Origin of the sequence: Streptomyces sp. NPDC006368, from assembly GCF_040612535.1 — a bacterium.
Taxonomy (GTDB): Bacteria; Actinomycetota; Actinomycetes; order Streptomycetales; family Streptomycetaceae; genus Streptomyces.
Genome location: NZ_JBEXQK010000002.1, coordinates 113189 through 225539 on the forward strand (window position 1 = coordinate 113189; position 112351 = coordinate 225539).

The window sequence follows — 112351 nt, forward strand, 5'->3', positions numbered from 1 at the left end:
CCTGCACGTCCGTCCGGACCGTGACCCGCACCCCATCGCCGTACACCGCCCGCCGGGCCACCCGCTCGAAGTCGTCGACCAGCACGGCCGTGGCCGCCAGCACCCCGAGGACCAGCACATTGGCGACGATCAGCGTCCACCGCTCACGGGCCGTCAGGTCCCCGCCGAACAGGCCCAGCACCAGGACCGCGCCCGCGACCACGTTGACCGCGCCGGTGAGCATCGCGCTTGTCAGCTGCCCCAGCCACGGCAGCAGCAGGAACGGAAACGCCAGCCCGCCGACGAGCGCGCCCACGTAGTCGGCGGCGAACAGGTCCGCGACCGTGCCGCCGGCGTCCTGCTCGGTGTCGCGTCGCGAGACGCGCTGGATCAGCGTCATCAGCAGCGGTATCTCGGAGCCGATGAGGACACCGATGGCGAGCGAGAACACCACCAGCGCCGGCCGCGACTCGCCCGCCCAGGCGAACGCGGCGTACAGCACGAGGGCCGAGCAGCCGCCGATCAGCGCCAGTGCGGCCTCCACCAGCCCGAAGCCGACGGCCGCCCGGCACCGCAGCCGCTTGGCGAGCAGCGACCCCATGCCCATCGCGAAGACCATCACGGACAGGACGATCGACGCCTGGGTGACCGAGTCCCCGATCAGATACGAGGCCAGCGCGACGAGTTGCAGCTCGTAGACCAGACCGCACGCGGCGCACACGAACACCGCGACCAGCACCAGGAACCGCCCGGCGCGCTGCCGCACCGGCAGCGGTGCCGCGGCCCCGGCGGGCGGCTGCGCGACGCGAGAGGCGGACGGGGCTTCAATCACGCAAGAACGTTACGTCACGCCCCGACAGCGCACGGTCACCCACACAGGTGTAACTAGGCGGCGGTGGACAGAGGGACGCTCACGCTGGTCCGGGTCACCACGAGCTGCCCTTCCTGCGGGTACGCGTGCCAGGTGCGCCACCGCACCTGCCCCTCGTGGCGCTGCGCCAGCATCGCGGTGAAGGCGTGCGGCGAGCCGGGGAAGGTACCGGCGAGACCGTTCGGGTGGTCGGCGACGAGCGCCAGCAACTCCTGGGCACGCCCGGCGAACGACCCTTCCGAGTAGGTCTCGACGCGGGCGGCGAACTCGTACTCCCACGCCCCGATCCGCTTGGCCACACCGAGCGGCAGCGGCGTGCTGCTGCCCGGCATGCAGGCGACGGTCTCCGAGCATCTGCCTCGCTCCTCCTCGAGCAGCACCTGGTGGGAGGCGCCGAGGAGTCTCAGCTGGAGCGTGGCTCCGGACAGTTCGAGGTCGAGCACGGCGAGCGCGGGCAACGCCTCCCGCCCCAGCGCCCAGGCCAGGTCGGCGGCGCGCGTGTCGGTGTAGGAAGTCTTGAGGGTCGTGAGCATGGGTCGGCTCCGCAAACACGGTTTGACGGGTGGACCGGGAGTGTCCCGGAAGGCGTGGGGGGACGGGGACCTCCGGCTCGGGGCCGTACGCGAGGCCCCGAGGACTGGATGGTTTCGACAGCGAGAGAACCATGAACGGCGGTTAACTCTCAGCGCTTTTACCCAAGTTGACGTGGTTTCCATCCCCTCGGGTGCCTGACGGTTCAACTGTTCAACAGAAATGGACCTGAGAGACCCCACAAAACCCAAGACGAGAGTGCCCGGCGGGAGTTCACCCCGCACCGGGCACCCTCAGTGGTCGCGGACCAGCTGCCCCGTGTCAGCTGCCTCCGCCACCGCATCCACCCCCGCCGCCGCACGAGGAAGACCCGCCGCCGCACGAGGACCCGCCGCCACAGGAGGAATCACCTCCGCCGCCGGCCCACCAGCCGCCGCCACCCGAGCGCCGCCTGCGGCGGCTGCGTCCGCCGCTGACCGCGGACAGCATCGCCGCGAGCACCACCACCGCACCGAAGATCAGTCCGATCTCCATGATGTTCACCATCCCCCGTTGTCGTACCCATCGAATGGAAGGCCCGTCGGTCTCCGCCGGGCTCAGCTGCGGGAGGACCCGCCTGCGCAGGACGAACACGCGGAGCTCGCACACGGCGACGGGCCGGAGCGGGACGCCGAGGACTCCGGCGCGCACGCGCCGTCGCCCGGCCACCGGCCGCCCGGTGTCGCGGTCCGCGGGCCCGGCCCCCTCACCGCACGGCCGACGGGCCCCACCACGTTCCCGCTGACCAGCGGGAACACCATGGTCTCCATGCTCCTCCCCCTCCCTTCGCCGCTCGGTCCGACGTGTGTGGCAGGGAGATACCCACGGCCGCTCCCCGCTCAAAGCAGACTTGAGGAACTCCAGAGGTTCGACCCAGGATGGCCGCCATGACACGACCGCCGCTCAACCGCCGCCTCGCCGCGTTCGGCACGACGATCTTCGCGGAGATGTCCGCGCTGGCCGTCCGGACGGGCTCCATCAACCTGGGCCAGGGCTTCCCCGACACCGACGGTCCGGAGGAGATCCGGGAGGCGGCGGTGCGCGCCCTGCGCGACGGCCGCGGCAACCAGTACCCGCCCGGCCCCGGCGTGCCCGAGCTGCGCACCGCCGTCACCGAGCACCAGCGGCGGTACTACGGCCTCGCGTACGACCCCGACACCGAGGTCCTGGTGACGGCCGGCGCCACGGAGGGCATCGCGGCGGCCCTGCTGGCGCTGGTCGAGCCGGGCGACGAGGTGATCGCGCTGGAGCCGTACTACGACTCGTACGCCGCCTCCATCGCGATGGCGGGCGGCACCCGTGTCCCGGTCACCCTGCGACCGCGCGACCGCAGGTTCACGCTCGACCTGGACGAGTTGCGCGACGCCGTCACCGACCGCACACGCCTCATCCTCCTCAACACCCCCCACAACCCGACCGGCACGGTCCTCACACGCGAGGAACTCACCGCCATCGCCGCCCTCGCCGTCGAGCGGGACCTCCTCGTCGTCACCGACGAGGTGTACGAGCACCTCGTCTTCGACGACGCCGAACACATCCCCCTCGCCACGCTCCCCGGCATGCGCGAGCGGACGGTCACCATCGGCTCGGCCGGCAAGACGTTCTCGTACACCGGCTGGAAGGTCGGCTGGGTCACCGCCACGCCCGAACTGGTCACCGCGGTGCGGTCGGCGAAGCAGTACCTGACGTATGTGAGCGCCGGGCCCTTCCAGTACGCCATCGCCGAGGCCCTGCGGCTGCCGGACGCGTTCTTCGACGGCCTGCGGGCCGATCTGCGCGCCAAGCGGGAGGTGCTGAGCCGGGGGCTCACACAGGCCGGGTTCGAGGTGTACGCGCCGGCCGGGACGTACTTCATCACCACCGACATCCGCCCGCTGGGCGAGTCGGACGGGGTCGCCTTCTGCCGCGCCCTGCCCGAGCGGTGCGGCGTGGTCGCCATCCCCAACGCGGTCTTCTACGACCACCGCGAGCAGGGGGCGCCGTTCGTGCGGTTCGCGTTCTGCAAGCGCGTGGAGGTCCTGGAGGAGGCCGCCGCCCGGCTGAAGGGGCCGGCCACCGGTGGCTGAGGCGTGCCGGAGCCGCGCCGTGCGACGGGTCGGCGGCCGATCAGCGGATGCGTGACCGGGCCGGCTGGACGAGCCTGGACGCGGCGGCGCACCACGCGTCGCCGACCTCCTGGAGGAGCACGTCATGCCGGAGAAGGACGACCTGGACAAGGGCGACGAGGTCACGTGGAAGAGCCACGGGCAGAAGGTGACCGGAAAGGTGAAGAAGAAGATCACCAGCCGGACCGAGGCAGCCGGCCGGACGGTGGACGCCTCGAAGGAACAGCCGCAGTACGAGGTGGAGAGCGACACATCGGGCCGCTCCGCCGTGCACAAGCCCGGCGCCCTCCGCAAGAAGGGCAAGCGCTCGCGATGACCCGGGCGGGACGGGGTGAGGACGACCGCGACGCGACGGTGCGCGCGTTCCACGATGCGGTCAACATGACGGCGAGCCGGCTGGAGAAGTGGCTGGCGACCGAGGAGTCCAGAAGCGCCGGACAGAGCTCCGGCGGCGAGAGCGTCGGGCACGCCTCCGGCCGGCGCATCGTCGAGCTCCTGCACACGGGCAAGGCGGATCTCGGCGACGACGACCTCGCGCACATGCGCAAGGTCGTGGGGTACGTCCACCGCCACCTGGCGCAGCGCCCCGCCGGGGACGTCACCGACACGCGGTGGCGCCACTCCCTCATGAACTGGGGACACGACCCGCTGGAGTGAGGGGTTCCGCTCAGGGCCCCGCCCGGTTGGCCCAGGGCCTGTCTTCCGGATCGGGCCGGATCAGGGAGCGGGGCGCGGTGCCGTGGATCGCGAGGCGGAGGAGGGAGTCACCGCGGTGGGGGCACCCTCGTGCCCGAAGGGCCACGGGGGACATCGGCGGCGACAACGCCGCGAGGCGCGGTGCCGGGGCACGCCAGCCCGGCAGTATCCGAAAGACACGACCTAGCAGCCGTGGGACGCGCTGTCACGGTGACACGCGCGCGGCGGGCCCGGCCGGGAAGCGACCACCCGGGCGGGCCCTCTGCGCTCGCGCGGGTTCCGTGCGCGCCCGAGGGTCGGGGTGAGCGATCCCGCGCGCACGGAGGTGCACCCTGTCCGCCGAGACGTCCGCCGATACCTTCCGCCCCGGATCCGTGGGGGTGGCACACCGGCCGCTCGCCGCGCTGCACCGCGCCGCGCCCGCGCTGGGGATGTTCGCCGCCGCCCGGCTGACCGGGATGCTGGTGATGGCGCTGTGGGCCTGGCACACCGGCCGCTCGCCGCGCGCGCTGCTGGCCATGTCGTGGGACTCCGACTGGTACCTGCGGATCGCCGCGCACGGTTACGGCCGGACGCTGCACTGGCCGGACGGCGCGGTCCAGTCCGACCTCGCGTTCTTCCCGCTCTATCCGGGGCTCGTGCGGGCGGTGACGACCGTCCTGCCCGTGACGGGCGGCACCGCGGGACTGCTGATCTCCTGGACGGCGGCGGGGGCCGCCGCCTGGGGCGTCTTCCTGCTCGGCGAGCGGCTCCACGGGCGGGGCGTGGCCACGGCGCTGGTGGCGCTGTGGGGGCTGCTGCCGCACTCGATCGTGCTGTCCATGGCGTACACGGAGCCGGTCCTGACGGCCTTCGCGGCCTGGTCGCTGTACGCGGTGCTGACCGGGCGCTGGCTGTGGGCGGGCACGCTGGCGGCACTCGCCGGGGCGTCGCGGCCCAACGGGGTCGCGGTGGCGGCCGCGGTGGTCGTGACGGCCGCGTACGAGCTCCTCAGGCGCGGGCGCGGAGCCCGCGGCGACCGGCGGCTGTGGGCGGGCGCGGCGGTGGCGCCGGCCGGGTGGGTGGGCTATCTGCTGTGGGTGGGGGCGCGCAGGGGTGACCTGCTGGGCGGGTACTTCGCGGTGCAGGCCGGGTGGACGTCCCGGTTCGACTTCGGGGCGGGCACCGTCCGCTTCGTGCGCACCGTCGTCACGCGCCCCATGGACCTCGGCTTCACCATGTCGCTGGCGCTGACGGCGGTGGGGGTGGTGCTGTTCGCGCTGTTCCTGCTGGACCGGCCGCCGCTGGCGCTGGTCGTCTACACCGCGGTGCTGGTGGTGATCGCCGTGGGCGGGTCGGGGTTCTTCGAGTCGAAGCCGCGCTTCCTGCTCCCGGCGTTCCCGCTGCTGCTGCCGGTGGCGTGCGCGCTGCGCAGAGCCCGGCCCGGGGCGGCCATCGTGGTGATCGCCGCCCTGGCCGGGCTCTCCTTCGCCTATGGGACGTACGTGCTGACGCTCGCCACCATGGCCCTGTGACTCAGGCGGACGCCTCGCCGTCCCCGGGCTCCAGGCCGAACTGCTCCACGAGCCACTTGTCGAACTCGATGGACGCCCGCACCCAGCTGACCGTCGACTGCACGAAGTGCTCCAGCGCCACGCCGGTGCCGATCAGCATCTGCGCCTCGCCGATGAGCCGGACGGTGGCGCCGCCCTGCTCGTCCTCGTGGAGGTGCGTGTAGATCTTGGGCCACAGGGTGCGGCGGTTCCAGTCGTCGATCGTCTCGAGGATCTTCTCCTTGTTCTCGACCGGGTGGGGCCGGTCGTAGAAGGTCCGCACCGAGAAGACCTGCTGGTCCTCCTCGCCGCGGAACATGAAGTACGTGCGGAACTCCTCCCACGGCGCCGCGAGGTCACCCTCGTCGTCCACGACGTACTTCAGCTCCATCTGTTCGAGGAGCTGCTTGACGAGGTCCTGGTTCGGGACGACGGGGCCCGCCGGTCCTGCGGCCTGCTGAGGCTGGGGCTGGCCCCCGAAATTCGGAATCGAGGACGGGTCGATGGTCACCGTGAATTTCCCTTCGTACGATTGCGGCCATCCTCTCCCATCCCGGGCGGGGCGTGGCAAGCCCGGACGGCGGCGATCCGCCGCGGGCCGGAACGATCCTCCTCGTGGGGGACCTCAGCCCGCGGCGTGACCTGCCGTCGGCCTACTGGGCCGCGCCCACGATCAGGCCGTCGTCGACACGGTCCACGCGGACCGTGTCGCCGTCCTTGACCTCGCCCGCGAGGATCTCCTTGGCGAGCCGGTCGCCGATCGCCGTCTGGATCAGGCGGCGCAGCGGCCGGGCGCCGTAGGCGGGGTCGTTGCCCTTGTCGGCGAGCCATTCCAGGGCCGCCGGGGTGACGTCCAGGGTCAGGCGGCGCTCGGCGAGGCGCTTGGCCAGGCGGCCGATCTGGAGCCGCGCGATGTGGGCGAGCTCCTCGCGGGTGAGGGCCGAGAAGACGACGAGGTCGTCGAGGCGGTTGAGGAACTCCGGCTTGAAGGAGGCCCGGACCACCTCCAGGACCTGTTCCCGCTTCTGCTCCTCGGTCGTGAGCGGGTCCATCAGGAAGTGGCTGCCCAGGTTCGAGGTGAGGATGAGGATGGTGTTGCGGAAGTCGACCGTGCGTCCCTGTCCGTCGGTCAGGCGCCCGTCGTCCAGCACCTGGAGGAGGATGTCGAAGACCTCCGGATGGGCCTTCTCCACCTCGTCCAGCAGCACCACGCTGTACGGGCGGCGGCGCACCGCCTCCGTGAGCTGGCCGCCCTCCTCGTACCCGACGTACCCCGGAGGGGCGCCGACGAGCCGGGCCACGCTGTGCTTCTCGCCGTACTCGCTCATGTCGACGCGGACCATCGCCCGCTCGTCGTCGAAGAGGAAGTCGGCGAGCGCCTTGGCCAGTTCCGTCTTGCCGACGCCGGTCGGGCCGAGGAAGAGGAACGAGCCGGTGGGCCGGTCGGGGTCGGAGATCCCCGCCCGCGTGCGCCGGACCGCGTCCGACACCGCCCGTACGGCTTCGGACTGGCCGATCAGGCGCCGGCCGATCCCGTCCTCCATCCGCAGCAGCTTCTGCGTCTCCCCTTCGAGGAGGCGTCCGGCCGGGATGCCGGTCCAGGAGCCGACGACGTCGGCGATGTCGTCGGGGCCGACCTCCTCCTTGACCATCGTGTCCTTGGTGTCCCTGGCGGCCTCCTGCTCGGCCTGGCTGGCGGCCTCCAGCTCTCGCTCCACGGCCGGGATCTCGCCGTACAGCAGCTTGGAGGCGGTGTCGAAGTCGCCGTCGCGCTGGGCGCGCTCGGCCTGGCCGCGCAGGTCGTCCAGCTTCTCCTTCAGCTCACCGACGCGGTTGAGGCCCTGCTTCTCCTTCTCCCAGCGGGCGGTGAGGCCGCGCAGCTCCTCCTCCCGGTCGGCGAGGTCGCGGCGCAGCTTCTCCAGGCGCTGCACGGAGGCGGGGTCGCTCTCGTTCTTGAGCGCGAGCTCCTCCATGCGCAGGCGGTCCACGGCGCGCTGGAGCTCGTCGATCTCGACGGGTGAGGAGTCGATCTCCATGCGCAGGCGGGACGCGGCCTCGTCGACGAGGTCGATGGCCTTGTCGGGCAGGAAGCGGGAGGTGATGTACCGGTCCGAGAGGGTGGCGGCGGCCACCAGCGCGGAGTCGGCGATCTGGACCTTGTGGTGGGCCTCGTACCGGCCCTTGAGGCCGCGCAGGATGGCGATGGTGTCCTCGACGGACGGCTCGGCGACCAGGACCTGCTGGAAGCGGCGCTCCAGCGCGGGGTCCTTCTCGATGCGCTCGCGGTACTCGTCGAGGGTCGTGGCGCCGACCATCCGCAGCTCCCCGCGGGCCAGCATGGGCTTGAGCATGTTGCCCGCGTCCATGGCGGAGTCGCCGCCGGCGCCCGCGCCGACGACCGTGTGCAGCTCGTCGATGAACGTGATGATCTGGCCGTCGCTGGCCTTGATCTCGGACAGGACGGTCTTCAGCCGCTCCTCGAACTCGCCGCGGTACTTCGCGCCCGCGACCATCGCGCCGAGGTCGAGCGCGACCAGCCGCTTGTTCTTCAGGCTCTCCGGCACGTCGCCCTTGACGATGCGCTGGGCGAGCCCCTCGACGACGGCCGTCTTGCCGACACCGGGCTCGCCGATGAGCACCGGGTTGTTCTTGGTGCGCCGGGAAAGCACCTGCACGACGCGGCGGATCTCCTGGTCCCGGCCGATGACCGGGTCCAGCTTGCCCTCGCGGGCGGCGGCGGTGAGGTCCGTACCGAACTTCTCCAGGGCCTTGTACTGGCCCTCCGGGTCGGGTGTGGTCACGCGGCGCCCTCCCCTGGCCTGCTCGAACGCGTCCAGCAGCTTCCTGGCGCCCGCCCCCTGCCGGTCCAGCACCTCGCCGGTCCGGCCGCCCTTGGCGGCGACACCGATGAGCAGGTGCTCGGTCGAGACGTAGTCGTCGCCGAGCTCCTTGGCGCGCTGCGCGGCGTCGGCGATCACGGCGAGCAGCTCACGGTTGGGCTGCGGCGGGGCGACGGTGGAGCCGGCGACGCTGGGCAGGCCGGCGAGCAGCCGCTCGACCGCGGAGCGCACGGCGGCCTGGTCGGCGTCCACGGCGGCGAGCAGATCGATGATGTTCTCGTTGTCCTGGCCCTCGAGCAGCGCGAGCAGCAGATGCGCGGGGGTCAGGTCCGGGTGCCCCTCGGACACCGCACGGCTGGTCGCGGCGTTCAGCGCGTCCCGGCTCTTGTTGGTCAGCTCGGCGTCCACGTACGAACCTCTCCTCCTCTACGTCCTGTCCCTTTGACTCATCCAACGTACACAAAGTTGAGTCTATTCCACTCAAGGTGGTGGGGGCCAGCGCCCCCAGGTAGGTTCCGGCCCATGGCCATAGACCCGCGGAACCCCGGCGACTCGTACCTCGGCTTCTGGCGCGAGTACCACATGTGCACCCTGACGACGCCTCGCCCCGACGGCACTCCGCATGTCGTCGCGGTGGGCGTGACGTACGACCCCGGGGGCGGCGAGAAGGGCATCGCCCGGGTGATCACCAACAAGCACAGCCGCAAGGTGGCCAACGTCCTGGCGGCGGGCGCGGACGGCGCGCGGGTCGCGGTCTGCCAGGTGGACAAGGGGCGCTGGGCGACGCTGGAGGGCGTCGCGCGCATCCGCACGGAGCCGGAGACCGTGGCGGACGCGGTCGCCCGGTACGCGGAGCGCTACGGCCGTACGCCGGCGCCGAACCCGGACCGGGTCGTCATCGAGATCGCGCTGACGCGGGCGATGGGGCGCGCCTGAGCCACCTCGGGGCCCGTACGCGGACAGCACAGCGGCGCCATCGTGTTTCAGGTCCACGATGGCGCCGCTGTGTGGGGGAAGCACCCGAGCGATCTACAACGACGGGGGAACCGCTCAGGCGCTGCGGGGGGTGGCGGTGGTGGTCTCCGGCTCGACGAGCTGGTGGTCACGCTGGTCGAGGTTGACGAAAATCATGCCGTAGCGAATGGCACACCGTACGGGCTGCGGGGCTCCGCGGGGCCGGCGCAGACAGCGGTAGGCGCGGATGTCCTCGTCGTCCCCCCGCGTGATGACGATCGGCTCCCCGAAGAGGGTGACCATCAACGAATCGCCACTGTGCGGCACGGCCGTGACGAGGTCGATGAAGTGCCACCCGGACCGGTAGGCGGACGCCATCTCGCGCCGGAAACGCGAGTCGTCGGGAACGTTCATGCCGCCGCGACCACCGGGGCGATCTCCCACGTGGGCTCACGCGGTACCTGGGGCGCCAGCTCCCACGTCGGTTCCCCCGCGACGGCGCCCCCCGCCGGCACGCTCTCCCACGTCGGCTCGCCGTTGGCGGCGACAGCGCCGAGAGCGGCCACAGCGAGAGCTATGGCGCTGACTGCACGAACCATCCTGGTCATGGCCGATCTCCACCTCTTTTTGTCCTTACCTCCTCCCCCGCGAGTAAGACGATGGCTCACTCCGAACGCTTCCACCAGCAAGTGCAGGCATCATGTTCCTGTAATTCAAGACCCTGAGGGGGGTGCAAATGCAGGTGAAGCGGGGGGATTCGGGCGAAGGGCACACTCACGACGAGGAAGACGGTGAGCTGTGCGACGCCGGAAAGCGTTTGTACGCGACCGCCCTGCGGGCCGGCCGGATCGCCCGGACGGAGGTGGACGTGGCGCCCTGCGTCGTCGACCTCGGCCTGGTGCACCCCGATCCCGACGACCACCAGTGGCTGCGGCCCATCCCGCCGTCGATCGCGCTCAATCAGCTGATACACCCGATAGAGCGGGAGATCCAGGAGCGGCGGCAGCTCACGATCTCGCTGGCCGATACCTTCGAGCCATTCATGACCCTGACCGCGCAGGGCGCGTCGCCCACCCCGGCGATCAACGTCCTGGAGGGCCTGGCGCTGATCAACGCCTCCCTGGACCGGGTGATGGACGAGTGCACGACGGAGCTGCTCACCGTCCAGCCCGGCAGCGGACGCAGGCCGGAGACCGTGAAGGCGGGCCTGCGGCGCGTGGAACCGCTGCTCGACCGGGGCATCCGGATGCGGACGCTGTACCAGCACACGGCGCGCCACCACTCCGCCACCATGGGGTACGTGGAGCGCATCGCGCCGTACGGGCTGGAAGTGCGCACCCTGGAGGAGATCATCGACCGGCTGATCATCGTCGACCGGAAAGTGGCCTTCATACCGGCGCGCCGGGACCGGCAGGTCGCCCTGGAGCTGCGGCACGAGGGGCTCGTGCAGTACCTGGTCGGCGTCTTCGACCAGTTCTGGCTCCACGGCGTCCCCTGGGACGACGAGGTCTCCTACGCGCCCGCGCTCGACGGCATCAGCGGTGTCCAGCGCTCCATCGCCAAACTGCTGGTCGAGGGCCATGTGGACGAGGCCATCGCGCGCCGGCTCGGCATGAACGTACGCACGTGCCGCGCCCACATCGCCAAGCTGGCGTCGGCGCTCGGCAGCGGCAGCCGCGCCCAGCTCGGCTACCTCATCGCGCAGTCGGGGATCCTGGAGCGGGACCACTGACCGCCGGCCCGGCCGTCCGGGCCACCCCGGCCACCGGGATCGCGCGGGGCCGCGGAAGAGGCCGGCCGGTCACCGGTCCTGACGGTCCGACGGCTTCCAGGGGGTGACCTCGATCGCGTTCGTGGTGCCGAGGTCGAGCGGGCCGTCCTCGGGCGTGATCGTCTGCGGTACCACGCCCGGCGCCGGGGTCACCCGCACATGGACGCCGCTCGTCGCCACGACGTCGGAACGGGTCACCGTGTTGCGCCAGATGACGGACGCGTGGGCCTGCCCGCCCGGCTGGAGGACGAAGGTCGAGCGCTGCGCGGTGCTGTCGGCGTTCGAGCCGAGCCGGACGGTGACGTCGAGCTTCTCGCGCTCCGCGTCGAGGACGTCGATCGCGGGGTAACCGCTCACCTCGAACGGCTTCGTGCCGCAGTTGAGCACGGTCACCCCCATCGCCCGCAGCCCCATCGCCGCGTCCACGGGCCCCGTGGAGACCCGTACGCCGGAGGCCGGGCACGCCGCCCGCCCGGATCCGGTGCCCGCCCCCGCGCCCGCCGTGGCGTCGTCCGGGCCGGTCCGCACGGGCGGCAGCGGGCTCGGCGGCGAGAGGGTCGGGGAGGCGGTCACCCGCCGCGGCAGGGGTGCGGCGCCCGTCTCGTCGTCGCACGCCACCGCGAGGAACGCCAAGGGCGCGAGGGCCGCGACCGCCGCCAGTCGTCTCGTACACACGTGTGGATCATCGCACGCGGCCCACGGGAAAGGGCCCCCTCCGCCGAAGCGGAAGGAGCCCCGTCGGTGCCCCATCGTGCCGGCCCCGCGCACACGGGGCCGGCGGTCACTCGCCGCGCTTGGCCGCCGGACGCCACACCACCAGCGCGCTCGCCTGCTGCACGTCCTGGTACGGCACCAGGTCGCGCCGGTACGAGGCGTGCACCTGGGCCTCGCGCTGGCGCATCGCCACCGCCGCGCCCTCGACCGCCGCGCCCAGCTCCGCGACCCGGGCCTGGAGAGCGGCGACCTGGTTCTCCAGCTCGATGATCCGCTTGATACCGGCCAGGTTGATGCCCTCGTCCTGCGACAACTGCTGCACCTGCCGCAGCAGTTCGATGTCACGGGCCGAGTAACGCCGACCGCGCCCCGCCGTACGGTCCGGCGAGACGAGGCCCAGCCGGTCGTACTGCCGCAGCGTCTGCGGGTGCAGCCCGCTCAGCTGGGCCGCCACCGAGATCACGTACACCGGCGTGTCATCGGTCAGCTCATACGGATTGCGTCGACGTCCGTCCATCTCAAGCCCCCTTCGCGGCCTGGAACAGCTCAGCTCGCGGATCCTCGTCCGCCGTCGCCTGACGGTACGTCTCCAGGGCCTCGCGCGCCTTGACGTTGAGGTCCTTGGGCACCGCCACCTCGACGGTGACGAGCAGGTCCCCGCGCGTACCGTCCTTGCGCACCGCGCCCTTGCCCCGGGCGCGCATCGTACGGCCGTTGGGCGTGCCGGCCGGGATCTTCAGCGTCACCGGCGGTCCGCCCAGGGTCGGCACCCTGATCTCGCCGCCGAGCGCCGCCTCGTCGAACGAGACGGGCACCGTGACGGTGAGGTTGTCGCCCTTGCGGCCGAAGACCGGGTGGGTGTCGACGTGCACCACCACGTACAGGTCACCGGCCGGGCCGCCGCGCTCGCCGGGCGCGCCCTTGCCGCGCAGCCGGATCCGCTGCCCGTCGGAGACGCCCGCCGGGATGCGGACCTGCATGGTGCGCGACGACTTGGCGCGTCCGCTGCCGTGGCAGATCTCGCAGGGGTTCTCGGCGATGAGGCCGCGGCCCTTGCAGTCCACGCACGGGTCGGTGAGCGAGAAGCCGCCGCCCGTGCCGCGCGACACCTGACCGGTGCCGACGCAGGTCGGGCAGACGCGCGGGGTGCCGTTCTTGTCGCCCGTGCCCGAACAGGCCTTGCACGGCTGCTGACTGGACATCCGCAGCGGGACCGTGGCCCCGTCCACCGCCTCGGTGAAGCTCAGCGTCACCTCGGACTCGACGTCCTGGCCGCGGCGCGGCTGCGTACGCGCCCCCGGGCCGCCCCGGGCACCGCCGAACAGCCCGCCGAACACGTCCCCGAGCCCGCCGCCGAAGCCACCGGCACCGCCTCCGCCCTGGGCGCCGCCGAAGAGGTCGCCCAGGTCGAAGTTGAAGGTGCCGCCGGCCCCGCCGGGACCGGGCCGGAAGCCGCCGTTGCCGAAGAGGGCGCGCGCGTCGTCGTACTCCTTGCGCTTCTTCGGGTCACCGAGGATGTCGTTCGCCTCGGAGATCTCCTTGAAGCGCGCCTCCGCGCTCGCGTCACCCTTGTTGGCGTCCGGATGGAACTCGCGGGCGAGCTTCCGGTACGCCTTCTTGATCTCCGCCTCGGTGGCGTCCTTGGGGACGCCGAGAACCTTGTAGTAGTCCTTCTCCACGAAGTCCTTCGTGCTCATCGACGTCCCTCCTTCCGGTTACCGGTCAATGCGTCAGCCCTCCTCGGGGCCACCGCTCTCCTCGCCTGCCGTCTTCTGCTCATCCGCCGCACCGGAACCGCCCGCGTCCTGCGCGGCGTTGCCGGACTCCTTGGGCGCCGCCCCCGGCTGGGGTTCGGCGACCGCGACGCGCGCGGGCCTGATGGTCCGCTCGCCGATCCGGTACCCCGGCTGCAGAATCGCGACGCAGGTCGTCTCGGTGACGTCCGGCGCGTACGAGTGCATGAGCGCCTCGTGGATCGTCGGGTCGAAGGGCTCGCCCTCCTTGCCGAACTGCTGCAGGCCCATCTTCGCGGCGACCGTCTCCAGCGATTCGGCCACCGACTTGAAGCCGCCCACCAGCTCGCCGTGTTCACGGGCGCGGCCGATGTCGTCGAGCACCGGCAGGAGCTCGGTCAGGAGGTTCGCGACGGCGATCTCCTTGACGGTGACCCGGTCGCGCTCGACCCGGCGGCGGTAGTTCTGGTACTCGGCCTGGAGCCGCTGGAGGTCCGCGGTGCGCTCGCCGAGCGCGCTGCGGGCCTGGTCCAGCTGGGCCGTCAGGCCGGCCACCTGTGCGCTTGCGTCCCCGGCCGGGGCCGCCGGGACCTCCTCCGCCGGGGCGGAGGGAGTGGTCTCGGCGGCTTCGGCGGCGTCGTCAGGAGCGGCGCCGGAGGGGACGTCGGGCTTGTCCTCGAAGCCCGGGGTCTCCTCCGTCATGCGGCGCCGCCCTTCGGCTTCTCGTCGTCGACGATCTCCGCGTCGACCACGTCGTCGTCGGCGTGGGCACCCGTGGCACCCGCGTCACCGGCGCCGCCGCCGGCGGCCTGGGCACCCTGGGCGTCGGCGTACATGGCCTGGCCCAGCTTCTGGGAGACGGCCGCGACCTTCTCGGTGGCGGTGCGGATCTCCGCGGTGTCCTCGCCCTTCAGCTTCTCCTTGAGCTCGTTCACCGCCGACTCGACCTCGGTCTTGATCTCGCCGGGGACCTTGTCCTCGTTGTCCTTGAGGAACTTCTCGGTCTGGTACACGAGCTGCTCGGCCTGGTTGCGGGTCTCGGCGTTCTCGCGGCGCTTGTGGTCCTCCTCCGCGTACTGCTCGGCCTCGCGCATCATGCGGTCGATGTCGTCCTTCGGCAGCGCGGAGCCACCGGTGACGGTCATCTTCTGCTCCTTGCCCGTGCCCAGGTCCTTCGCGGTCACGTGCATGATGCCGTTGGCGTCGATGTCGAAGGCGACCTCGATCTGCGGGACGCCGCGCGGGGCCGGCGGGAGGCCGGTCAGCTCGAACATGCCGAGCTTCTTGTTGTACGCCGCGATCTCGCGCTCACCCTGGTAGACCTGGATCTGCACCGACGGCTGGTTGTCCTCGGCCGTCGTGAAGATCTCGGACCGCTTGGTCGGGATCGTGGTGTTGCGCTCGATGAGCTTGGTCATGATGCCGCCCTTGGTCTCGATACCGAGGGACAGCGGGGTCACGTCGAGGAGCAGGACGTCCTTGACCTCACCCTTGAGCACACCGGCCTGCAGGACGGCGCCGATGGCGACGACCTCGTCCGGGTTGACGCCCTTGTTGGCCTCGCGGCCACCGGTCAGCTCCTTGACGAGCTCGGCGACGGCCGGCATACGGGTCGAGCCACCGACGAGAACGACGTGGTCGATCTCGGAGAGCTGGATGCCCGCGTCCTTGATGACGTTGTGGAACGGCGTCTTGCAGCGCTCCAGCAGATCCGCGGTCAGCTGCTGGAACTGGGCCCGGGTGAGCTTCTCGTCCAGGTGCAGCGGGCCCTCGGCGGACGCCGTGATGTAGGGCAGGTTGATCGAGGTCTCGGTGGACGAGGACAGCTCGATCTTGGCCTTCTCGGCGGCCTCGCGGAGGCGCTGGAGGGCCATCTTGTCCTTGGACAGGTCCACGCCGTGCCCGGACTGGAACTGCTTGACCAGGTACTCGACGACGCGCTGGTCCCAGTCGTCACCACCGAGGTGGTTGTCACCGTTGGTGGCCTTCACCTCGACGACGCCGTCACCGATCTCCAGCAGCGAGACGTCGAAGGTGCCGCCACCGAGGTCGAAGACGAGGATCGTCTGGTCGTCCTTGTCGAGGCCGTACGCGAGCGCGGCGGCCGTCGGCTCGTTGACGATGCGCAGGACGTTGAGGCCCGCGATCTCACCGGCCTCCTTGGTGGCCTGACGCTCGGAGTCGTTGAAGTACGCCGGGACGGTGATGACCGCGTCGGTCACCTTCTCGCCCAGGTACGCCTCGGCGTCGCGCTTCAGCTTCTGCAGGATGAACGCCGAGATCTGCTGCGGGTTGAAGTTCTTCCCGTCGAGTTCGATCTTCCAGTCGGTGCCCATGTGCCGCTTGACGGACCGGATGGTCCTGTCGACGTTGGTGACGGCCTGACGCTTGGCCACCTCGCCGACGAGCACCTCGCCGTTCTTCGCGAAGGCGACGACGGACGGCGTGGTCCTGGCGCCCTCGGCGTTGGTGATGACGGTGGGCTCGCCGCCTTCCAGAACGCTGACGACGGAGTTAGTCGTGCCCAGGTCGATGCCGACCGCACGTGCCATTTCGATTCCTCCAACTGACTTGAGTGGAACAGGCTCAAGGATGCATGACCGGCGCACGTGAGTCAACAGACCTGAGTCGAGTGGGCTCAAGTTTTATCCGAGCCTTATGCGCAAGCAAGCGCTGCCGCCGTCGCGCGACCCGCCGCATACCCGGACGCTCTACCCAGGGTGCACCTCCCCATGCCATCGTTCAGGAAGACGACAAAAGCCGCTTTTTGCCGTCGCGACGCTCACGGAACAGCTCGTACGAACGGTCGGGTGCCCTCCCATGCGACGACGACCCGCTCAGCGACCCCGGCGACCCCGGCGACCGCAGCGATCCCCGCTCTTCCCGCGACTCCCGGGCTTCCCCCGGCTCCTGCGACTCGTGCGGCTCCGGCGATCCCCGCTCTTCCCGCCGCTCCCGCAGCCGCCGCGCCCGCCCGACCCCGCCGGACGCCGGCGGTCCGCTCCCCCCTGGCGTACCGCGCGCCCCGCCCGCACCGCGCGCCCCCCAAGAGCGGCGGCGGCCTCTCACCCCCTGCGCTCCCTGGCGTCCTTGCTCCCCCACCCCCACCGCCTCCCCCTCAAGCGACTCCTCGACGTGACCCTCGGCTCGGTCCTGCTGGCCCTGGCCGCCCCGCTCCTGGCCCTCGCCCTCGCCGTGGTCGCGCTGCGCAGACCCGCCGGTGGCGTCCTCGTGCGCGAGACGAGAACCGGGCTCGACGGCCGGCCGTTCACCCTGCGGTCCCTGCCCACGCGCGGCCCCCGGCTCCGGCTGCTGTCCCGGCTGCCCCACGTCGTACGGGGAGAGATGTCACTCGTCGGCCCGGCGCCGCTGCCGCCCGGCGACCCGGCCGCCCTGGCCCCCTGGCGGCTCAGCGTGCGGCCCGGCCTGACCGGCCTCGCGCAGTCGCGGCACCACTCGGGCCTGCCGTGGGACGAGCCGCTGCTGCTCGACCAGCACTACGTCGAGCAGCACTGGCTGGGGCTCGACCTGGCGCTGCTGCTGCGCGCCCTCCTGCCCGAGGCACGGGCGAGCGACGCAGATCACCGCCTGCGCGGCTACAGTGCGGCGGAATAAGTGGGTACGCTCAGGTGAGCTGAATAAGTTACCGCTTAGTAATGCCTAAGTTCCCACCCTCGCAGGCCCGAGGAGCCCCGAAATGCAACTCGCCGCGATCATCGTGTCGCTGGTTCTGACCGTGGTCGGCGTGGCGCTGCTCGCACGCGCCATCGGCCAGTTCGTCCGGTACTTCAAACTCGGCCAGCCGGTCCCGGCCGGCACCCGGACCGACAACCCCTACCAGCGCAGCGTGACCCTGGTGCGGGAGTTCCTCGGTCACACGCGCATGAACCGGTGGGGCATCGTGGGCGTCGCCCACTGGTTCGTCGCCATCGGCTTCCTGACGCTGCCGCCGACGATCATCACCGCGTACGGCCAGCTCTTCCAGGCCGACTGGACGCTGCCGGTGCTCGGCGGCTTCCTGCCGTACGAGCTGTACATCGAGTTCATCGCCGCGATGACGACCCTCGGCATCGTCACGCTGATGGTCATCCGTCTGCTGAACCTGCCCTCGCGGCCCGGCCGCAAGTCTCGGTTCGCGGGCTCGAAGATGGGTCAGGCGTACTTCGTCGAGTACGTCATCCTCACCATCGGCCTGGCCATCTACGTCCTGCGCGGCCTGGAGGGTGCCCTGCACCACGTGGACCACTACGAGGCCGCGTACTTCGCCTCGTACCCGCTGGTCCTGGCCTTCAAGGGCCTGAGCATCGCCACGCTGCAGAACCTGGTCTACCTCTTCGCCATGATCAAGCTGGGCACCACCATGATCTGGATGATCACGGTGAGCCTCAACACCAACATGGGTGTGGCCTGGCACCGCTTCCTGGCGTTCCCGAACATCTGGTTCAAGCGGAACGCGGCCGGCTCCACCGCCCTGGGCGCGCTGCCGCCCATGACGTCCGGCGGCAAGCCGATCGACTTCGAGGACCCGGGCGAGGACGACGTCTACGGCGTCTCCCAGGTCGAGCAGTTCTCCTGGAAGGGTCTGCTCGACTTCTCCACCTGCACCGAGTGCGGTCGCTGCCAGTCGCAGTGCCCCGCCTGGAACACCGGCAAGCCCCTCTCCCCCAAGCTCCTGATCATGTCGCTGCGCGACCACGCGCACGCCAAGGCGCCGTACCTGCTGGCCGGCGGCGGCAAGACGATGGAGGGCGAGGAGAAGGCCTCCGAGGAGCAGCTCGCCGGTGTCCCGGCGCCGGCCCTCGCCGAGGCCGAGCGCCCGCTGATCGGCACCCTGGAGGAGAACGGCGTCATCGACCCGGACGTGCTGTGGTCCTGCACCACCTGCGGCGCGTGCGTGGAGCAGTGCCCGGTCGACATCGAGCACGTCGACCACATCGTCGACATGCGCCGCTACCAGGTGATGATCGAGTCCGCGTTCCCGTCCGAGGCGGGCACGATGCTCAAGAACCTGGAGAAGAAGGGCAACCCCTGGGGCCTGGCCAAGAAGCAGCGCGTGGAGTGGACCAAGGAGGTCGACTTCGAGGTCCCGATCGTGGGCAAGGACATCGAGGACCTGTCCGAGGTCGACTACCTGTACTGGGTCGGCTGCGCGGGCGCCCTGGAGGACCGGGCCAAGAAGACCACCAAGGCCTTCGCGGAGCTGCTGCACATGGCGGGCGTCTCGTTCGCGATCATGGGTGGCGACGAGAAGTGCACCGGTGACTCCGCCCGCCGCCTGGGCAACGAGCCGCTGTTCCAGCAGCTGGGCCAGGAGAACGTCGCGATGCTGAACATGGCGTTCGGCGAGGACGAGGACGAGCCTTCCACCAGGAAGCCCAAGTCCGCGAAGAAGATCGTCGCGACCTGCCCGCACTGCTTCAACACGATCGCGAACGAATACCCCCAGCTGGGCGGCGAGTTCGAGGTCATCCACCACACGCAGCTGCTCCAGCACCTCATCGACGAGGGCAAGCTGGTCCCGGTGACACCGGTCGACGGCCTGATCACGTACCACGACCCGTGCTACCTGGGCCGCCACAACAAGGTCTACACGCCGCCGCGCGAGATCATGTCGGCCGTCCCGGGCCTGCGCCAGCAGGAGATGCACCGCCACAAGGAGCGCGGCTTCTGCTGCGGCGCCGGTGGTGCGCGCATGTGGATGGAGGAGCGGATCGGCAAGCGCATCAACACCGAGCGCGTCGACGAGGCGCTGTCCCTCAACCCGGACATCGTCTCCACCGCCTGCCCCTTCTGCCTCGTGATGCTCACGGACTCCGTGAACGGCAAGAAGAACGACGGCAAGGCGAAGGAGTCGCTCCAGGTCGTCGACGTGGCCCAGCTGCTGCTGGACTCCGTGAAGACCCCGGCGGACGACACCCCGTCGGAGGAGTCGGCGACGGAGCCGGAGCCGGTGAAGTAGCCCGTACGGCCGTGTGGGCGGCCGGACCTGCCTCGGGGCGGGTCCGGCCGCCTTCGTCGTGGGGCTCTTCGGGGAGCGCCCTTGGGGGAACGCCCCTTGGGGGAGCGCCCTTGGGGGATGTCACAGGTCGGCAGCAAAGACCCTCTCCCACCCCACCCCGGGCGCCGGGCACAGCGGGACCGGGTACGTTCGTTGACGTGGCTGGATTCAGGATCGGACGCGGCCGGGACAACCGCACACGGCAACAACAACCGCAGCAGGCGCCTCAGCGGGCTCCGTACGGCAGCGCGGCGCCGCCGCCGTACGCGGCCCCACCGCGGCATCAGCAGCAGTGGTCTCAGGCGCAGGCGCAGCAGCGGTACGGCGAGCCGGAGTACTTCGGCGACCCCTACGCGCAGCAGCCGCACGCCCCGCAGGGCCACCCGGCCGCCCCGCACGACCCGTACGCGGCGAACAACCCGGGTCACACACGGGCCTTCAGCATCCACGACGACGCGTACGGCCAGGCCCCGGGCGGGTACGGCGACGGCGGGTACGGCCCGGAGACGTACGGCGAGGGCGCGATGTACCGGGCGGGCGCGGCGCCCGCCCCCACCGGCCCGCGTCTGCCCTGGAAGCAGCTGATCAGCGGCATCGTGCTGCGCCCTGGCCCGACCTTCTGGCAGATGCGCGACCACGCCGTGTGGGCGCCGGCGCTGATCATCACCTTCCTCTACGGCCTGCTCGCGCTCTTCGGCTTCGACACGGCCCGCGACGAGGCGATCAACGCGACGATCTCCACGGCCATCCCGTACGTCCTGCTCACCGGCGCGATGTTCGTCGTCGGTGGCCTGATCATGGGCGCGGTGACGCACACGCTGGCGCGCCAGCTGGGCGGCAACGGCGCCTGGCAGCCCACGATCGGCCTCTCCATGCTGATCATGTCGATGACGGACGCTCCGCGGCTGCTCTTCGCGCTCTTCCTGGGCGGCGAGAACAGCTTCGTACAGATCATCGGCTGGGCGTCCTGGCTGGCGGCGGGAGCCCTCTTCACCTCGATGGTCAGCAAGTCGCACGACCTGCCGTGGCCGAAGGCGCTGGGCGCGTCGGCGATCCAGCTGGCCGCGCTGCTGTCGCTGATCAAGCTGGGCACGATCTGACCCCGCGTACGCACGCGAAAGGGCCCCCGAGGGGGCCCTTTTCCCATGCGTACCGGCTCAGGCGTCGAGGACCTGCCCGCTCCTCCTGACGACCGGCTTCTCCACGCTCCACGGGAAGTTGATCCAGTCGTCCGTCCGCTTCCAGACGTACTCGCACTTCACGAGGGAGTGGGACTTCTCGTAGATCACGGCGCTGCGCACCTCGGCGACCGTGCCGAGGCAGAAGTCGTGCACCAGCTTCAGCGTCTTGCCGGTGTCGGCGACGTCGTCGGCGATCAGCACCTTCTTGTCGCTGAAGTCGATGGCGTTCGGCACCGGGGCGAGCATCACCGGCATCTCCAGGGTGGTGCCCACCCCGGTGTAGAACTCCACGTTGACGAGGTGGATGTTCTTGCAGTCCAGCGCGTACGCCAGACCACCCGCCACGAACACCCCGCCACGGGCGATCGAGAGCACGATGTCGGGCTCGTAGCCGTCGTCGGCGATGGTCTGCGCGAGCTCGCGCACGGCGCGACCGAAGCCCTCGTAGGTCAGGTTCTCCCGTACGTCACTCATGGTCACACCTGCGTCCGGTGGAAGTTCTGGAAGGACCGCGAGGCCGTCGGCCCACGCTGCCCCTGGTAGCGGGACCCGTACCGCTCACTGCCGTAGGGGTACTCCGCCGGCGAGCTGAGCCGGAACATGCACAGCTGCCCGATCTTCATGCCCGGCCAGAGCTTGATCGGCAGCGTGGCCAGGTTCGACAGTTCGAGGGTCACATGCCCGGAGAACCCGGGGTCGATGAACCCGGCGGTCGAATGCGTCACCAGCCCGAGCCGCCCGAGGGAGCTCTTCCCCTCCAGCCGCGAGGCGAGGTCGTCGGGGAGCGAGATGACCTCGTACGTCGACGCGAGCACGAACTCGCCGGGGTGCAGGATGAACGCCTCGTCGCCCTCCGGCTCGACCAGCCGCGTCAGATCGCTCTGCTCGACGGCGGGATCGATGTGCGGATAACGGTGATTCTCGAACACCCGGAAGTAGCGGTCGAGCCGCACGTCGATGCTCGAGGGCTGCACCATGGAGTCGTCGAACGGGTCGATGCGGACCCGCCCGGCGTCGATCTCGGCCCGGATGTCCTTGTCTGAGAGAAGCACTCCCCGAGGATACGCAGAGCGCGCGGGCCCGCCCCAATCGGACGGACTCCGCGCGCCTCCCACGGCCGTACTACCGCCGCTCGAGCATCACCGGCACGGCATGCCGCAGCCGCGCACAACGCGGACACCGCAACAGCCGCCCGGGCCCGATCCGGCCGGCCCCGAGCTGCTGCATCGGGAACGAAGCGGTACTGAACACGTGCCCTTCGGCACAGCGGACGACGGTGCGCTCCATGGAGTCCATCAAGTCCCTTCCCCAACCGAGCGTGGACGAGATGGCCACATTAGGGGATCAACAAGACACCACTCCAGGCGGCACTCCGGCCCCCCACGCCACGCCTCAACTCACCCGCGCCGCCCGCGGATCCACCTCCGCACGACATGCGGCCCCCACGACGCGATACACGGGGTGCCTGCGATGGGGTACAGTGAGCGACGGTACGGGACCGGCGCTCCGGTCCGTATGACGCGGGTGTAGTTTAATGGTAGAACATGAGCTTCCCAAGCTCAGAGCGCGGGTTCGATTCCCGTCACCCGCTCCACGTGAAAGCCCCAGGTCGATGACCCGGGGCTTCTTGGTTGTCGGGGCGCTCCTGTTCAGGCCGAAGCCTCGGGGGTCGCTGAGGAGGCCGGGGACCATCGAGGTCGGGCGCGCGCCGTCGTCAACGGGACTGCGCCAACACCACCAGCAGCCCCACTACAGCCGTACCCGCCCCGTAGCACGCACCCCGAAGGAACTGGTCGGCCGCGATTCGCCGGCGCCGTGAGATCCACCGCGCGTAACCACGCGCCGTCCGGCCGCAGCGCCCCCCGGCGGCGGACAGCCGTCGTCCGATGGCCCCCCATCGGCCCGGGGATGTCGTTTTCTCCATGGGGCACCCTGTCTGGGCGCGCCGTACTTTCATGGCGGTTGCACCTGCCTTCCTTCGCGTTGTGGTTCTCTCCGGGCAGCCAGGCTCGCTCGCTCGGGCCGCCCTAACCCAATTGACTGTGGTCGGCGTTCCGGTGGGGTCACGCCGGGGTTTGGATGGACCGGGAGAGCGAGGGTCGCGTCCCGGCAAGGGCCGAGGCCGGGTGCACAGCCTGCTCGGGGCGGAGCAGCTGGAAGGTGACCCGGCCGCCGGCGTCGACGCGGGCGCCGTGAACGGCGGGTTCGGGCAGGCTGTTGTAGTGGAAGGGGGTGGAGAAGTAGTAGGCACCGGTGTCCGGGACGACGACGATGTCACCCGCGTCGAGAAGGGGCAGCGTACGGTTGCGTGCCAGCAGGTCACCGGCGAAGCAGCACGGGCCCGCGATGTCCTGCGGCACGGGCCGGCTCTGCTTGGCTCGGCCGCGGGGGTCGTGAGCTTCGATCCGCAGCGGCCATGTGTCGGGAGCGAACACGGTCCGCGTGGCGACCTGTGCGCCGGCGTGGGTTATCGCGATGGGACGGCCGCCGACGGTCTTGGTGTACTCGACGTACGCGGCGGTGAATCCGTTCTTGGCCAGGACGGAACGCCCGAACTCCGTGATGATCTCGTACGCGCCGGAGAACAGGACCGGCGTCTGCTCGCGCAGACGGTCCACGTAGGTGCCGAAGTCGGGGGTCGTCTCGTCGCTGTCGAAATTGACCGGCAGCCCTCCCCCGATGTCGATGCCGGTCACCTGTCGACGGCCAAGGCGGTCGTTGACCTCCTCCGCGAACTCCACGGCCTTCGCGATGCCCCGGGCGATCAGGTCCAGGGGACAGCCCTGCGAGCCGACGTGCGTGTGAACCCAGGTGAGCCAGGGACGGTCCCGGTACGCCTGGAGCAGCCGCTGCCGGTTTCCTTCGTCCTCCAGGGGAATGCCGAACTTGGACGTCGAGGTGGCCGTGCTCATCGCGGTGATCGAGCCGGCTCCCACTTGCGGGTTGATGCGTACGCCGATCCGCGAGTCGGAGCGGTGGGTCGCCAGTATCTCGTCCAGCCTCGAAAGCTCCTGGAAGCTGTCCGCGTTCACCGCGATCCCAAGGGTCAGTGCCTGGACCAGTTCCGCCCGGGTCTTGGCCGGGGAGTCGAACACGATCTGTGCGGGCTCGAAGCCCGCGTCCAGCGCCTGGGCGAGCTCGCCGGCACTGGCGACCTCGCAGCCCATGCCGCTCACACGCAGTGCTTCGAGTACGGGAACCAGACAGTTCGCCTTGGCCGCGAACGCGTGCAGGACACGGAGCGAGTCGGGAAACGCGTTCCGCAGGGACGTGACGGTCTCGTTGACGCCGTCGAGGTCGATGAACCCCGCCAGCACGGCCGCCTCGGGGTCCAGGAGTCCTTGCTGTACGGCTGCCCGCAGAATCCACTCACGCCGGTCGGCCTTGCCGGAACCACTCATCGTGCACCTTCCCTGAGCCGAGGGTCTCTACCCGCCCACGGATACTGCCGGGCGGACCACCAGACTCCCGTCGGAACAGTGCGGGCGTCTTCGTCGAGAGTCCCGGTATTCCACTGCGCGGCTCTCACCGGCGAGCGAACCCGCGGGCGTCACACCGCCACCGTTGTGCCCGGGCACGAAGACGCCGCCCTCTCTTCGTAGCGGCGCCCGAGTGCTCACGCCTCCCGGCCGCCGCGGTCGAGCAGGCGCAGTTGCAGTTGGGCCAGCAGCCGGGCATCTGGACTGCGCAGGTCGAGCCCGGACACCTCGGTGAGTCGGCTGATCCGGTGCCGCAAGCTGTTCGGGTGCACACCCAGCGCCCGGGCGGTGGCCGGCACGTGACCGAAGTGGTCGAGGTAGGCCCGGAGGGTCTGGACCATGGTGCCCCCGCCGGGCCCGGCATCGAACGCCACCAGGCGTGCCACCGGAGTCTCCGGTGCCAGGGCCAGCCCTGTCAGCGCGTCCATGATCTGGTTCAGGGCCACCGTCTCGGCGACCTCACTCGCAAACGCGACGACGCGGTCCTGTCCCCTCGTCAGCAGAGCTCTCAGCGCCAGATCGGCCGACCGGCGGGACTCGGGCAGATCCGCCAAACCCTCGACCACCATGCCCAAGCCGATTTTCGCTCCCGGCCCGAACGCGCCGGTCACCTGAAGGACCAGTGACTTCCCCAGACGTGCGACTTGCTCGACGGCCCGCTGCCTGTCCTGGTGCAGTGCGCCCAGCAGTACCAAGGCCCCCTGGTCAACCGGCAGCACCACCGACTTGTGGTCGTACGCGCCGCAATGCACCGCCAGGAGGCCGCGCAGCTGTCCGGTTCCGTCACCATCCCGGGAGGCTCCAGGTCGTACCGCCAGAACCGCGCAGTGTCCATGCACCGGGAGCCCAGCGCGTTCCGCCAGCATGTCGGCGGAACCCCGCCCGTCGAGCAGCGCACGCGCCGCGTCGTCGACGAGCCGGGCGTGCGAGCGGTACGACCGGTGGTGCACCAGATGGGCAGCTGCCACCCGCGCCGCCGACCGCAGCGCGTCGGGCGCGTGCGGCGCGAGGGGCGTGCCCGCGGCCGCCACCCAGATTGACCCCAGGACCTCCCCGCCTGCCCGGACGGCCACCACCAGGCGTTCGGGGTTATCTCCGTGTGCCGGCCGGTGGATGACGTCGCCCGTACCCCACAAGGCCCGGAAGAATCCCGCCTCCTGCATCGCGGAGACTCGCCACTCCGGTACCCGACGGCCAAGAATGGTCAGCCGGCGCAACTCGTCGACGTCCTCCTTCGTGGACGAGTACGCCAGGACCCGGGACTCCACGTCCTCAATCGTCACCGCGCCACCGACCAGCACCGACACCGCGTCAGCCAGCCCGTTCAGGTCGCCCAACGTCACGGCCGCCACAGCTGGATCGGCAGCGACTCCGGACAGGACCAGTCCCGCCCGCAGCGCTCCGACCAACGCCGTCCAGCCGAACCATGCCGTCCGGAAGAGCAGCGCGGTACCGGCGTCCTCCGCAGCCGCCCGCAACGCGTCAGGAGACCGACCCGACCTGCCCTGCCCGAAGACCACCGCGACCGTTCCCGATGCGGCGGCATCGCGTACGACGTCGACGGCGGCGGCCGACTGCGGGTCGACACCCACCGCCAGCAACACGTGGCCCGGCGACAGCCCTGGCTCCAGCGAGTCCAGCACCGTCACTCCCTCAACCACGACTCCCTGGCCACGTGGAGCCACGCATAGCTCCAGTGCACCGGCCCCCATGACCGACAGCAGTTTCTCCAGCGTCGGCCCCGATGCGGCGGCGTCCCCCTGCTCGGGTAATCCGTTCAGCGCCATCCGGTCCCCCCTCACGTCAGCGCGTCATGTGACGGTGAGTGTAGGAGCTGTCACGAGAACGGCGCGAGACGCGTGACACGGGGGCTCGACCAGCCACCCCTCCGCCGAGGCCATCGGCCAGGTGGAGCGATGGGCGGTTCCTCCAACTCGCTTCACACTGCATGCGGTCGGAGGTAAGTGCGTATGGGCCCGCTGAGGTGCCCCCATGCCAGGAAATGACGCCGGCAAGGACAGGATTGGGCAAGGATCTGGGCGTCACTCGAAAGGCGCCCCCTCTGCACCCCGCACGCTTGCACCCGTAACAGCCCTTTGAGCCCTCTCCATCCGGCGAGGCATTCTGGCCGCTATTGGCGTCAGGGGGGACGCACTGACACCACTTCGCCGTCGCCGTGCCCCATCCGTGCCCTTCAGCGCGGTAAACACCAGTCAAGAGGAGTAAACGGAGGCGTCTACGGCGCGACGATCACACTGACGTCTGCGCGGGTCAGAGTGCGTTCAGGCGCCGCAGGCGTCGTTGATTCCCAAGCTCAGAGCGCGGGTTCGATTCCCGTCACCCGCTCCATGGCTAAGGCCCTGCGAAAGCCAGGGCCTTTCGCTTGCCCACCAGGACACCGCTGCCGGTCCCGCCACGCTGCGAACAGCCGAAGTGCCGCGAGCCGCGCCCCTTCGATCATGCGACCCTGACTGACAAGGCCAGGAGCACAAGCCCGAGCCTCCTTCTGCATACTCCAGTATGCTTGCTACATGTCCTCAACGACTCGCATCACCGTCACGCTGCCCAGCGATCAGGTGGCGGAGCTCCGCAAGCTCACGGACAACGTCTCCGGCTACGTGGCGGAAGCCGTGGCCCGCCAGATCCGGCACCAGCTTCTGGGCGACGACCTTCGCCGACACGAGGAAGAGCACGGAGGCTTCAGCGACGAGGAGCTCGCCGAGGCCCACGCGAAGATCCTTGGCGCCGCCGGCTCCTCCAAAGGGACCGACGCCGCGTGAGCGAGCGTATCGAAACCGTCGTTCTCGACTCGGAGGGGCTCTCCGCCTGGATCGCGCAGGACCGCAAGCTCCTCGCGATGTTGCGGGTCTTCCACGACATGGGAGCCGACCTGGCGATCGGGGCGAACACCATCGTGGAAGTCAGCCACTCCCGCACCAATATGCCTCGCCTGAATTGGGCCCTGTCCCGTCTCAAGGTGGAGCCGGTCACCGAACACGCAGCCAAAGCGGCAGCGGAGCTCCTCAAAGGCGCGGGGCTGCACGGGCACAAATACGCCATCGACGCCACGGTGGCCGAGGTCGCGCTGCGCCAGCCGAAACCGGTCGCCCTGCTGACGTCCGACAGCGACGACATGACCAAGCTCTGCGGCAACCAGGTCCGGATCATTCCTCTCTGACGCACCAGGCCGCCCGGAGCATGCACCCCGGCACGTTCCGTTCCGCTGCCAACCCACGTGCCCCATTCGTGCCCAGCGGAGCGGACAACAGCGGTCATGTACGGATCCCAGAGGCCACAGCCAATCAGCCCACCCCAAGGGAAAGCGCAGGTCATAGCCACTTCGGCCTGTTATGAACCGCTGATTTCCAAGCTCGGAGCGCGGGTTCGATTCCCGTCACCCGCTCCACGCGGAAGCCCCAGGCCGAAGGCCCGGGGCTTCGTCGTTACCTGGGCCAGCCATGGGTCGCGTGCCGCTCGCGCGCCATAAGAGGCCCCTCACCGCGACCAGTTGGGCCGAGACAGGCCCGCCGACCGCCACACCCGGGCCTCGCGCCTCACAGTGCGAGACCGACTTTCTGTGACCCGCGCCGTCAATCGGCTCCCTGGGTGCGGTATGCGTGAGCAAAGCGGACCTGTCCGGCAAGGCGTCGGCGATCGTCGTCGCAGCAGCCGTTTCGCCATCGCCAAGGCTGAGGTGCTCACCGCGACAAGGGAAGGTGCCGGATTACGATGCGGGTATGAGTCGGCAGGGATGGCAGGCGGTCCGGCCCCATGGGGCGCGGGCATACGTGCTGCTTGCGCTGGCCGTGCTGGTTGGAGTCCTGGCCATGCACGGCTTGGGCCCTGCCCTCGCGTCCCCTGTTCCGGTGGCGTCGGCCCATTCACACCACGGCACCGCGATCTCGGCCGCGTCCCACACCGCCGTGGCCTGCGAGGACTGCGTCCACGTCGACCACAGTGACACGGGCACGGGCGGGCATGCCGAGCACGCCGACGCCACCTGCGCGGCAGGCGGGACCAGTACGGCGCCCGCGCTTCCCGCCCTGGCCCTGACTGGGATGGTCACGTGCTCGGACGCGGACACGGCCTCCCTCGTCCCCGCCGCGATGGCGACCGGACGTGCTCCGCCCTCGTTGAGCGAACTGCAACTCCTGCGCATATAGGCGTGCCCCGGCGGCCCCGTACCCCTTGATCCGGGGCGCCGTTGAGAGCCATGCCTGCTTCAGCACACGTACAGGAGTCGCACCCACCATGACCGCACACCGTTCCCCGATCCGCCGTGCCGCCGCTGTCGCGGCCGCGGCCACCGCCTCTGTCGTGCTCGCCGCCTGCGGTGGCGGCGAGGACAGCAGTCCGTCCGGCCACGACGGCCACAGCAAGAGCGCCTCGCCCAGCGCGTCCGCCCTCGCCCAGCAGGGCGAGCACAACACCGCCGACGTCTCCTTCGCGAAGGGAATGATCCCCCACCACAGGCAGGCTGTGGAGATGGCTGAGCTGGCCGAGACCAGGGCGGCGTCCGCCGAGGTCAAGACGCTGGCCGCAGAGATCAAGAAGGCACAGGACCCGGAGATCAGGACCCTGTCCGGGTGGCTCACCTCCTGGGGCGAGGAAGTCCCCAAGGAAGGGGAGAGCGCAGAGCACGGCGGCCACGCCATGTCGGGGATGATGACGCCCGAGGAGATGGACAAGCTGGAGAAGTCCTCCGGCAAAGTGTTCGACACGGCCTTCATGGAGCTGATGATCAAGCACCACGAGGGCGCGATCGAGATGGCGAAGACCGAACAGTCCAACGGCGCCTACAAGCCGGCCAAGGACATGGCGGGCACCATCATCACGTCGCAGAGCGCCGAGATCGAGCGCATGAACAAGCTGCTCGGCAAGAGCTGACCGTAGAAGCCGCGCGGCGGGGGCGGCTACCGCCGCCCCCGCCACGTCCTCCTCCACGCGGTGCCGGACCGTCGGGCCCGACCCACACTGGAAGGGTGGGAGGGAGGACGTCATGGACCACATGGATCACACCGCTCATCAGGCCGGCGCCTCCGGCGCTCGGGAGCAGGAGCATGGTGCGCATGATCACGCGCACCATGATCACGCCGGCCGGGCCTCCTGGGGCACCGCGGCGAAGGCGACGGCACACTGCCTGACCGGCTGCGCGATCGGCGAGATCCTCGGCATGGTGATCGGCACCGCCCTGGTGTGGAGCAATGTCCCCACCATGGTCCTGGCCATCGCCCTGGCCTTCCTCTTCGGTTACTCGTTCACCCTGTACGCCGTGCGCAGGGCGGGCCTGAGCCTGAAGGCCGCGATCCGCGTCGCCCTCGCCGCCGACACCGTATCCATCGCCATCATGGAACTGGTGGACAACCTCATCATCGCGCTGACCCCCGGCGCCCTGGACGCCCACCTCTCGGACGGGTTGTTCTGGTCGGCGCTGCTGGGCGGCTTCGCCGTCGCCTTCCTCATCACCACCCCGGTGAACAAGTGGATGATCGGCCGCGGCAAGGGCCACGCGGTCGCCCACGCCTATCACTGACACACGGACGGGGCCACCCGACTCCGTTCGAAGTCGGGTGGCCCTCGGGCTGTTCCCGCTTGCGGCCGGACAGCGGTCCACCGGTCAGGAGCCCACCCGCCCGCCCGACTCGGCCGTCGGCTCCTCGGCGGGAGCCGCTGCCTCCGGCTCACCGCCGCGCATCAGCAGTGCGGTGAGTACGCCACCGGCCGCGGCGACCGCCGCGGCGCCCAGGAAGGCGGAGCTGAAGCCGTCCGTCAGCGCGGGCAGATCACCCAGCTTGCCCGCACCCTGGGACGTGGCGAGTGCGGTGAGCGCGGCCAGGCCCAGGGCGGAGCCCACCTGGTACGTGGTGTTGACGATGCCCGAGGCCAGACCGGCCTGCTCCTGCGGTACGCCGGAGATCGCCGACATCATCGCCGGGATGTAGGCCAGTGACATGCCCGTCGCCGCGGTGAGGGAGGCGGGCAGTACATCGATGAGGAAGGTGCCGGTCGGCTCGACGGCCGACAGCCACACCAGACCCACGGAAAGGACCAGCAGCCCGCCCGCGATGAGCGGCTTGGCCCCGAAGCGGCCCAGCAGCCGGGCAGTGATGAGCGTCATGAAGACCATCAGGAGCCCGGTCATGGGCAGCAGTGCGGCGCCGCTGGCGAACGCCCCGTATCCCAGGACCTGCTGGAGGTAGAGGTTGAGGAAGTACCACATGGGGATCCACGCGGCCCCCAGCAGCGTCATCGCCAGGTTCGACACGCCCAGACCCGGGGTGCGCCACACACCCAGCGGCATGAGCGGGGCCCTGACCGACTTCTGCACCAGGAGGAACACGATCAGCAGGGCCGCCCCACCGATGAGTTCGACCACGGTCTCGCTCGCGCCCCACCCGACCTCGGGCGCGCGGACGACGGCGAAGACGGTGAGCGCCAGGCCGGCGGTCACGGACACCGCGCCGAGGATGTCCACAGAGCCGCGCCGTCCGGCGACCGCGGGGAGCAGGCCAGTGGCCAGGAGCGTGGCGATGCCGATCGGGATGTAGATGATGAAGACCCAGGGCCAGCTCATCCACTCGGTGAAGACGCCGCCCAGGAACACGCCGGCCGTGCCGCCGGCGGGAGCCGCCGCTCCGTAGAGCGCGAGGGCCTTGCCGAGTTCCTTCGGGTCGTGGCCGAAGAGCATCATCAGCAAGGTCATCGACGCCGGTGCGATCAAGGCGCCACCGGCGCCCTGTACGGCGCGGCCCATGACCTCTACCCAGGCAGTGCTCGCAGCCGCCGCGACGACAGAGCCCGCGATCATGGTGACCCAGCCGGCGACGAACACCTTGCGAGCCCCGATCAGGTCGGACAGCCGACCGCCGAGCAGCAGCAGACCGCCGAAGGCGATGACGTAGGCGTTGAACACCCACTGCAGATCACCGGGGGAGAAGCCCAGGTCACGCTGCATTTCGAGAAGCGCCACGCCAATGATGGACGTATCCATGATCACCATGAACTGGGCGGCGGCCAGCACGAGGAGCGCCCACCAACGCCGTGGATTGACGGTTGACATTGCCTTGCCCTTCGCCCAATTTATACCCCCGGGGGGTATCTCTGACGGCTGAGACGATATACCACCCGGGGGTATGTCGGAAGGGGAGAGGAATCTTGTCCACAGACGGTGACGGCGTACGGGGGTCTCCCCGCGGCCGGGCAGCACCAGGTCCGCACCCCCGGTGCCGCCCAGCGGCGGGTCACATCCCCGGAGAGCCAGCTCGTCAGCGCCGCGCGAACGCGGGATCAGGGGGTGGACAGTCGCTCCTGCTCCACCGCCACCCGCGGCGCGGCCTGCTGGCGGCGTACGTCGGTGCCCTTCGCGTGCTCCAGGGCATGGAAGTCGGCCTCACCCTTGAGCGACGTGGTCTGCCAGGACTTCCCGGCATCGGTGCTCTTGATCAGTCCAAGGTTCATGGGCCGGTCGCTGCCGCGGTTCATGGGTGGCCGCGTAGAGCCGACCGTCGGCCGGGTCGACGCCCACCCCGTGGATGTGGCTGCGTATGGCGGGGGCGTCCTTGTGGTCGTCGCCTCCCGTGGCGGTGTCACCGGTGGAACCTGCGCCGCAGGCAGCGAGGAGCAGGGCTCCCGCGGCGAAGGCGCCCATGGCGGCGAACGCGTGGCGACGTGGTCGACGGAACGGATTGGTGAAGGCGGTCATGGTCGTCACACCTCGTGTTATCGGTCGTGGTGGTCTGCTGGGCATGGGTGCGCGGAGCGCGGGCGGGCAGCGCTCGGCGGGCTGTACCCGCAGGACCGACAACATGGTGGGATCGGGTTCACTCGGCGCTGGGTCGGGCCGAGGAACTGAGGGAACGGGTCAAGGCGCTACTGCCAACGGCGAATACCAACCCAGCTCGGGAGCCCGGTCCAACCTTCATGGCGACCCCAGCGAGGCGAACGTAATCAATTGCTGTAGCGCCCAAGTCATCGCTGCCCGCCGTCACCAAACGGTACGGGGAGGATTTCGAGCATCCCCATCGCACGGCGCCGGTGGATCAGTGCAACAGCACACACTGCCACCGCCCCGATGGCCGGCCCCACGGACCCGCGCCCGCCACGGTCAGCCCCGCGACGGCCACCAGCCGCAGAGCCTCCCGGTCACGGGTTGGTGTGACGTCGGCCGGCCCGGTCTCGTCGCGCGGGGCGCCCACCCGCCCCTCGGTGTAGCGCTCTTGCGGCACCGCGAGCAATAACCGCTTCCGCAGCAACGACGGTGACGTCAGCGTTCGGCGGCCCCGGTTCGCTGGTAGATGTCGGGGATGCCGTCGTGGTCGTCGTCGCGGGTCTCCTCCTCGTACAAGCGGCGGTAGACGCCGTTGCGCCGCTTGATCAGAAGGGCGGCCAGGGCGGCGGCGATGAGCGAGCCGATCAGCACCGCGGCTTTGACGTGCTCGGCCGCGGCCGGGTCGGGGAAGGCGAGTTCGCCGATGAGCAGGGCGACGGTGAAGCCGATGCCGGCGAGGACCGCGAGCGCGAAGACGTCCGCCCAGGCCAGGTCCGGGTTGAGCCGGGCGCGGGTGAAGCGGGCGGCCAGGTAGGTACCGGCGAAGATGCCCAGCGTCTTGCCCACGACCAGACCGAGGACCACGCCGAGCGGCTCGGGCTGGGTGAAGACCTCGCCCAGAGACGCGACCGAGACGCCGACTCCGGCGGCGAAGAGGGCGAACAGGGGCACCACCACTCCCGCGGAGAACGGGTGGAGCAGGTGGGACGTGCGTTCGGCGGGGGAGGCGGTCTCGCCCTTGTCGCGGGTGGTGCGCAGGATCAGGCCCATGGCGACGCCGGCGACGGTGGCGTGGACGCCGCTGTTGTACATCAGCGCCCAGGTGACGACGCCGAGGGGGACGTACCACCACCAGCCGCGCACGCGGAACCGCTGGAGGAGGTAGAAGACCGCGAGGCAGGCGAAAGCGCCGCCGAGCGCGGCGAAGTTCAGGTCGCTGGTGAAGAAGATCGCGATGATGAGGATCGCGCCGAGGTCGTCGACGACGGCGAGGGTGAGCAGGAAGGCGCGGAGCGCGGCGGGCAGGTGGGTGCTGAGGACCGCGAGGACGGCGAGTGCGAAGGCGATGTCGGTGGCCATCGGTACGGCCCAGCCGTCCAGGCTGCCTCCGCCGGCCGTGACCGTGGCGGCGTACAGGGCTGCGGGCACGACCATGCCGCACAGGGCCGCGATGACCGGCAGGGCCGCGGTCGCGGGGGTGCGCAGCTCGCCGACGACCAGCTCGCGTTTCAGCTCGATGCCCGCGACCAGGAAGAAGATGCCGAGCAGTCCGTCGGCGGTCCAGTGCTCCACCGAGAGGTCCAGGCCCAGCGCCGGTATGCCGAAGTGGAAGTCGCGTATCTGCTCGTAGGCCCCGCTCCACGGGGTGTTGGCCCACACCAGGGCCACGACGGCGGCTGCGAGGAGCACCAGTCCGCCGACCGTCTCCGTCCTCAGGGCCTGGGCCACCGCGTTGCGCTCGGGCAGTGGCAGAAGGCCGAGGAAGGGGGAACGCTCGCGTGGGGTGGCGGCCATCAGGGGAACCTCCGGGGCATCGACATGAGGGCATACGGCCTCTGGGACGCCGACCAGACTTCCCGGCACACCGCGCGTCCGATGCAGCCACCTCAGGCGGGGTCATTGACGCGTTGCCTGCACCCTAACCGCCTGTCCACGATGCCGCCATACCCCTTTTCACCTGCTGAAACGGGGATCCGGGGGCATGGGGACGGGCCCGTCCACACCAAGGCGCGAGGTGTGTACGGGCCCCTCCCCCACCTTCGGCGGGGGGTCCCCGGGAGCCGGGCCGCGGGGGCGGTCAGACGGTGGTCTTCACCGGCTCCTGGTCTTCGTCGGACTCGTCCGACTCGTCGTTCTCGGTGATCTCACCGGCGTTGCGGGCACGGACGAACTCCAGGAAGGAGTTCAGTTCGCGCTTGACGACCGGGGCCAGGAGGTAGAGGCCGATGATGTTGATGACGGCGAGCATGAACAGCACGGCGTCGGCCATGTCGATCAGGGTCTGCAGCGTCAGCAGCGAGCCGGCGATCGCGAAGAGCGTGTAGACGACCTTGTACGTCAGCTCGCTGGCCCTGCTGCGGCCGAAGAGGTGCGTCCACGCCTTCAGGCCGTAGTAGCCCCAGGTCAGCACGGTGGAGATGGCGAACAGCAGCACCGCGACGGTGAGGATGTACGGGAACCAGGGCAGCACCGTCGCGAAGGCGTCGGAGGTGATCGTGACGCCGCCGATCGACTCGCCCTTGCGGGCCTCGGCCCAGCTGGCGGGGTTGGCGATGACGATGGTCAGCGCGGTCATCGTGCAGATGACGACGGTGTCGATGAACGGCTCCAGCAGGGCGACCAGACCCTCGCTGGCGGGGTGCTTGGTCTTGACCGCCGAGTGGGCGATCGGTGCCGAGCCGAGACCGGCCTCGTTGGAGAACGCGGCCCGCTTGAAACCGATGATCAGCGCGCCGAGCACACCACCGGCGACACCCTGCGGGTTGAAGGCGCCCTCGATGATGGTGACGATCGCGGCCGGGACGGCGGAGACGTGGACCAGGATGACGACCAGGCAGGCCGCGATGTAGATGCCGGCCATGGCGGGGACAAGCCTGCTGGTCACGTTGGCGATGGAGCGGATACCGCCCAGCAGCACGATGCCAACGAGCGCGGCGATGAGGATGCCGAAGAACAGGGCGCCCGCGGAGGAGCCCATCAGGCCGTCCTCGCCGCCGGTGACGGAGACCAGCTGCGCGTAGGACTGGTTGACCTGGAAGAGGTTGCCGCCGAAGAGGCCGAAGAACAGGACGAAGAAGGAGGCGAGGACCGCGAGGACCTTGCCGAGGGTCTTGCCGTTCTTGCCGAAGCGGTCGGCGAGGCCCTTGGGCAGGTAGTGCATCGGGCCGCCGGAGACGGTGCCGTCGGCGTGCACCTCGCGGTACTTCACACCGAGGGTGACCTCGACGAACTTGGTGGCCATGCCGAGCAGGCCGCACAGGATCATCCAGAAGGTGGCGCCGGGGCCGCCGATGGAGACGGCGACGGCCACACCGGCGATGTTGCCGAGGCCGACCGTGCCGGACACGGCGGCGGTCAGGGCCTGGAAGTGGTTGACCTCGCCGGCCGACCCCTTCTCGTCGTACTTCCCACGCACCACATCGAGGGCCAGTTTGAATTTGCGGACCTGGACGAACCCGAACCAGCCGGTGAAGACCAGACCGGCGACGACGAGCCAGGCGACGATGAGGGGCAGGTCCGTACCGCCGACGGGCACGGAGTAGAAGACGACTTCTCCGAGCCAGGTGGCTATGGGTTCGAAGAATCCGCTGACGGCTTCGTCGACGGACTGGGTGATGGAGTCGAGTGACACTGTGGCTACCTCGATGGCGCAGGACCGGGCACGGGAGGAGTGCTGCCGGTTGATGTGCGGTCTTTGAGCGAACGCCGTTGTCCGATCGGCGACCCTGGGTACCGGTCCGTGGACTTCGGAACGTGATCACCCTGGTCGTGCAGCCGACGCATGTGCCGGCGCTCCACATGGCGGCGGGGGGTGGTGCCACCTGCGGAGTTGCGTAGTTCTACCACGTTCTTTACGGGATCTTTAGTGATCCAAATCACATAACCATGAGTAATATTCGAAAGTGCCAGCGAACGAAACCAGACCGTTATTAGTGAGCCAAGATCCGTTCATCGGACACCCATGTCCGCATGCCGGCCACAGCCGCGGTGATTTCCGTGCGGTCGGAGGGTGGGGCGAGGCACGCTACGCGGGTGCCTCCACTTCCTGATCAGCGCTTCTCCGACGGATCCGCCGGACACATGATCGTCTGCGGCGACGACGCACTGGCCCACCGGCTGGCGGCGGAGCTTCGCGACGTCTACCGCGAACGCGTCACGCTCGTGCGCCCCGGCAGCGGACCGGCCGTCGGGCCGCGCCTCTCCGTGCCGGGGCAAGGCCGGGCCTCCACGCTGCTGGGGCGGGTGTCAGCGGCCATGACCGGTGCGCCGCCCGCGCCCGCGGCGGATCCGTCCGTGGTGGAGGCCGACGAGCCCACAGAAGCGCTGCTGGAGTCGGCGGGCGTGGCACGGGCAGCCGCTCTGGCTCTCGTCTACGACGACGACGAGAGGAACATCCGCGCCGCGCTCGCGGCACGCCGCCTCAACCCGGGACTGCGGTTGGTGATCCGGCTCTACAACCGCAAGCTCGGACAGCACCTGGAGCAGCTCCTCGATCAGGCCGCTCTCGTGGCCCTGCCGGATCTGGACCCAGCCGCTGTCGACGCGTCCACGACCGTGCTCTCCGACGCCGACACGGCGGCGCCGGCCCTGGCCGCCACCGCGGTCGCGGGCACGAGCAAGGTCGTCCACGCCGACGGGCTGCTGCTGCGCGCCGTGGAGCGTACGCCGCCCGGGCGCGGGGAGGTCGCCGACCCCGGGCTGTGCACCCTCGCTCTGCTCTCCGCGACCGTCAGCGACCCGGCCGGTGAGGAGGGCTCGGACAGCAGCGGAACGGCCGGCCCACGGCTGCTTCCCGATCCGCGCACGGTGACCGCCGCCACCGGCCGGGGCACGATCGTCCTCGAAGCCGTGACCCACACCGGCCCGGCGCTGCCGCCCGGACGCCTGGCCGGCCGGGGCCTGCCCCTCTCCGAGATCTTCTCCCGCCGCCTGCGCTGGGCCGTCGCCGTCACCGCCCTGGCCGTGTTCGCCCTGGCCGTGGCCTCCTGGTTGATCACGGGTGATCATCCGCTCCACGCCGCCTACGTCACGCTGCTCGACCTGTTCTCCATCAACGACCCCGCCGTCGGGGAGAGCACGGCACGCCAAGTACTCCAACTGCTGTCCGGGCTGGTGGGCCTCGCGCTGCTGCCCCTCCTGGTGGCGGGCGCGCTCGAGGCGCTGGGCGCGTTCCGCAGCGCGTCCGCCCTGCGCCGCCCCCCGCGCGGGCTGTCCGGTCACGTCGTCCTGCTCGGACTCGGCAAGATCGGCACCCGCGTCCTGGCGCAGTTGCGCGGCCTCGACATCCCCGTCGTGTGCGTGGAGGAGGACCCCGAGGCCCGCGGTGTGGCCCTGGCCCGGCGCCTGCGTGTGCCGACCGTGATCGGTGACGTCACCCAGGAGGGCGTCCTGGAGGCGGCCAAGATCCACCGGGCGCATGCTCTGCTCGCCCTCACCAGCTCCGACACCACCAACCTGGAGGCCGCCCTCTACGCCCGTACGGTCAAGGCGGACCTGCGCGTGGCGCTACGGCTGTACGACGACGACTTCGCCACCGCCGTCTACCGGACCTTGCGCGCCGCCCACCCCGACGCGCTCACCCGCAGCCGCAGCGTCTCCCATCTGGCCGCTCCGGCCTTCGCCGGAGCGATGATGGGCCGCCAGATCCTCGGCGCCATACCGGTCGAGCGCAAGGTGCTGGTCTTCGCCGCCCTCGTGGTCGCCGGCCACCCGCAACTGGAGGGCCGCACCATCGAGGAGACCTTCCGGCCCGGCGCCTGGCGCGTCCTCGCCCTCGACACCGCCGCCCCCGCCGACCGGCGCCGCGACCTCGCGACGCCGCGTTCCGCCGACGGCGAGCAGCACCCCACCGGCCTGGTCTGGGACCTCCACCCGGGCTACGTCCTCAAGCCCGACGACCGCGTCGTGCTGGCGGCGACCCGCCGGGGCCTGGCCGAGCTCCTCGGCCGGCACCCGCAACCACGCACGACCGAGCGCTGAGCCTCGGTACGACCCGGGACGACCACGTCCCGGGGCGGCACCCGCATTGTCTTCGACCGGATCCTCGCGGTACCGCGCCACCTGCTCAACGCCCGCGAGACGGTCCTCGCCGTCAACGAGGCGTACATCGCCTCCGCCGCCCGGACCGACGCCACCCGTACCGAGCCGCCCTTCCAGCCCCCGGGGTCCTACCGCAACGTGAACAAGACCGCCGCCCGCGTCTCCTCGGTCATGACGGACCACGAGCTCGCCGCCGTGATCGACGACCACTACACGGGCGAGGCCCGGACCCCCACCACAGGCGCCGGGACCAACCTGCTCAAGCGGGCCGCGTTGCGCGGCACGCTCACCCCGGCACAGGCAGCGCGCTGGGCGGAGATCACCGCCGCGTACGTCCGCACCCGGCCGCTCGGCGGCTCCGGGGACGACGCCCTCGGCCGCGCCACGGACCCCCGCCACCCGCACCCGCTGAGCCACCCGCCCGGCCAAACGCCGCAGCCCGCCCGGAGGACGGGCAGGACCGGTGAGAAGGCGTCACCCGCGGCGCTGCCCGGCTCTCGATCAGCCGCCTCTCCGCTCCACCGGTGCGGGGCGCGCTGCGTCTGCGCGGTCCGCCATGTGCGGGGCGGCCCGTGGGCCGTGCTGCTGCCGCCACAGGGTGGAACCAGCGGGCCGGGCCGGTCAGGCCGTGGCGAGGGAAATCTCGGTCGACTTGATGAGAGCGACGACGGAGTCGCCGGTGCTCAGGCCCAGATCATCGACGGCTTCCCTGGTGATCGCCGCGGTCAGCTCGGCGCCCTGCATGTCGACCTTGATGCCCGCCATGGCGCCGCCTGTGACGATGTCCGTGACGGTGCCGGGGAGCTGGTTGCGGATGCTCAGGCCCTGCACCGGGCCGGTGGCCAGGGACACCTCCGTGGACTTGACGAGGACGCGTACGACCGAACCCTCGCCGAGGCCCAGGTCCCCGACCGCGTCCACGGTGATGGCGGCGGTGACTTCCTGGCCACCGTCGAGCCGCACCTTGACGGTGGCCATGACCTCCCCCGGCGTGACGGACACGACGGTGCCGGGAATCCGGTTCCGAATGCTCATGCTCATGACGAACGCTCCACGAGAGGCGAATTGCGAGGGTTTGTCTGTCGCGCCGTGATCACTGTACCGAGACTCCCGAAAGCCGGCGGAAGCCGCCTCGCAACCACCAGGAGGCCCCGGCGCTCGACATGGCGAAGGGCAGGAGGCGCCATCCGGCTCCCCGGTTCTCATTCGCACGCGCCACCCTTGGCGCTTCATCCGAAGCACCTCTCATCTGCCATGGAGAAAGCCTCAAAGAATTGCAGATGTAAGGAGAACAGCCCTAGCGTGACGCACATGCAGTCCTACACAATTGGCCAGGCCGCGCGGTTGCTGGGCGTCAGCCCCGACACCGCGCGCCGCTGGGCGGACGCCGGCCGGGTCGCGACCCACCGCGACGAAGCAGGCCGCCGCCTCATCGACGGCCGGGACCTGGCCGCGTTCTCCATCGAGGTCGCCCAGGTCGCCCAGGGCGGCCAGGGAGACGACGACAGCTCCTACACCACGGCCCGTAACGCCTTCCCGGGCATCGTCACCGCGGTCAAGCTCGGCGATGTTGCGGCCCAGGTCGAGATCCAGGCCGGGCCGCACCGACTCGTCTCCCTGCTCACCCGCGAGGCCGTCGAGGAACTGGGGCTGGAGGTCGGCATGCAGGCCACCGCCCGCGTGAAGTCCACCAGCGTGCACATCGACCGCATCTGATCGCCCGGAAGTTCTCGGTCAGCGGCGTCGCCGTCCCGGCGCGGCTCGTCCACCCACCGCCCGGGGCGGCGCAGCCCGCCCGCGCGCACGTCACACCAGGAGTCGACCCTCATGGCCCAGCCCCTTGCCCGACGCCGTGCCGCTGCCGCGCTCCTCATCACCGCGCTCCTCGTACCGCTCGCCGCCTGCGGCGACAGCGACGGTGAGAAGGACGCCGGCGCCTCTCCCCAAGGCGGCGCCGACTCCGCGCCCGGGGCGGAGCTGACCGTGCTGGCCGCCGCTTCCCTGACCAACGTCTTCAGGACCGCGGGCGCCGCGTACGAGAAGTCCCACCCCGGCACGAAGATCACCTTCTCCTTCGCCGGCTCCCAGGAACTCGTCGCGCAGGTCAAGCAGGGCGCTCCCGCCGACGCGCTGGTCACCGCCGACACCAAGAGCATGGACGGCGTGAAGGGCGAGACCGGCACCCCGACCGTCATCGCGAAGAACCGCCTGGTCATCGCCACCGTCGAGGGCAACCCCAAGAAGATCGATGAGCTGAAGGACCTCGGCGACCCGAGGCTGAAGGTCGTCCTGGCCGCGCCCGAGGTGCCGGCCGGCAAGTACAGCGAGAAGATCCTGGACGCGCAGCAGATCACCGTGAAGCCGGTCTCCCAGGAGCCGAACGTCCGCGCCGTCCTCAGCAAGGTCGAGCTCGGCGAGGCCGACGCCGGCCTCGTTTACAAGACGGATGCTCGTAGCGCGCCGGACAAGGTCGACGCGGTCGCCATCCCGGACGCGCAGAACGCCATCGCCGAGTACCCGGCCGCCGCGCTGAAGGACTCCAGGAACGCGGAGGCCGCGACGGCGTTCGTCGCCTGGCTGGCCGGCCCCGAGGGACAGAAGATCCTCCAGGACGCGGGCTTCCAGAAGCCATGACACCTCCCCATGCCGCACAGGGGCCGTCCGCTCGGGGGACCGGACAGCCCTCGCGCCCGAACCCGCAGGACTCACCATGAGACGCCTGGGCCCGCGCCGCCGCGGCATGCCCGTCGCCCTGGCGCTGCCCGGGCTGCTGGCGGTCGCGTTTCTGCTGCTGCCGCTGATCGGGATCCTCGGCCGTACGTCGTGGGGTGAACTGGGCGCGCATCTGAGCAGCGAGCAGTCCGTCGAAGCCCTCCGGCTTTCCCTCGTCGTGTCCTTCTGGTCGCTGGGCCTGTCCGTGCTGCTCGGCATCCCGCTGGCCTGGCTGCTCGCCCGGGTTTCCTTCCCCGGCAAGACACTTGTCCGGTCACTGGTGCTGCTGCCGATGGTGCTGCCGCCGACCGTGGGCGGGGTGGCGCTGCTGCTCGCGTTCGGGCGCCGCGGGGTGCTCGGACCGTGGCTGGAGGACTGGTTCGGCGTCACCCTGCCGTTCCACACGTCCGGCGCGGTCGTCGCGGCCACCTTCGTCGCCATGCCCTTCCTCGTCATCAGCCTGGAGGGCGCGCTCGCCGGCCTGAACAAGCGGTACGAGGAGACCGCGGCCTCCCTCGGCGCCTCGCCGTTCCGGGTGTTCCGCACGGTCACCCTTCCGATGGTCGCCCCCGGGCTCGCGGCAGGTGCCGCGCTGACCTGGGCGCGGGCGCTCGGCGAGTTCGGCGCCACCATCACCTTCGCGGGCAACCTGCCCGGCAGCACACAGACGCTCCCCCTTCAGGTCTACCTGCTCCTCCAGGACCGGCCGGAGGCCGCGACCTCCGTCTCCCTGCTGCTGCTCGTCATCGCCATGGCCGTGCTCATCACGCTGCGCGGCCGCTGGACCGCGACGCCCGGCAGCGGCGTGCGGACCGTGGAACCGCTCCCGGACCGCGACGACACCACGCCCGCCCCACCCGCACCCGCACCCGCACCCGCACCCGCACCCGCACCCGCGGATGTCCACCGCTGGGCCCTGCACGCCGAGGTCACCGGCTTCAACGACCTCGTCCTCGACGCGGACCCGGGCGCCACCATCGCCGTCGTCGGCCCCAACGGCGCCGGCAAGACCACCCTCCTGCGCGCCCTGCTCGCCCTCACCGACCGCGCCCACGCCCACCTCCGGCTCGGCGGCACCGACGTCACCGGCCTCCCTCCCCACCGGCGCGGTGTCGCCTGGGTCCCGCAGGACGGCGCCCTCTTCCCGCACCTGAACGCCCTCGCCAACACCGCGTACGGGCTGCGCACCCACGGCGTGCCCCGCGCCGAGGCCCGGGCGGCCGCCCAGCAGTGGCTCGACCGCCTCGGCGTCGGCCACCTCGCCCACCGCCGCCCCGCCCAACTCTCCGGTGGCCAGGCCCAGCGCGTCGCCCTCGCCCGCGCGCTCGCCGCCCGCCCCCGCCTGCTGCTCCTCGACGAACCGCTCGCCGCCCTCGACCAGACCACCCGCGCCCACGTCCGCCACACCCTGCGCCGCCACCTCGACGGATTCGGAGGCGTCTGCCTGATCGTCACCCATGACCCGGTCGAAGCCGTCTCGCTCGCCGACCGCGTCCTCGTCCTCGAAGACGGCCGCGCACTCCAGGACGCCACCCCCGCCGAGGTCACCCGCCACCCCCGCTCCCCGTGGGTCGCCCGCATGCTCGGCCGCAACGCCTGGCCCGGCACCGCCACCGCCGACGGGCTCGCCCTCGCCGACGGCACCACCGTCATCGCCGCCGAACCCCTCCCCGCCGACACCGACGCCCTCGCGATCATCGCCCCCGAGGCCGTCTCCCTCCACCGCGACAAGCCCACCGGCAGCCCCCGCAACACCTGGCCGGGCACCGTGCGGGAGATCACGGCCGTCGGCAGCCGGATGCGGGTCCTGGTCACCTCCGACGAGGCCCCGGACCTCGTCGCCGAGATCACCCCGGCAGCCGCGGCAGACCTGGACCTCACCGACGGCACACCCATCTTCACCAGCGTCAAGGCCACGGAAGTCACCCTCGTGACCTGCTAGCGCCCTTCGCCTGCGCGCCGCTGCCCCTGTGGGGTCCGCGGTTGGGCGCGGTCACGGTCCACCACCACCGGCGCCGGACGGCCACCTCGCCCGTAGCAGGGCGAGCGCCCGACGCCTCGGCGGCACCGGCTTCGCCGGAAAAGCTCCCCGGCCCGGCCGGTGATCAACCGGCCGGGCCGGGCTGGGCCGGGACCAGCCCGGCTTCCGGGCGGGGCGGTGCTCCCCCTTCACCGGTGCCGGTGCCGTGGACCGCGCGTTGCCACAGCCGTCCCAAAGACCGGTAGAAGCGGTCCGGCAGGAAGACCGCGTCCGCGACGATCATCGCGGCGGAGAACAGCGGCAGGCCCATCAGTACCGCGATACCCACGTGCATCCCCAACATCATGCACAGGACGGGGTACTTGAGCCGGCCGAACAGGACGAACGGGAAGGCGACCTGCAACAGCACCGTCAGGTAGCAGGCGACGGCGATGAGGACATCGTGGTCGTCGACCATGTGCGACAGGGCGGGCCAGGGCTGGAACAGGTGGAGGTTCAGGACGTAGTGGAGGGCCGTCCCGTTGCCCCAGGTGTCGCCCTGCACCTTGTACAGGCCCGCGGATCCGTAGAGGAAGCAGACCTGCGCGGCGATGACGAACATCCCGCAGTTGTGCAGGACGGTGACCACGGTCAGGCGGGCGTCGCGCAGATGGCGCCGGAGTTCGCCCCCGGCGCCCGGGGAAAGGCGTACCTGCCGTCCCGCGGCTTTGTGGAGCCTGGTCCTGCGCGCGTCGAGGGACCAGCGCCGGCCGCATGCGGTGAAGACGAGGTAGACGGCCATGAGGAGCATGAGGTTGTCCCCGCCGTCCGTCATGAGGATGGCCCTGGCGTGGAACGACGCCACCACGACGGCGAACAGGACGGACACGGCCCGGGTGCGCCAGCCCAGCATGAACAGCGCGCACGTGACGACGCCCAGCGCGTAGCAGACCTCGAAGTACGCGCGGCTGTCGGACAGGGTCAGGATGCTGCCCCATCCCGTCTGTTCGAACAGCTGCCTCGCCAGCGTGGGTGTCCACGGTGAGCCGGGCCCCCAGATCTCGTCACGGTGCGGGAATTCCCGTACCAGGAAGGCGAGGTAGAGCAGGCCGTACCCGATGCGCAGTACCGCCGCCGCGTACAGGGAGATGGGCCGCTCGGTCAGGAGGGTGAAGAACGCGGCGATACCGTCCAGTGCTCGCTGTGCCGCGGTGCGCGCGCCCGCACGCTCGGTGTCGCACGCGGACGGCGCGGGCGTCGTGGTCGGGGTCTGCTCAGTCGGTGCCATGCGGGGCCACCTTCCACCAGGGCAGGTAACGGGTGTTCACGGACGCGGACGGGGCTGTGGCCGGGCGGTTGCTCCCCGGCGGGCCGGGCGCGGCGGCGGGCACGGTGATGACGCGCAGTTGGATGGAGTCGAATACGCCACCACGGTGATCCGCGACGCGATCCACCGCGATGTTGCGGAGGTACTGCTGGATCAGCACGGCCCGCTCCGAGCGCGGCCGGTCGTCGCCGCCGAGCGTTTCCAGGTAGGAGGTCCAGGCCCGGCGCAGCATGTTCTGTGTCGTATGGCTCGGGAAGGGGTTGTGCTCGGTCGCGGAGCGGTCCACGCCGCTCAGGTCGAACCAGCCGCTCACCTGCGCGGTGCCGTCCGGGGCGGTCCGCATGGTCCTCGCCGAGATGTGCCGGTTGGTCGACTCCGGGTCCGGAGCGAAGAGCCGCCAATTCTGCTCGAACAGCGGAAACACCCATGCGTCGATCTGCCGGCCGTACCGCTGCGAGAGGGGATTCGCCGGCGCCACGTGCAGGAAGACCAGCGCCGCGTGAATGAGCGTGACTGCCAGGCAGAGGACCACGACCGCCGCTGTGGCCGCCTTCAGTGAGCGGTGGGGTTGTCCCGTGCCGCTGTGGGAGGCAGGGGAATCACCACCGTGGCCACTCTCGGCCGTACCGGCGTCGGAGTGTTCCGTTTTCCTGGATTCCGCCTGTCCGACACCGCCGACCACGAACCCACCCGGCCTTCCGTCCCAACTGTTCATTTCGCTTCTTCCGGTCCGCGCGTGGCGCGCGCTGGAATGGATGACGATCCGTCGCGCGCCACGCGTCTCACTCGTACGTGCGCCTGCGTGAGCGGGCTTACGTCGTGGTCGTGGCCGGCTTACCGGGCTTGTCGTGATCGGCCTCGCCGGGCTTGCCCGGCTTACCGGGCTTCTCGGGCTTCTCGGGCTTGCCCGGCTTGCCCGGCTTACCCGGCTTACCCGGGGGCTTCTGGCCGCCTCCGCCCGTCGCGCCACCGTGGACGCCACCGATCGTCGCGCCCGTGGTGCCACCCGTCGTCCCGCCGAGAACGCCTCCCGGAGTACCGCCGGTCGCGGTACCCCCGTTCGTCCCGCCCGTGATGCCGGCGATCACGCCGCCCGTGGTCCCGTTCGTCCCACCCGTGGTGCCGGCGATCACGCTGCCCGTGGTCCCGTTCGTCCCACCCGTGGTGCCGGCGATCACGCTGCCCGTGGTTCCGTTCGTCCCACCCGTGGTGCCGTTCGTTCCGGCCGTGGTGCCGTTCGTTCCGGCCGTGGTGCCGTTGGTCCCGGCCGTGGTGCCGTTGGTCCCGCCCGTGGTGGCGCCGGCGCACTCGGGCCGTGTGATCGTGTTGGTGTCCAGCGTCACGGATCCGTTACGGGCCAGTGCCCGGCCGACGATGTCCGCCCCCGTCGTGGCGGTGATCGACGTCATGGCCATGATCGTGCCCACGAAGTCGGAGTCGGTGCCCAGGGTGGCCGAGCTGCCGACCTGCCAGAACACATTGCACGGCGAGGCGCCGTTGATGAGGCTCACATTGCTGGCGGAAGCAGTCGTCAGGCCCGAACCGACCTGGAACACCCAGACGGAGTCCGGGTTGTTCTCGGCGTTCAGGGTGAGCGTGCCCGTGATGCCGAGGGTGGTCGGCGCCGTGTAGACACCCGGGGTCAGCGTCAGACCGCCGGCGTCCGGGGGAAGCGTGGCGTCCGAGGGCTGTCCGGCCGCGTTGTTGTACGCCGCGACCAAGTCGCTCTTGGCCTGAGCGGCCAGGGCGTCCGCGACATGGATGGTTCCGTTCACCTGTCCGGGCGGGAATCCGGTGATGGACGTCCCCGGGTGCACCCCGACATCGCCGTTGATGACCGTGGGTCCGGTGTTGGTGACCGACTCACCGGCCAGAACCGCGAAACTCTCGGCAGTGCCCAGAGGTACGGGCTGGGCGATCGCGTTCGCCCGTGTCGGCGTCACCGCCACAACGGCGGCGGCGATCAGAATGGCAAGTGCCGCCGCCATCCAGGCCGACGTTCTGCGCCATTGGAGCGTGTCATGGATATTCAGCGTCATCGAGAAGCCAACTCCTGGGGGGCTGGTGGCGGGTTGGGGGAATTCCGGACGTCCGGAATTCACCATTCCTGTCGGCGGCATATTACGTAGACACCTGCGTCAAGCCAGGATCCCTCAGGGTGTTTTCAACAAACCCACCATATGCATCATTGAAAATATGAAAATACTTCAATATGACACCGACGATCCTCCGGCGACCGGGCGGCGCCGAGGGGCCCGTGCCGTGTCGGGCGCCTCTCGTGCGGACCGTGGACAGAGGAGCCCGGACACCACGCCGGCATCCGGCTCACGATGCGGCGCTTCGGGGACGAACCCTCCCGCGCGCCGACCGGATGTCGGCGGCCCTCCCGAACCGGTCCCTTCACGACCGCGACCGTCGGCCCGCCGCACCCAAGCCCCCCTTGCTCTGTGGGGCCACGTGGCCCGCCGGACATCCGGGACCGTTCGTGGAACGTCCACTCCGGGCGAACCAATATCTGTGGCCGTGAAGTAAGAAATGGGCGCAACGCGCGATGAGTATTTCTGGCACAACAAGCGGAGCGCAATCATTGGCTGTGCAGAGCGGATCTCGCCGTGCTACTGTCTATCTCAGTTGCAGTTGTGGTTCCCAAAACTTACAAGTGCCCCCACCGGCCTCGCGCCGATGGGAGTTCTTTCGTATTTCCGGTCATTTCCGGATGGGGCGATCATCGCGGCGACGCGGAGTCCGCACAGTGCGGGCTCCGGGCACTGCCCCGAAGGAGATTTGACATGACTACTGGCACCGTGAAGTGGTTCAACGCGGAAAAGGGCTTCGGCTTCATCGAGCAGGACGGTGGCGGCGCCGATGTGTTCGCCCACTACTCGAACATTGCCGCCCAGGGCTTCCGCGAGCTGCAGGAAGGCCAGAAGGTGAGCTTTGACATCGCGCAGGGCCAGAAGGGCCCGACGGCCGAGAACATCGTTCCCGCCTGACGCTGACGCACGCAGTTTCGCAGCTGGGGCCCGCACCTTGGGGTGCGGGCCCCGGCTCGTTGCATTTCAGGACGCAGCCACTCGTCCGCCGTGGTGATCCGACCGCCGGAATGATTCCGGGGGCCCCGCGATCCCACCGCACGGCGGATCGCCGGCCTCAGGCTCCGGACGCGGACCCGTCAGGGCTTCCCCTGCTCGACGACCCGGCCGCTCCGCCCCGGATCACGCCACCCCTTTCAGCGCATCGCCCCGCGGAGAATTATCCGCCGGCCGTATCCGCTTTCGCATTTTTTCTGGCTCGTTCTCGCGATTCTCTGTGCGGCTCATCGCTGCGGGAATTCCTTGATACGTGCCGCTTCGAGGAAGGTTCCGCATGAACCGCACACGTTCGAACGACAGCTACTCCCGTACCCGCACCGGCTCTTCCGGCTCCGGTTACGGTTCCGGTTCGGGTTCCGGTTACGGAAAGAGCGGCAGCCGCTCGGGGGCCCCGGCCTCCGGCCGCTCCCGCGCTCCCGGCCGTTCGGGTGGTTACACCCGCCGCCCCGCCGCACTCCAGGGCGAGTTCGCCCTGCCGGTGACGGTCACCCCGGCGCTCCCCGCCGTCGAGGCGTTCGCCGATCTCGACATGCCCGGCCAGTTGCTGGCCGCGCTCGTCGCCGAGGGCGTGACCGTACCGTTCCCGATCCAGGCCGCGACCCTGCCGAACTCCCTCGCGGGTCGTGACGTACTCGGCCGCGGGCGCACCGGGTCCGGCAAGACCCTCGCCTTCGGCCTCGCGCTGCTGGCCCGTACCGCCGGCCGGCGCGCCGAGCCCCGTCAGCCGCTGGCCCTGGTGCTGGTACCCACCCGGGAGCTCGCGCAGCAGGTCACCGACGCGCTCACCCCGTACGCCCGCTCCGTGAAGCTGCGGCTGGCCACGGTGGTCGGCGGGATGTCGATCGGCAAGCAGGCCGGCGCGCTGCGGGCCGGCGCGGAGGTCGTCGTCGCGACGCCGGGCAGGCTGAAGGACCTCATCGAGCGGGGCGACTGCCGCCTGGACCAGGTGGACATCACCGTCCTGGACGAGGCCGACCAGATGGCCGACATGGGCTTCATGCCGCAGGTCACCGCACTGCTCGACCAGGTGCGTCCGGGTGGGCAGCGGATGCTGTTCTCGGCCACCCTGGACCGCAACGTCGACCTCCTGGTCCGCCGTTACCTGTCCGACGCCGTCGTCCACTCCGTCGACCCGTCCGCGGGCGCGGTCACCACGATGGAACACCACGTGCTCCACGTGCACAGCGCGGACAAGCACCAGGCGACGACCGAGATCGCGGCGCGGGAGGGCCGGGTGATCATGTTCCTGGACACCAAGCACTCCGTGGACAGGCTCACCACCCACCTGCTGAACAGCGGTGTACGGGCCGCCGCGCTGCACGGCGGAAAGTCGCAGCCGCAGCGCACCCGGACCCTGGCCCAGTTCAAGACGGGGCATGTGACGGTGCTGGTGGCGACCAACGTCGCGGCACGCGGCATCCACGTCGACGACCTCGGCCTGGTGGTCAACGTGGACCCGCCCAGCGATCACAAGGACTACCTCCACCGGGGCGGTCGCACAGCCCGCGCCGGCGAGTCCGGTCTCGTCGTCACGCTGGTCACGCCCGGTCAGCGCCGCGACATGGTCCGGCTCATGTCGGACGCCGGAATCCGCCCGCAGACCACCCAGGTCCACTCGGGCGAGGCCGAACTGAGCCGCATCACCGGCGCGCAGGCCCCGTCCGGCATCCCGGTCGTCATCACGGCACCGGTGGCCGAGCGCCCCAAGCGCAGCGCCTCCTCCTCCCGCGGCCGGCGCAGCCGTACCGCCAGGGACCGCCGCACCGGTCAGGCGGCGCACCGTCCGACTCAGCGACAGTCCGTCTTCGACGCGGCTGCCTAGACCCACCCGGAACTCCGGGCAGGACGCTGACCCACTCCCACAGGAGACACCTTTGACACTGGTCCGGACGCAGCCGTGCCCGATGGATTCCACCACCGGCACGAGGGGCGGCGACGCCGTGGACGCGCCCGCACCGCAGGTCTGGGACGCCATGACCGTGGAGGTGGCGCTGTCCGTCATGGCCAGTGCCCGCTCCGGTCACCTGCTTGTCTGTGACGAGGACGGCCAGTGCACGCGCCTGATCACTCAGGCCCAGCTCATCGATGTCCGCTCCAGCTCCGCTTACACGGACCGGGTCCGCCTGCGGGACATCGTCGGCGACAGCGGACCGTTCACCTCGCCCCGCACTCTCGCACTGATCCCCCCGGTTGGACCTCTCTCCCTCTCCCTGTGAGGCACCATGCGCTGCATCATCGCCCGTTTCCCGTTCGACCTGACCCGGAGCGGGGTGCTGGAGTCCATGAAGGGCGTCAAGCCCGAACCGGTCACGGGTGAGTCCGTGATCGTCGGCCGCCGCCACTACCCCGTCAAGCAGGTGGGCGCGATCATCACCCGGCAGGACCGCCGCGACTTCACCGCCGCTGAGGTCACCAGGGCCATGGCCAGTCTCGGGTTCACGGTCCGCGCCGTCCCCGAGGCCGCGCCCGTGGGCGTCGTCACTCCGCTCGAGAAGGCGTCGGCGCTGCTCGGCGCACACGCGCCCGTGTAACCACGGGACGGGCGAAAGCCGAGATCAGAACATCCATGAGGGCCCGACCGGCACACGCCGGTCGGGCCCTCATCGCGTGTGCGGGCATCGGACCACCTCCGCCGACCGGGGAAATCTATGCTGGCGGGAGTAGACATTGCGTGGTCACGTGGTTAAGGTTTCTGTCGTAGACGAGGTCAACGAGGCCCACCAGAGACGAACTGGTGGGTAGCAGTACATGAAGTCGCAGGTCGGTGCGGTTGTGGAGTTCCGGAGCCGGGTTTTCGCAGGATGGCGACGGGACTGACAACCGCACCGGGCGGCCCGTGGATCGAGGGGCCGCCGACAGCAACACCAGTAGTTCGCAGCACCGGTCCGTACCGCCCGCGGCCATGAGCAGTACGTGCAGTACGAGCAGCAGCGGTACGGGACCGAAAAGTGGTTGGTCCAGCGGAAGAACGGGAGGAAGCAGACGCCATCAGGATCGCCCGGGCAGAAGGACTCGGCCCGGGTACCGCAAGACCCCGGAATGGAAGGTGGTCCCCGGTCACGCAGCCGCGATCCCCGCACTTCCGCCCTCTCCCGGGCGGTAGCGGAAACAGAAGGTCGGCACCGCAGTAGGGCCGACAGATGGTGTTGAATTTCCTTCGGGGCCCTGGTGCCGTACGGCATCAGGGCCCCTCGACGCGTGCACAACGAGGTGAGGATGACGGCGGAAACACCGCTCAGCGGGCGTCTGGACGACGACGACTACCCCGCGTACACCATGGGACGGGCGGCCGAGATGCTCGGCACCACCCCCGGCTTTCTCCGCGCCATCGGTGAGGCGCGCCTCATCACCCCGCTCCGCTCGCCGGGCGGGCACCGCCGGTACTCCCGCTACCAACTGCGCGTCGCCGCCCGCGCCCGCGAACTGGTCGATCAGGGCATGCCGGTCGAGGCCGCCTGCCGCATCGTCATCCTCGAGGACCAGCTCGAGGAGGCCCAGCGCATCAACGCGGAGATCCACCGCGCCGCCGCAGCAGCCATCCCGTCAGCAGCCCATGCCCCGGCCCCGGCCCCCGCCCCGGCCGGAAAGCAGGACGACGCCCGCTGAGCGCGGCGCTTCCGGTCACCGGAAACCCGCCGCCTCGGGCGGGCAGGCGGGCAAGCGGGGAACCCCTCGGCTCGCTGCGGCCGGCTCCCCCGGGCGCCGTACGCCGTCGGGCGCAGCGCGCACTGCGCCGGACCGGCTCCGCGCGGACGAGGGCCGCGCGCACCGAAGGTGCCACACTGGAAGAGCCGCCCTCGTCGCCTCTCCTCCCGGGGGCCGGGCGGGTATGAACCGCTGGAGCTGTTCCCTCGGGTCGCCGATCGCGGACCCGGTGGTCCGGAAGTGGAACGACCATGGATGACGGGCCCACCACAGACGTCGGTGATCTGACGTCGCTGCTGTTGGAAGCCGATGGCGTCGATGAGTTCCTGCACGCCCTCGTCGACCGTGCCCTGCGACGCAGCCCGGCGGCCGACGGGTGCGGCATCACGCTGCAGCGTCAAGGCCGGCCCCTTACGGTGGCCGGCGCCGGCGCGACCGCCAAGAAGTTGGATGAGAAACAGTACGGCCAGGATGACGGCCCGTGCCTCCGGTCCCTGCGCTCCGGTGAAGAAGTGATCGTCGCCGACATGGCGGACGAGCGGTCGTGGGGCGACTATCCGGCCTACGCCGTGGCGTGCGGCACCCGCTCCTCCGTCTCACTGCCGATCGCCGCCCACACGCACACGGCCGGCGCCCTGAACCTGTACTTCGCCCGGCCGCACGGCCACACGCATGTCGATATGCCCTACCTGCGAGGGCTGGCAGCCCAGGCCACCGGTGCGATCGCGCTGGCGCAACGGATCGGCGACGCCCAGGAGTTCGCCGACGACCTGCATACCGCGCTCACGTCCCGCACCGTCATCGACCAGGCGATCGGCGTCATCATGGGACAGCAGCGGTGCACCGCCGAACAGGCCTTCGCCATCCTGCGCGGCGCCTCCCAGCACCGCAACATCAAACTGCGCGACCTGTGCGCCGAGCTCCTGGCGGGCATCTCCGGTCAGCCGCCGTCCGAGCGCCCTCTGCGCCCCCGGCCCTGACCCGCGCCGGGGTGGCGGTCACGCTCACCGTAAGGCGCCGTCGCCCCGCCGCGCGGCCGGTTCCGAGGGGGGACGGCAGCCGCGCGCGACGGCCAGGGCGCCGGACAGCGTGGCGGTCACCAGGAGCGTCCGGTGGACGCCGGCGATGCGGAAGACCTTCCGGGCCAGTGGTTGACGTGCCAGCACGCACAGTGCGACTCCCCGGCTGTGGGCGACCCGGCGGACCCGCAGCAGCACATTGACCATGGCGGCGGTGACCAGTGACGTACGCACATCGATGACGACCGTACGCGCCCCGGAACGTGACACCACCGCGCACAGGGAGCGCTCAGCGAGGTCTTCCCCGTCGACATCGATCACGTCGTCGATCTCGATCAGGACTTGGTCGGCGCTGAGACGGTGGCACGGAAACAGCAACGCGGGCTCCTCGAAGGCATGCCTGTGGGAGGGGCCGCTTCCTGACCACCGTCGACCCCCGTACCCCTCCTTCCGAGGATCATGCGGCGGAGCGGCAAGGCGTCCCCCGGACCCCACCTCCGGCCCGTGCCGCGGAACGCACCGCGAGCGAGTGCCGGGCCGTAGGCTGAGGAGACAGCCGTTCCGGGCTTCTCGTTTTCGTCCGCCGTGCAGCAGGACCTCGGCCCCCTCCGCGTTGAGGCCGACGGGCGGACACGGGCCGTCCCCTATCCGATGGGTCGTGCCGTGGCGACGCTTCATGATTCCGCCCTCATGCTCAGGGGGCTTCTACGGGCCAGCCACCTGGCCACCTTCGAGCAGTTGCCGTCGCTCATGGCGCGGCACGCCGCCGGCGCGGGCCTGGACCGGGCGCGGTTCTACGTGGCGGACCTGCGCGAAGAGGTACTGCGGGAAGCCACCGGTGAGGGGATCGACGCGGGCGCGGGTGGCCAGGAGCTGCGTATCGACGCCACCCTGGCCGGCCGGGTCTTCCAGAGCATGCGGGCCCTGTCCGCCACGGTCGACGGCCGTCGGCAGCACTGGCTGCCGATCCTCGACGGCGCCGAACGCCTGGGCGTACTCCTCGTCGAAACCGGCGCCGGTCCCGAAGCCGGTACCCACGCCGGTGCGAGCGCCGACGCGCACGCGGATGAGGCGGGCGATGAGGCGGGCGACGACGCGGGTGATGAGGCGATGCGGGACCTGGCGTCGCTGATGGGCATGCTGCTGGTCTCCAAGCGCACCCACAGCGACTCCTACGCGCGCCTCACCCGGCTCTGTCCCATGTCGGTCTCCGCCGAGATGCAGTGGACCCTGATGCCGCCGCGGACCTTCGCCAACCACCGTGTGACCATCGCCGCCGCCATGGAACCCGCCTACGCCACCGCGGGTGACGCCTTCGACTACGCCATCGCCGGTGACACCGCCCACCTGGCGATCTTCGACGCCATGGGCCACGACACCGCCGCCGGACTGACCGCCAACCTCGCCCTGGCCACCTGCCGCAACCAGCGACGCGAGGGTGCCGACCCGACCGAAGCCGCCCGGGCCATCGAGACCATGCTGATCGAGGAGTTCGCCCGGGACCGCTACACCACCGGGATCCTGGCCGACCTCGACCTCGCCACCGGCCTGCTGACGTGGCTCAACTGCGGCCACCACCCGCCCGTCCTCATCCGCGGCGGACGCTGGACCACCACGCTGACCTGTGCGCCGACCCACCCCCTCGGCACCGGCCTCGGGCTCCCCGCCACCTTGTGCCGTGAACAGCTCGAACCGGGTGACCGGCTGCTGCTGTACACCGACGGCATCACCGAAGCGCGTGACGCCGACGGACACGAGTTCGGGCGCGACCGGTTCGTCGACTTCATCATTCGCCACCAGGCCGACGAGTTGCCCGTGCCCGAAACCCTGCGCCGGCTCGTACGAGCGGTGCTCGAACACCACGACGGCAAGCTGAACGACGACGCCAGCGTGCTGCTGTGCGAATGGCACGGGCCCGAGCGGAGTACGGACGTGGCGGACGCCATGGATATGGACTGACCAGCCGAAGGGAGCGCGGCGCCAGGCGCGATTGCGCCCCCTAGTGCGCCGTCTGCGCAGGTCAACGACCACTGCGCGCCCCCGCCGGCCGAGCGCTTCTCGATGCGCAGGTCAAAACGTTTCTCCGACTCCGCAAACCGATAAGCACCTGATGTGCCGGTGGCGAAAAACCGCTCGGCAACACCACAGCCAGCCGGTCATTTTTCCTACTCCTTCGCACTTCTCATACCATCCAATTTCCTTCGGCGGCCTTGTCATGGCACCCACTCGTGCAGCTAGCTGTTGCCTGCGTCCGCTTCTTCGGCCCGGGTTCCCGATGGGCTCGGGCAGGACGGCCGGGACCGGTATCCGGATCCCGCCGAACAGGGAGGCGGCGTGACACCCCGCACTGAGGAGTGGTCATGAAGAAGGCATACGAGGCGCCGACGCTCGTCCGGCTCGGGACGTTCCGGAAGAAGACGGGGCTTCTGCAGTTCCGCGGAAACGACCGGCTCATCCTGAGCAAGAACTGACCGACGGCTCTTGACCCGAGTCATGACTGAACTGCACGAGAGTGCGGGGACGGGCCCCGGCGACGCGCACTTCACGGTCTTCACCGACCGGGAGGGCGCGGCCGCCGTGGCCCGCTCCTTCGCCCGCGGCGGGACACGCGTCCTGAACCACCCCTCGGGCCGGCCCTGGCTGGTGGGGCGGTGGCACGACGGGGACATCGTCACGGCGCGCGCCGGCCGCGCGGCCCTCGCCGTCATCGGCTGCTGCCCGATCGACGCGGCGGAACTGGAGCGCCACGCCGGGCGGCTGCGCGACCTCGCCGAACTCGACGCACTGGCCCGCTCCCTTCCCGGCAGTTTCCATCTCGTGGCCGCTCTCGACGGGCGGCTCCGCGTGCAGGGCACCGCGTCCGGGCTCCGGCTGGTCTTCCACGCGGAGATCGAGGGCGTGACGGTCGCCGCCACCCGCGCCGACGTACTCGCCGCCGCGCTCCGCGCCGACCCGGACGAGGAGCAGCTCGCCGTCCGGCTTCTGTGGCCGGTCCCCCATCCGCTCGCCGAGGCGCCGATGTGGCGTGGGGTCACCGCCGTACCCCCGCAGGACGCGCTGATCGTCGCACCGGACGGACGGGCCGCACGCCACTCGCGCTGGTGGACGCCGCCCGAGCCGGTACGCCCGCTCGCCGACTCCGCGCCGCTCGTCCGCGAAGCCCTGGCCGCGGCGGTCGACGCCCGTACCCACCAGGGGGGTGTGGTCAGCTGCGACCTGTCCGGCGGCCTGGACTCCACGTCCATCTGCTTCCTGGCCGCGCGCTCCCCGGCCCGGGTGGTGGCCAGTACCTGGCCGGGCCGTGACCCGGCGGACACCGATCTGCAGTGGGCCGAGCAGGCGGCCAAAGCCCTGCCGGAGATCGAGCACGTCGTCTGGGACGCCGCCGCGTCCCCGCTCGTCTACACCGATCTGCTCTCCATCGACGACCTGCTGGACGAGCCGACCATCGGCGTCATGGACCGTTCACGGGTCCTGCACCACCTGCCCGGCATGGCCGAGCGCGGCAGCCGGCTGCATCTGACGGGCATCGGCGGCGATCACGTGGCCTGGTGCTCCGAGGCGTACTACCACCGGCTGCTGCGTACCCGGCCGCTGTTCGCCCTGCGGCAGCTGCGCGGCTTCCGGGCCCTGTGGCAATGGCCGCTGGGCGGTACGGTCCGCGCGCTGGCCGACTCCCGGCCGTACGGGACGTGGCTGGCCGACTCCAGCGACCGGCTGCGCGACCCACTGCCCGCCACCGTCGGCACGAGCCTCGGCTGGGGCATGCCCCCCCGGCTCTTCGACTGGGTCACCCCCGACGCCGAGCGGGCGGCGCGGCGGGCGCTGCGCGAGGCCGCCGCGAGCGCCGTCCCGCACCACCCCGACCGCGGTCTGCACGCCGACCTGGAGCAGATCCGCGCCTGTACGCGCATCATCCGCCAGTGGGACCGGATGGCGGCGAAGGCCGGTGTGCCGATGGCCTCGCCGTTCCTCGACGACCGTGTCATCGAGGCGTGCCTGGCGGTCCGCCCGAGCGAGCGCGTCACACCCTGGCGGTACAAGCCCGTCCTGACCGCCGCCATGAGCGGCGTCGTGCCCGACGCGTGCCTGCGGCGCACCAACAAGGCCGCGGCCTCCATGGACGCCGCCGACGGGCTGCGCGAACACCGCGCCGACCTGCTGGCGCTGTGGGACGACTCCCGGCTGGAACGGCTCGGCCTGGTCGACGGCGCCGCCCTGCGCCGGCTCGCCGAGCGGCCGGCCACACCCGAACTGCGGGACGCGGTCCTCTACTCGACCATCGCCGCCGAGGTCTGGCTGCGCGGTCTCGACCGGAGCACCGAGCCCCGGACGCCCGCCCCCTCCTGACGTCAGCCCAGCAGAAAGGTCACAGGCATGGCATTGAAGTTCGGCGCCGATGTCTCCACCGCCGAGACCGACTACGGCACGGTCCTCCTGGACGAACGCGCCGGGGCGTACTGGGAGCTCAATCCCACCGGCACCCTGGTGGTCAGGACGCTGATGGCGGGCGGCGACGAAGCGGACGCGGTCGCCGCGCTCGCCGCGGAGTTCGCCATCGACCCCGACCGGGCGAAGCGGGACGTCGACGCCCTCGTACAGGAGCTGCGCGCGTCGGGGCTGGCCGAATGACCACACCCAGCGCCCTGGAGCGGCCCGCCGGAGTGCCCCTCGGGCGGCGGCTGGCCGCCCGCCTCGTCCTGCTCCCCGCGCTCGTGCTCTGTCTCCTGCCGCCCCGCCGGCTCCGCGCCGTGCTCGGGCTGGTCCGCCGCGGAGCCGCGCCGGCCACCGCCGCGCAGGCCGAGGACGCGCGGGACGCCATCTGCGCGGTGAGCCTGCGGTGCGCGGGACCGCAGGGCTGTCTGCCGCGTTCCCTGGGGGCGGCGCTGCTGTGCCGTCTCTCGGGGACCTGGCCGACCTGGTGCACCGGGGTACGTGTGGTGCCGCCGTTCACCGCGCACGCCTGGATCGAGGCGGGCGGCCGTCCCGTGGGCGAGGGGGTGCCCGACGACTACTTCACCCGGCTGATGACGGTCGCCCCCGTGAGCCGACCGGCCCGATGACCGGCCCCGGCGCGGACGAGGCACCGCCGGGCGGCGACGGCGACCTGAAGCGGCCGGGCGGCGACGGTGATCGTTCCACCCGTGCCGCGGTCGCCACCATGTACCGGTTGACCAGCGGCCACCGGGCCTCCGTCGTCGTCGCCACCGTCCTCACGCTGGCCGGCTCCGCGCTCGGCCTGGCACAACCGCTCGTCGCCAAGCACGTCGTGGACGCGAGCGGGCACGGACGGATGGCGGGGCCCCTGCTGCTGCTCCTGGCCGTCCTGTTCGTCGCCGAAGCGGTGACGGGCGCGGTGGGCCGGTTCGTTCTGGAGCGCATGGGCGAGGGGATCGTACGCGGGCTGCGCCACAGCCTGGTGGCGCGGCTGCTCCGGCTGGAGATGCGGGAGTACGACCGGCACCGCGGCGGTGACCTGATCTCCCGGGTCACGGCTGACACCACCCTGTTGAGGGAGGTCGCCTCCCAGGCGCTGGTCGACCTCGTGACCGGCTCGCTCGTCGCCGCCGGCGCGATCGTCCTCATGGTGTGGATCGACCCCCTGCTGCTGCTCCTGGTCGCCCTGACCGTCGCCGGCGCCGCCGTCATCGTCGCCTCCCTGCTCAAGGGCATCCGGGCCGCCTCCGAACGCATGCAGACCTCCGTCGGCGCGATCGCCGCCGACCTGGAACGCGCACTCGGCGCCCTGCCGATGGTCCGCGTGCACCGCGCGGAGGAACGCGAAGCGGCACGGATCGGCGAACGCGTCGAAGCGGCGTACGGCGCGGGCGTACGGACCGCGAAACTCGCGTCCCTGATGAGCCCGGCCGTCGAACTCGCCGTCCAGGGCTCCTTCCTGATCGTCCTCGTCATCGGCGGCCTGCGGGTGAACGGGCAGGCCAACACACTCGGCGACCTGGTCGCCTTCCTGCTGTACGCCTCCTACCTGGTCCTGCCCCTGTCCTCGGTGTTCCGCGCTGTCGGCCTCATCCAGCGCGGCATGGGTGCCTACCAGCGCGTCGACCAGGCGCTCCGCCTGCCCGCCGAACCACCGGGCCCGCATACGCGAACGCGAACACCCGCGCCCACGCCCGCCGTCCGGGCACGTCCACGCGAACCGGCCCGGCGGACCGTCCCGTACGACGAGCCCGCGCTCGCCCTGCGCGACGTCAGCTTCGGCTACGACCCGGACCGGCCGGTGCTGCGCGGCGTCACGTTCGCCGTCCCCCGCCGCTGCCAGACGGCCCTGGTCGGCCGGTCGGGCGCCGGCAAGAGCACGGTCTTCGCCCTGATCGCCAGGTTCTACGAACCGGACTCCGGCACCCTGCTGTTCGACGGATCGCCCGCCTCCGCACTGAGCCGCGCCGCATGCCGCGAACGCATCGCCGTCGTCGACCAGAACACCCACGTCGTCCACGGCACGCTGTGGGACAACATCACCTACGCCGCCCCCGAGGCCACCGATTCCGAGGTGCGACGCGTCGTCGAGCTGGCCCAGCTGGACGGGGTCGTACGGCGACTGCCGGGTGGGCTGCGGGGGATGCTCGGCGAGCGCGGCGGCACCCTCTCGGCGGGAGAGCGCCAGCGGGTGGCCCTGGCGCGCGCCCTGCTCGCCCACCCCCGGCTCCTCCTGCTGGACGAGCCGACCTCCCACCTCGACACCATCAACGAAACCGCCCTCACGACCGTCATGAAGGACATCGCCCGGGAGTGCGCCGTGCTGGTGATCGCCCACCGGCTCTCCACCGTCCAGCACGCCGACCGGATCGTCGTACTGGACAACGGCGGCGTCGCCGCCTGCGGACGCCACGAGGAACTGCTCGCCGGCAGCCCGACCTACCGCGCACTGGCCGCCGGACAGATGCTCCGCCCGGCCACCGCGCCGCCCTTCCCCCGGTGAACCCCGGTGCCGCCCCGCGAAGGCGCTCGGCGGCCACCCATTCGCACCGGACCGCCACACGGCAGAGTGAACCCGGCCCCCGCACGTGCCCCCCGGAGCGCACGGGGCCGTTGATCACGATGTGAACACTGCGACCCCGAGCCACATACTGACCAGAATGAGCCCGCCCGGCTCCGGCGCGGATCCCGCATCCGGAGCCCTACCAGCCGTTGTCCGTTCGTGCCGGAGCCACGATGACCACACCCTGTTCATCGAAGTGCAGCACGAAGTCGACCACTACAGCGCCGGGCCCCTGCGTGTGATGCTCACCGCGGCAGCCGCCTACGGCTACCACCACATCGCCGTGGACTCCCAGCGCGTCACGTTCGCCGACTCCGCCTTCCTCAACGCGCTGGACTCCTGGCAACGCGACGGCCGGACCGTCCGGATCACCCGGCTCTCCCCAGCGGTCACCCGCCTTCTCCGGGCCACCCGCATCACCTCCCCACGGCGCGGCTGGACCACCGCGGAGGAGGCGCCGATGTAGGCCGGGCCGGGACAACCGGCCGCGCGTGACGCGTCCCGCACCCGGTCGGTCCTCGTGTGGCGTGCCGTCGGGTGGCGGGGCAGGCTGGACAGGACAGGGTGGCGCGCAGGGAGAGGACCGCATGATCCGTTCAGCCGACATCCGCGAGTGGCGCAACCATGACGTCGTCGACCTCAAGGGGCGCAAGATCGGCGGGCTGGAAGCGGTGTACGTGGACACCACCACGGACGAACCCGCCATGGCCACCGTACGGACCGGGCTGCCCACCCGTCAGCGCCTGGTGTTCGTCCCGCTCGACGAGGCGATCGTCGGGCCGGGCTACGTCAGAGTCCCGTACGACAAGGGCACGGTCCGCAAGTGCCCGTCCATCGGGACCGACGACGTGTTGGCCGCGGAGGAGGAGGAAGCGGTCTTCCACCACTACGGCATGGCCTACCAGCCCGGAGCGGGCGGCGAGCGGAAGCTGGCGCGCCGCTGACCGGCCCCTGTTCACGGAGGAGGTACCCAGAGCATGGCGATCTTCCTGTTCCTGATCCTCGTCGCCATCATTCTCGGCCTCATCGGCGTCGTGGCCGAGGGGCTGATGTTCCTGCTGGTCATCGGCATCATCGTCCTCGTGGTCGACGTGGTCTTCTACGCCGTGCGCTGGATTCGGCGGGGCCGTAGCCGCCCGCTCCGGTAACCGTGGTCACCCGGGACGCTCACCACGGGAGGAAGACGTGCACCTCTTTGCCCTGGAGGCCCGTCACGACGCTGACCTGGTCGGCGAGCGCGTTGATCAGGTGCCAGCCGACTCCGCCGGTGTTGCGCCACGGTGACCAGCGGCGCGGTGTCGGCGGGGTCGGGTTGGTGTCCCGTACGACGATGTGGACACCGTCGAACGTGCGCCGCAGCCGGAGGGTGAACGGGCCCGGCGCGTACTGCACCGCGTTGCTCGCCAGCTCCGTCACCACCAGCAGGATGTCGTCCCGCCGGTCCGGTACGCCGGGTGGTGAGGCCCGTTCGAGCGCGTCGAGATAGCCGCCCGCGGCGAGCCGCGCCGATGTGACGCTCTGCACCAGCCCGTCGAAGGACGCCACGAGGTCGTCGACGCCCCACTGGGGCGCGCCGCCGTCCGTCAGGGGCCCGGTGGGCATGCCTGCTTCCTTCCCGCTGGATTTCCGGATCGTCGCCGTTTCATAGGCGCGGGTGCCCAACGGGGCCGGGGGCATGCCCCGCCGGCCGTCCCGCCCGGCATGCGGTGCCGGTCGGGCGGCCACGCGGAGCCGCGGTCCGGGTCGCTCAGCGCCGCGGTGGCTCGGCCGGTCCCGGGGCCGCGCCGGTGTCGATGAGGATCTGCCGGGCGTCGGTCGCGTTGTCGGCGCTGACCGCGCGGGCCATCGCCGCGTGGGCGGCCTGCGGTGCCGCGTACGGCGGGATGACCAGGAGCGAGAAGTGGTCCTGGCCGCCCCGGCTGATGAGGACGGTGTCGTCCCCGACGGGGAAGGAGTCGATGTGGACGACGCGGTCGTCGACGACCAGCCGGGTCGGCAGCGCCTCCCAGGCGGCGGCGTCCAGTCCGACGCGGGTGATCGGACCCAGGTGCTCGGTCAGGGCCCTGAGGAGGGCGGGCAGTTCGGCTCCGACGTCCCGGGAACGGGGCCACCACGCTCCGTCGACCACGCCCTCACGGGACCGTGTCGTCGCCAGTCGCAGGACGGCCGCCCCCGGCCTGGCGCCCTGCGGCACCGCGTCGCCCGGCGCGTCGGGCGCGCCCCGCGTCTCCGGGGTTTCCGCCTCGTCCGGAGCTTCCGGCACATCCGCTGGTTCCGGAGCTTCCTGCGCGTCGGGAAGGAACCTCGCCCGCGCGGGGGTGTCGGGATCGGTCATGGCGTAACGCCCGTTCGCAGACACGGACAATCTGTTCCTTCACGGTACTCCGCACGGTGGCACCCCGGTTATCACCTGGCAGGGCCGCCGTGCGACGGTGCACGATATGGACATGGAGTCAGAGACGCAGATGCCCGCGCCCGGGCACGCCGAAGTACGGGTCGTCGCGGCGACACCCGAGGTGGCCCGCAGGGTGGCGGAGGTACTGCGCCGCTGCTTCGCCGCGACGGAGCAGCGCAGCTACCCCGCCGGCCAGGAAGGCGGCACGCGTCTTCACCTCACCGTGGACACCACGCAGCCGGCCGGCCCGGCGCAGTCGTGGCTGGCCACCAGCGAGTCGTCCGCCGACGAACGGGAACAGACCGACGGCCTCTGAGCCTTGGGGAGGCTCCCGCGCAGCGGTGTCCGGCTTGTAGGGTCGGGCCCATGACGAAGCCTGATGACCTGCTCGTGAACGTCGCGGCCACCGTGGAAGCCGAGCAGTCCAATCAGATGTCCCTCACCGTCGTGGTCGACGGCGCGGTCATCACCGGGCGGCTCGCCCCCGAAGCCGTATGGAGGGACCGGGTCGCCGAGGTCCTCAGGGACTCCGAGCGACTCGGTGCGTTCTCCACCGTCTTCGGGGCTCACGACGCCGGCTCACGCTCCCGTGGGGAGCCGAAGACGCCCACGCATCTGCACTTCCACGTCGCCCGGATCCTGCAGGGCACCGTGGGGATCCCCGAGACCGGTGGGATGTACCGGGTGGCCATCGAGGACGTGAGCGCGTGGACGGTGGGCGACTTCAGCTACACCGACGGCTGAGCGCCGCGGCGCTCGCGGCTCAGAGCGATTCGGTGGTGGCCGTGTGGGTGACGCAGGTGAAGCCCAGGCGCGTGAGCGCCCGGGTGACCTCGCCGGCGGTGAAGTCCCGCCGGTCCTGCTTCGTGATCACCTCGCCGACCTGCTTGACGGGATAGGTACGGCGGCCGATGACGACGCAGGGACCGATGGCCGGTTCCGGACGGATGCCGGACATCAGGTCCTGGACCTCGCTCATGACGAAGTCGAAGGGGAAGCGGGCGATGACGCAGCGCATGATGCCTCAACAGGGTCGCAGGGATCGGTAGGACGGGACGGCGGGACGCCAGGGGGACCAGAGCCGGGCGGTTCAGGCCGCGGCGCTGCCTCCGGACCGGGGGCGGCGCCGGGAGGTCGCCGGGCGCTGCGTCTGGCTCTGCGCCGTACCGCTGCCCGTACGGCCCTGGGCCGTGCCGCCGCTCGTACGGCTCTGCTTCGCACCGGTCGTGCGGCTCTGGGCCGCACCGGCCGCGCGGCCCGGGCGCCCGGCGCCACCACGCCTGCGGCGGGAGGAGGAGCCGGTGGCCCGTGCCGCCGGCTGCGGGGCCGGAGCCGTGATCGTGACCGGGACTCCGGAGGGTGTCCGGGCGCCGGTGATACGGGTCAGCTCGGCTTCGCCGGAGCGTACGGCGGTGGTCTGCGGCGTGATGCCCGCGTCCGCCATGAGCCCGTTGACGGTACGACGCTGGTGGGGCAGGACGAGGGTGACGACGCTGCCGGACTCGCCGGCCCGCGCGGTGCGCCCGCCGCGGTGCAGGTAGTCCTTGTGGTCGGTGGGCGGGTCGACGTTGACGACGAGGTCGAGGTCGTCGACGTGGATGCCGCGGGCCGCCACGTTGGTCGCGACCAGGACGTTGACGTGCCCGTCCTTGAACTGGGCGAGGGTGCGGGTGCGCTGCGGCTGGGACTTGCCGCCGTGCAGCGCCGAGGCCCGTACACCGCTCTTGAGCAGGTGCTTGGTGAGCCGGTCCACCGCGTGCTTGGTGTCCAGGAACATGATCACGCGGCCGTCGCGGGCGGCGATCTCGGTGGCCGTGGCGTTCTTGTCGGTGTCGTGGACGTGGAGCACGTGGTGTTCCATCGTGGTCACGGCTCCGGCCGACGGGTCGACGGAGTGGACGACCGGGTCGTGCAGATAGCGCCGGACGAGGGCGTCGACGTTCCGGTCGAGCGTGGCCGAGAAGAGCAACCGCTGACCGTCGGAGCGCGTCCGGTCGATCAGTCCGGTGATCTGGGGCAGGAAGCCCATGTCCGTCATCTGGTCGGCTTCGTCCAGCACGGTGATGGCGACGTCGTCCAGGCTGCAGTCGCCCCGGTCGACGAGGTCCCTGAGCCGGCCGGGGGTCGCGACGACGACCTCGGCCCCCTCGCGCAGGGCGCCGGCCTGGCGGCCGATCGACATGCCGCCGACGACGGTGGTCTGCCGCAGCTTGAGGACCCGGGCGTACGGGGTCAGGGCGTCCGTCACCTGCTGCGCGAGCTCACGGGTGGGAACCAGGACGAGCGCCAGCGGCCGTCGGGACTCGGCGCGCTGCCCGGCGAGCCGGGCGAGCATGGCGAGCCCGAAGGCGAGCGTCTTGCCGGAGCCGGTGCGACCACGGCCCAGGACGTCACGGCCCGCCAGGGAGTTCGGGAGGGTCGCCGCCTGGATGGGGAACGGGACCGTCACCCCTTCGGCGGCGAGGGCCACGAGCAGCTGCTCGGGCATGTCCAGGTCCGCGAACTCCGCGACGGCCGGCAGGGGCGGGGTGTGGGTCACCGGGACGGTGAAATCACCCTGGAGCGGGGCGGAGCCTCGACCGGGGCGCTGGGCGCGGGCCGCGCCGCTGGGCGCTTTACCGCGACGCGACGACGGCGCGTCGCTCTTGCGCGTACGGGTCTGAGCTCCCTGGAAACGGGATGCACGGGGCATGGAAAACTTCCTCAACAAACATATCGAGGAAATTTCGGCCCTCGACTTCGCCGGGCGGTACGGAAATCTGCGCGACCGGCGGAACAGGTCGGTCGTGGAACAGGGAAAGCGAAGTCCGTCGCCTCATACAGGCGGCCGTCGGCCTGGCCGAGCGGTCGCCGTTCCGACCCCGGCGCGCGCCGGGGGGTGCCGTGGAAAACACGGCGCCGGGGCCCGCACCCCACGGTGCGGGCCCCGGCCGCGTCAAGCGCTTCGCGATCAGGCGGGAACGATGTTCTCCGCCTGCGGGCCCTTCTGGCCCTGCGTCACGTCGAAGCTCACCTTCTGGCCTTCCTGAAGCTCACGGAAGCCGCTGGTGGCGATGTTCGAGTAGTGGGCGAAGACGTCGGCGCCGCCGCCGTCCTGCTGGATGAAGCCGAAGCCCTTTTCGGCGTTGAACCACTTCACGATGCCAGTAGCCATGTTTTTCTCCATTCGGGGAATTCGGGCTCACACTGCGCAAGCCCCGCATCGCGGCGATGATTGACCCGTCCGGAAAATACCGGCAACACGAAAGTGCTCAACCATCTGGCCGATGGAAGGGCACGTGAGATCTGGGAACCACAACTGCAACTGACACCGACAGTAGCACGGCACATTGGCCGACGCACGGCTTTCCTTTCCGTGATCTCGGACTCGAACTCGCGGCGATGTCGCGTGGCGGGAGAAAATCTTTCCGCCTCCCGGCCCTCTTTCTTCAGCGGCCGATTGAGATTTCTTCCGCGCGTGTTCCTCCTCCCCGGGCGGGGCGCGCGGCGCGCCACCGCCGGGGCGCCGACCCCGCGCACGGGCGGTCTCCGCGCCGGGCGCGAGGCCGGGCCCGGAACGGGGGCGAGTGAGCCGGTCGGCGCCGGTGCCGGGAATCTGCAGCGGCCGGAATAGACATTCCGCCCTCCCGGCGGATACGGTTCCGCGCGTAGCGCGAAGCCGCCCGGGAGGCGAGCACCGAGTACCGGGAGCCCTCCCAGGCCGGGTCCTGTGCACGGCACGGCATCCCGACGCCCAGGACGAAAGGTGCGCATGGCACCAGGAGCACGACACAACGCCGCCGACAACCTCGACGACGACGACTACCCCGCGTACACGATGGGTCGCGCCGCGGAGCTGATCGGCACCACGCCGGCGTTCCTGCGCGCCCTCGGGGACGCACGACTCATCACCCCGCTCCGGTCCGAAGGGGGTCACCGCCGTTACTCGCGCTACCAGCTGCGCGTCGCGGCGCGGGCCCGTGAGCTGGTCGACCAGGGCACGCCGATCGAGGCCGCGTGCCGCATCATCATCCTCGAGGACCAGCTGGAGGAGGCCCTGCGGCTCAACGACGAGCTGCGGCAACGGCGGGCGGGTGCACCGCGGCCGAGCGACACCTCCGGAGACGGGGACGGGGAGGGTGTCGGAGACGGGGACAGCACCGTGGACGGCACCGCCGGGGGCTGACGACGCCGGACCGGCGGCTCACCCCCGGAGCCGCCGGCCGACGGCAGCGGGGCGCCCGTCGGTCCGGGGCGTACCGGTGGTCAGCGGTGCGTCGGTGGGGTGAGGAGCGAGAGCAGCGCCTGCGCGGCCGGGCTCGTGGCCGTTTCCCCCGCCGAGGCCGCCGAGGAGACATAGGCGGGGCGGTGTCCGCCGGGCAGGGCGTCCAGCGGTACGGCGCGGAGCCCGGCGGCCTGCGGCTTGGCCGTGAAGTGCTGGGGGACGAGGGCGATGCCGAGCCCTTCCTGGACGAGTTCCAGGAGGCTGTGCACGTCGTTGACCTCCAGGGTCACCTGCCGCTGGACCCGGGCGGCGGCGAACGCGCGGTCGGTGATCCTGCGGGTGCCCCAGTCGGGGTGGAAGTCGACGAACGGCTCGTCCGCCAGCGCGCTCCACGCCGCACCGGCGCCGGGCGCGGTCCGGGCTCCGGTCTCGATACCGGTCCCGGTCCCGGCTTCGGCTCCGGTCCCGGCCAGCGGGTGGTCCGGGTGACAGAGCAGGGTCATGGGCTCGTCGGCCAGCGGTGACAGGCGTACACGGGGCGGTGGGTCGCCGAAGGGCAGCAGGAAGGCGACGTCGAGCCGCCCGGCGGCGACCTCGTCCATGAGCTGTACCGAGCCGGCCTGGCGCAGCCGGATCTCCACCCGCGGGTGGCGCTGCCGGAACGCGGCGAGCAGGCTCGGCACGTGGACGCCGGACACGCACTGTTCCGTCCCCACCGCGAGGGTCCCGCGCAGCAGCCCCTGGGTGGCCGCGACCGCCTCGCGGGCGGCCCGCACACTGGCCAGCGCCCGGCCGGCCTCGCCCAGGAGCGCCCGTCCCGCCTCGGTGAGCGCGACGGTGCGCGTACTGCGGACGAACAGGGGCGCCCCGAGCTCCCGCTCCAGGGCGCGGATGGCGGCCGACAGCCCCGACTGTGACACCATCAGCCGGGCGGCGGCCCGGGTGAAGTGCCGTTCCTCGGCCACGGCCACGAAGTACTCCAGGTGACGCAGTTCCACGATTGAGCAGCCTAGCCGCACAATCCCATCGCATTTTCCTGTTGGACGACATGGTGAGGGGAGGACGAGGCTGAGGGCGGAAGCCAGAAGGCACCACCACCGGAAGAGAGGCGCCGCCTTGCCCACCGCGTCCACCACGCCCCCCACGTCCCCCGTGTGCGTCCCGCACCCCGCGCGCGCCGACCGTTATGACGCCATGCCCTACCGCCGGGTCGGGCGCAGCGGTCTGCGGCTGCCCGCCCTGTCCCTGGGGCTGTGGCACAACTTCGGCACCGACCGCGACTTCGACGGGCAACGCGCCCTCGTCACCCGCGCCTTCGACCTGGGCGTGACGCACTTCGACCTGGCGAACAACTACGGGCCGCCCCCGGGCGCCGCCGAGACCACCTTCGGCCGCGTCTTCCGGGAGGCGCTGCGTCCGTACCGCGACGAGATCGTCGTGTCGACGAAGGCCGGGTACCTGATGTGGCCCGGGCCGTACGGCGAGTGGGGGTCGCGGAAGTACCTGCTGTCCTCGCTGGACCAGAGCCTGGGCCGCCTCGGCCTGGAGTACGTGGACATCTTCTACTCCCACCGCTACGACCCGGACACGCCTCTCGAAGAGACCATGGGAGCGCTGGACACCGCCGTACGCCAGGGCAAGGCGCTCTACGCCGGCATCTCCAACTACCCCGCCGAGCAGACCCGGCAGGCCGCCCGCATCCTGCGCGAGCTTGGCACTCCCCTGCTCATCCACCAGCCGCGTTACTCGATGCTCGACCGGCAGCCCGAGGAGGAGCTGCTCCCGGCGCTCGATGAGCTCGGCGCCGGTGCGATCGTCTACTCGCCGCTGGAGCAGGGCCTGCTCACCGACCGGTACCTCGACGGCGTCCCCGCCGGCTCGCGGGCCGCGGGCAGCAGCCCCTTCCTCACCCCCGACCGCCTCACCCCCGGGCTCCTGGCCCGGCTGCGGAAGCTGGACGCGCTCGCCCGGGAGCGCGGGCAGTCCCTGGCCCGGACGGCTCTCGCGTGGGTGCTGCGCGAGACGACGGTGACGTCCGCGATCATCGGCGCCAGCAGCGTCCGGCAGCTGGAGGACAACGTCGCCGCGGTCGGCGACCTCGCCTTCACCGCGGAGGAGCTCGCCCTCATCGACGCCGTGCTCGCCGGGGACGCCGCCGCCTGACGGTCGGCCCTTTCCCTCCCCCCTTCGCGCGGTTCACCCGCACGTACGCACGATCCCGGCGCGCGGGACGCCCGAAGCGGGCGCGCCGGGTAGGCGTACGGCGGGTACGCCCACCGCCGAGGGAAAGGCAGCACCGACCGATGACGACGAACGGACCCTCTCCTTCCACGCCACCCGGCGCGCGTCCGCTCGCGCGTCGGTCGCTCGCCGTCTGCGCGCTCATCGGCGCTGCCGTGATGGCGGCGGTCGACGAGATCGTCTTCCACCAGATCCTGCGCTGGCACCACTTCTACGACCGTTCCACACCGGGCATCGGCCTGCTGTCCGACGGGTTGCTGCACACCGGCGAACTGCTCGCCCTGGTCGCGGGCCTCACGCTGTACGCGGACCTGCGCCGCCGTGGTGTCTTGGCCCCGGCCCATGCCGTGGCCGGCCTCTTCCTGGGGCTGGGCGCCTTCCAGCTCTTCGACGGTGTCGTCGACCACAAGCTGCTCCGTCTCCACCAGATCCGTTACGGCGTCGACGTCACCCCGTACGACTGGGCGTGGAACATCGCGGGCGTCCTGCTGCTGCTCGCCGGTGCGGTCCTGACCGTGCGCGCCGACCGCCGCCGCACCCCGTGACCCCGGACGTGGCTCCCCTGATCGGCGTGGCCGCGTCGACGGCCGCCGCCGTCCACCTGGCGGGCTCGGCCCGGCTGCGCCGGCGCGGGGACGCCTGGCCGTGGCGCCGGGACGTCTCCTTCACCGCCGGCTGCGCCGCCCTGGCGTACGCGATGACGGCCGCGCTCCCCGGCGGACCGTTCACCGCGCACATCGTCCAGCACCTGGTCGTCGCCATGGCCGCGCCGCTGCTGCTGGTGCTCGGCCGTCCGCTCACCCTCGCCCTGCGCGCCCTGCCTCCCGGGCCCGCGCGGCGCGCCCTGGTGGCCGTGGGGCACTCCCGGCCCGCCGCCGTGCTGCTGTTCCCGCCCGTGGCCGCCCTGCTGGACATCGGCGGCCTGTGGCTGCTGCACCGCACCCCGCTGTCGGCCGCCGCCCACCACCACCCGCTGCTGGGCGCCGCCGTCCATCTCCACGTCCTGGCCGCCGGCCTGCTGTTCACCTTCGCCGTGTGCGGGCTCGACCCGCTGCGCCACCGGTGGAGCCTCGCGTGGCGCGGCGCCACCCTGCTCGCGGCCGGCACCGCGCACGCGGTCCTCGCGAAGACGCTGTACGCCGTCCCTCCGCCGGGCACCGCCCACGCGGGCGCCGATCTGCGGACGGGCGCGCGGTTGATGTACTACGGCGGGGACGCCGTGGAGTTCGCCCTCGCCGCCGTGCTCGCCGTCCAGTGGTACGCCACGGCCGCCCGGCGCCGGCCGGCCGGGCAGCTCGTACGGGGCGTACGGCTCGTGCGGTGATCTCAGCCGGGTACGCCCGGCAGGCGGCGCCAGCCGTTCCGGTCGGCCTCCGCCACCAGGTCCGGGTGCGCGCCCACGACGACCGGGTGGCCGACCAGGCGCAGCAGGTCGAGGTCCGAGGGGTGGTCGCCGTACGCGTGGCAGCGCTGGGGCGCGATGCCGTGCTCGGTCAGGAGCGCCCGCGCGGCCCGCTCCTTCGCGGCGCCGATCATCGTCTCGACCACCTCGCCGGTGTGCACCCCGTCCCGCACCTCGGGTCGGGTGCACAGCACGAGGTCCGCCCCGACGTGGGCGGCGATGGGGTCCAGGCAGGCCGGGAAGGACCCCGAGACCAGGACCGTGGCCAGCCCGGCCGCCCGGTGCGCGGCGAGCGCGTCGACGACGTCCCGGTGGAAGAATCCGCCGCGCTCCCGGTGCCGGTCGAACCAGGCCCGCCCGGCGGCCTCCACCGCCTCGGCCTTGTAGCCGGCGAGGCGCCGGTAGAAGAGGCGATTGGCCACTTCCCGGGTGATGCCGGGACGCAACAGGTCATGGGCCTCGCGCAGCAACCGGTCCCGCTCCCGCGGGCCGTGGCCGACGGCGGTGAGGAAGAAGCCGTAGAAGCCGGCCATCGTCTTGCCGGTGGTGAGTGTCTCGTCGACGTCGAAGAACGCGACGGCGGTCGCCGGCGGCGGCGGTGCCATGCCCAAGGGGGATCTCCGCAACGGGGTCGTGAACCCGGGTCATGACCGGGGTTACAGGGACGGTGTGTGTCAGTGGGCGTCCGTGCCCAGCTCCGCGAGGGCTTCCTGCACGGCGCGGTGGAAGGTCGGGTACGCGTACATCATGTGGAGCAGCCGGGTGACCGGCACTTCGGCCTGGACCGCGACCGCGAGGCCGTACAGCACCTCGCCGCCCGCCGGGCCGGCGGAGGTGGCGCCGACCAGCACGCCGCGGTCGGCGTCCGCCACGAGCTTGATCATGCCCTCGTTGCCGGCCTTGTGGATCCAGCCGCGCGTCGAGGACGGTACCTGGGCCGTGCCCGTACGCACCCTCAGGCCCCGGTCGCGGGCCGCGCGCTCGGTCAGCCCCACGGACCCGACCTCCGGGTCGGTGAACGTGACGCGGGGCAGGGCGCGGTAGTCGGCCTCCGGGCCGGGGTCGCCGCCGAGGATGTCGCGCACCGCGATCTCGGCCTGGTACATCGCGACGTGGGTGAACGCGCCGCGCCCGGTGAGGTCGCCGACGGCCCACACGCCGTCCGCCGCCCGCATCCGGCCGTCCACGTCCAGCGCCCGGGCGCCGGGGTCCAGGCCGACGGTCTCCAGGCCGAGGCCCGCGAGCGCGGGGCGCCGCCCCGTGGCGACCAGCAGGTGCGGCGCGGTCAGCTCCTCACCGCCGTCGAGCGTCAGCCGGAACGTGTCCTCGGCGTACCGCGCTCCGGTGGCGCGGGCCCCGGTGCGCACGGTGACGCCCTCCGCGCGCAGGGCGTCGGCGATGAGCGCGCCCGCCTCGGGCTCCTCCCCGGGCAGGAGCCGGTCCTGGGCCTCCACGACGGTCACCGCCGTCCCGAAGCGGGTGAACGCCTGGGCCAGTTCCAGGCCGACGGCGCCGCCGCCGAGGACCAGCAGCGCGTCGGGGGCCTCCTTGGCGGAGACCGCGTCGCGGTTCGTCCAGTACGGGGTGGCGTCCAGGCCCGGCACCGGTGGGACCTGCGGACGGCTGCCGGTCGCCAGCACCACCCCGCGACGGGCCGTGAGGGTCTCGGCACCCTGCCCGTCGACGTCGACCTCGATCCGCCCGGGCCCGGTCAGCCGGGCGCGCCCGCGCACGAAGCGCCCGCCCTTGCCGGTGAAGCGGTCCACGGCGACCCGGTCGTCCCAGTCGTCCGTCGCCTCGTCCCGGACGCGGGCGGCGACCGGGGCGAAATCGGGTGTCACCTCGGCGGTGCCGGCCATGCCGGGCACGCGCCGGGCCTCGGCGATCAGGTTCGCGGCTCGGATCATCATCTTGCTGGGGACGCACGCCCAGTACGGGCACTCCCCGCCGACCAGCTCGGCCTCCACACCGGCGACCTCCAGCCCGGCCTCGGCCAGCCGCCCGGCGACGTGCTCACCGCCCACGCCCATGCCGATCACCACGACGTCCACGTCCCGCACCATGGGTGCCCTCCTCGGTCGGCCGGTTCGCACCGGTGCCGGTGTTGCCCTTCCCCGCCGATGGTCACGCGTGCGCCGCTCCCGGGCCACCCCCGGAACCGTGTGAACCGGTGGCCGGTGGGCTGTGATCCGGGGCCATTGGTGGGCACCAGAGGACGGGGTGGGCAACGCGACGGGTGCCCGGAGCAGGCCGGCCGCCGGGCCGGGGCGTGGCGCCGGGCTTACGGTGACGGAACAGACAGGAGGCGGCGCAATGGTGAAGGTGTTGGCGCGCACGGCCAGGCGGATCAGCCGTACGTACGGGAAGGGGAACGACGACGCGCCCCCGGTGGGCGGGCACGCCGCGGCCCTGGCCGCGTTCGGGGTCTACACGGCGGCGTGGGCGGGGGCGGTCCGGGCGCGGGGGCTGCCGATGCCGGTCCGGCCCGAACCGTGGGACGTGCTGCTGACCTCGGTGGCGACGTTCCGGCTGAGCCGGCTGGTGAGCAAGTCCTCCGTCACCAACCCGCTGCGGGCGCCCTTCACCCGGTACGAGGGTCAGCAGGGCCCGGCGGAGGTGGCCGAGGAGCCGCGCGAGGGGCCCCGTCACGTGGTGGGCGAGCTGCTGACCTGCCCGTTCTGCGTGAGCGTGTGGACCGTGGCCACGCTGACCGGCGCGAGTCTGCTCTGGCCGCGCGCCACCCGTACGGTCACGGGCGCCCTGGCCGCGCTCGCCGGGTCGGACGCGCTCCAGTTCGCCTACACGGCCCTGTCGGAGAAGGTGACCGGGGACGACTGAGCGGAGCCGTCACCGGAGCCGTCGCCGGGGCGGCCCCGCGTGCGCGGCCGGATCACGAACCCGCTGCGGGGCCGGGTCGGGACGCGCCGCAGCGGGATCGTCAGATCCTGGGGCGGCACGTCGTACTCCAGTCGGGCGAGCCGTACGACCAGCGCCTCCAGCAGCGCGATGGTGATCGCCTCGCCGGGGCAGCGGTGGCCGGTGGTCGGGTCGCCGCCGCCCTGCGGGACCAGCTCGTCGCGTTCCACGGGGCGCTCCAGGAAGCGTTCGGGGCGGAAGGCGTACGGGTCGCCCCACAGCTCCTCGTCGTGGTTCTGCCCGTACAGGTCCAGCAGGACGAGCCCGCCCTCGGGGATGTGCTCGTCGCGCCAGGTGAGGTCCCCGGCGGCGCGGCCCGCGCTGAACGGCGCGAAGGGGTAGAAGCGGCGCACCTCGTGGACGAAGGCCGCCGTGTACGCCGTGTCGTCGCCGCGGAGCCGGGCGCGGTTCTCGGGCCGGCGGTGCAGGGCGTGGGCGGCGAAGGCCACGAACCACGTGACGGCGACCGTGGGCCGCAGGACGTTGAGGAGTTCGACGGCGGCCGTACGGGAATCGAGGTGCTGTCCGTCGGCCTCGCGGTGGGCGGCCACCGCGGCGAGGACCGAGGCCTCGGGCGGGGTCACCTCGCCGGCGCGCACGTCGTCGATGAGGCCCGCCAGCCACGTCTCGCACCGGTTGCGGGCGCGGCGGGCGCGCCAGTGGCGGGGGCCCGCGGTGGCGAAGCCGTCGACCATGGCCACCAGGTCGCCGGCCACCTCCTCCACCCGGGAGGCGTCCACCGGTACGCCGGCCCAGCGGCACACCCCGGCGGTGAGGACGTGGGCCACCTCGTCGAACAGCACCACGCGCGGCCGGTCGCCCCAGTCCGCGGTGGTCTCGTCCCACGCCGCCGCGACCTCCTCCACCAGGTCCGCGATGTGGGCGGGCGAGGTGAGCAGGGCCATGAACATCGCCTTGCGGGCGCGGTGCGCGTCCCCGTCGAGCGTGTGGACGGCGCCGTGACCGAAGAGGGTGCCGCGCACGGGCTCGGGTATGGCGCCCTCGCGGCGTACATGGCGTTCGTCGTAGAAGAAGCGCACGGCGTCGGGGCCGCGCAGCGCGACCGTGTGGCGCCCGAGGAGACGGGTGCGGACGACGGGGCCGACGGCCTGCCGCATGCGGTCGGGCAGCCAGGCGTACCCCTCCAGCAGGAGCGCGGCGGTACGGTCGGCGACGAGGGGTCGATACGAACACATACGCCCCAACTGCCCCACCGGTCACTGCGAAAACAGACCTGGTGGCTGTGGAGTCGGCGTGGCTACGCTGGAGGCGTGGCCGGCAGCCACCGCTTCCACCTCGACCAGGACGGTCACTCCATCACCGTCCTGCTCGGTCACGTCGCCCAGGACATCGAGGTCCTCGTGGACGGCAAGGTCGTCGCCGTCCGGCGGGGTCACCGCGGCGGCGTCCGGGAACTGGCGGCCGAACTGCCCGGCGACCCGCCGCGGCCGTTCACCATCCTCGTGGAGGACCTGGACGGCGCCCCCCTGTGCGTCATGGTGCGCGACGGATCGCGCTTCCTGATGCCCCAGGTGCCTCTGGTCCCGGGCGCGCCCGGACACGAGCGGCCGGCCCCCGGCCGTCCATGGCGCCGCCTGCGCCGACGGCTGCGCCGGTGGCTGCGGCGCGTCGCGGGCCGCGGCTGACCCGGGGGCGGTGCGGGCCGCCGCCGGCCCTGAGATTCCCCTGATCATGTGGTTCGACGCCTTCCTCCGCGCCGGCCCGTCCGCTGTACTGTGCGAAGATCGCGCACAATCACCACTCATGGGGGGCCTGTCATGGCGCTGTTCGGCAACGCGCACACCATCGATCCGACGACGGCACAGCAGGACTACGCCCGGCTGCTGGGCCAGAACGAGCAGGTGCACGCCGCGTTCCTGCTGATCCGCGACACGATCCTGTTCACCGACCGGCGCCTCATCCTCGTCGACAAGCAGGGGATCACCGGCAAGAAGGTCGAGTACCACTCCATCCCGTACCGGAGCATCACCCACTTCGCCGTGGAGACCGCCGGCACCTTCGACCTCGACGCCGAGCTGAAGATCTGGGTGTCCGGCAACCCCGCCCCGATCCAGAAGACCTTCACCAAGGGCGTCGACATCTACGAAGTGCAGGCCATCCTGACGCAGTTCGTGGCCCGGTAGCGACAGCCGGGGGCCGTACGGGCAGGCATCGGTGCATGCCCATGCTCGTCGGAACCTCGGGGTGGCAGTACAAGGACTGGCGCGGCGTGCTCTATCCGGCCCGGCAGCCGCAGCGGCTGTGGCTGGAGGAGTACGCCCGGCACTTCGCCACGGTCGAGAACAACAACGCCTTCTACCGGCTGCCCGCCACGGAGGTGTTCGCCTCCTGGCGGGAGCGGACGCCGGAGGGCTTCGTCATGGCGGTCAAGGCGAGCCGCTATCTGACCCATCTGAAGCGGCTGCGCGACCCCGAGGAGCCGGTGGAGCGGCTGTTGGGGCGGGCCGCCGGGCTCGGGGACCGGATGGGGCCGGTGCTGGTGCAGTTGCCGCCGAACTTCCAGGCGGACACCGGCGCGCTGGACCGGTGCCTGCGGTGCTTTCCCGGCACGGTGCGGGTCGCCGTCGAACTGCGCCACCCCTCGTGGTGGGAGGCGGAGCGGGAACTGCGGACGGTCCTGGAGCGGTACGGCGCCGCGCTGTGCTGGGCGGACCGGGGTTCGCGGCCGGTGGCGCCGCTGTGGCGGACCGCCCCCTGGGGGTACGTACGGTTCCACGGCGGCCTCGCCGCGCCGCCGCCCCGCTACGGGCGCCAGGCGCTGGCTTCGTGGGCGCGGCGCATCGCCGGCGCGTGGGGCGACGAGGACGACGTGTACGTGTACTTCAACAACGACCCGGGGGGCGCGGCCGTCGTGGACGCCGCGAAGTTCGCCCGGGCGGCCGGCGCGCTGGGGCGCACGGTGACGCGTACGCCGCCGGCCCTGGAGGCCGGCGGCTAGTCCCCGCCCCGGGTCGTGCACCGGTCCGGGGTCGGCGGCCGGGGGACCGGGCGGTGCACCGGTCCGGGGTCCGGGTCGTGACACCGGTCGGGGGTCCGGGTCGTGACACCGGTGCGGCGTCCGGGTCGTGCACCGGTCCGGCTCATAGCTCATTCCGGTTGATTCTTCGTCATGCCCGCGGTGGATTCCGACTCCTCCTCCGGTCGGCCAACGCGGTGGCCCCGTGCGTCCTCTTCCGGCTCGGTAACACAGCCTCACGAAGGGACGCATGGTGCGTACGAGCCACGCGAGACGCGCGACACTCGCCATATCCGTGATCGGCGCCGTCCTGGCGCCCGCCGCGCCCGGGTTCGCCACCGAGGTGCCGATCGCCTCCCCGCGGGCCGACCTGCGGGCGGACGTGAACCGGGACGGGCGGGTCGACGTAACGGGCACGACCGACACCGCGGGCGAGGACACCTGGACCACCGCCAGGGGCGCGGTCGTCCTGCCCAACATCGACGACGACACCCGCCGGTGCCCCACCTCCGGCCCCGGCGGCAAGCCGCTGTCCGACGCCCGGCTGGCCGCCTGCAACGACGCCTCCGACACCCGAGTGAACGGCACCGCCGACGCGTCCGACCTGGCCCGCGTGCGGTCCGTACCGATGACGGACCTGCCCGCCGGTGCGACCGGCACCCTGCGCGTCGTCAAGGGCGGCAAGAAGGCCCGGGTCTTCGTCAAGCGCGGCACGGCCTGGGCGGTCGTCACGGACCGGACCCGGTTGACCACCGCCGAGCTGCGCTCCGGGGTGGAGCTCGGCGTCGAGGCCACCGACGTCATACGCGACAGCGCCGCCTGGGACGGCCGCGCGGTCGTCCGTCTCACGGTGACGTCCGGCACCGGGACCACCTCGGACGACGTCACGCTCCGGGTGGCCCCCCTGCTCACCCACCACCACCTGCAGAAGGCGCAGCAGGTGCTCGTCACCAAGGTGCCGGGCAAGGACCCCTACGCGCGGCGCCAGCGGGCGTTCGTCAAGAACCTCGCCGACGCGGTCACGTCGGCCGGTGTCGACAAGCCGCTGGTCACCTTCGAGAAGTACGGGGACGTCTGGGCCCAGGACTTCGTCGAGCCGGGCTACGTCAGCATGACCGGGCCCGGCGGGCGGCGGCAGGTCATCCGCGTGATGCTGCGCTCCGCGCAGCCCGACCGCGAGTCCGGGCGGGAGCTGTTCGAGAAGCTGCGCGGCAACGGCGTCGGCGTCGTCCAGGTCTCGGGGGTCCGCGACTCGGAGGAGTGGACCCTCAACTCGATGGGGAACCTGGAGACCATCCCGCCGTACGCCCACGGCGGCCGGTCCTTCCCCGCCGGGCGCATCATCATGGGCGAGCGCAAGGACGACGGCTCGAAGCCCGCGCGGGCGATGCGCACGCTGCTGAAGTCCCAGGCCCTTCAGGACCCGCTGCTGCTGGACACGTCCTGGCTGCACGTGGGTCACGTCGACGAGTTCGTCCAGTTCCTGCCCGCCGACACCCCGCGCGGCTGGAAGATCGGCATCGCCGACCCGGAGGCCGGGCTGAAGCTGCTGCGCGACGCGCGGGCGGCCGGGCACGGCAAGACCCGGATGTTCTCCGTGCCGGGCGGCAAGGACCTGCCGGCGCCCAAGGAGACCATCGACCAGGCGCTCGCCTCGAAGTGGCTCGTGGCCGACAACACCATGGCCGCCCAGCGCATCAAGGCCAACCTGGCCGTCCTCCGGCGCGAGACGGGCGTCACCGACGCCGAGGTCGTCCGCGTGCCCGCCCTCTACACGCGCGGTACGGAGGAGGGCGAGCGCGGCGAGCGCATGCCACGCCTGACGCGCATGGGCGCCGGCGAGGTGCCGGACGCGGTGAGCGAGTACGGGCAGCAGAAGCGGCTCCCCCGCGAGGGGGCCGAGGCGGCCGAGGGCGCCCGCGGCGCGGGCCGGGGGACCGTCATGACGAGCGCGTACGTCCCGGGCGCGGTCAACGGCGTGGTGCTGGGCCGCGACCGGTACCTGGCGCCCCGTCAGTGGGGGCCGGTCATCGGCGGCAAGGACATCTTCACCAGCGCCGTGACCGCCGCGTACACCCGGGCCGGGATGAGGGTGTCGTACATCGACGACTGGGACACGTACCACCTCGGCATGGGTGAGGTGCACTGCGGGACCAACACGCTGCGGGACGCCTCCGGCGCCTGGTGGCGACGGTAGGACGCGGACGACGGCGCGCGGACGGGGTGGCGACGGCGTGCCCGGATGACCGGGCACGCCGCTCGCGGCCGTCCGGCGGTCCTGGCGATCGCGGCGGCCCGGCGGTCTCGGCGGTCTCGGCGGTTTCTCCGACGGGCCCGGCGCGCGGCGACGGGCCCGGGCGGCGCGTGCGGGGCGGCCGGGGTGCGGCCAACCCCCGGATGTGAGGCACCGGGGCGGGAAGTCGCGAGGAGTCACGCGAGGGGGCACGCCATGAGCAGTGCCACGTCGTCGTGGACGCCCGGGTGGCGCAGCTCGCGCAGCAGCCGGTCGCAGGACTCCTCCAGGGAGCTGTCCCCCAGGGTGCGCAGCAGCGCGAGCAGGGCCTCCAGGCGGGCGTCGATGTCCTCGTCGCGGGTCTCGATCAGGCCGTCGGTGTAGAGGACGAGCCGGTCGCCGGGGGCGATGGCGACGGTGGTCTCCCGGAACGGGATCCCCCCGACACCCAGCGGCGGCGCGGTCGGCAGGTCGAGCAGCACGGGCGTGTGTCCGCCGCGCACCAGGACCGGGGGGAGGTGGCCGGCGCTGCACAGCCGGCACTCGCCCCGGCGCGGGTCGTACACCGCGTACACGCAGGTCGCGAGGGAGGGTTCCATCCCCGCGGCGATCTCGTCGAGGTGGCGCAGCACCTCGGCCGGTTCGAGGTCGAGCCGCGACAGCGTGCGGGTGGCGGTGCGCAGCCGTCCCATGCTCGTGGCGGCGTTGATGCCGCTGCCCATCACATCGCCCACGACCAGCGCGGTCCGCTCGCCGGACAGCGGGATGATGTCGAACCAGTCCCCGCCGACCTCGCTGCGCGCCCCGGCGGGCTGGTAGCGGGAGGCGACGTCCAGACCGACGAGGTCACCGGGCGTCTCGGGCAGCATGCTGCGCTGGAGGGTCAGCGCGGTCTCCCGCTGCTGCCGGTACAGGCGGGCGTTGTCGATGCAGACCGCCGCGCGGGCGGCCAGTTCGCTGGCGAGCACGGTGTCGTCCTCGGTGAACGGCAGCGGGTTGCGCGCCCGTTTGAGGTCGAGGGCGCCGAGCACCTCGCCGCGCGCGATGAGCGGCACCGCGAGGTACGAGTGGACCCCGGCCTCGCGCAGCAGCCGGGCGGCGCGGCCGTCGCGGGCGACGCACGACAGGGTCCGCTCGTCGAGGCGCTCCTCGCGGACCGGCCGGGCGGTGCGCACGCAGCGGGTGACGAGCCGGTCGGCGCCGTAGCGGGCGAGCAGGCCCGGCGGGTCGGCCGCGTCGACGGCGACCGTCGGGTACGCGGCCGAGACGGCGAGCGCCCGGAAAACGGCCGGGCCGTCGGCGGCCATCCGGGTGGGGCGCCCTTCCAGGACCGTGTCGAGGACGTCGACGGCGGCGATGTCGGCGAGCTGGGGCACGGCGACATCGGCGAGCTCCCGGGCGGTCTGCTCCAGGTCGAGCGTGGTGCCGATGCGTACCGACGCGTCGGCGACCACGGCCAGGCGGTCCCGCGCCCGCTCCGCCTCGGCCGCCGCCCGGTACCGGTCGGTCACGTCGATCACCGAGAACGCGAGGCCGATGGGCCGTCCCGCGACGTCGTCCAGTCGGTAGATCGACACCGACCAGGCGTGCACGTTGTCCGCGTCGGCGGGCGCGGGGCCCACCACCTGCCGGTCGAGCAGCGGTACGCCGGTGTCCAGGACGCGCCGCAGCGCCGCCTCCGTCCGCTCGACGTCGATGAACGGCAGGGTCTCGGCGACCGTGCGCCCGAGGTGCTCCCGAGCGGGCACACCGTCGTACCGCTCCAGCGCGGCGTTGACGGCCACGTACCGCAGGTCGGTGTCCAGGACCGCCAGGCCGATGGGTGACTGGTCCACGAGCCGCACCGACAGCGCGAGGTCCCGTTCGACGAGGCGCAGGGTCTCCTGGTCGGTGGCCAGCCCGAGCGCGTAGAAGTCACCGAGGTCGTCCATGAGCCGCATGTTGCGGAACTCCAGCTTCCGCGTGCTGCCGTCCTTGCGCCGTACGGGGAAGACCCCCGCCCAGCTCCGGCCGGTGGTCATCACCTCGTCGAACAGGTGCAGGACGAGAGAGAGGTGCTCCTCCGCGACGAAGAGCCGGGCGGCGTACCTGCCCAGCGCCTCGTGGGCGGTGTACCCGAACAGTTCCTCGGCCTGCGGGCTCCACAGCACGATGCGCCCGTCCGCGTCGATGACGATGGCCGCCACGCCGAGGACGTCGAGCAGGCCGCCGACCGGCGAAGGCCGCACCTCCGCGCCGTCCGCCGTCTCACGCCCGGCCCCCAGCCCATCCGCACCGCCCATGCCACCCATCGTCCCTCCACAGGGGCGGCCACCGCAGCCGGGAACCATCGTCCGGCGGAGCGCCCGTCACGGCCGGGGCAGCAGTTCCAGCGCCTCCTCCCATCGGAAACCGGCGGCGCCGCCGCTGCCCTCCCCGACGCGCACGCCCATCCCGCGCAGCCGTTCCAGGCTCTGGCGGTACGCCGGATGGGCGGCCAGCTCGGCGTTCACGCTGGGCAGTACGGCGGTGGGTACGCCCGCCCCGTACGCCTCGCACAGCGTGCCCAGCGCCAGCGTGTCGGCGATGCCCGCCGCCCACTTGTTGATCGTGTTGAAGGTGGCCGGGGCGACCGCGATGGCGTCGGCGGGCGGCAGGGGCCGCGGGTCACCCGGGCGGCGCCAGGCCGAGCGGATCGGATGACCGGTCCGCGCCTCGACGGCCGCCGCGTCGATGAAGGGCAGGCCGTGCGGGGTGGCGATGACACCGACGTCCCAGCCCCGGGCCTGGGCGGCGGCTATCAGGGTGCCGACGTCGGCGGCGTTCCCGGCCGCGCACACGACGACGTAGAGGAAGGGCTTCCCGGCCTCGGGTGGTGGCTGTTCGTTCACACCGGAAGTGTGCCGCGCTCACCCACCGGCCTCGGCGGCCCGGGGGAAGTAGCGCGTGAACGGGTCGGGGACCACCCCCATCACCTCCCCGAACGGCGCGGCCAGATGGTGGATGAGCAGCCCCAGGAACACGGTCAGCCCCACCATGCCCATCGCCATCACCAACTGGCTCGGGCTGCGCCCGATGCCGAAGAAGAACAGCATGCAGATCGAGAGGACCGCGCCCACGATCAGCCCGGCCCACAGCACCGGCGACAGTGACTCCTGCGCGACCGCCTCCCGGCCCCGGCGGGCCTCGTCGAGCGTGCTGAGCTGGCCGAGCAGTTCCAGGGCCGTCACCTCCTGGGACGGGGTCGCGTCCGGCGGGGCCGCGGCCACCGCGCGCAGCTGCCGCACCAGCGACCAGCCGGGCTCCGCGAGCGGGGTGCCCTCGCTCAGGTGCGGCCACTCGTCCCGCACCACGTGGCCGGCGTACCGCCCGGCCACGTCCTCGATCCGGGCCTGCTGCGCCTTGGGCATGCCCTCGGCGAGCACCGTGATCTGGTGCAGGGCGCCCGCCTCGGTGGACGTGTGCGACTCGGCGGCGCCCCGCAGCTCCCACACGGAGACCAGGGCCAGGCCGAGCAGCAGCGCGTAGAGCAGGGCGATCATCATCGACATGTATTCGGCGACGTCTCCGCCGCCGTTCTCCTCGCCGTCACCGACCGGGCGGTAACGGTGCCAGACGACGACCAGTCCGGCGGTGACCAGGGCGCCGAGCAGCCCGACCGCCAGTATGCCGATCACATGGCTCATGACGTGCGCTCCCTCACAGCCGACGGCCCGCCACCACGGCCACGACGGCCACGGGCAGGAAGAGCAGGAACAGCAGCACCATCAGGCCGAGCCCCTCGTCCTCGCGGAGCAGCCCGCGCGCCCGCGCGAGCAGCCGCTGGTCGTCGGGGTCCCGGGTGCGCTGCCCCGGAGGCCGCGTCGACGACTCCTCCGGCCGGGCACCGACCCCGGGCGGCCGCCCCGGATCGACGGCACCGGGAGGGAGGGCCGCGCCTGGGGGGACGAGAGCCCCGGGTGGGACAGCGGCACCGGGAGGGACAGCGGCGCCGGGAGGGACAGCGGCTCCAGGGGGGACAGCGGCTCCAGGGGGGACGGCCGCGCCTGGGGGTACGGCGGCACCGGGAGGCACGGCGGCACCGGGAGGCACGGCGGCACGGGGTGGGACAGCCGCTCCAGGGGGGACGGCAGCCCCGGGAGGGAGGGCCGCGCCGGGAGGGACGGCAGCCTCCGGTGGAGCGGCTGCCGCGGCGCCGGGTGGCGCGGCACCGGCCCCGGGGGCAGCCGCACCGGCACCGGCTTCCGGTACGGCAGCGGCGGCACCCGGCGGAACGGCCGGTGCGGCACCCGGGGGTACGCCAGCGGCGGCACCGGGGCCCGCGGCGGCCTCGGCACCGGCAGCACCGGCACCGGCACCGGCAGCACCGGCAGCACCTGCACCAGCACCGGGTAGGGCTTCGGCCGCCCCGGCGCCCGCCGCCGTACCGGTTCCCGCTGCGGCCCCCGCCTCCGCACCCGCACCCGCACCGGCGGCAGCACCAGCCGCACCCGGCACCGCCACACCGGCCGTCACACCCGCCGCCGCAGCCGCAGCGGCGCCCGCGGCTCCGGCCGTGCCGACGGCGGCGCCCACCCCCGCACCCGCGGCACCGACGACCCCCGCGCCGAGCGCGGCGGCGGCAGCGGCAGCGGCAGCGGCGGCTCCCACGCCCGCCGCGGCGGCACCGGGGGCCCCGGCCGCCGCCCCCGGCGGAACGACCACGCCCGGGACCGTCACGCCCGGGACCACCAGACCCGGGGGCAGTACCGCACCCGGCGGCGCACCGGGCACCGCCCCCGGCGGCCCGGGCGTACCCGGCGTACCCGGAGGCAAGGGCGACCCGGGAGCCCCGGGAGGAGGCGCGGGCACACCGGGGGCTCCAGGAGACCCAGGAGACCCCGGAGGGCCGGGCGGCACCGGGCGGGGCCGGGGCGGGACCGTGAAGGGGGCCGTCGCACGGGCCACCAGGGTCGGCGGCGGAACCGGCCGTTCGCACGTCGGGCCCAGCGTGAACAGCCGGTCACTGCCCCGCACCTCGGCGACGCTCCGGTACGTACCGGGACGGAGCCCGGTCAGCCGTGCGACGCACACCGCGACGCCGCCCGGCGGCAGGGCCTGCGGCGGGCCCGGCCGGCCCGCGCAGCTGACCGGCGGGTTGCCGAGCCCCGTGTCGGTGAGCCGGGCGCCGTGGACGGTCCGGTTGCCCGGGTTGGAGAGGGTGTAGCGGACCACCGCGCGCGGCGCCACGGCGTCCCGTACCGCGACGGACAGCCGCAGGGCACCGCCCACGCCCTGGTACCCGGCGACGGCGGACGCCCCCACGCGCAGGCCCACCGAGGGGATCTCGGCGCGGGCGCGCACCGTGGCGAAGTGCCGCCCCGGCAGGGCCGTGACGCGCGAGACACAGGTGACCGTGGTCAGGCCGCGCATCCAGAACCCCTGTCCGCCCGGGCAGCGCACCGCGCTCGCCGGCACGGCCGGGTCGTGGAGGGTGACGCGGTGCAGGTCGGCGCCGGAGCGGTTGGCGAGCCGGTAGCGCCTGACGACGATGTGACCGACCCGTACGCCGACGCTGTCCGCGATCCGGACGGGCTTCTTGTTGACGGTCACGGTCAGCGCGAGCGCGTGTGCGCCCACCCCGTCGGCGGCGGCCCGCGGCACCCGGGACACCGGCGGCCAGCCGGCCGTGTGGGCGACGAGGAGCAGCGCCCCGGCGGCGAACAGCAGCGCTCTGGTGCGGTGTACGGGCCTGACCGCCATCCGGGAAGCGTCCCTTCCGGTCCTCGGGGTGCCCGGTGCCGGGGGTGTGCCGGGCTCGGTCAGCGTGCGTCACCGTCGGGGGGCGGGAAAGCCGGGGGAGCGCCGATTGCGCTGTTCGTGCGGCGGGTGCACCGCGATGGCGGACCACGGGGCCGGGTGCCGTACCGCGGCCAACCCGTCGTTGCGGGGACCTTGCTGACCGACCCTCACCTGTCCGGTCGGTACTCTGCTCCCAGGATCGATCGGGATTGAGGTTGGTGCGCACGTGCTGGTGGCGGATCGGTACCGGTTGGAGTCACCCATCGGCCGTGGCGCAATGGGCGAGGTCTGGCGGGCCACGGACGAGGTGCTCGGCCGGCCGGTGGCCGTCAAACTGATGCTCGGGGACGACTCCGACTCGCAGGCGGCGGCCCGGTTCAGGCTGGAGGGCCAGACGGCGGCGCGGCTCAGCCATCCCCATGTGGTCGCGGTCTTCGACTTCGGGGCGTGGGAGGGCCGCTTCTACCTGGTGATGGAGTTCGTCGAGGGCCGCAGCCTGGCGCAGGAGCTGGCGGCCGAGGGCAGGCTCCGGGCCGGGCGGGTGGCGGCGATCGCCGCGCAGACGGCGGCGGGGCTGGCCGTGGCGCACCGGCAGGGCATCGTCCACCGGGACATCAAGCCGGGCAACCTGATGTCGGACCCGCACGGGACGGTCAAGCTGGGGGATTTCGGGATCGCGCGGTTCGTGGACGACCCGGCCGCCGCGCTGACGACGGCGGGGCAGATCGTCGGGACGAGCCTCTACCTGGCGCCGGAGCGGGCGCTGGGGCGGCCCGCGGGCCCGGCGTCGGACGTGTACTCGCTGGGGTGCGTGCTGTACCAGCTGCTGACCGGGCGCCCGCCGTTCCAGGCCGACACGGCCACCGCCACGCTGTACCAGCACATCGACACGGCTCCGGTGCCGCCGCGCGGGCTGGGCGCGGACGTACCGCCCGCGTTCGAGGCGTATCTGCTGGGGATGCTCGCGAAGCAGCCGGAGGACCGCCCGACGGCGCAGCAGGTCGCGGAGTGGTTCGGCTCGGGCGCCTGGCAGGGCCGCGCGGAACCCATGCCCGCACCCGCGCCCGTGCGTGCCCCGGCGCCCGCGCCCGTACGGGCGTCGGCACCGGTTCCGGCGGCGGCGCCGATGCCCGCGCCGGCCCGCGTACCGGCGCCGGCCCCCGCGACCACGTACGCGCTGCCCACCGTCGGCGGCGGCGGTGGTGGTGGGCGTGGGCGCCGGGGCGCGCCGGCCCCCCGGAGACGCGGCGCGCGCGCGTTCGTCAGCCGCCGGCCCCGGGTGGCGAGCGCCATCGCCGGGGCGGTGGCGTTCGTCACCGCCGTGCTGGTGGGCATGGCGCTGTTCTCGCCGGACAGCGGCTCCGCGGAGACGCCCCGGGGGGAGATCGCGGTGACGCCGGGCGCCGAGACCGCCGAAAGCGCCGAGGGCGGCGGGGCGACGGGCGGCTGACCGGCGTCAGCCGGCGTCGGACATCGGGGGCATCTCCCCCTGCGTGTTCGTGAGGTCGATGACGGAGAACGTCGCGCCCTGCGGGTCGCTCAGCGTTGCGAACCGGCCGAACGGGCTGTCCATCGGCCCGAACAGCGGCTGCCCGCCACGCTCGGTCGCCTTGGCCACCGTCGCGTCGCAGTCCTCGACGGCGAAGTACACTTTGATGTACGGCGGCACGTCGGGCGGGAAGTCGTCCGTCATCCTCATCCGGCCGAGGACGGTGGCGTCGCCGACATCGAAGACCCTGAAGTCCATGTCCGGCGCCTCGTCGGGGGCCTGCATCTGCTTCGCGCGGTAGGGGAAGACGGCGGGGAAGAAGGCGTCGGATTTCTCCGGCTCGCGGGTGAAGATCTCGGCCCAGCAGTACGCGCCGGGTACGCCCTGTGCCTGGAATCCCTCATGGGTGCCGCTCTGCCACACCCCGAAGACGACACCGCCCGGGTCGCGGGCGAGCGCCATGGTGCCGAAATCGCTGACCTGCATCGGCTCCAGCAGAACGTCGCCGCCGTTGTCGCGGATTTTCCGCATGGTCGCCTCGGCGTCCGGTGACGCGAAGTACAGGCACCAGGCCGACCGGGCTTCCTCCTCCGGCTGTCCGGGCATCGGCGGTACGACGGCGGCGACCGCCTTTCCGTCCGCGTACGCCTCGGTGTAGTTGCCGTACTCCGATTTGGATTCGCCGAAGGTCCAGCCGAGCAGGTCGCCGTAGAAGCGCTTCGCGCCGTCCAGGTCCGTGAACATCGCGTCCGCCCAGCAGGGGACGCCCTCAGGTTGTACGGCCATGGTTCCGCCCTTCCTCCGTTCGACCGATAGTCCGCTTTGTCACGCTAACGGGCTATTCGTGAGCGCGCGCGCCGACCGGACGACGGCCGGAGCGAGGGGCGGAGCGAGGGGCGCTCGGGTGGCCACAAGGGGGAACTGGGCGGTAATTGTGCGCCGGGGCGCCTGTCCAGCGCCCATGACGTGGTGTCATAATGCGGATGTAGCCCTTCGTGCATCCCCCGTCGCGAAGGGCTACATCCCTGTCCGGGCGCGGGCGGGCGGACGGGTCGCGCCACGGGCAAGGGACTCCCCTCGTAGCCCCCTGCCCGTGTTTTTTCGAGTTAACAGTGACGTAGAGTGCTTGCGCAAGTCCACTTCCGATGCGGAAGGGGAATGCTCCACCATGTCGCTGATGCAAAGCCGTCGACGATCCGGGTCGGTTACAGTACGAGCCCGTTGACCGAACTCGAACATCGCGCAACGTGGGGACCCGGATGACCAACCGCGAAGAGCGCACGCCCGAATTGCGGACGTTGCAGCAGAAGGTCGAGTACATGGTCGAGAAGACCTTCCCCGGTCAGAAGATCTCGGGCCGGGTTTTCTCCGATCTCGTCAAACAGCGCGGTGGTTCGCTGTCGCACAGCTACTTCTCCAACATTCTGGCCGGAAAGGTCACCCACCCCTCCGAGGACATCCTCAAGGCGCTCGGTCTCGGGTTCGGCGTGGACTGGCGTTTCTTCAAGGAGGAGTCCGAGGTCGTCGACGATGTCGTGGCCGGTCTCCGGTTCCTCGCCAAACGGCGCACGGGCGATATCAGTGGTGTCGCGGCCCGGGGCGGCGACGAGGGAATCCCGGCGGAGCTGCTGGAGTTCGCTCTCTCCCTGCTGGAAGAGACGAAGGGAGCCGGGCAGACCACGGGCCGGGGGGACGGCTCGGACGCGGAGGGTCCCGCGCCCCGGTGACGGCGCGGCCGGGGTGCCCTCGGGCGCGGCCCCGAGCGGCAACCGGGCCGGTGAACCCCCCGGATCGCATGTCACGAGCACGGGTCACTCCGGCGTAAGAGGCAGCACCATGTCCATGCGCGAGCTGCGGAAAGAGTGCGAGGCCGGGCCGGCCGACCTTCCCATCCCCGCTCCCCGGGCCACGCCTTCGCGCAGACCTTCGACAAGGTGACCCAGCCCGCGCAGGTCGTGCTGTTCGCCTCTTCGCCCTCGGCGCGTCCGTCCCCCCTTCGGCAAGGGGTGGCGGCGGGTGAGGCTGTGGCGGGCGCAGGCCCGACTGCACCCGCTGCGGAGGGAGTTGCCGACCGCGTTCCCCGACCAGCCTTCGAGCCGCCGGCGTCGCTCCGGCGGGAGCCGACCCGGTTCGGCCCCGGTCCCGGCAGGACCGGCGTCCGCCGCCGTCCGGGTCGTCGCCGCTCGCGCGGATGTCTCGAATCCCTGTGGCGAGGTACGCGTCCACGGAGCCGTACCCACGACCGACACCGCCAGGTCACCGGAGGTTGTTGCCCATGCCCGACCCGCGCCTGAACGCCCTGGGCATCGTCGTCGCCGACATGAACGCCGCCCGCATGTTCTACGGACGCCTCGGACTCACCTTCGAGGTCGACGAGCGCACCCCCACGCACGCCGCCTGCGACCTGCCGAACGGCCTCCACCTGATGCTGGACACGGAGGAGTTCCTGCGCGACTACACCCCCGACTGGCAGCGTGGCAGGGGCAGCCCGCCCGTCTTCCTCGCCTTCCAGTTCGACACCCCGGACGAGGTCGACGCCAAGCACGCCGAGCTCGTCGCCGCCGGGTACGCGTCGCTGCGCGAGCCGTGGGACGCCTTCTGGGGCATGCGGTACGCGACCGTCCTCGACCCGGACGGCAACGGCGTCGACCTCTACGCGGTGCGGGAGTAGGACCCTCCCTGGAGGGCCGTCACCGCGTCGTCCCCCTCCGGGGGCAGGTCGCGCAGATCTCCTCGGGCCGCACCGTGTACAGCAGGCAGCATCCCACGCGCGTACGCGTCGGCTCGCCCTGCGGATCCGGGCGGAACCCGGCCGCTCCGGCGAGCGGTGCCGTGCGCCCGGGCAGCAGCGACTCGGCGGCCCGCACCGCCGCCCACTCGTCGCCGAGACCGCGCCCCAGGTGCCACAGGCCCTGGGCGAGCGCGTCGGTGACCAGCCCCCACATGCCGCGCTCACCCCGCCGCACCAGCGGCCGGAACGCCTCCAGCACCGGCGCCAGGTGCGCGGCGACCACCTCGCGGACCAGCTCCTCCCCGCCGGGGCGGGCCGTGGCCGCTTCCGCCTCGGCCACCACGAGCCGCCGCGTCCGCCGGCCGTACGTGGTGCCGTCGGGGGTCAGCCGCGGCACCCGCCCCTCCAAGTACCAGGGGCCGCTGATCGCGAGGGCGACGGTGAAGGCGTACCGGTGCAGCACCCAGGTGGGCGCGACGTCGCTCCGGGGCCGCACGCCGTAGGCGTCCCGGATGCGCCGCTCCTCGGCGGCGACCAGCGCGTCGAGCGCGTCCGGGTCCTCGGCGAGCCGCCGGGCGCCGATCCAGTCGTCCCCGGTGCCCGGCTCGCCCACCTCCAGCCGCAGGAAGGGTGACGCGGCGGCCATCCGTCGGTACGCGTCGGCGACCGGCCGCGCGGCGGCGGTGCAAAGGGGCGACGGCAGTACGGAGGAGGGCATACACGTCCTAAGGCAGGGCGGCTACCGGATGGTTAGGCAAGCCTTGCCTCATTATTATCACCCGTCACGCGGACGCGCGCGCCGAAGCCCTCACGGCCATAGCGATCCGGCCACCGTCACGCCCGCGAAGGCCGCGCCCAGCCCCGCCGTCACACTCGCGAGGACGTTGACCGCCGCGTACCCCTTCGCGCCGCTCTCCGCCAGGCGGAGCGTCTCGTACGAGAAGGTCGAGTACGTCGTCAGGGCACCGCACAGCCCCGTACCGAGCAGCAGTTGGACGTGCGAGGCGGCACCCGTCAGCAGCCCGAGCAGCAGGCAGCCGGTGACGTTCACCGTGAAGGTCCCCCAGGGGAAGACGGAATCGTGCCGGGCCTGCACGGCCCGGTCCGTCAGATAGCGCAGCGGGGCGCCGATCGCGCCGCCCGCCAGGACCAGGAGCCAGTTCACCACCGCCGGTTCACCACCGCACGACCTCGCACGGCTCCAGCGTCACCAGCCCGCTCCCCGGCCCGCCCCCCGCGGTCATCAGCTCCTCCAGCCGGGGCAGGAACGCCCGTACGCGCTCCTCCGAGTCGACGATCACCACCGCCACCGGCAGATCCTCGCTCAGCGACAGCAGCCGGGCCGTGTGGATCAGCGACGACGCGCCGAAGCCCTCCACGCCCCGGAACACGCTCGCGCCCGCCAGGCCGGCCTCCCGCGCGCGGTGCACGATCTCCGTGTGGAGCGGCCGGTGGTGCCACCGGTCGCTCTCGCCGACGAGGACCGTCAGCCGCAGGGATCCGCTCATCGAGACCTCCCCGTCCTCCGTGTCAGCGCGCGGCGCGTCACCCACGCCGCCGACCACACCGCCCCCAGCGCCACCACGACGGTCGCCCAGAGGTACGCCAGCGCCGTCGCCGGCTCGTGGCGCGCGACGAGCCGCTCGACGTCCACGGCGTACGTGGAGAACGTCGTGAACCCGCCCAGCACCCCCGTACCGAAGAACGGCCGCACCAGCGGGTGCGCCGGCGCACCGCCCTCCGTGATCACCACCAGGAACGCGCCGATCACCGCGCACCCCACGGCGTTGATCCACAGCGTCGCCCACGGGAACGCGCCCGGTGCCGCCGGCCACAGCAGCGACACCCCGTACCGCGCGGCGGCACCCAGCGCGCCGCCGACCGCCACCGCGCCCACGTCCCGGCCGGTGACGACCCGGCCTCGCAGAACACCCATGGACCCACGGTCCCGCACTTCCCCCGGGGAAGGCTCACCGGCTCCCGGGAATCACCGGCTCCGCTCGCTCAGCGGCTTCCGTGACTGAGCAGCTCCTCCAGGAGCTCGTCCAGCTCCACGTGCTCCTCGCCCACCGGCACGGCCTCGTAGGTGCGTTCCAGGAAGCGGCGCATCGACGGTATCCACACCGTGAAGACGGCGCTGCTCATCAGCTGGATCCGCAGCTCGTCACGCGTCCCGGCGCGCTCCGGCCAGACCCGCACATCGCCCTCGCCGACGGCGTACCGCATCCCGTCCCACAGCATGCCCCGGTCCAGACGCCACTCGGCGTAGACCCAGCCGCCGTGGGTGAAACCGACGGTGATGGCGTAGGGATCCCGGGGGTCGTACGTCACGTGTGCCAGCACGGGGATCTCGTTGCCGACCTGCGGCAGAAGGCGCATGAAGATCTTGTCGCGCAGGACCGCTTCCGCTGCCATGTCGTCCCTCCGGGAGTGTTCGTCCAGTCGGTGTCCGGGTCTCTCCGGTGCCCGCCGCGAGCCGATTGATGCGGGCACCACCCAGAGGTGCGTGAGTTGCGCCGTATATGTCCCGTGACTGCCCTGGATCTTCCGGAACCCGCCCTAACGTGGAGGGATGTCCTCGCCCCTGTCCGGGATCTCCGCGGCGTACCCACCGCGCCTCGCGGAGTTCGCCCGCGACCCCGGCTTCGTCGCCACGGCGCGGTGGACCAGCACGTCGCCGGGATCCGCGACCGCACGGGCGCCGGAGGGCACCGGCCCGCTGCCCGGGCCGAGATGGCGGCGGAGGGCTTGACCGAGTACGCGTGCGACCTCGGCGACCTGCTCGCCCGCGCCGCCCGGCTGGTGCGGCCGGGGCCCGGACGAGACCGGCGGCGCCCGACCACGAGGCGCTCTGCGACCACGCGCTCGGTTTCCCCGACGCGCTGGCCGAGACGGGCCGGCGCGAGCCGGTCGGGTACGACTACGCGGTGTGCCGCCCGACCGCCATCCGCCGGCTCGTGCGCGCCCACGGCCTCCTCACGGAACGCCCCGCCCGACGCGTCACATCGGGTCCACGTCACCCGGCAGCGAGCCTCCGCCCGCGGTCCGGACGGGGCGGCCCGGGCGGGGCCTGGCGCGTTCCCGGGCCGGCTGGTCGCGCATCGCGTCCTCGCGGCCCGCCCGGTAGGCGGAGGCACCCTCCTTCGCCCTGGAGGTCTCCTGTTCGGCGTGGGACAGCCACCGCTCCGTGCGCTCCCGCATCGGCTGGATGAGGCCGCCTCCGACGCCGACGACCAGGATGCCGGCCGCGGTGGCGAGCACCGCGTACAGCACCGGCTGGGTGATGGCCGTGGCGATGCCCGCCTGGCCGAGTGCGGCGATGACCCCGAGGGCGACGATGGCCGCCCGGGCGACGGTCGCCACCGTCCTTCCGTAGCTCATGCCCGACAGGACGCCCTGGACGAGGGCGCGTACGGCGTTGGCGATGGCCATCGCGACGACCACCAGGACCAGCGCCACCACGGCTCGCGGCAGCCAGGCGACCAGGTCGGTGATCATGACGCTGACCGGATTCGGACCGAGGACGCCGAACGCGATCCGGAGGGTGACCAGCAGCAGCGCGTAGTGGACGGCCTTGCAGATGATCGCGGTCGCGTCGTACGTCGACTCCCGCGGGATCCTGGCCGGGCCGGCCCGTTCACCGACCCGTGCGAAGCCGACCTTGCGCAGGACCCGGTCCAGCGCCTTGGAGATGAGCTTCGAGAGCAACCAGCCGATGACCATGATCACCAGGAAGGCGACCAGTTCCGGCACGAACCGCACGACCCTCGACCAGGCGTCGGAGATGCCCTGCTGGAAGTCCACCGCCGGAGTGACGGTGGCTATGACGTGCTGGGACATGAGTGGCCCTCCAGTCGGCAGGCCCCCCTTGGGCACGGCGCCCCTTCGTGGATATCAGCGGCGCCCACCCGTCGCCCTCCGCCCGCCGCCGTATGGATGAACCCGGCCGGCGGTGGGGCGTCGCCCGTCCGGCTCCCTCGCCCTGCGCACCACGCGTGCCGTTCTTACCGTGACGGAATGATCGTCAGCGCCCTTACGGCCGCCGCTCTGTCCGTGCTGCCCGCGCTCCAGCCGCTCCCGGTGGAGCCCATGCCCCCGCGCCCCACGCCGGCCGTCGCCGCGTCCGTCCTGCACCGGTCCGGCACCCAGGTGCGCCTGCCGCCCGGCGTGGCCCGCCCGCCCGTCCTGTCCGCCCGGTCGTGGCTGATCGCCGACGCCGCGAGCGGCGCGGTGATCGCCGCGCGCGACGCGCACCGGCCGCTGCCCCCCGCCTCCACGCTCAAGGTGCTGTTCGCGCTCACCGCGATGCCCGGCCTCAAGCCGCAGGCCCCGCACACGGTCAGCGAGCACGAGCTCAAGGGGATCGGCGACGGCAGCAGCCTCGTCGGCCTCAAGGAGGAGGTCACCTACCGGGTGGCGGACCTGTGGCGCGGCGTCTTCCTCAGCTCCGGCAACGACGCCGTACGCGTACTGGCGGGCCTGAACGGCGGCTGGGCGGCCACCGCCCGGAAGATGGAGGCCACCGCACGGTCCCTGGGCGCCCGGGACACCCGCGTGGTCTCCCCGGACGGCTACGACGCGCCGGGCCAGGTCTCGTCCGCGTACGACCTGGCGCTGTTCGCCCGCGTGGGCCTGCGCGACCCGGACTTCGCCCGCTACTGCGCCACTCCCTACGCGAAGTTCCCGGCGGGCGGCTGGTCGTACGGCATCCGCAACACCAACCGGCTCCTCACCGGCGACAACGGCGTCGACCGGTACCCCGGCATCCTCGGCGTCAAGAACGGCTACACCAGCGGCGCCGGCCACACCCTGATCGCCGCCGCCCGCCGGGGCGGGCGCACGCTCATCGTCACGGTGATGAACCCGCGCCAGGGCGGCGCGTACGCCGTCTACGAGGAGACGCGCCGCCTCCTCGACTGGGGCTTCGCGGCCTCGGGCAAGGCCCGGCCGGTGGGCTCCCTGCTGCCCCCGCCCGCCCCGGTCCCGGTCCGCGCGGCAGCCGCCGGGCCGCCGCCCGCCGCGACCGCCCCCGCCCCGCGCGCGGAGCCGGACGGCGACGGGCCGCGCCTCTTCCTCCCGGCCACCTTCGTCGCCTCGGCGTGCGTGGCGGCGGCGGCGCTCTGGTACGTACGCCGCCGCACGGCCGGTGACGGGGCGGACGGAGCGGAACCGGACGGGAAGGCCTGACAGGACCGGGCCGAACGCGGGAACGTGGACCCACACGACCCGGCCCGCGTACGCCGCGAGGAGGCGGTCATGCCCATCCCCGTGATCCTGGACTGCGACCCCGGACACGACGACGCCTTCAACATCCTGCTGGCCGCCGCCCATCCGGCCGTCCGGCTGCTCGGCATCACCACCGTCGCCGGGAACCAGACCGTCGAGAAGACCACGCTCAACGCCCGCCGCGTGTGCACCGTCGCCGGCGTCGAGGGCGTGCCGATCGCCGCCGGGATGGCGCGGCCCCTGTACGGGGACGGGATCGTGGCGCGCAACATCCACGGCGAGTCCGGGCTCGACGGGGCCGTGTTCGGGGAGCCGACGGTCCCGGTCGACGGCCGGGACGCCGTCACGTTCCTCCGCGACACGCTGCGCGACCACCCCGCGCCGGTGACGCTCGTCCCGACCGGGCCTCTCACGAACATCGCCACGTTCCTGCGCGCCCACCCGGAGCTGGGCGGGCGGATCGAGCGGATCGTGCTCATGGGCGGGTCCACGGGACGGGGAAACAGGACGCCGGCCGCCGAGTTCAACATGGCCGCCGATCCGGAGGCCGCCGACATCGTCCTGCGCAGCGGACTGCCCGTCACCATGATCGGGCTGAACGTCAGCCACAAGGCGCCGGCCACCCCCGACGTCGTCGCCCGCCTCGACGCGCTCGGTACGCCGCTGGGGCGGATGTGCACCGACCTGCTGTCGTACGTCGGCGCGACCTACCGGGAGGTCTTCGGCTTCCCGGCCCCGCCCCTGCACGACGCGCTGACCGTCGCGCACCTCATCGACCCCGATCTGATCACCCTGGTCCGCGCGCACGTCGCCGTCGAGCTCACCGGCGCGCACACGCGCGGCGCCACCGTCGTCGACCTCGACGGCGTCACCGGCGCCCCGCCCAACGCGTACGTCGGCGTCGACGTGAACGTCCCCGCTTTCTGGGACCTCGTCGTCGACGCCGTACGCACCCTGTCGTCACCCGCGCCGTCCTGAGCGCACCGCCTCCGGCGGGCCCGCCGGGAAGCGGCGCAGCCACAGCATGGACCCCACCAGCCCCACCAGCCCCACCAGCAGCACCCCGATACCTCCGCCCACAGGCCCATCACCCACCACGGCCGCCATGAGCCGTCCAGCCCGGCCGCCAGGCCCCACGCCGACAATCCGCGCCCGGATCCGCCGCGCGGCCTCGTCGTGAGCGAAGGCGAACCCGCGCCACACCGAAGGGTGCGGGGCCGGGGAGCGGCGGCGCCCGCGCCGGTCAGATCAGGTGGGCGTACGCGCGCGGGTGGGCGTCCAGCCAGGCGCGGAGGGTCATCGGCGCGTGGCCCGTGAGGCGGCGGACCGTGTCCGCGACCGTGCTCATCTCGCCGCGCGCCATGGCCTCGTAGGACGTCACCCAGCCGGTCACCTCCCAGTGGTCCGCGCCGTACCCGGCCCGGGAGGCGTACGCCTCGTCGCGGGTCTGAGGGACGTAGCGGATGGTGCGGCCGGTCACCCGGGACAGCTCCTCCGCGACCTCGGCGAGGGTGAGCGCCTCCTCGCCGGTCACGTCGTACACGGCGCCGTCGTGGCCGTCGCCGGTGAGGACGGCCGCCGCCACGTCCGCGATGTCCTCGTGCGCGACGGCGGCGACCCGCCCCTCGCCCGCCGGGCCCCGGATCACGCCGTCCTCGCCGGTCATCGCCGGGAACCCGGCGAGGTACCAGCTGTTCCGCAGGAAGGTGTGGGCCGCCCCGGACGCCTCGATGTACCGCTCGGTGTGCCAGTGGTCGCGCGCGAAGGTGAACGTGGCCTGCGGGGCGGCGCCGAGGAACGACACGTACACGATCCGGCCGACGCCCACCGCGACCGCCGCGTCCACCGCCGTGCGGTGCTCCTGGATCCGGTCCGGGCTCTCGTGCGCCGAGATCAGGAACAGCGTGCCGGCGCCGTCCAGGGCGCGGCGCATCGCCCCGGCGTCGCCGTACGGGGCGGGCGGTGCCTTCCGCGCGCCGGGCAGGTCCGGCAGCCGGGCCGGGTCGCGGCCGAGGAGCCGGAGCGGTACTCCCCCGGCCGCGAGGAGGCGGGCGACACGGCCGCCGATACGGCCGCTCGCTCCGGTGACGGCGATGGGGGCGGAGACGGGGGCGGGGGATGACATGGGGCCGAGTCTGTCAGCCGTGGATCTCCGTGACCTCCAGCACGCGCGCGGTGATGCGCCCGTCCGGCGTACGCTCCGGGTCGGCCAGGTAGGCGCGGTAGGCGTCCTGTGACGGGAACGCCAGCAGGTGCACCTCCGAGAGCCCGTCGGCCGTGCGCAGCCGCCGCTCCAGCCGGCCGCCGTGGCGCGGGAGGAGGGCCAGGGCCTGCTCCTCGTACCGGAGGGCTTCGTCGGCCGCGTCGGCGGGATGGTCCAGCACCACGGCCAGCCGGAACAGCGGCGCGGCGGACGGCTCCGGCTCCAGCGACTTGTGGAAGTGGACGTCCTCGTGGCCACCGGGGATGCCCGGGACGCGGCCGGTCTCGACGTATCCGAGGCGCCGGTAGAAGGGCGGGGCCTGGAAGGAGAAGGACGACACGATCACGCGGTCGCAGCCGCGCCGCCGTGCCTCGTCCTCCGCCGCGCGCATCAGCCGGCTGCCCAGGCCGCTCTTGCGGTGGTCCTCCCGGACCCACAGCATGCCGATGCCGCAGAGGCCGCCCCAGGTCCAGCCGGTCAGGCCGCCGATCAGTTCGCCCGACGCGTCGTCGGTCGCCCGGACGGACAGCTCGGCCTCGTCGGAGGCGCCGGTGGCCGCCTGGTTGAACGCGGTCAGCTCCTTGTCGAGGCGTGCCGACAGTTCCTTGTCCTCGCCGCCGACCGTGATGGTCACTTGTCCTCCAGCTCGCCCTCGGTCTCCAGGAACACCTGCCGCAGTCGCTCCAGCACCTGCGGGTCCGGCTTGGCCCACATGCCGCGCGACTCGGCCTCCAGGAGCCGCTCGGCGATGCCGTGCAGCGCCCAGGGGTTGGCCTCCTGGAGGAACTCCCGGTTCTGCGGGTCCAGTACGTACGTCTCGGTCAGCTTGTCGTACATCCAGTCGGCGACGACACCCGTCGTCGCGTCGTACCCGAAGAGGTAGTCGACGGTCGCGGCCAGCTCGAAGGCGCCCTTGTAGCCGTGGCGGCGCATCGCCTCGATCCACTTGGGGTTGACCACGCGGGCGCGGAAGACGCGGGAGGTCTCCTCGACGAGGGTGCGGGTGCGGACGGTCTCGGGGCGGGTCGAGTCGCCGATGTACGCCTCGGGGGCGGTGCCCTTCAGCGCGCGGACGGTCGCCACCATGCCGCCGTGGTACTGGAAGTAGTCGTCCGAGTCGGCGATGTCGTGCTCGCGGGTGTCGGTGTTCTTGGCGGCCACCGCGATGCGCTTGTACGCGGTCTCCATCTCGTCGCGCGCGGGGCGCCCTTCGAGGCCGCGGCCGTAGGCGTAGCCGCCCCACACCGTGTACACCTCGGCGAGATCGGCGTCGGTGCGCCAGTCGCGCGAGTCGATCAGCTGGAGGATGCCCGCGCCGTACGTGCCGGGGCGGGAGCCGAAGATGCGGGTGGTGGCGCGGCGTTCGTCGCCGTGCTCGGCGAGGTCGGCCTGCGCGTGCGCCCGTACGTGGTTCCGGTCCGCCGGCTCGTCGAGGGAGGCGGCGAGGCGCACGGCGTCGTCGAGGAGCCCGATGGTGTGCGGGAAGGCGTCGCGGAAGAAGCCGGAGATGCGGAGGGTGACGTCGATGCGGGGGCGGCCCAGCTCGGCGAGCGGGATGGGCTCCAGTCCGGTGACGCGGCGCGAGGCGTCGTCCCAGACGGGGCGGATACCGAGGAGGGCGAGGGCCTCGGCGACGTCGTCGCCGGCGGTGCGCATCGCGCTCGTGCCCCACAGGGACAGGCCGACGGAGGTGGGCCAGTCGCCGTTGTCGGTGCGGTACCGGGTCAGGAGCGAGTCGGCCAGGGCCTGGCCGGTCTCCCAGGCCAGGCGCGACGGCACGGCCTTGGGGTCGACCGAGTAGAAGTTCCGGCCGGTCGGCAGGACGTTGACCAGGCCGCGCAGCGGGGAGCCGGAGGGCCCGGCCGGGACGAAGCCGCCGTTCAGGGCGTGGACGGCGTGGTCCAGCTCGTCGGTGGTGGCGGCCAGGCGCGGGACGACCTGCCGGGCGGCGAAGTCGAGGATGTCGGCGACGGCCTCGCCGTGGCCGGCGGCGACCGTGGCGACGGCGGCCGGGTCCCAGCCGGCGTCCTCCATCGCCTCGACCAGGGCGCGGGCCGTGGCCTCGGCCGCGTCGGCGGTGGTGCGGGTGGCGGCGGACTCGTCCAGGCCGAGGGCCTCGCGCAGGCCGGGCAGGGACTGGGTGCCGCCCCAGATCTGGCGGGCGCGCAGGATCGACAGGACCAGGTTGACGCGCTCGGGGCCGGTGGGGGCGCCGCCGAGGACGTGCAGACCGTCCCGGATCTGGGCGTCCTTGACCTCGCAGAGCCAGCCGTCGACGTGGAGGAGGAAGTCGTCGAAGCCGTCGTCGTCCGGCCGGTCCTCCAGGCCCAGGTCGTGGTCCAGCTTGGCGGCCTGGATGAGCGTCCAGATCTGGGCGCGGATCGCGGGCAGCTTCGACGGGTCCATGGAGGAGATCTGCGCGTACTCGTCGAGCAGCTGCTCCAGGCGCGCGATGTCGCCGTAGCTGTCGGCGCGGGCCATCGGCGGCACGAGGTGGTCGATGAGCGTGGCGTGGGCGCGGCGCTTGGCCTGGGTGCCCTCGCCGGGGTCGTTGACCAGGAACGGGTAGATCAGCGGGATGTCGCCGAGGGCGGCGTCGGGACCGCAGGCCGCGGACAGGCCCGCGTTCTTGCCGGGCAGCCACTCCAGGTTGCCGTGCTTGCCGAGGTGGACCATGGCGTCCGCCCCGAAACCGCCGTCCTCGCGCGAGGCCGCGATCCAGCGGTAGGCGGCCAGGTAGTGGTGGGAGGGCGGCAGATCGGGGTCGTGGTAGATCGCGATCGGGTTCTCGCCGAAGCCGCGCGGCGGCTGGATGAGGATGAGCAGGTTCCCGCGCCGGAGGGCGGCGAGCACGATGTCGCCGTCCGGGTCGCCCTCGGCGGTACGGGAGCGGTCCAGGAACATCTCGCCGGGCGGCGGCCCCCAGTGCCGCTCGACGTTCTCACGCAGCTCCTCGGGGAGCGTGGCGTACCAGCGCTTGTAGTCGGCGGCCGGGATGCGGACCGGGTTCCTGGCCAGCTGCTCCTCGGTGAGCCATTCCTGGTCGTGGCCGCCCGCCTCGATGAGGGCGTAGATCAGCTCGTCGCCGTCGCCGGACGCGAGGCCCGGGACCTCCTCGTCACCGAAGTCGTACCCCTCCTCGCGGAGCCGGCGCAGCAGCGCGACGGCGGAGGCGGGGGTGTCGAGGCCGACGGCGTTGCCGATGCGGGAGTGCTTCGTCGGGTACGCGGACAGGACGAGCGCCAGGCGCTTGTCGGCGTTCGGGATGTGGCGCAGCCGGGCGTGGCGTACGGCGATCCCGGCGACGCGGGCGGCGCGCTCGGCGTCGGCGACGTACGCCGGGAGGCCGTCGGCGTCGATCTCCTTGAAGGAGAACGGGACGGTGATGAGGCGGCCGTCGAACTCGGGGACGGCGACCTGGCTGGCGGCGTCGAGCGGGGAGAGACCCTCGTCGTTCTCCTCCCACGCGGAGCGCGAGCCGGTCAGGCACAGGGCCTGGAGGACCGGTACGTCCAGGGCGGCGAGCGCCCCCGCGTCCCAGGCTTCCTCGTCCCCGCCGGCCTGGGCCTCGGCGGGCTTGGTGCCGCCGGCGGCCAGGACGGTGGTGATGACGGCGTCGGCGCCGCCGAGCTGGTCGAGCAGCTCCGGCTCGGGTGCCCGCAGGGACGCCACGTACAGCGGCAGGGCCCGCGCGCCGGCGTCCTCGATGGCGTCGCACAGGGTGTGGACGAAGGCGGTGTTCCCGCTCATGTGGTGGGCGCGGTAGTACAGCACGGCGACCACCGGGCCGGTGGTGTTCTTCCGGTCGCGCTCCAGGGGGCCCCAGGTGGGGGCGGCGGCCGGGGGCTCGAAGCCGTGGCCGGTGAGCAGGACGGTGTCGGACAGGAAGCGGGCGAGCTGCTCCAGGTTGGCCGGGCCGCCGTGGGCGAGGTAGGCGTGCGCCTCGGCCGCGATGCCGATCGGGACGGTGGACGTCTCCATGAGCTGGGCGTCGGGGGCCTGTTCGCCGGTGAGGACGACGAGCGGCTTGCCCGTCTCGCGCAGTACGTCCAGGCCCTCCTCCCAGGCGCGGATGCCGCCGAGGAGACGGACGACGACGAGGTCGGCGCCGTCGAGGAGGCCGGGGAGGTCTTCGAGCGTGGTGCGGGCGGGGTTGGCGAACCGGTACGCGACGGGGCCGCCGGCCGCGCGGGCGCTGAGCAGGTCGGTGTCGGAGTGCGACAGCAGCAGGATCGTGGCCGCGGGGGCCGGGGCGGGCGTCGCCTCGGGCGTGGTCGCGTGCGTCATGGCGTGCGCAGGCCTTCCTCGGGGTGTCCGCGCCCCGGGTGGTCGTAGGACGGCGGGAGTTCCTGACTCGTCCGGTTTCCGCCCGGACTCACAGTGGCGGGACCGCGCCGGAATCTCACCGGGCTTCCTCCCTAGGGCCCTGGGACCCTGTGCCGTCTGCATAGTAGAGGCTGCGCGTATGCTCGCCGCCATGCCGCCCAGCTCACCAAAACCCCAGGACCGGGGTGAAGCACACATACAGGACCGTGTCCGGGACCGCGGTGACGCCTGCCCCGGTGCGCTGCGGCTGCACCGGGCCGACGACGGGGCGCTGGCCCGACTCCGCGTCCCCACCGGTGTACTGACGCCGCGTCAGGTAACGGTGCTGGCCGACGCGGCGGACCGCCTGGGCGACGGGCACCTCTCCCTCACCTCGCGGGGCAACATCGAGCTGCGGGGGCTCGGGGAGGGGTGTGGAGCCGGCCTCGCCGAACTGCTGCGGGCGGCCGGACTGCTGCCCGCGTCCGAACGGCACGAGCGGGTACGGAACATGGTCGTCTCACCGCTCGCCGGGGCGGACGTGCTGGCCTGGGCCCGGCGGCTGGACGAGCTGTTGTGCGGCGCGGACTGGACGACGGGGCTGTCGGGCCGGTTCCTCTTCGCCGTCGACGACGGGCGCGGGGACGCGGCGGCGCTCGCCGCCGATGTGACCTTGCTCGCAACCCCGGACGGCGGCGCCCTGCTCCGGGTCGCGGACCGGACGTACCGCGTCGCCGCCGCCGACGCGCCGCGCGCCGCGCTGGCGGCGGCGGAGGCGTTCCTCGCGGCGGCCCGGGATGCGGGCACCGGCGCGTGGCGGGTGCGGGAGCTGCCACCGGGGCAGGACGTGGACGTGACGGAACACCTGCGGCGGGCGGCCCTCACGGCCGAACCCGTACCGGACGCCGCGCTCCCGCCCGGCGGGCCCACCCCGCCGGGCGTCCTCGACGACCGCACCGTCTCCGTCCTGGCCCGGCTCGGGCGCGTGACGACGGACCGGTTCCGCGCGCTGCTCCCCGCCGACGAGGTTCGGGTCACCCCGTGGCGCGGCTTCGTGCTGCCGGGCTTCCCGGACCGGGCGGCGGCCGAGGCGCGGCTGGCGGAGCTGGACGCGGCCGGGTTCCTCACCCGCGCCGACTCCCCCTGGGTGGGGGTGACCGCGTGCACGGGCCGCCCCGGCTGCGCGAAGTCGCTCTCCGACGTGCGGGCGGACGCGCGCCCGCTCGCCGGGAGTCCGGGGCTGCCGGTGCACTGGTCGGGCTGCGCGCGCCGGTGCGGCCATCCGCAGGGGGCGTGGGTGGACGCGGTGGCGACCGCCGGCGGCGACTACGAGGTGACGACCGTGACGCGCGACGCGTGAACCGTGCCGCGCGGACCGTACGCGCACCCAGTGACCGTGAACCCGTGACCGTGAATCCGTGACCGTGAACCGGTGACCGTGAATCCGTGACCGTGACTCGTGACCGTACGAAGAGATGAGCGAGAGCAGAGTGTTTGACTACGAGAAGGACGGGGCGGAGATCTACCGCCAGTCCTTTGCCACGATCCGCGCCGAGGCGGATCTCGCGGGCCTGCCGGCCGACGTCGGCCAGGTCGCCGTGCGCATGATCCACGCCTGCGGCATGGTCGACCTCGTCCGCGACCTCGCCTACACCCCGCGGGTCGTCGCCCGCGCCCGCGAGGCGCTGCGCGCCGGGGCGCCGGTCCTGTGCGACGCGCAGATGGTCGCGAGCGGCGTCACCCGCAAGCGGCTGCCCGCCGACAACGACGTGATCTGCACGCTCTCCGACCCGTCCGTGCCGGCGCTCGCCGCCGAACTGGGCACCACGCGCAGCGCCGCCGCGCTGGAGCTGTGGCGCGACCGCCTCGAAGGGTCGGTCGTCGCCATAGGCAACGCCCCCACCGCGCTCTTCCACCTCCTGGAGATGGTCGCGGCGGGCGCACCGCGCCCGGCGGCCGTCATCGGCATCCCGGTCGGCTTCATCGGCGCGGCCGAGTCCAAGGACGCCCTGGCGGCGTTCCCGGACCTCGACCACCTGGTGGTACGCGGCCGGCGCGGCGGCAGCGCCATGGCCGCGGCGGCGGTCAACGCCATCGCGCACGAGGCGGAGATCCAGGCATGAGCGGCAAGCTGTACGGAGTGGGGCTCGGCCCCGGCGACCCCTCCCTGATGACGGTGCGGGCGGTGGAGGTCATCGCGTCGGCGGACGTCGTGGCGTACCACTGCGCCCGCCACGGCCGTTCGATCGCGCGCTCGATCGCGGCGGCGCACATCCGCGAGGACCACATCGAAGAGCGCCTGATGTACCCGCTCACCGTCGAGACGACGGACCACCCGGGCGGCTACCGGGGCGCGCTGAACGACTTCTACGAGGAGGCGTCGGCCCGCCTGGCCGCCCACCTCGACGCCGGGCGCACCGTGGCCGTGCTGGCCGAGGGGGACCCTCTCTTCTACGGCTCGTACCAGCACATGCACAAGCGTCTGGCGCACCGCTACCCGACCGAGGTCATCCCCGGGGTCACCTCCGTGAGCGCGTCCGCGGCGCGCCTGGGCAAGCCGCTGTGCGAGGCGGAGGAAGTCCTCACGATCATTCCCGGCACGCTGCCCGAGGAGGAGCTGACCGCCCGTCTGGCGTCCACCGACTCCGCCGTGGTGATGAAGCTCGGCCGTACCTTCCCCACGGTGCGCCGGGCGCTGGAGCGGGCCGGCCGCCTCCAGGACGCGCGGTACGTCGAGCGCGCCACGATGGACGGCGAGCGCACCGGTGCGCTCGCCGACATCGACGAGGACACGGTCCCCTACTTCTCGGTGGCGGTGCTTCCCTCCCGGATCGACGAGGACCCCGCGCTTCCGGAGACGGGCGAGGTCGTGGTCGTCGGCACCGGCCCGGCCGGTCCGCTGTGGCTGACCCCGGAGACGCGCGGCGCCCTCGCGTCGGCGACCGACCTGGTCGGCTACACCACGTACCTGGACCGGGTGCCGGTACGCCCCGGTCAGGAGCGGCACGGCTCGGACAACAAGGTCGAGTCGGAGCGGGCCGAGTTCGCCCTGGACCTGGCGCGGCGGGGGCGGCGCGTGGCGGTGGTGTCGGGCGGCGACCCCGGCGTCTTCGCGATGGCCACGGCGGTCCTGGAGGTCGCCTCCCGGGACCCGTACCTCGACGTCCCGGTGCGCGTCCTGCCCGGCGTGACGGCGGCGAACGCGGCGGCGGCGAAGGCGGGCGCCCCGCTGGGCCACGACTACGCGACGATCTCCCTGTCCGACCGGCTCAAGCCCTGGGAGGTCATCGCCGAGCGGCTGCACGCCGCCGCCGCGGCCGACCTGGTCCTCGCCCTGTACAACCCGGGCTCGCGCAGCCGTACCTGGCAGGTCGCCAAGGCGCGCGAGCTGCTGCTGGAACACCGCGCCCCGGACACCCCGGTGGTCGTCGCCCGTGACGTGGGCGGCCCCGAGGAGTCGGTCCGCGTCCTCGCCCTCGTGGACCTCGACCCCGCCGAGGTCGACATGCGCACCCTGCTGCTGATCGGCTCCTCGCAGACCCGGGCGGTACGCCGCGGGAACGGCGAGCGGGTGGCGTGGACGCCGCGGAGGTACCCGGAGGCGTAGTCGGGTCCGGGAGGCGTAGTCGGGTCCCGGCGGCGTAGTCGGGTCCCGGCGGCGACGCGGGCTGACGAAGGGGCTTTCCGGAGTCACCGCTCCCCGTGGCGGATACTCGGGTGCCTGGCCGGAAACGTGTGCGTATTGTGTCCGTGCACACGTCATGTCGCGTACGCCCGCGTACCCGCGTGCGTGGGCTCTCCTCGCGTCCGGCGCTCGCCGTGACGCAGCGTCGCGCCGCCGTCCAGGCCGGAGCGCGCCCATCATCTGAACCGCTCCGGGGGGACCGGACATGCCTCACCACCCGTGTACGGGCGCGAGACCCGCGCCGTACACCGCACTGCTGCTCGCGCTGTCGGTCGTGCTGACGACGCTGCTGCCCACGGGCGCGGCGTGGGCGACGACCACCGACGGCTCCACGGCCACGCCGGCCGCCACCGCCACCGCCGGACCCGAGCCGGCGGCCACCACGGCTCCGCCCACGACGAACGAACCGGCCTCCGCCGCCGCCCCGGCGCCGGACTCCACCGATGAGCCGGCGGCCGGGGACTGTCCCGCCCTGCCGCTCGCCCCCTTCGACGACCCGGGCACCGCGGTCGGCAAGGCGTCGCTCGGCTCCGACGGGACGGCCTGTTTCACCGTCACCGCCGAGAAGCCCGGCATGCACCGCGTCGTCCACGACGACCAGCACAACAACACCTTCACCCAGGTCTTCGACGGCGAGACGCAGCTGGACTGCCACGACGACACCTGGGGCGCGGGCTGGTGCGACCTGCCCCGCGCGGGCGCCTTCACCCTGAAGGTCTTCAACACCGGCTACGACCCGGACGAGGTGACCGTCGCCGTCGTACCGCTGATGGCCGCCGCTCCCTGCGCGGAGGAGGCCGGCACCGCCTGGAACGCCGAGCCGGTCAGCGCCTCGTCCCCCACCCCTCTGACGTTCCGGTGCCACCCCTTCACCGCCGAGCCCGGTGAGCGGATCACGGTCGACTTCCGCACCGTCAGGTACGGCGGCGGCGAGCGCTGGATCACCGACGAGACCGGCGCCCCGATCTGCCCGGCCCGCAACGAGGACGGCAGCAAAGGCTGTGTCCTGCCCGGCGACGGCCCCTACCGCGTCCTCACCCGCGTCACGGAGGAGGAGGGCGGCTTCCCCGCCGCGTACACGCTGGGTATCCGCAGACTGTCCGACCCGGCGGGCTGCGCCACCGTGCCCGTCAACGCCTTCAACTCGGCGCCCACGGCCGCCGACGCGTCCACCGGCTGCCGCACCTTCACCGCGCCGGCCGCCGGCCGCTACGACGTGTACGAGGTGCAGCCGTCCGGCACCCGGGCGAAGCTGACCGTGTACGACACGGCCGGGAAGACCGTCTGCGAGACGTACGACGCCTGCGCCCTGCCCGCCGCGGGCACCTACACGGCCCTCACCCCGTACGCGACGCTGATCCTCGACCGCGCCTCCACCAAGGGCTGCGAGCCGGCCGCGCTCGGCACCCACCAGGGCGCGTTCACCGAGCCCGGCGAGATCGACTGCCTGGAGCTCCCGCTGCCCGAGGGCGCGCGGATGGCCGCGCTCGCTCCGCTGGGCGGCGCGGCACCGCACCCCGACATCACCGTCGTGGACGCCGACGGCGTCCCGCGCTGCCACCCGGACCCCCTCTCGGCCGGCACCTGCGCGCTGACCGGGAAGGCGCCGTTCCGCGCCTTCGTCTCCAGCGACGACTACGACACCCCGACCGGCGCGTACCGCATCGCCCTGCACCGCACCGACGTGGTGGGGGACTGCCGGATCGTCCCGGCCGGTGACTTCACCGCCACGAGCGCCTCCGCCCGGTTCCGCACCGGCGACGGCGTCTTCTCGCACTGCCTGACCATTCCGGCCGGTGACCACCGCGCGGTCGAGGTCCTCCAGCTCCAGGCGGTCTCCGCCGCGACCCCCGCCAGGTTCTCGGTGCTGAACGCGGAAGGCCACCAGATCTGCGGTACGTATCCCGCCGCCACCTCCTGGACCTCCTGCGGGCTCGCCCCCGGCCTCGCGCACACGGTGCTGGTCACGGGCTACGACCACGCCGTCGAGTACACCCTGACCCGTCGTGATGTCACCGCGACCGCGAAGGGCTGCACCGCCAACCCGGCGACCCCGGCCGGCGGGCCGTCCACCTCGGGCACGCCCGGCGCGCCCGGCACGCTCCAGTGCCGCCAGGTGACCACCGCCGACGCCCGGGACACCCTGCACCTCAACGTGCGGGACGCGCTCGGCACCACGAACACCGTCGCGTTCGGCGCGGACGGCACGGCGTCCTGCTCGCACCACAACAAGGCGTGCGCGGTCACCGGCTCCACGAGCTACCAGGTCCTCGTGTATGTCCCGGCGCACCTGAAGGCCGCCGACTCCTACCGCTTCGACGCCCTGCGCATCGGTACGGCGGCGGGACCGGCCCCCGAGTGCGTCAAGGTCCCGAGCATCGCGTACGGGTACGGTCCGATCACCGGCACGCTCGACGAGCAGCACACCGCCGTGTGCGCGGCGCTGCCGACCGCGTACAGCGACCGGTTCGACGTGCGGATCAGCGACACGGCCGGGGCCACCGAGACCGCCGTGCCCTCGCTCCACAACAGCAAGCTGGCGGACAACTGCGTCCGGTACGCGGGCAGCGGCTGGCAGTGTTCCGTGGGCCTGAACTACAGCCGGGAGGTCGCCCCGACCACGCTGGTCCTCTCCCTGCCCGAGAAGGCGTCGCGGACCGCGTACAGCGCGGAGCTCGTCTGCCAGACGGGCTTCTGCGGCATCGACCGGCCCCGCGCGACCGGCGTCACGCCCACCACGGGCGAGAGCGGCACCGAGGTGACCGTGACGGTCACGGGCACCGCACTGCACCAGGACGACAAGGTCGTCATCAAACTGGGCGACCGGAAGGTGGAGTCCACCACCGTCTCCGTGTCGGCCGACCGCACGGCCCTGACGGCCACCCTGGACCTGACGGGGACGCCGGCGGGCAACTGGAACACCAGCGTGTACACGCGCAACGGGTGGGAGTTCCCGCTGGGCACCTTCACGATCACCCCGGCCCCGCTGAGGAACACGGCCGCCCCGTCGATCACCGGCACCGCCCGGGTCGGCACGGCCGTCACCGCCACCAAGGGCACGTGGAGCCCCACGCCGTCGTCGTACGCGTACCAGTGGCGGGCCGACGGCCAGCCGATCTCCGGCGCCACCGCCGCCACGTACACACCGACCTCGTCACTGCTGAACAAGAAGCTGTCCGTGTCCGTCACGGCGCGCGCCACCGGCAGCCCGGACGCGACGGCCACCTCGGCGGCCGTCACCGTCGCCACGGGCCTGGCGCCGAAGGCGACGACCGCGCCCACCGTCAGCGGCACGGTACGGGTGGGCACCACGGTCACCGCGGTCCGCGGCGCGTGGAGCCCCACGCCGACGTCGTACGCGTACCAGTGGCGGGCCGACGGCCAGCCGATCTCCGGCGCCACCGCCGCCACGTACACGCCGACCTCGTCACTGCTGAACAAGAAGCTGTCGGTGACCGTCGTCGCCCGCCGCACCGGCCACGCCAACGGCTCGGCGACGACCGCCGGCGTCACGGTCGCCCTGGGCCTCGCGCCCAGGGCCACCACGCTGCCGGCGATCACGGGCACCGCGAAGGTGGGCCGCACCCTCACCGCCTCGCGCGGCGCCTGGACGCCGCCGCCGACGTCGTACGCCTACCAGTGGTACGCGAACGGCACACCGATCACGGGCGCGACCGCGTCCACGTTCGTCCTCAAGTCGGCCCAGGCCGGCAAGCGGATCAGCGTGAAGGTGATCGCCCGCCGCACGGGCCACACCAACGGCTCGGCGCTCAGCAAGGTGACGGCGGCCGTCGCCCGCTGACGGCCGCCGTCACCCCTTCGATGCTCCCCGCGCGACCGACCGCGCGGGGAGCATCGTGCTGTACGGGAGCCGGTACGGGGGTATGCCCCACCGACGGCCGTCAGGGCCGCCGGACGGGCACGGGCGCGCCGCTCAACGAGCCTGTCCCCATGACCACGTACACCGCACGAGCCCTCTCCCTCACCCTCGCCGCCTCGGCCGTCGCCCCCACCCTGACCGCCCGCACCGCCCGGAGGAAGACGTCCGGTGCGCCGGCGGCTGACGGCGGGACCTCGGTCCCGGGCCGCGCCAGGCCGACAGCCGCCTCCGCACGGCGTCATCCGCTTGACCCCGGTCTCAGGCGTCCTCCGGGGCTTCCCCCTCAAGAAGACGTTCGGCGATGTCGTCGGCCCATTCCTGAGCCCATTGACGCAGCGCGTGGATGGAGCCTTCGTCGAGCCCGTAGGCGGCGAACTCGACATCATCGATCCACTCCGCTCCCACAAGTCTCGCTTGCAGGTCCGTGAGGTCGAACGTGTCTCGAGCATGTCTGCGCCCGAGCTCTTCCAGTTCGCTTCGACTCCACTGTTCCGCCGCAGTGCGGACATCGATCAGATCCCGGGCGAGCCCCCGGTCGGCCAGTGCGCGCATCTTGGTGCCCACCACGTCCTCAGTGACAGAACCAGCCCGTGCTCGCTCCGCACCGGTGGGCGCCACAGGACCTCTTTGAGGATGTCGACCTCACACTGCCCACCGCTTACCGCGTCGGTGACGATCAGCCGGGCGGACAAGGGATCGGCTTCCACGAGCTCGACCTGCCAACCGCGCGCTGTCAGTCCTTCCCGAACCGTGGCGGCGATGCTCTCCATGGGCGCCGGGTTCTCGGTGGCGACGTCAAGGTCCTGACTTGATCCGGTCCACCAGACCATGCGCTTGGACGGCGTACCCACCCGTGAGGACGAGCGGATAGGACTCGCCGATGCTCAGCACATCGGCGAGCAGCCGCCGGTGCAACTCCGTAAGTCTCACGCGACGGCCTGATCGTCCTGCTTCAGCTCGGGGAAGGTGGCCTCCCACACGTCACGGATGTCGCGGCTGACGAGGGTCCGGAGGACGGGCCACATCTCGGTCAGCAGTGCGCGGTTGAGGAACCGGGTCAGGTCTTCCTGAACTCCCTCGGCCAAGACGATGCGATAGCAACTCATACGCAAACGCGGTCGATCGAGGTCGAACTCCGTCAGACCGGACCAGGCCAACGACAGAGGCAACCGGATGACCCCCGATTCCGGGCCTCGCAGTTCCGCAAGAGTCCGGGGCACCCGGCGGGCGATCCTGGCGCGTCGTAGATCGGAGAGGCTGGTCGGTGTCGCCATGCCGTGATTATCGCCGGTGCGGCCCCTGCCCGATCGCCTTCCCCGCATGTCGCTCATGCGAAGCCCAGCCCTTCCAGGCGCGCCTTGAGCCGGGCTGCGGCCCTCGCGCCCTGTTCCTCGAGATCCGCGAGCGATGTGCCGTAGCGATCCCACAGGAGTTCGTACGCCTCCATCAGCTCCTGCCGCTGTCCGGCCAGTGCCTTCTGTAGCTGCGATCGCAGGCCATCACGCAGGGTTTCCAGGACCTCCGCGCGTGCCGCGTCGGTCTCTTCGTCCACGTGGCGGGCCTGTTCTTCGAGGGGAAGCCGCCGCCGTGCTGTCGCGGTGAAGCCCCACCGGCCCAAGCAACGGAGGTCATCACCATGGGTGTCCCACCAATCCGCGAAGACACTGCTCATCAGATCGGGGTCCTGGGTGAGGCGACCAGGCCCGGCCTGGAAGGACGCGAGCAGTCCGGATCGCTGGGTGAGTAGCCCGCTGGTACCGGCGAACATCGTGAGCAACGGTGCGGCCGTGTCCTTCCACCAGTCCTGGAAGGCGTCGAGACAAGCACGCTCGTGCACTACGGCCTGGCCCGAGATGTGTTGTGCGGCCTCCTGGGGATCGGCATGGCGGAATGACGCGTACCGCGGGCTCACCGGTAGGAACAAGGCCTCGGGATCGATTCCGAAGGCGCGGTACCGGGGAGACTGAGAGGCGATCTCATCCCGCGGCACCCCGCCGAACAGTGCGGCTCGCGCGTTCAGGGGCCGCTCGACCGGGGTGGAGCCGTATACGTAGCGACGGATGTGCAGGTCGAAATCGTTGTGCTCGATCTCGTTCATATCGACCACCCGCGCGAATCCGGAAATGTCCTCCCTCTGGTCGTACGCACGGCAGATCTTCTCGACAGCTCCTGGGGTGAGTCGATACTCCGTCCGACCGGTGGGCGACTCGTGCTCCGCGTTGATGAAGAACACCGGGCGGCGATTGCCATCGCCCTCACCACGCAGGATGAGAATGCACGCCGGGACGGATGTACCGAAGTACGCGTTCGGGCCGATTCCGATGACGGCGTCGAGCCGGCCGTCTTCACAGAGGCCCCTTCGAATCGCCGCCTCAGCGCCACCTCGGAAGAGCACGCCGTAAGGAACGACCACGGCCGCCATGCCGTCCGGCTCGAGCACCGAGAGCACATGCTGTACGTACATGAGATCGGCCTTTTTGCCCCGGCCGGGCAGCCAGCCGTATTTCCAGCGCTCCGGATGTACGTCCTTGGCGTCATCGGCGTGGGTCAGGGACATCGGGGGCGCGGAGAGGACACGGTCGAACCGCATGAGTCGGCCGTCAGCCGCCAGATGCCGGGGATCGGCCAGCACATCCCCCACTGCGATCGATCCGTTCCGGGCTCCGTGCAGGAGCAGGTTGATCCGGGCGATCTTCCATGTGAGGCGGTTCGCCTCCTGCCCGAAGAGCATGACGCCGTCGCCGTCGCCGCCGTGTTCCTCGACGTACTGGCGCGCTTGGATCAACGTGGAGCCCGATCCGGTACAGGGATCGAAAACCGAGTGTCCCTCACGGGGTCGTACCAGGCGGGCCATCAAGCGGGACACGGAGGAGGGGGTGCGGATGATCAACCCTGACCTGCCTGCGCCCGCCTTACTCACGCGGTGCTCCAGGAATCTTTCATAGGCCCGCCCCACGACATCCGGGAATTCCAGGTCCTGATCGGCCAGCGGGATGGACATCACGGGCAGGAAGGGCTCGAACTCGCGACGGGTCCACCAACTGTCCGCGTCGAGTGGCAGGGCATCCCGCAGGTCGGGAACTCGGGCTTGCAGTTCCCGCACGGCCTCCCCGAACTCGGGGAAGCGTGCGCTCCGGCCAGGGAACGCAAAGCTGTCGAGCCCAAAAGCGTCGGGCTCGTCCATAACCCTCTTGAGGAGCAGCAGCTCCGTCAGCATCTTGAGTGAGTCGTCCGGTGCCGCCTGATCCCGCACCGAGTCCTGGACACGGAGCAACCTTGCCGACAGGTCGTCAGCGGTCAGCCTCCTCATCTGCCCTCCCCCCCTTGACAAGCTCGTCGAAGATCGAGGGCCGGAGCGATGAGAGCAGCTCGGCCGAACGTCTGTGGACGGAGATCTGCTCGTCGACATCTGCGAGGGCCGCGATGATCTCCCGCTGCAGCGTCAGGGGAGGCACATCCACAGGAAGCTCCATCAGCGTCTTCGAATTGATGGAGGGCACTGTGCCGGGCAGAGCGTTGTCCAGCAGCCAACCACGTGCCCTGGGCAGCGAAAGGTAGGACGCCAGGTAGCCGGGCAGGATGCCTGCGTCCGGGTGGCTCCTGACCCGAAGGCAGGATGAACTGAAGAACCAGCCCGCCTGCTCGGGCTGGATGAGGCCCAGGCGCCCCAGTCCTCCTTGACGCACGACGAGTACGTCTCCGCCACGGAGTGCGAATCGCTCAAGACGCTTCCGTGCCGCGTCGGGAACCCGGCGCAGCCTCCGTGTGTCCACCGTTCGCTCTTCGGACAGATCAGGCGGAGAGATCACGGGCACACCGTCCGGGGTCTCGCTCATGTCATGCAGGAGCGAGCCGGAAGGACCAGCCTTCACTTCGCAGAGCGTTCCCAGCGGAATGCTCTTCACGTCGAACATGTGAAGTCCTCGCATCGTTGTTCCACGCTCCCCCCGCCAAACTGCCCCAAGGGAGGGGCCCCGGCCAAGCCATCATGGCCGGGGCGTCCAGACGTCAGCGGGCGCGGGCCCAGCGCCTCGTGCCACCGCGCACCACATCGTTCACTGCGGCCACCAGGAAAGCGGCGAGCAGCGTCGACAGGGCAGTGGTGGCACGTCCGAGGACCATGGCCTCGAACAGGACAACGATGACGATGATCGCTACGAGCGGCACCGCGGGTTTCCTGCCCCAGGCCGGTACCGACCAGCACAGACGCCGGGCTTTGGCAGTTCGCGACATAGAATGTCCCTTCTCGACTCTTCTTCTGGAGGGTCGTACGGGCCGCGCTGCCCTGCGGGGCGACCAACCGAGCAGGGCAGTGCGGCTGTCCACATGGTCGAGCACCGGAGCCCAAGGCCACGTTCGCCGACCTCGTGCAACCACATGCGCATCCACTTGATCTCGTGCTGCGCCCACGCTACCACAGAGAATCTGCGAAGCTAGCTTCGCAAGCGAGGGGAGGTGGTGCATCGGGCTTCTCGGCCTGGAGCCACCAGCCTCGTCACCCACTCCGTCGCCTCCTCCACCGTCTCCGCCGCCGGGACGTCGGCCGGGAGCGGGGGGCGGCGCAGGAGGACCACCGGGATGCCCGCCTCGCGGGCGGCGCGGAGCTTGGGGGCCGTCGCCGCGCCGCCGCTGTCCTTGGTGACCAGGACGTCGACGGCGTGGTCGCGCAGCAGGGCGCGCTCTCCGTCCAGGGTGAAGGGGCCGCGGTCCAGGAGGACCCGCATGTGCGGCGGGTGCGGCGGCTCGGGCGGGTCGACCGAGCGGACGAGGAACCAGGCGTCGGTGACGTGGGCGAAGGACGCGAGGCCCATGCGGCCCGTGGTGAGGAAGACGCGGCGGCCCAGGCTCCGTGCCACGTCCGCCGCCTCCGTGAGAGTGTCCACCGGGTGCCAGTCGTCGCCCTCCACCGGGGCCCAGCCGGGGCGGCGCAGGACGAGCAGGGGAACATGGACCGCGGCGGCGGCCCGCGCCGCGTTGGAACTGATCGTGTCCGCGAAAGGATGTGTGGCGTCGATGACCGCGTCCACCCGGTGCTCGCGCAGCCAGCGGGCGAGGCCCTCGGCCCCGCCGAAACCCCCGATGCGCACCTCGCCCGGGGGCAGCCGGGGGGCGGCCACGCGGCCCGCCAGGGAGCTGGTGACCCGGACCGTGCCATGGACGGCTTCCGCGAGCCGGCGGGCTTCGGTCGTGCCGCCGAGGATGAGCAGGTGCACGGGGTCCGTCCATGGGTGAGGCGACAGGGGGGCGCAGCGCCCAACTCAAGCACACCGGTCTGCGGTCCGGCTGGACCACCGGCGCCTGTGCGACGGCGGCGACGACCGCCGCGTACACGGCCCTGCTGACCGGGGAGTTTCCCGATCCGGTGACCATCACGCTGCCCCGCGGGCAAGCGCCCGGGTTCGCGCTCGCGGCGGAGGAGCTCACCGGCGCTTACGCCATGGCGGGCATCGTGAAGGACGCCGGGGACGACCCGGACGTGACGCACGGGGCGCTGGTGCGGGTCACCGTGCGCTCCCTCGCGGCGGGCGCGGGCGTCGTCTTCAGGGCCGGGGCCGGGGTGGGGACCGTGACCCGGCCGGGGCTGCCGCTGGAGGTGGGGGAACCGGCGATCAACCCGGTGCCCCGCACGATGATGCGCGAGCACATCGCGCGGGTCGCCGCGGCGCACGGCGGGACCGGGGACGTCGAGGTCACCGTCTCCGTCGACCACGGCGAGGAG

105 protein-coding genes, 1 tRNA gene, 3 pseudogenes and 1 riboswitch (2 of these 110 cut by a window edge) are annotated in these 112351 nt (G+C 72.1%); of the genes and pseudogenes, 56 read left to right on the forward strand and 53 right to left on the reverse strand.

Annotated features, from left to right (window positions below; translation table 11 throughout):
- Together ABZZ38_RS02345 and ABZZ38_RS02350 are read right to left on the reverse strand one after the other, a co-directional pair.
- Positions 1–808 carry the 5' portion of a polyamine aminopropyltransferase gene (locus ABZZ38_RS02345; protein WP_356735266.1) on the reverse strand. Its footprint begins 764 nt before the window's first position, so 808 of the gene's 1572 nt are visible here — the first part of the coding sequence; the start codon lies at positions 806–808; its stop codon lies off the left edge, out of view.
- Between the two features lie 56 nt (positions 809–864).
- A complete protein-coding gene (locus tag ABZZ38_RS02350) occupies positions 865–1383 on the reverse strand; it encodes a DUF2617 family protein (RefSeq protein ID WP_356734832.1) in 519 nt (172 codons plus the stop codon).
- A gap of 915 nt (positions 1384–2298) precedes the next feature.
- On the opposite strand from ABZZ38_RS02350, the gene ABZZ38_RS02355 reads away from it, so the two are divergent.
- From ABZZ38_RS02355 to ABZZ38_RS02370, 4 genes are all read left to right on the forward strand, one after another.
- Positions 2299–3486, forward strand: a complete 1188-nt coding sequence (locus ABZZ38_RS02355) for a pyridoxal phosphate-dependent aminotransferase (protein ID WP_356734834.1) — start codon at positions 2299–2301, stop codon at positions 3484–3486.
- Between the two features lie 124 nt (positions 3487–3610).
- On the forward strand, positions 3611–3841 hold the full coding sequence (locus tag ABZZ38_RS02360; protein WP_356734836.1) for a DUF2945 domain-containing protein: 231 nt from the start codon (positions 3611–3613) through the stop codon (positions 3839–3841).
- Positions 3838–4182 (forward strand): DUF3140 domain-containing protein, encoded by a 345-nt coding sequence (locus ABZZ38_RS02365; protein WP_356734838.1) that lies wholly within the window; start codon positions 3838–3840, stop codon positions 4180–4182. The genes ABZZ38_RS02360 and ABZZ38_RS02365 overlap by 4 nt, the downstream gene beginning before the upstream one ends.
- 470 nt (positions 4183–4652) lie before the next feature.
- Positions 4653–5735: a hypothetical protein gene (locus ABZZ38_RS02370; RefSeq protein ID WP_356735267.1), complete on the forward strand. Its 1083-nt coding sequence runs from the start codon at positions 4653–4655 to the stop codon at positions 5733–5735.
- 1 nt (position 5736) lies between these two features.
- Here the strand turns inward: ABZZ38_RS02370 and ABZZ38_RS02375 are convergent, their stop codons facing one another.
- Entirely contained in the window at positions 5737–6264 is a 528-nt protein-coding gene (locus tag ABZZ38_RS02375; RefSeq protein ID WP_356734840.1) for a YbjN domain-containing protein, read from the reverse strand.
- Between the two features lie 142 nt (positions 6265–6406).
- Positions 6407–9001: an ATP-dependent chaperone ClpB gene (gene clpB / locus ABZZ38_RS02380; protein WP_356734842.1), complete on the reverse strand. Its 2595-nt coding sequence runs from the start codon at positions 8999–9001 to the stop codon at positions 6407–6409.
- A gap of 114 nt (positions 9002–9115) precedes the next feature.
- On the opposite strand from clpB, the gene ABZZ38_RS02385 reads away from it, so the two are divergent.
- On the forward strand, positions 9116–9529 hold the full coding sequence (locus tag ABZZ38_RS02385) for a TIGR03618 family F420-dependent PPOX class oxidoreductase (RefSeq protein ID WP_356734844.1): 414 nt from the start codon (positions 9116–9118) through the stop codon (positions 9527–9529).
- A 114-nt stretch (positions 9530–9643) separates the two neighbouring features.
- On the opposite strand, the gene ABZZ38_RS02390 is transcribed toward ABZZ38_RS02385, so the two are convergent.
- Both ABZZ38_RS02390 and ABZZ38_RS02395 read right to left on the reverse strand, forming a co-directional pair.
- Positions 9644–9961, reverse strand: a complete 318-nt coding sequence (locus tag ABZZ38_RS02390; RefSeq protein ID WP_073756807.1) for a (2Fe-2S)-binding protein — start codon at positions 9959–9961, stop codon at positions 9644–9646.
- On the reverse strand, positions 9958–10113 hold the full coding sequence (locus ABZZ38_RS02395; protein ID WP_356734846.1) for a hypothetical protein: 156 nt from the start codon (positions 10111–10113) through the stop codon (positions 9958–9960). The genes ABZZ38_RS02390 and ABZZ38_RS02395 overlap by 4 nt, the downstream gene beginning before the upstream one ends.
- A gap of 170 nt (positions 10114–10283) precedes the next feature.
- Between ABZZ38_RS02395 and ABZZ38_RS02400 the strand changes: the two genes are divergently transcribed.
- Positions 10284–11279 (forward strand): helix-turn-helix transcriptional regulator, encoded by a 996-nt coding sequence (locus ABZZ38_RS02400; protein ID WP_356734848.1) that lies wholly within the window; start codon positions 10284–10286, stop codon positions 11277–11279.
- 69 nt (positions 11280–11348) lie between these two features.
- Here ABZZ38_RS02400 and ABZZ38_RS02405 read toward each other — a convergent pair whose 3' ends face one another.
- From ABZZ38_RS02405 to dnaK, 5 genes are all read right to left on the reverse strand, one after another.
- Entirely contained in the window at positions 11349–11993 is a 645-nt protein-coding gene (locus ABZZ38_RS02405) for a DUF4232 domain-containing protein (protein ID WP_356734850.1), read from the reverse strand.
- 106 nt (positions 11994–12099) lie between these two features.
- Positions 12100–12549, reverse strand: coding sequence for a helix-turn-helix domain-containing protein (locus ABZZ38_RS02410; RefSeq protein WP_356734851.1), 450 nt, complete (start codon positions 12547–12549; stop codon positions 12100–12102).
- 1 nt (position 12550) lies between these two features.
- The gene (dnaJ, locus tag ABZZ38_RS02415) at positions 12551–13729 is read right to left on the reverse strand and encodes a molecular chaperone DnaJ (protein ID WP_356734853.1); all 1179 of its coding nucleotides are present in this window, start codon (positions 13727–13729) and stop codon (positions 12551–12553) included.
- A 33-nt stretch (positions 13730–13762) separates the two neighbouring features.
- Positions 13763–14467 carry a nucleotide exchange factor GrpE gene (gene grpE, locus ABZZ38_RS02420; protein WP_356734855.1) on the reverse strand — a complete coding sequence of 235 codons (705 nt, stop codon included), beginning with the start codon at positions 14465–14467 and terminating at the stop codon, positions 13763–13765.
- Positions 14464–16317: a molecular chaperone DnaK gene (gene dnaK, locus ABZZ38_RS02425; RefSeq protein WP_356734857.1), complete on the reverse strand. Its 1854-nt coding sequence runs from the start codon at positions 16315–16317 to the stop codon at positions 14464–14466. The genes grpE and dnaK overlap by 4 nt, the downstream gene beginning before the upstream one ends.
- Positions 16318–16855: 538 nt before the next feature.
- Between dnaK and ABZZ38_RS02430 the strand changes: the two genes are divergently transcribed.
- The 3 genes from ABZZ38_RS02430 (at position 16856) to ABZZ38_RS02440 (ending at position 20863) form a co-directional block, all read left to right on the forward strand.
- Positions 16856–17380 (forward strand): sugar transferase, encoded by a 525-nt coding sequence (locus ABZZ38_RS02430; RefSeq protein ID WP_356734859.1) that lies wholly within the window; start codon positions 16856–16858, stop codon positions 17378–17380.
- 82 nt (positions 17381–17462) lie between these two features.
- On the forward strand, positions 17463–19724 hold the full coding sequence (locus ABZZ38_RS02435) for a (Fe-S)-binding protein (protein ID WP_356734861.1): 2262 nt from the start codon (positions 17463–17465) through the stop codon (positions 19722–19724).
- A gap of 197 nt (positions 19725–19921) precedes the next feature.
- The gene (locus tag ABZZ38_RS02440; RefSeq protein WP_356734863.1) at positions 19922–20863 is read left to right on the forward strand and encodes a Yip1 family protein; all 942 of its coding nucleotides are present in this window, start codon (positions 19922–19924) and stop codon (positions 20861–20863) included.
- 57 nt (positions 20864–20920) lie between these two features.
- Here the strand turns inward: ABZZ38_RS02440 and ABZZ38_RS02445 are convergent, their stop codons facing one another.
- Positions 20921–21418, reverse strand: a complete 498-nt coding sequence (locus ABZZ38_RS02445) for a phosphoribosyltransferase (protein ID WP_356734865.1) — start codon at positions 21416–21418, stop codon at positions 20921–20923.
- A gap of 2 nt (positions 21419–21420) precedes the next feature.
- Positions 21421–21996, reverse strand: coding sequence for a dCTP deaminase (gene dcd / locus ABZZ38_RS02450; RefSeq protein WP_356734867.1), 576 nt, complete (start codon positions 21994–21996; stop codon positions 21421–21423).
- 468 nt (positions 21997–22464) lie between these two features.
- Here dcd and ABZZ38_RS02455 point away from each other — a divergent pair.
- Positions 22465–22538, forward strand: a tRNA-Gly gene (locus ABZZ38_RS02455).
- 469 nt (positions 22539–23007) lie between these two features.
- Here the strand turns inward: ABZZ38_RS02455 and ABZZ38_RS02460 are convergent.
- Entirely contained in the window at positions 23008–24345 is a 1338-nt protein-coding gene (locus tag ABZZ38_RS02460) for a diaminopimelate decarboxylase (RefSeq protein WP_356734869.1), read from the reverse strand.
- A gap of 215 nt (positions 24346–24560) precedes the next feature.
- Positions 24561–26210 (reverse strand): helix-turn-helix domain-containing protein, encoded by a 1650-nt coding sequence (locus ABZZ38_RS02465; RefSeq protein WP_356734871.1) that lies wholly within the window; start codon positions 26208–26210, stop codon positions 24561–24563.
- Positions 26211–26954: 744 nt separating this feature from the next.
- Here ABZZ38_RS02465 and ABZZ38_RS02470 point away from each other — a divergent pair.
- From ABZZ38_RS02470 to ABZZ38_RS02490, 5 genes are all read left to right on the forward strand, one after another.
- On the forward strand, positions 26955–27203 hold the full coding sequence (locus tag ABZZ38_RS02470) for a type II toxin-antitoxin system CcdA family antitoxin (RefSeq protein WP_356734873.1): 249 nt from the start codon (positions 26955–26957) through the stop codon (positions 27201–27203).
- Positions 27200–27601 carry a DNA-binding protein gene (locus ABZZ38_RS02475; RefSeq protein ID WP_356734875.1) on the forward strand — a complete coding sequence of 134 codons (402 nt, stop codon included), beginning with the start codon at positions 27200–27202 and terminating at the stop codon, positions 27599–27601. The genes ABZZ38_RS02470 and ABZZ38_RS02475 overlap by 4 nt, the downstream gene beginning before the upstream one ends.
- A 559-nt stretch (positions 27602–28160) precedes the next feature.
- Positions 28161–28586: a DUF6153 family protein gene (locus ABZZ38_RS02480; protein ID WP_356734877.1), complete on the forward strand. Its 426-nt coding sequence runs from the start codon at positions 28161–28163 to the stop codon at positions 28584–28586.
- An 88-nt stretch (positions 28587–28674) separates the two neighbouring features.
- Positions 28675–29310 (forward strand): DUF305 domain-containing protein, encoded by a 636-nt coding sequence (locus ABZZ38_RS02485; protein WP_356734879.1) that lies wholly within the window; start codon positions 28675–28677, stop codon positions 29308–29310.
- Positions 29311–29422: 112 nt separating this feature from the next.
- Positions 29423–29956: a DUF4396 domain-containing protein gene (locus ABZZ38_RS02490; RefSeq protein WP_356734881.1), complete on the forward strand. Its 534-nt coding sequence runs from the start codon at positions 29423–29425 to the stop codon at positions 29954–29956.
- Positions 29957–30040: 84 nt separating this feature from the next.
- On the opposite strand, the gene ABZZ38_RS02495 is transcribed toward ABZZ38_RS02490, so the two are convergent.
- From ABZZ38_RS02495 to ABZZ38_RS02510, 4 genes are all read right to left on the reverse strand, one after another.
- Positions 30041–31483 carry an MFS transporter gene (locus ABZZ38_RS02495; protein WP_356734883.1) on the reverse strand — a complete coding sequence of 481 codons (1443 nt, stop codon included), beginning with the start codon at positions 31481–31483 and terminating at the stop codon, positions 30041–30043.
- 227 nt (positions 31484–31710) lie between these two features.
- Positions 31711–31881 (reverse strand): hypothetical protein, encoded by a 171-nt coding sequence (locus ABZZ38_RS02500; protein WP_356734885.1) that lies wholly within the window; start codon positions 31879–31881, stop codon positions 31711–31713.
- Between the two features lie 805 nt (positions 31882–32686).
- Positions 32687–33985, reverse strand: coding sequence for a Na+/H+ antiporter NhaA (nhaA, locus tag ABZZ38_RS02505; protein ID WP_356734887.1), 1299 nt, complete (start codon positions 33983–33985; stop codon positions 32687–32689).
- A 283-nt stretch (positions 33986–34268) separates the two neighbouring features.
- Positions 34269–35822: an alanine/glycine:cation symporter family protein gene (locus ABZZ38_RS02510; protein WP_356734889.1), complete on the reverse strand. Its 1554-nt coding sequence runs from the start codon at positions 35820–35822 to the stop codon at positions 34269–34271.
- A gap of 449 nt (positions 35823–36271) precedes the next feature.
- Here ABZZ38_RS02510 and ABZZ38_RS02515 point away from each other — a divergent pair, with 449 nt between their 5' ends.
- Positions 36272–38170, forward strand: coding sequence for an NAD-binding protein (locus ABZZ38_RS02515; RefSeq protein WP_356735269.1), 1899 nt, complete (start codon positions 36272–36274; stop codon positions 38168–38170).
- A gap of 681 nt (positions 38171–38851) precedes the next feature.
- On the opposite strand, the gene ABZZ38_RS02520 is transcribed toward ABZZ38_RS02515, so the two are convergent.
- Entirely contained in the window at positions 38852–39271 is a 420-nt protein-coding gene (locus ABZZ38_RS02520; protein ID WP_356734891.1) for a TOBE domain-containing protein, read from the reverse strand.
- 270 nt (positions 39272–39541) lie between these two features.
- Here ABZZ38_RS02520 and ABZZ38_RS02525 point away from each other — a divergent pair, with 270 nt between their 5' ends.
- From ABZZ38_RS02525 to ABZZ38_RS02535, 3 genes are all read left to right on the forward strand, one after another.
- Positions 39542–39946 carry a helix-turn-helix transcriptional regulator gene (locus tag ABZZ38_RS02525; protein ID WP_356734893.1) on the forward strand — a complete coding sequence of 135 codons (405 nt, stop codon included), beginning with the start codon at positions 39542–39544 and terminating at the stop codon, positions 39944–39946.
- Between the two features lie 111 nt (positions 39947–40057).
- Complete coding sequence (gene modA / locus ABZZ38_RS02530; RefSeq protein WP_356734895.1) at positions 40058–40864, forward strand: molybdate ABC transporter substrate-binding protein; 807 nt, start codon at positions 40058–40060, stop codon at positions 40862–40864.
- Positions 40865–40940: 76 nt separating this feature from the next.
- A complete protein-coding gene (locus tag ABZZ38_RS02535; protein WP_356734897.1) occupies positions 40941–42884 on the forward strand; it encodes an ABC transporter permease in 1944 nt (647 codons plus the stop codon).
- Positions 42885–43047: 163 nt separating this feature from the next.
- On the opposite strand, the gene ABZZ38_RS02540 is transcribed toward ABZZ38_RS02535, so the two are convergent.
- From ABZZ38_RS02540 to ABZZ38_RS02550, 3 genes are all read right to left on the reverse strand, one after another.
- Entirely contained in the window at positions 43048–44190 is a 1143-nt protein-coding gene (locus tag ABZZ38_RS02540) for an HTTM domain-containing protein (RefSeq protein WP_356734899.1), read from the reverse strand.
- Positions 44177–44761 (reverse strand): DUF5819 family protein, encoded by a 585-nt coding sequence (locus ABZZ38_RS02545; protein WP_356734901.1) that lies wholly within the window; start codon positions 44759–44761, stop codon positions 44177–44179. The genes ABZZ38_RS02540 and ABZZ38_RS02545 overlap by 14 nt, the downstream gene beginning before the upstream one ends.
- Positions 44762–45041: 280 nt before the next feature.
- The gene (locus tag ABZZ38_RS02550) at positions 45042–46268 is read right to left on the reverse strand and encodes an ice-binding family protein (RefSeq protein ID WP_356734903.1); all 1227 of its coding nucleotides are present in this window, start codon (positions 46266–46268) and stop codon (positions 45042–45044) included.
- A 750-nt stretch (positions 46269–47018) separates the two neighbouring features.
- Here ABZZ38_RS02550 and ABZZ38_RS02555 point away from each other — a divergent pair.
- The 6 genes and pseudogenes from ABZZ38_RS02555 to ABZZ38_RS02580 all read left to right on the forward strand — a co-directional run bounded on the left by ABZZ38_RS02555 (position 47019) and on the right by ABZZ38_RS02580 (position 51946).
- Entirely contained in the window at positions 47019–47222 is a 204-nt protein-coding gene (locus ABZZ38_RS02555) for a cold-shock protein (protein ID WP_315886733.1), read from the forward strand.
- Between the two features lie 373 nt (positions 47223–47595).
- Positions 47596–49143, forward strand: coding sequence for a DEAD/DEAH box helicase (locus tag ABZZ38_RS02560; RefSeq protein WP_356734905.1), 1548 nt, complete (start codon positions 47596–47598; stop codon positions 49141–49143).
- Between the two features lie 82 nt (positions 49144–49225).
- Positions 49226–49486 (forward strand): annotated as a pseudogene (locus tag ABZZ38_RS02565) (hypothetical protein); the annotation flags it as partial.
- 57 nt (positions 49487–49543) lie between these two features.
- Positions 49544–49852, forward strand: coding sequence for an SCO5918 family protein (locus tag ABZZ38_RS02570; protein ID WP_356734907.1), 309 nt, complete (start codon positions 49544–49546; stop codon positions 49850–49852).
- Between the two features lie 685 nt (positions 49853–50537).
- The gene (locus ABZZ38_RS02575) at positions 50538–50927 is read left to right on the forward strand and encodes a MerR family transcriptional regulator (RefSeq protein WP_356734909.1); all 390 of its coding nucleotides are present in this window, start codon (positions 50538–50540) and stop codon (positions 50925–50927) included.
- Positions 50928–51217: 290 nt separating this feature from the next.
- The gene (locus ABZZ38_RS02580; protein WP_356734911.1) at positions 51218–51946 is read left to right on the forward strand and encodes a GAF and ANTAR domain-containing protein; all 729 of its coding nucleotides are present in this window, start codon (positions 51218–51220) and stop codon (positions 51944–51946) included.
- Positions 51947–51970: 24 nt separating this feature from the next.
- Here the strand turns inward: ABZZ38_RS02580 and ABZZ38_RS02585 are convergent, their stop codons facing one another.
- Positions 51971–52363: a hypothetical protein gene (locus tag ABZZ38_RS02585; protein ID WP_356734913.1), complete on the reverse strand. Its 393-nt coding sequence runs from the start codon at positions 52361–52363 to the stop codon at positions 51971–51973.
- A 312-nt stretch (positions 52364–52675) separates the two neighbouring features.
- Here ABZZ38_RS02585 and ABZZ38_RS02590 point away from each other — a divergent pair, with 312 nt between their 5' ends.
- The 9 genes from ABZZ38_RS02590 to ABZZ38_RS02630 all read left to right on the forward strand — a co-directional run bounded on the left by ABZZ38_RS02590 (position 52676) and on the right by ABZZ38_RS02630 (position 60133).
- Complete coding sequence (locus ABZZ38_RS02590; RefSeq protein WP_356734915.1) at positions 52676–53944, forward strand: PP2C family protein-serine/threonine phosphatase; 1269 nt, start codon at positions 52676–52678, stop codon at positions 53942–53944.
- 401 nt (positions 53945–54345) lie between these two features.
- Entirely contained in the window at positions 54346–54456 is a 111-nt protein-coding gene (locus ABZZ38_RS02595) for a keywimysin-related RiPP (RefSeq protein ID WP_356734917.1), read from the forward strand.
- 22 nt (positions 54457–54478) lie between these two features.
- Positions 54479–56335 carry a lasso peptide isopeptide bond-forming cyclase gene (locus ABZZ38_RS02600; RefSeq protein WP_356734919.1) on the forward strand — a complete coding sequence of 619 codons (1857 nt, stop codon included), beginning with the start codon at positions 54479–54481 and terminating at the stop codon, positions 56333–56335.
- Between the two features lie 27 nt (positions 56336–56362).
- Positions 56363–56617: a lasso peptide biosynthesis PqqD family chaperone gene (locus ABZZ38_RS02605; RefSeq protein WP_356734921.1), complete on the forward strand. Its 255-nt coding sequence runs from the start codon at positions 56363–56365 to the stop codon at positions 56615–56617.
- Positions 56614–57048: a lasso peptide biosynthesis B2 protein gene (locus ABZZ38_RS02610; protein ID WP_356734923.1), complete on the forward strand. Its 435-nt coding sequence runs from the start codon at positions 56614–56616 to the stop codon at positions 57046–57048. Before ABZZ38_RS02605 ends, ABZZ38_RS02610 begins: the two co-directional genes overlap by 4 nt.
- Before the next feature lie 98 nt (positions 57049–57146).
- Positions 57147–58925: an ABC transporter ATP-binding protein gene (locus tag ABZZ38_RS02615; protein WP_356735271.1), complete on the forward strand. Its 1779-nt coding sequence runs from the start codon at positions 57147–57149 to the stop codon at positions 58923–58925.
- Between the two features lie 157 nt (positions 58926–59082).
- Complete coding sequence (locus ABZZ38_RS02620) at positions 59083–59451, forward strand: STAS domain-containing protein (RefSeq protein WP_356734924.1); 369 nt, start codon at positions 59083–59085, stop codon at positions 59449–59451.
- A 121-nt stretch (positions 59452–59572) separates the two neighbouring features.
- Positions 59573–59929: a PRC-barrel domain-containing protein gene (locus ABZZ38_RS02625; protein WP_356734926.1), complete on the forward strand. Its 357-nt coding sequence runs from the start codon at positions 59573–59575 to the stop codon at positions 59927–59929.
- A 33-nt stretch (positions 59930–59962) separates the two neighbouring features.
- On the forward strand, positions 59963–60133 hold the full coding sequence (locus tag ABZZ38_RS02630; protein WP_356734928.1) for a hypothetical protein: 171 nt from the start codon (positions 59963–59965) through the stop codon (positions 60131–60133).
- A gap of 19 nt (positions 60134–60152) precedes the next feature.
- Here ABZZ38_RS02630 and ABZZ38_RS02635 read toward each other — a convergent pair whose 3' ends face one another.
- The gene (locus tag ABZZ38_RS02635) at positions 60153–60587 is read right to left on the reverse strand and encodes an ATP-binding protein (RefSeq protein ID WP_356734930.1); all 435 of its coding nucleotides are present in this window, start codon (positions 60585–60587) and stop codon (positions 60153–60155) included.
- Positions 60588–60732: 145 nt separating this feature from the next.
- Positions 60733–61179 (reverse strand): DUF5994 family protein, encoded by a 447-nt coding sequence (locus ABZZ38_RS02640; RefSeq protein WP_356735273.1) that lies wholly within the window; start codon positions 61177–61179, stop codon positions 60733–60735.
- 253 nt (positions 61180–61432) lie between these two features.
- Between ABZZ38_RS02640 and ABZZ38_RS02645 the strand changes: the two genes are divergently transcribed.
- Together ABZZ38_RS02645 and ABZZ38_RS02650 are read left to right on the forward strand one after the other, a co-directional pair.
- Positions 61433–61696, forward strand: coding sequence for a hypothetical protein (locus ABZZ38_RS02645; RefSeq protein WP_356734932.1), 264 nt, complete (start codon positions 61433–61435; stop codon positions 61694–61696).
- Positions 61697–61746: 50 nt separating this feature from the next.
- A complete protein-coding gene (locus tag ABZZ38_RS02650; RefSeq protein ID WP_356734934.1) occupies positions 61747–62124 on the forward strand; it encodes a hypothetical protein in 378 nt (125 codons plus the stop codon).
- A 19-nt stretch (positions 62125–62143) separates the two neighbouring features.
- On the opposite strand, the gene ABZZ38_RS02655 is transcribed toward ABZZ38_RS02650, so the two are convergent.
- The 3 genes from ABZZ38_RS02655 to ABZZ38_RS02665 all read right to left on the reverse strand — a co-directional run bounded on the left by ABZZ38_RS02655 (position 62144) and on the right by ABZZ38_RS02665 (position 64534).
- Complete coding sequence (locus tag ABZZ38_RS02655) at positions 62144–62398, reverse strand: SCO5918 family protein (RefSeq protein WP_356734936.1); 255 nt, start codon at positions 62396–62398, stop codon at positions 62144–62146.
- Between the two features lie 72 nt (positions 62399–62470).
- Positions 62471–64072 carry a DEAD/DEAH box helicase gene (locus ABZZ38_RS02660; RefSeq protein WP_356734938.1) on the reverse strand — a complete coding sequence of 534 codons (1602 nt, stop codon included), beginning with the start codon at positions 64070–64072 and terminating at the stop codon, positions 62471–62473.
- Positions 64073–64330: 258 nt separating this feature from the next.
- Positions 64331–64534, reverse strand: a complete 204-nt coding sequence (locus ABZZ38_RS02665) for a cold-shock protein (protein WP_356734940.1) — start codon at positions 64532–64534, stop codon at positions 64331–64333.
- A gap of 597 nt (positions 64535–65131) precedes the next feature.
- Between ABZZ38_RS02665 and ABZZ38_RS02670 the strand changes: the two genes are divergently transcribed.
- Positions 65132–65545 (forward strand): MerR family transcriptional regulator, encoded by a 414-nt coding sequence (locus ABZZ38_RS02670; RefSeq protein ID WP_356734942.1) that lies wholly within the window; start codon positions 65132–65134, stop codon positions 65543–65545.
- Positions 65546–65625: 80 nt separating this feature from the next.
- Here ABZZ38_RS02670 and ABZZ38_RS02675 read toward each other — a convergent pair whose 3' ends face one another.
- Positions 65626–66582 carry a LysR substrate-binding domain-containing protein gene (locus tag ABZZ38_RS02675; protein ID WP_356734944.1) on the reverse strand — a complete coding sequence of 319 codons (957 nt, stop codon included), beginning with the start codon at positions 66580–66582 and terminating at the stop codon, positions 65626–65628.
- 196 nt (positions 66583–66778) lie between these two features.
- Here ABZZ38_RS02675 and ABZZ38_RS02680 point away from each other — a divergent pair, with 196 nt between their 5' ends.
- The 3 genes from ABZZ38_RS02680 to ABZZ38_RS02690 all read left to right on the forward strand — a co-directional run bounded on the left by ABZZ38_RS02680 (position 66779) and on the right by ABZZ38_RS02690 (position 69149).
- A complete protein-coding gene (locus ABZZ38_RS02680; protein WP_356735275.1) occupies positions 66779–67747 on the forward strand; it encodes an aldo/keto reductase in 969 nt (322 codons plus the stop codon).
- A 140-nt stretch (positions 67748–67887) separates the two neighbouring features.
- The gene (locus ABZZ38_RS02685; protein ID WP_356734946.1) at positions 67888–68370 is read left to right on the forward strand and encodes a DUF2243 domain-containing protein; all 483 of its coding nucleotides are present in this window, start codon (positions 67888–67890) and stop codon (positions 68368–68370) included.
- A gap of 26 nt (positions 68371–68396) precedes the next feature.
- On the forward strand, positions 68397–69149 hold the full coding sequence (locus tag ABZZ38_RS02690; RefSeq protein WP_356734948.1) for a cytochrome c oxidase assembly protein: 753 nt from the start codon (positions 68397–68399) through the stop codon (positions 69147–69149).
- A gap of 2 nt (positions 69150–69151) precedes the next feature.
- Here the strand turns inward: ABZZ38_RS02690 and ABZZ38_RS02695 are convergent, their stop codons facing one another.
- Entirely contained in the window at positions 69152–69832 is a 681-nt protein-coding gene (locus ABZZ38_RS02695; RefSeq protein WP_356734950.1) for an HAD-IB family hydrolase, read from the reverse strand.
- A 69-nt stretch (positions 69833–69901) separates the two neighbouring features.
- Positions 69902–71290 carry an NAD(P)/FAD-dependent oxidoreductase gene (locus ABZZ38_RS02700; RefSeq protein ID WP_356734952.1) on the reverse strand — a complete coding sequence of 463 codons (1389 nt, stop codon included), beginning with the start codon at positions 71288–71290 and terminating at the stop codon, positions 69902–69904.
- A gap of 250 nt (positions 71291–71540) precedes the next feature.
- Between ABZZ38_RS02700 and ABZZ38_RS02705 the strand changes: the two genes are divergently transcribed.
- Positions 71541–72065, forward strand: coding sequence for a DUF1360 domain-containing protein (locus tag ABZZ38_RS02705; protein WP_356734954.1), 525 nt, complete (start codon positions 71541–71543; stop codon positions 72063–72065).
- On the opposite strand, the gene ABZZ38_RS02710 is transcribed toward ABZZ38_RS02705, so the two are convergent.
- Positions 72026–73339 (reverse strand): cytochrome P450, encoded by a 1314-nt coding sequence (locus ABZZ38_RS02710; RefSeq protein ID WP_356734956.1) that lies wholly within the window; start codon positions 73337–73339, stop codon positions 72026–72028. The two genes, ABZZ38_RS02705 and ABZZ38_RS02710, sit on opposite strands and share 40 nt — an antisense overlap.
- A 75-nt stretch (positions 73340–73414) precedes the next feature.
- Here ABZZ38_RS02710 and ABZZ38_RS02715 point away from each other — a divergent pair, with 75 nt between their 5' ends.
- The 4 genes from ABZZ38_RS02715 (at position 73415) to ABZZ38_RS02730 (ending at position 77317) form a co-directional block, all read left to right on the forward strand.
- The gene (locus tag ABZZ38_RS02715; protein WP_356734958.1) at positions 73415–73789 is read left to right on the forward strand and encodes a hypothetical protein; all 375 of its coding nucleotides are present in this window, start codon (positions 73415–73417) and stop codon (positions 73787–73789) included.
- A 132-nt stretch (positions 73790–73921) separates the two neighbouring features.
- The gene (locus ABZZ38_RS02720; protein WP_356734960.1) at positions 73922–74287 is read left to right on the forward strand and encodes a PH domain-containing protein; all 366 of its coding nucleotides are present in this window, start codon (positions 73922–73924) and stop codon (positions 74285–74287) included.
- A gap of 35 nt (positions 74288–74322) precedes the next feature.
- Positions 74323–75102, forward strand: a complete 780-nt coding sequence (locus ABZZ38_RS02725) for a DUF72 domain-containing protein (RefSeq protein ID WP_356734962.1) — start codon at positions 74323–74325, stop codon at positions 75100–75102.
- Positions 75103–75370: 268 nt separating this feature from the next.
- A complete protein-coding gene (locus ABZZ38_RS02730) occupies positions 75371–77317 on the forward strand; it encodes a protein-arginine deiminase domain-containing protein (protein ID WP_356734964.1) in 1947 nt (648 codons plus the stop codon).
- 233 nt (positions 77318–77550) lie between these two features.
- Here ABZZ38_RS02730 and ABZZ38_RS02735 read toward each other — a convergent pair whose 3' ends face one another.
- From ABZZ38_RS02735 to ABZZ38_RS02750, 4 genes are all read right to left on the reverse strand, one after another.
- Positions 77551–79635: a SpoIIE family protein phosphatase gene (locus ABZZ38_RS02735; protein WP_356734966.1), complete on the reverse strand. Its 2085-nt coding sequence runs from the start codon at positions 79633–79635 to the stop codon at positions 77551–77553.
- Between the two features lie 66 nt (positions 79636–79701).
- Positions 79702–80223, reverse strand: coding sequence for a flavoprotein (locus ABZZ38_RS02740; RefSeq protein ID WP_356734968.1), 522 nt, complete (start codon positions 80221–80223; stop codon positions 79702–79704).
- Positions 80224–80241: 18 nt separating this feature from the next.
- A complete protein-coding gene (locus tag ABZZ38_RS02745; protein WP_356734970.1) occupies positions 80242–81018 on the reverse strand; it encodes a hypothetical protein in 777 nt (258 codons plus the stop codon).
- Between the two features lie 13 nt (positions 81019–81031).
- Positions 81032–83074, reverse strand: a complete 2043-nt coding sequence (locus tag ABZZ38_RS02750; protein ID WP_356734972.1) for a hypothetical protein — start codon at positions 83072–83074, stop codon at positions 81032–81034.
- Between the two features lie 265 nt (positions 83075–83339).
- Between ABZZ38_RS02750 and ABZZ38_RS02755 the strand changes: the two genes are divergently transcribed.
- Positions 83340–84563: a serine/threonine-protein kinase gene (locus ABZZ38_RS02755; protein ID WP_356734974.1), complete on the forward strand. Its 1224-nt coding sequence runs from the start codon at positions 83340–83342 to the stop codon at positions 84561–84563.
- A 6-nt stretch (positions 84564–84569) separates the two neighbouring features.
- On the opposite strand, the gene ABZZ38_RS02760 is transcribed toward ABZZ38_RS02755, so the two are convergent.
- A complete protein-coding gene (locus ABZZ38_RS02760) occupies positions 84570–85388 on the reverse strand; it encodes a VOC family protein (RefSeq protein WP_356734976.1) in 819 nt (272 codons plus the stop codon).
- A gap of 473 nt (positions 85389–85861) precedes the next feature.
- Between ABZZ38_RS02760 and ABZZ38_RS02765 the strand changes: the two genes are divergently transcribed.
- The 3 genes and pseudogenes from ABZZ38_RS02765 to ABZZ38_RS02775 all read left to right on the forward strand — a co-directional run bounded on the left by ABZZ38_RS02765 (position 85862) and on the right by ABZZ38_RS02775 (position 87273).
- Entirely contained in the window at positions 85862–86329 is a 468-nt protein-coding gene (locus ABZZ38_RS02765) for a hypothetical protein (protein WP_356734978.1), read from the forward strand.
- Positions 86330–86512: 183 nt separating this feature from the next.
- Positions 86513–86734 (forward strand): annotated as a pseudogene (locus ABZZ38_RS02770) (hypothetical protein); the annotation flags it as partial.
- Between the two features lie 143 nt (positions 86735–86877).
- Positions 86878–87273, forward strand: a complete 396-nt coding sequence (locus ABZZ38_RS02775) for a VOC family protein (RefSeq protein ID WP_356734980.1) — start codon at positions 86878–86880, stop codon at positions 87271–87273.
- A 19-nt stretch (positions 87274–87292) separates the two neighbouring features.
- On the opposite strand, the gene ABZZ38_RS02780 is transcribed toward ABZZ38_RS02775, so the two are convergent.
- The 6 genes from ABZZ38_RS02780 to ABZZ38_RS02805 form a co-directional block, all read right to left on the reverse strand.
- On the reverse strand, positions 87293–88051 hold the full coding sequence (locus tag ABZZ38_RS02780; RefSeq protein ID WP_356734982.1) for a (2Fe-2S)-binding protein: 759 nt from the start codon (positions 88049–88051) through the stop codon (positions 87293–87295).
- A 90-nt stretch (positions 88052–88141) separates the two neighbouring features.
- Positions 88142–88498 carry a fluoride efflux transporter CrcB gene (gene crcB / locus ABZZ38_RS02785; RefSeq protein ID WP_356735277.1) on the reverse strand — a complete coding sequence of 119 codons (357 nt, stop codon included), beginning with the start codon at positions 88496–88498 and terminating at the stop codon, positions 88142–88144.
- 10 nt (positions 88499–88508) lie between these two features.
- Complete coding sequence (locus tag ABZZ38_RS02790) at positions 88509–88841, reverse strand: DUF190 domain-containing protein (RefSeq protein WP_356734984.1); 333 nt, start codon at positions 88839–88841, stop codon at positions 88509–88511.
- The gene (gene crcB / locus ABZZ38_RS02795; protein WP_356734986.1) at positions 88838–89269 is read right to left on the reverse strand and encodes a fluoride efflux transporter CrcB; all 432 of its coding nucleotides are present in this window, start codon (positions 89267–89269) and stop codon (positions 88838–88840) included. The genes ABZZ38_RS02790 and crcB (ABZZ38_RS02795) overlap by 4 nt, the downstream gene beginning before the upstream one ends.
- A 68-nt stretch (positions 89270–89337) precedes the next feature.
- Positions 89338–89748 carry an SsgA family sporulation/cell division regulator gene (locus ABZZ38_RS02800; RefSeq protein ID WP_356734988.1) on the reverse strand — a complete coding sequence of 137 codons (411 nt, stop codon included), beginning with the start codon at positions 89746–89748 and terminating at the stop codon, positions 89338–89340.
- Positions 89749–90333: 585 nt separating this feature from the next.
- Complete coding sequence (locus ABZZ38_RS02805; protein ID WP_356734990.1) at positions 90334–91173, reverse strand: hypothetical protein; 840 nt, start codon at positions 91171–91173, stop codon at positions 90334–90336.
- A gap of 177 nt (positions 91174–91350) precedes the next feature.
- On the opposite strand from ABZZ38_RS02805, the gene ABZZ38_RS02810 reads away from it, so the two are divergent.
- Together ABZZ38_RS02810 and ABZZ38_RS02815 are read left to right on the forward strand one after the other, a co-directional pair.
- Entirely contained in the window at positions 91351–92520 is a 1170-nt protein-coding gene (locus ABZZ38_RS02810) for a D-alanyl-D-alanine carboxypeptidase (RefSeq protein ID WP_356734992.1), read from the forward strand.
- Positions 92521–92589: 69 nt separating this feature from the next.
- Positions 92590–93537: a nucleoside hydrolase gene (locus ABZZ38_RS02815; protein WP_356734994.1), complete on the forward strand. Its 948-nt coding sequence runs from the start codon at positions 92590–92592 to the stop codon at positions 93535–93537.
- Positions 93538–93802: 265 nt separating this feature from the next.
- Here the strand turns inward: ABZZ38_RS02815 and ABZZ38_RS02820 are convergent, their stop codons facing one another.
- The 3 genes from ABZZ38_RS02820 to cobN are packed head-to-tail and all read right to left on the reverse strand — an operon-like array spanning position 93803 to position 99049.
- The gene (locus ABZZ38_RS02820; RefSeq protein ID WP_356734996.1) at positions 93803–94684 is read right to left on the reverse strand and encodes an SDR family oxidoreductase; all 882 of its coding nucleotides are present in this window, start codon (positions 94682–94684) and stop codon (positions 93803–93805) included.
- 13 nt (positions 94685–94697) lie between these two features.
- Positions 94698–95396, reverse strand: a complete 699-nt coding sequence (locus tag ABZZ38_RS02825; RefSeq protein WP_356734998.1) for a GNAT family N-acetyltransferase — start codon at positions 95394–95396, stop codon at positions 94698–94700.
- Entirely contained in the window at positions 95393–99049 is a 3657-nt protein-coding gene (cobN, locus tag ABZZ38_RS02830; protein ID WP_356735000.1) for a cobaltochelatase subunit CobN, read from the reverse strand. The genes ABZZ38_RS02825 and cobN overlap by 4 nt, the downstream gene beginning before the upstream one ends.
- A gap of 33 nt (positions 99050–99082) precedes the next feature.
- Positions 99083–99221, reverse strand: a riboswitch (cobalamin riboswitch).
- Between the two features lie 18 nt (positions 99222–99239).
- Between cobN and ABZZ38_RS02835 the strand changes: the two genes are divergently transcribed.
- The 4 genes from ABZZ38_RS02835 (at position 99240) to ABZZ38_RS02850 (ending at position 106554) form a co-directional block, all read left to right on the forward strand.
- A complete protein-coding gene (locus ABZZ38_RS02835; protein WP_356735002.1) occupies positions 99240–100427 on the forward strand; it encodes a cobalamin biosynthesis protein CobG in 1188 nt (395 codons plus the stop codon).
- Between the two features lie 115 nt (positions 100428–100542).
- Positions 100543–101190 (forward strand): precorrin-8X methylmutase, encoded by a 648-nt coding sequence (locus tag ABZZ38_RS02840; protein ID WP_356735004.1) that lies wholly within the window; start codon positions 100543–100545, stop codon positions 101188–101190.
- Positions 101187–102674 (forward strand): precorrin-2 C(20)-methyltransferase, encoded by a 1488-nt coding sequence (locus ABZZ38_RS02845; RefSeq protein WP_356735006.1) that lies wholly within the window; start codon positions 101187–101189, stop codon positions 102672–102674. Before ABZZ38_RS02840 ends, ABZZ38_RS02845 begins: the two co-directional genes overlap by 4 nt.
- 283 nt (positions 102675–102957) lie before the next feature.
- Positions 102958–106554, forward strand: a complete 3597-nt coding sequence (locus tag ABZZ38_RS02850; protein ID WP_356735008.1) for an IPT/TIG domain-containing protein — start codon at positions 102958–102960, stop codon at positions 106552–106554.
- A gap of 336 nt (positions 106555–106890) precedes the next feature.
- Here the strand turns inward: ABZZ38_RS02850 and ABZZ38_RS02855 are convergent.
- The 6 genes and pseudogenes from ABZZ38_RS02855 to ABZZ38_RS02880 all read right to left on the reverse strand — a co-directional run bounded on the left by ABZZ38_RS02855 (position 106891) and on the right by ABZZ38_RS02880 (position 111845).
- A pseudogene (locus tag ABZZ38_RS02855) lies at positions 106891–107562 on the reverse strand (nucleotidyl transferase AbiEii/AbiGii toxin family protein).
- The gene (locus ABZZ38_RS02860) at positions 107559–107906 is read right to left on the reverse strand and encodes a transcriptional regulator (RefSeq protein ID WP_356735010.1); all 348 of its coding nucleotides are present in this window, start codon (positions 107904–107906) and stop codon (positions 107559–107561) included. Before ABZZ38_RS02860 ends, ABZZ38_RS02855 begins: the two are co-directional and overlap by 4 nt.
- A gap of 53 nt (positions 107907–107959) precedes the next feature.
- Positions 107960–109942: an N-6 DNA methylase gene (locus ABZZ38_RS02865; protein ID WP_356735012.1), complete on the reverse strand. Its 1983-nt coding sequence runs from the start codon at positions 109940–109942 to the stop codon at positions 107960–107962.
- Entirely contained in the window at positions 109923–110546 is a 624-nt protein-coding gene (locus ABZZ38_RS02870) for a restriction endonuclease subunit S (RefSeq protein ID WP_356735014.1), read from the reverse strand. Before ABZZ38_RS02870 ends, ABZZ38_RS02865 begins: the two co-directional genes overlap by 20 nt.
- A 94-nt stretch (positions 110547–110640) precedes the next feature.
- Positions 110641–110799 carry a hypothetical protein gene (locus ABZZ38_RS02875; protein ID WP_356735016.1) on the reverse strand — a complete coding sequence of 53 codons (159 nt, stop codon included), beginning with the start codon at positions 110797–110799 and terminating at the stop codon, positions 110641–110643.
- A 266-nt stretch (positions 110800–111065) separates the two neighbouring features.
- The gene (locus ABZZ38_RS02880) at positions 111066–111845 is read right to left on the reverse strand and encodes a cobalt-precorrin-6A reductase (RefSeq protein ID WP_356735018.1); all 780 of its coding nucleotides are present in this window, start codon (positions 111843–111845) and stop codon (positions 111066–111068) included.
- An 11-nt stretch (positions 111846–111856) separates the two neighbouring features.
- Between ABZZ38_RS02880 and ABZZ38_RS02885 the strand changes: the two genes are divergently transcribed.
- Positions 111857–112351, forward strand: the start of a protein-coding gene (locus ABZZ38_RS02885; RefSeq protein ID WP_356735020.1) for a cobalt-precorrin-5B (C(1))-methyltransferase. Its footprint extends 627 nt past the window's final position; only the first 495 of its 1122 coding nucleotides appear in the window; it begins with the start codon at positions 111857–111859; the stop codon falls past the right edge of the window.

Bases quoted from the DNA above. Each gene is read 5' to 3' on its own strand.
- ABZZ38_RS02350 (WP_356734832.1), bottom strand. From the start codon at position 1,383: ATGCTCACGACCCTCAAGACTTCCTACACCGACACGCGCGCCGCCGAC.
- ABZZ38_RS02355 (WP_356734834.1), top strand. From the start codon at position 2,299: ATGGCCGCCATGACACGACCGCCGCTCAACCGCCGCCTCGCCGCGTTC.
- ABZZ38_RS02360 (WP_356734836.1), top strand. From the start codon at position 3,611: ATGCCGGAGAAGGACGACCTGGACAAGGGCGACGAGGTCACGTGGAAG.
- ABZZ38_RS02365 (WP_356734838.1), top strand. From the start codon at position 3,838: ATGACCCGGGCGGGACGGGGTGAGGACGACCGCGACGCGACGGTGCGC.
- ABZZ38_RS02370 (WP_356735267.1), top strand. From the start codon at position 4,653: ATGTTCGCCGCCGCCCGGCTGACCGGGATGCTGGTGATGGCGCTGTGG.
- ABZZ38_RS02385 (WP_356734844.1), top strand. From the start codon at position 9,116: ATGGCCATAGACCCGCGGAACCCCGGCGACTCGTACCTCGGCTTCTGG.
- ABZZ38_RS02390 (WP_073756807.1), bottom strand. From the start codon at position 9,961: ATGAACGTTCCCGACGACTCGCGTTTCCGGCGCGAGATGGCGTCCGCC.
- ABZZ38_RS02400 (WP_356734848.1), top strand. From the start codon at position 10,284: ATGCAGGTGAAGCGGGGGGATTCGGGCGAAGGGCACACTCACGACGAG.
- ABZZ38_RS02410 (WP_356734851.1), bottom strand. From the start codon at position 12,549: ATGGACGGACGTCGACGCAATCCGTATGAGCTGACCGATGACACGCCG.
- dnaJ (WP_356734853.1), bottom strand. From the start codon at position 13,729: ATGAGCACGAAGGACTTCGTGGAGAAGGACTACTACAAGGTTCTCGGC.
- grpE (WP_356734855.1), bottom strand. From the start codon at position 14,467: ATGACGGAGGAGACCCCGGGCTTCGAGGACAAGCCCGACGTCCCCTCC.
- dnaK (WP_356734857.1), bottom strand. From the start codon at position 16,317: ATGGCACGTGCGGTCGGCATCGACCTGGGCACGACTAACTCCGTCGTC.
- ABZZ38_RS02435 (WP_356734861.1), top strand. From the start codon at position 17,463: ATGCAACTCGCCGCGATCATCGTGTCGCTGGTTCTGACCGTGGTCGGC.
- ABZZ38_RS02445 (WP_356734865.1), bottom strand. From the start codon at position 21,418: ATGAGTGACGTACGGGAGAACCTGACCTACGAGGGCTTCGGTCGCGCC.
- ABZZ38_RS02460 (WP_356734869.1), bottom strand. From the start codon at position 24,345: ATGAGTGGTTCCGGCAAGGCCGACCGGCGTGAGTGGATTCTGCGGGCA.
- ABZZ38_RS02465 (WP_356734871.1), bottom strand. From the start codon at position 26,210: ATGGCGCTGAACGGATTACCCGAGCAGGGGGACGCCGCCGCATCGGGG.
- ABZZ38_RS02470 (WP_356734873.1), top strand. From the start codon at position 26,955: ATGTCCTCAACGACTCGCATCACCGTCACGCTGCCCAGCGATCAGGTG.
- ABZZ38_RS02480 (WP_356734877.1), top strand. From the start codon at position 28,161: ATGAGTCGGCAGGGATGGCAGGCGGTCCGGCCCCATGGGGCGCGGGCA.
- ABZZ38_RS02485 (WP_356734879.1), top strand. From the start codon at position 28,675: ATGACCGCACACCGTTCCCCGATCCGCCGTGCCGCCGCTGTCGCGGCC.
- ABZZ38_RS02490 (WP_356734881.1), top strand. From the start codon at position 29,423: ATGGACCACATGGATCACACCGCTCATCAGGCCGGCGCCTCCGGCGCT.
- ABZZ38_RS02495 (WP_356734883.1), bottom strand. From the start codon at position 31,483: ATGTCAACCGTCAATCCACGGCGTTGGTGGGCGCTCCTCGTGCTGGCC.
- ABZZ38_RS02500 (WP_356734885.1), bottom strand. From the start codon at position 31,881: ATGAACCTTGGACTGATCAAGAGCACCGATGCCGGGAAGTCCTGGCAG.
- nhaA (WP_356734887.1), bottom strand. From the start codon at position 33,985: ATGGCCGCCACCCCACGCGAGCGTTCCCCCTTCCTCGGCCTTCTGCCA.
- ABZZ38_RS02515 (WP_356735269.1), top strand. From the start codon at position 36,272: ATGATCGTCTGCGGCGACGACGCACTGGCCCACCGGCTGGCGGCGGAG.
- ABZZ38_RS02520 (WP_356734891.1), bottom strand. From the start codon at position 39,271: ATGAGCATGAGCATTCGGAACCGGATTCCCGGCACCGTCGTGTCCGTC.
- ABZZ38_RS02525 (WP_356734893.1), top strand. From the start codon at position 39,542: ATGCAGTCCTACACAATTGGCCAGGCCGCGCGGTTGCTGGGCGTCAGC.
- modA (WP_356734895.1), top strand. From the start codon at position 40,058: ATGGCCCAGCCCCTTGCCCGACGCCGTGCCGCTGCCGCGCTCCTCATC.
- ABZZ38_RS02535 (WP_356734897.1), top strand. From the start codon at position 40,941: ATGAGACGCCTGGGCCCGCGCCGCCGCGGCATGCCCGTCGCCCTGGCG.
- ABZZ38_RS02540 (WP_356734899.1), bottom strand. From the start codon at position 44,190: ATGGCACCGACTGAGCAGACCCCGACCACGACGCCCGCGCCGTCCGCG.
- ABZZ38_RS02550 (WP_356734903.1), bottom strand. From the start codon at position 46,268: ATGACGCTGAATATCCATGACACGCTCCAATGGCGCAGAACGTCGGCC.
- ABZZ38_RS02555 (WP_315886733.1), top strand. From the start codon at position 47,019: ATGACTACTGGCACCGTGAAGTGGTTCAACGCGGAAAAGGGCTTCGGC.
- ABZZ38_RS02560 (WP_356734905.1), top strand. From the start codon at position 47,596: ATGAACCGCACACGTTCGAACGACAGCTACTCCCGTACCCGCACCGGC.
- ABZZ38_RS02570 (WP_356734907.1), top strand. From the start codon at position 49,544: ATGCGCTGCATCATCGCCCGTTTCCCGTTCGACCTGACCCGGAGCGGG.
- ABZZ38_RS02575 (WP_356734909.1), top strand. From the start codon at position 50,538: ATGACGGCGGAAACACCGCTCAGCGGGCGTCTGGACGACGACGACTAC.
- ABZZ38_RS02580 (WP_356734911.1), top strand. From the start codon at position 51,218: ATGGATGACGGGCCCACCACAGACGTCGGTGATCTGACGTCGCTGCTG.
- ABZZ38_RS02590 (WP_356734915.1), top strand. From the start codon at position 52,676: ATGCTCAGGGGGCTTCTACGGGCCAGCCACCTGGCCACCTTCGAGCAG.
- ABZZ38_RS02595 (WP_356734917.1), top strand. From the start codon at position 54,346: ATGAAGAAGGCATACGAGGCGCCGACGCTCGTCCGGCTCGGGACGTTC.
- ABZZ38_RS02600 (WP_356734919.1), top strand. From the start codon at position 54,479: ATGACTGAACTGCACGAGAGTGCGGGGACGGGCCCCGGCGACGCGCAC.
- ABZZ38_RS02605 (WP_356734921.1), top strand. From the start codon at position 56,363: ATGGCATTGAAGTTCGGCGCCGATGTCTCCACCGCCGAGACCGACTAC.
- ABZZ38_RS02610 (WP_356734923.1), top strand. From the start codon at position 56,614: ATGACCACACCCAGCGCCCTGGAGCGGCCCGCCGGAGTGCCCCTCGGG.
- ABZZ38_RS02615 (WP_356735271.1), top strand. From the start codon at position 57,147: ATGTACCGGTTGACCAGCGGCCACCGGGCCTCCGTCGTCGTCGCCACC.
- ABZZ38_RS02620 (WP_356734924.1), top strand. From the start codon at position 59,083: ATGAGCCCGCCCGGCTCCGGCGCGGATCCCGCATCCGGAGCCCTACCA.
- ABZZ38_RS02625 (WP_356734926.1), top strand. From the start codon at position 59,573: ATGATCCGTTCAGCCGACATCCGCGAGTGGCGCAACCATGACGTCGTC.
- ABZZ38_RS02630 (WP_356734928.1), top strand. From the start codon at position 59,963: ATGGCGATCTTCCTGTTCCTGATCCTCGTCGCCATCATTCTCGGCCTC.
- ABZZ38_RS02635 (WP_356734930.1), bottom strand. From the start codon at position 60,587: ATGCCCACCGGGCCCCTGACGGACGGCGGCGCGCCCCAGTGGGGCGTC.
- ABZZ38_RS02645 (WP_356734932.1), top strand. From the start codon at position 61,433: ATGGAGTCAGAGACGCAGATGCCCGCGCCCGGGCACGCCGAAGTACGG.
- ABZZ38_RS02650 (WP_356734934.1), top strand. From the start codon at position 61,747: ATGACGAAGCCTGATGACCTGCTCGTGAACGTCGCGGCCACCGTGGAA.
- ABZZ38_RS02655 (WP_356734936.1), bottom strand. From the start codon at position 62,398: ATGCGCTGCGTCATCGCCCGCTTCCCCTTCGACTTCGTCATGAGCGAG.
- ABZZ38_RS02660 (WP_356734938.1), bottom strand. From the start codon at position 64,072: ATGCCCCGTGCATCCCGTTTCCAGGGAGCTCAGACCCGTACGCGCAAG.
- ABZZ38_RS02665 (WP_356734940.1), bottom strand. From the start codon at position 64,534: ATGGCTACTGGCATCGTGAAGTGGTTCAACGCCGAAAAGGGCTTCGGC.
- ABZZ38_RS02670 (WP_356734942.1), top strand. From the start codon at position 65,132: ATGGCACCAGGAGCACGACACAACGCCGCCGACAACCTCGACGACGAC.
- ABZZ38_RS02680 (WP_356735275.1), top strand. From the start codon at position 66,779: ATGCCCTACCGCCGGGTCGGGCGCAGCGGTCTGCGGCTGCCCGCCCTG.
- ABZZ38_RS02685 (WP_356734946.1), top strand. From the start codon at position 67,888: ATGACGACGAACGGACCCTCTCCTTCCACGCCACCCGGCGCGCGTCCG.
- ABZZ38_RS02695 (WP_356734950.1), bottom strand. From the start codon at position 69,832: ATGGCACCGCCGCCGCCGGCGACCGCCGTCGCGTTCTTCGACGTCGAC.
- ABZZ38_RS02700 (WP_356734952.1), bottom strand. From the start codon at position 71,290: ATGGTGCGGGACGTGGACGTCGTGGTGATCGGCATGGGCGTGGGCGGT.
- ABZZ38_RS02705 (WP_356734954.1), top strand. From the start codon at position 71,541: ATGGTGAAGGTGTTGGCGCGCACGGCCAGGCGGATCAGCCGTACGTAC.
- ABZZ38_RS02710 (WP_356734956.1), bottom strand. From the start codon at position 73,339: ATGTGTTCGTATCGACCCCTCGTCGCCGACCGTACCGCCGCGCTCCTG.
- ABZZ38_RS02720 (WP_356734960.1), top strand. From the start codon at position 73,922: ATGGCGCTGTTCGGCAACGCGCACACCATCGATCCGACGACGGCACAG.
- ABZZ38_RS02725 (WP_356734962.1), top strand. From the start codon at position 74,323: ATGCCCATGCTCGTCGGAACCTCGGGGTGGCAGTACAAGGACTGGCGC.
- ABZZ38_RS02730 (WP_356734964.1), top strand. From the start codon at position 75,371: ATGGTGCGTACGAGCCACGCGAGACGCGCGACACTCGCCATATCCGTG.
- ABZZ38_RS02735 (WP_356734966.1), bottom strand. From the start codon at position 79,635: ATGGGCGGTGCGGATGGGCTGGGGGCCGGGCGTGAGACGGCGGACGGC.
- ABZZ38_RS02745 (WP_356734970.1), bottom strand. From the start codon at position 81,018: ATGAGCCATGTGATCGGCATACTGGCGGTCGGGCTGCTCGGCGCCCTG.
- ABZZ38_RS02750 (WP_356734972.1), bottom strand. From the start codon at position 83,074: ATGGCGGTCAGGCCCGTACACCGCACCAGAGCGCTGCTGTTCGCCGCC.
- ABZZ38_RS02760 (WP_356734976.1), bottom strand. From the start codon at position 85,388: ATGGCCGTACAACCTGAGGGCGTCCCCTGCTGGGCGGACGCGATGTTC.
- ABZZ38_RS02765 (WP_356734978.1), top strand. From the start codon at position 85,862: ATGACCAACCGCGAAGAGCGCACGCCCGAATTGCGGACGTTGCAGCAG.
- ABZZ38_RS02775 (WP_356734980.1), top strand. From the start codon at position 86,878: ATGCCCGACCCGCGCCTGAACGCCCTGGGCATCGTCGTCGCCGACATG.
- ABZZ38_RS02780 (WP_356734982.1), bottom strand. From the start codon at position 88,051: ATGCCCTCCTCCGTACTGCCGTCGCCCCTTTGCACCGCCGCCGCGCGG.
- ABZZ38_RS02790 (WP_356734984.1), bottom strand. From the start codon at position 88,841: ATGAGCGGATCCCTGCGGCTGACGGTCCTCGTCGGCGAGAGCGACCGG.
- crcB (WP_356734986.1), bottom strand. From the start codon at position 89,269: ATGGGTGTTCTGCGAGGCCGGGTCGTCACCGGCCGGGACGTGGGCGCG.
- ABZZ38_RS02800 (WP_356734988.1), bottom strand. From the start codon at position 89,748: ATGGCAGCGGAAGCGGTCCTGCGCGACAAGATCTTCATGCGCCTTCTG.
- ABZZ38_RS02805 (WP_356734990.1), bottom strand. From the start codon at position 91,173: ATGTCCCAGCACGTCATAGCCACCGTCACTCCGGCGGTGGACTTCCAG.
- ABZZ38_RS02810 (WP_356734992.1), top strand. From the start codon at position 91,351: ATGATCGTCAGCGCCCTTACGGCCGCCGCTCTGTCCGTGCTGCCCGCG.
- ABZZ38_RS02815 (WP_356734994.1), top strand. From the start codon at position 92,590: ATGCCCATCCCCGTGATCCTGGACTGCGACCCCGGACACGACGACGCC.
- ABZZ38_RS02820 (WP_356734996.1), bottom strand. From the start codon at position 94,684: ATGTCATCCCCCGCCCCCGTCTCCGCCCCCATCGCCGTCACCGGAGCG.
- cobN (WP_356735000.1), bottom strand. From the start codon at position 99,049: ATGACGCACGCGACCACGCCCGAGGCGACGCCCGCCCCGGCCCCCGCG.
- ABZZ38_RS02835 (WP_356735002.1), top strand. From the start codon at position 99,240: ATGCCGCCCAGCTCACCAAAACCCCAGGACCGGGGTGAAGCACACATA.
- ABZZ38_RS02840 (WP_356735004.1), top strand. From the start codon at position 100,543: ATGAGCGAGAGCAGAGTGTTTGACTACGAGAAGGACGGGGCGGAGATC.
- ABZZ38_RS02845 (WP_356735006.1), top strand. From the start codon at position 101,187: ATGAGCGGCAAGCTGTACGGAGTGGGGCTCGGCCCCGGCGACCCCTCC.
- ABZZ38_RS02850 (WP_356735008.1), top strand. From the start codon at position 102,958: ATGCCTCACCACCCGTGTACGGGCGCGAGACCCGCGCCGTACACCGCA.
- ABZZ38_RS02860 (WP_356735010.1), bottom strand. From the start codon at position 107,906: ATGGCGACACCGACCAGCCTCTCCGATCTACGACGCGCCAGGATCGCC.
- ABZZ38_RS02865 (WP_356735012.1), bottom strand. From the start codon at position 109,942: ATGAGGAGGCTGACCGCTGACGACCTGTCGGCAAGGTTGCTCCGTGTC.
- ABZZ38_RS02870 (WP_356735014.1), bottom strand. From the start codon at position 110,546: ATGTTCGACGTGAAGAGCATTCCGCTGGGAACGCTCTGCGAAGTGAAG.